General features: G+C 63.6%; 109 protein-coding genes, 2 tRNA genes and 1 riboswitch (2 of these 112 running past the window's edge). Of the genes, 45 read left to right on the forward strand and 66 right to left on the reverse strand.

What is annotated here, in order from left to right; genetic code table 11:
- Together PSV26_RS16615 and gloB are read right to left on the reverse strand one after the other, a co-directional pair.
- Nucleotides 1-231, reverse strand: partial view of a transglycosylase SLT domain-containing protein gene (locus PSV26_RS16615; protein WP_300572233.1) — the start only. It extends 1350 nt beyond the left edge of the window; 231 of the gene's 1581 nt are visible here — the first part of the coding sequence; it begins with the start codon at nt 229-231; the stop codon falls past the left edge of the window.
- Complete coding sequence (gene gloB, locus PSV26_RS16620; protein ID WP_300572235.1) at nt 228-1079, reverse strand: hydroxyacylglutathione hydrolase; 852 nt, start codon at nt 1077-1079, stop codon at nt 228-230. The genes PSV26_RS16615 and gloB overlap by 4 nt, the downstream gene beginning before the upstream one ends.
- A gap of 21 nt (nt 1080-1100) precedes the next feature.
- Here gloB and PSV26_RS16625 point away from each other — a divergent pair, with 21 nt between their 5' ends.
- The 4 genes from PSV26_RS16625 (at nt 1101) to PSV26_RS16640 (ending at nt 7143) form a co-directional block, all read left to right on the forward strand.
- Nucleotides 1101-1928, forward strand: a complete 828-nt coding sequence (locus PSV26_RS16625) for a methyltransferase domain-containing protein (RefSeq protein WP_300520200.1) — start codon at nt 1101-1103, stop codon at nt 1926-1928.
- 45 nt (nt 1929-1973) lie between these two features.
- Nucleotides 1974-2447, forward strand: coding sequence for a ribonuclease HI (gene rnhA / locus PSV26_RS16630; RefSeq protein ID WP_300520203.1), 474 nt, complete (start codon nt 1974-1976; stop codon nt 2445-2447).
- Between the two features lie 161 nt (nt 2448-2608).
- A complete protein-coding gene (locus tag PSV26_RS16635; protein WP_300520206.1) occupies nt 2609-3955 on the forward strand; it encodes an efflux RND transporter periplasmic adaptor subunit in 1347 nt (448 codons plus the stop codon).
- Nucleotides 3956-3987: 32 nt separating this feature from the next.
- Complete coding sequence (locus PSV26_RS16640) at nt 3988-7143, forward strand: efflux RND transporter permease subunit (protein WP_300572237.1); 3156 nt, start codon at nt 3988-3990, stop codon at nt 7141-7143.
- 192 nt (nt 7144-7335) lie between these two features.
- Here PSV26_RS16640 and glp read toward each other — a convergent pair whose 3' ends face one another.
- The 8 genes from glp to PSV26_RS16680 form a co-directional block, all read right to left on the reverse strand.
- Nucleotides 7336-8670, reverse strand: a complete 1335-nt coding sequence (gene glp, locus PSV26_RS16645; protein WP_300572239.1) for a gephyrin-like molybdotransferase Glp — start codon at nt 8668-8670, stop codon at nt 7336-7338.
- Nucleotides 8667-9299 (reverse strand): molybdenum cofactor guanylyltransferase MobA, encoded by a 633-nt coding sequence (mobA, locus tag PSV26_RS16650; RefSeq protein ID WP_300520215.1) that lies wholly within the window; start codon nt 9297-9299, stop codon nt 8667-8669. Before mobA ends, glp begins: the two co-directional genes overlap by 4 nt.
- Nucleotides 9300-9446: 147 nt before the next feature.
- On the reverse strand, nt 9447-10574 hold the full coding sequence (gene moaA / locus PSV26_RS16655; RefSeq protein WP_300572241.1) for a GTP 3',8-cyclase MoaA: 1128 nt from the start codon (nt 10572-10574) through the stop codon (nt 9447-9449).
- Between the two features lie 100 nt (nt 10575-10674).
- The gene (locus PSV26_RS16660) at nt 10675-11094 is read right to left on the reverse strand and encodes a BLUF domain-containing protein (protein WP_300520221.1); all 420 of its coding nucleotides are present in this window, start codon (nt 11092-11094) and stop codon (nt 10675-10677) included.
- 72 nt (nt 11095-11166) lie between these two features.
- Nucleotides 11167-11940 (reverse strand): SDR family oxidoreductase, encoded by a 774-nt coding sequence (locus tag PSV26_RS16665; RefSeq protein WP_300572243.1) that lies wholly within the window; start codon nt 11938-11940, stop codon nt 11167-11169.
- A 92-nt stretch (nt 11941-12032) separates the two neighbouring features.
- Nucleotides 12033-13466: an aldehyde dehydrogenase family protein gene (locus tag PSV26_RS16670; RefSeq protein ID WP_300520225.1), complete on the reverse strand. Its 1434-nt coding sequence runs from the start codon at nt 13464-13466 to the stop codon at nt 12033-12035.
- A 68-nt stretch (nt 13467-13534) separates the two neighbouring features.
- Nucleotides 13535-14818 carry a serine hydrolase gene (locus PSV26_RS16675; RefSeq protein WP_300520228.1) on the reverse strand — a complete coding sequence of 428 codons (1284 nt, stop codon included), beginning with the start codon at nt 14816-14818 and terminating at the stop codon, nt 13535-13537.
- A gap of 173 nt (nt 14819-14991) precedes the next feature.
- Nucleotides 14992-15816: a metal-dependent hydrolase gene (locus tag PSV26_RS16680; RefSeq protein ID WP_300572245.1), complete on the reverse strand. Its 825-nt coding sequence runs from the start codon at nt 15814-15816 to the stop codon at nt 14992-14994.
- 119 nt (nt 15817-15935) lie between these two features.
- On the opposite strand from PSV26_RS16680, the gene PSV26_RS16685 reads away from it, so the two are divergent.
- Nucleotides 15936-16550: a TetR/AcrR family transcriptional regulator gene (locus tag PSV26_RS16685; protein ID WP_300572246.1), complete on the forward strand. Its 615-nt coding sequence runs from the start codon at nt 15936-15938 to the stop codon at nt 16548-16550.
- A 67-nt stretch (nt 16551-16617) separates the two neighbouring features.
- Here PSV26_RS16685 and PSV26_RS16690 read toward each other — a convergent pair whose 3' ends face one another.
- The gene (locus tag PSV26_RS16690) at nt 16618-18837 is read right to left on the reverse strand and encodes a sodium-translocating pyrophosphatase (RefSeq protein ID WP_300572248.1); all 2220 of its coding nucleotides are present in this window, start codon (nt 18835-18837) and stop codon (nt 16618-16620) included.
- 232 nt (nt 18838-19069) lie between these two features.
- Between PSV26_RS16690 and ppa the strand changes: the two genes are divergently transcribed.
- Nucleotides 19070-19615: an inorganic diphosphatase gene (gene ppa / locus PSV26_RS16695; RefSeq protein ID WP_300520239.1), complete on the forward strand. Its 546-nt coding sequence runs from the start codon at nt 19070-19072 to the stop codon at nt 19613-19615.
- Nucleotides 19616-19725: 110 nt separating this feature from the next.
- Here ppa and PSV26_RS16700 read toward each other — a convergent pair whose 3' ends face one another.
- Both PSV26_RS16700 and PSV26_RS16705 read right to left on the reverse strand, forming a co-directional pair.
- Nucleotides 19726-20562 carry an alpha/beta hydrolase gene (locus PSV26_RS16700; protein ID WP_300572250.1) on the reverse strand — a complete coding sequence of 279 codons (837 nt, stop codon included), beginning with the start codon at nt 20560-20562 and terminating at the stop codon, nt 19726-19728.
- The gene (locus tag PSV26_RS16705) at nt 20477-22177 is read right to left on the reverse strand and encodes a wax ester/triacylglycerol synthase family O-acyltransferase (protein ID WP_300572252.1); all 1701 of its coding nucleotides are present in this window, start codon (nt 22175-22177) and stop codon (nt 20477-20479) included. Before PSV26_RS16705 ends, PSV26_RS16700 begins: the two co-directional genes overlap by 86 nt.
- Before the next feature lie 151 nt (nt 22178-22328).
- Between PSV26_RS16705 and PSV26_RS16710 the strand changes: the two genes are divergently transcribed.
- Nucleotides 22329-23012, forward strand: coding sequence for a hypothetical protein (locus PSV26_RS16710; protein WP_300572254.1), 684 nt, complete (start codon nt 22329-22331; stop codon nt 23010-23012).
- Nucleotides 23013-23143: 131 nt separating this feature from the next.
- The gene (locus tag PSV26_RS16715) at nt 23144-25087 is read left to right on the forward strand and encodes an MASE3 domain-containing protein (RefSeq protein WP_300572698.1); all 1944 of its coding nucleotides are present in this window, start codon (nt 23144-23146) and stop codon (nt 25085-25087) included.
- A gap of 48 nt (nt 25088-25135) precedes the next feature.
- On the opposite strand, the gene PSV26_RS16720 is transcribed toward PSV26_RS16715, so the two are convergent.
- The 3 genes from PSV26_RS16720 to PSV26_RS16730 all read right to left on the reverse strand — a co-directional run bounded on the left by PSV26_RS16720 (nt 25136) and on the right by PSV26_RS16730 (nt 27449).
- Nucleotides 25136-25516, reverse strand: coding sequence for a hypothetical protein (locus PSV26_RS16720; protein ID WP_300520249.1), 381 nt, complete (start codon nt 25514-25516; stop codon nt 25136-25138).
- A 267-nt stretch (nt 25517-25783) separates the two neighbouring features.
- A complete protein-coding gene (locus PSV26_RS16725) occupies nt 25784-26470 on the reverse strand; it encodes a Crp/Fnr family transcriptional regulator (RefSeq protein WP_300572256.1) in 687 nt (228 codons plus the stop codon).
- Between the two features lie 43 nt (nt 26471-26513).
- A complete protein-coding gene (locus PSV26_RS16730; RefSeq protein WP_300572257.1) occupies nt 26514-27449 on the reverse strand; it encodes a crotonase/enoyl-CoA hydratase family protein in 936 nt (311 codons plus the stop codon).
- Nucleotides 27450-27779: 330 nt separating this feature from the next.
- On the opposite strand from PSV26_RS16730, the gene PSV26_RS16735 reads away from it, so the two are divergent.
- Nucleotides 27780-28181 (forward strand): hypothetical protein, encoded by a 402-nt coding sequence (locus PSV26_RS16735; protein ID WP_300572259.1) that lies wholly within the window; start codon nt 27780-27782, stop codon nt 28179-28181.
- A 15-nt stretch (nt 28182-28196) separates the two neighbouring features.
- On the opposite strand, the gene PSV26_RS16740 is transcribed toward PSV26_RS16735, so the two are convergent.
- From PSV26_RS16740 to PSV26_RS16750, 3 genes are all read right to left on the reverse strand, one after another.
- Nucleotides 28197-28526, reverse strand: coding sequence for a hypothetical protein (locus tag PSV26_RS16740; protein WP_300572261.1), 330 nt, complete (start codon nt 28524-28526; stop codon nt 28197-28199).
- Nucleotides 28523-29326 carry a hypothetical protein gene (locus tag PSV26_RS16745; RefSeq protein WP_300572263.1) on the reverse strand — a complete coding sequence of 268 codons (804 nt, stop codon included), beginning with the start codon at nt 29324-29326 and terminating at the stop codon, nt 28523-28525. The genes PSV26_RS16740 and PSV26_RS16745 overlap by 4 nt, the downstream gene beginning before the upstream one ends.
- A 150-nt stretch (nt 29327-29476) precedes the next feature.
- Nucleotides 29477-31024, reverse strand: coding sequence for a GNAT family N-acetyltransferase (locus PSV26_RS16750; RefSeq protein ID WP_300572265.1), 1548 nt, complete (start codon nt 31022-31024; stop codon nt 29477-29479).
- Here PSV26_RS16750 and PSV26_RS16755 point away from each other — a divergent pair.
- Both PSV26_RS16755 and PSV26_RS16760 read left to right on the forward strand, forming a co-directional pair.
- Nucleotides 31023-32711 (forward strand): NAD+ synthase, encoded by a 1689-nt coding sequence (locus PSV26_RS16755; protein ID WP_300572267.1) that lies wholly within the window; start codon nt 31023-31025, stop codon nt 32709-32711. The two genes, PSV26_RS16750 and PSV26_RS16755, sit on opposite strands and share 2 nt — an antisense overlap.
- A gap of 155 nt (nt 32712-32866) precedes the next feature.
- Nucleotides 32867-33205: a P-II family nitrogen regulator gene (locus PSV26_RS16760; protein WP_096665314.1), complete on the forward strand. Its 339-nt coding sequence runs from the start codon at nt 32867-32869 to the stop codon at nt 33203-33205.
- A gap of 131 nt (nt 33206-33336) precedes the next feature.
- Here the strand turns inward: PSV26_RS16760 and PSV26_RS16765 are convergent, their stop codons facing one another.
- The 6 genes from PSV26_RS16765 to PSV26_RS16790 all read right to left on the reverse strand — a co-directional run bounded on the left by PSV26_RS16765 (nt 33337) and on the right by PSV26_RS16790 (nt 36832).
- Nucleotides 33337-33924, reverse strand: coding sequence for a TIGR00730 family Rossman fold protein (locus PSV26_RS16765; protein WP_300572269.1), 588 nt, complete (start codon nt 33922-33924; stop codon nt 33337-33339).
- A complete protein-coding gene (locus PSV26_RS16770) occupies nt 33921-34361 on the reverse strand; it encodes a diacylglycerol kinase (protein WP_300520274.1) in 441 nt (146 codons plus the stop codon). The genes PSV26_RS16765 and PSV26_RS16770 overlap by 4 nt, the downstream gene beginning before the upstream one ends.
- A 68-nt stretch (nt 34362-34429) precedes the next feature.
- Nucleotides 34430-34951 (reverse strand): RDD family protein, encoded by a 522-nt coding sequence (locus PSV26_RS16775; protein WP_300572271.1) that lies wholly within the window; start codon nt 34949-34951, stop codon nt 34430-34432.
- Nucleotides 34952-35054: 103 nt separating this feature from the next.
- The gene (locus tag PSV26_RS16780; protein WP_300520279.1) at nt 35055-35801 is read right to left on the reverse strand and encodes a DUF3106 domain-containing protein; all 747 of its coding nucleotides are present in this window, start codon (nt 35799-35801) and stop codon (nt 35055-35057) included.
- Between the two features lie 39 nt (nt 35802-35840).
- The gene (locus tag PSV26_RS16785) at nt 35841-36269 is read right to left on the reverse strand and encodes a DUF3619 family protein (protein WP_300520282.1); all 429 of its coding nucleotides are present in this window, start codon (nt 36267-36269) and stop codon (nt 35841-35843) included.
- The gene (locus PSV26_RS16790; protein ID WP_300520285.1) at nt 36266-36832 is read right to left on the reverse strand and encodes an RNA polymerase sigma factor; all 567 of its coding nucleotides are present in this window, start codon (nt 36830-36832) and stop codon (nt 36266-36268) included. The genes PSV26_RS16785 and PSV26_RS16790 overlap by 4 nt, the downstream gene beginning before the upstream one ends.
- Before the next feature lie 298 nt (nt 36833-37130).
- Between PSV26_RS16790 and PSV26_RS16795 the strand changes: the two genes are divergently transcribed.
- From PSV26_RS16795 to pbpG, 6 genes are all read left to right on the forward strand, one after another.
- Entirely contained in the window at nt 37131-38912 is a 1782-nt protein-coding gene (locus tag PSV26_RS16795; RefSeq protein ID WP_300520287.1) for an acetolactate synthase 3 catalytic subunit, read from the forward strand.
- 101 nt (nt 38913-39013) lie between these two features.
- Entirely contained in the window at nt 39014-39505 is a 492-nt protein-coding gene (ilvN, locus tag PSV26_RS16800; RefSeq protein ID WP_096665291.1) for an acetolactate synthase small subunit, read from the forward strand.
- Nucleotides 39506-39645: 140 nt separating this feature from the next.
- On the forward strand, nt 39646-40662 hold the full coding sequence (gene ilvC, locus PSV26_RS16805) for a ketol-acid reductoisomerase (protein ID WP_300520291.1): 1017 nt from the start codon (nt 39646-39648) through the stop codon (nt 40660-40662).
- A gap of 175 nt (nt 40663-40837) precedes the next feature.
- Nucleotides 40838-41650 (forward strand): CDP-diacylglycerol--serine O-phosphatidyltransferase, encoded by an 813-nt coding sequence (gene pssA / locus PSV26_RS16810; RefSeq protein ID WP_300572273.1) that lies wholly within the window; start codon nt 40838-40840, stop codon nt 41648-41650.
- 217 nt (nt 41651-41867) lie between these two features.
- Nucleotides 41868-43406 carry a 2-isopropylmalate synthase gene (locus PSV26_RS16815; protein ID WP_300520295.1) on the forward strand — a complete coding sequence of 513 codons (1539 nt, stop codon included), beginning with the start codon at nt 41868-41870 and terminating at the stop codon, nt 43404-43406.
- A gap of 193 nt (nt 43407-43599) precedes the next feature.
- Complete coding sequence (gene pbpG / locus PSV26_RS16820; protein WP_300520298.1) at nt 43600-44661, forward strand: D-alanyl-D-alanine endopeptidase; 1062 nt, start codon at nt 43600-43602, stop codon at nt 44659-44661.
- Between the two features lie 106 nt (nt 44662-44767).
- Here pbpG and PSV26_RS16825 read toward each other — a convergent pair whose 3' ends face one another.
- From PSV26_RS16825 to PSV26_RS16840, 4 genes are all read right to left on the reverse strand, one after another.
- Entirely contained in the window at nt 44768-45559 is a 792-nt protein-coding gene (locus PSV26_RS16825) for an IclR family transcriptional regulator (protein ID WP_300560760.1), read from the reverse strand.
- Nucleotides 45560-45648: 89 nt separating this feature from the next.
- Nucleotides 45649-46410, reverse strand: a complete 762-nt coding sequence (locus tag PSV26_RS16830) for an arginyltransferase (RefSeq protein WP_300572275.1) — start codon at nt 46408-46410, stop codon at nt 45649-45651.
- Complete coding sequence (gene aat / locus PSV26_RS16835) at nt 46407-47180, reverse strand: leucyl/phenylalanyl-tRNA--protein transferase (RefSeq protein ID WP_300572277.1); 774 nt, start codon at nt 47178-47180, stop codon at nt 46407-46409. Before aat ends, PSV26_RS16830 begins: the two co-directional genes overlap by 4 nt.
- A 256-nt stretch (nt 47181-47436) precedes the next feature.
- Nucleotides 47437-48144, reverse strand: a complete 708-nt coding sequence (locus PSV26_RS16840; protein WP_300572279.1) for a hypothetical protein — start codon at nt 48142-48144, stop codon at nt 47437-47439.
- 24 nt (nt 48145-48168) lie between these two features.
- On the opposite strand from PSV26_RS16840, the gene PSV26_RS16845 reads away from it, so the two are divergent.
- A complete protein-coding gene (locus tag PSV26_RS16845; protein ID WP_300572281.1) occupies nt 48169-48873 on the forward strand; it encodes a hypothetical protein in 705 nt (234 codons plus the stop codon).
- Between the two features lie 191 nt (nt 48874-49064).
- Here PSV26_RS16845 and PSV26_RS16850 read toward each other — a convergent pair whose 3' ends face one another.
- Both PSV26_RS16850 and PSV26_RS16855 read right to left on the reverse strand, forming a co-directional pair.
- Nucleotides 49065-49292 (reverse strand): hypothetical protein, encoded by a 228-nt coding sequence (locus tag PSV26_RS16850; RefSeq protein WP_300572283.1) that lies wholly within the window; start codon nt 49290-49292, stop codon nt 49065-49067.
- Nucleotides 49293-49436: 144 nt separating this feature from the next.
- Nucleotides 49437-49512: transfer RNA gene (locus PSV26_RS16855), tRNA-Asn, on the reverse strand.
- Between the two features lie 166 nt (nt 49513-49678).
- Between PSV26_RS16855 and thiD the strand changes: the two genes are divergently transcribed.
- Entirely contained in the window at nt 49679-50542 is an 864-nt protein-coding gene (gene thiD / locus PSV26_RS16860) for a bifunctional hydroxymethylpyrimidine kinase/phosphomethylpyrimidine kinase (RefSeq protein WP_300572285.1), read from the forward strand.
- Here thiD and PSV26_RS16865 read toward each other — a convergent pair.
- From PSV26_RS16865 to PSV26_RS16920, 12 genes are all read right to left on the reverse strand, one after another.
- On the reverse strand, nt 50526-51833 hold the full coding sequence (locus PSV26_RS16865; protein WP_300572287.1) for a cytosine permease: 1308 nt from the start codon (nt 51831-51833) through the stop codon (nt 50526-50528). The genes thiD and PSV26_RS16865 overlap by 17 nt on opposite strands.
- A gap of 66 nt (nt 51834-51899) precedes the next feature.
- A riboswitch (TPP riboswitch) is annotated at nt 51900-51998 on the reverse strand.
- A 57-nt stretch (nt 51999-52055) separates the two neighbouring features.
- Entirely contained in the window at nt 52056-53405 is a 1350-nt protein-coding gene (locus PSV26_RS16870) for an MATE family efflux transporter (protein WP_300572289.1), read from the reverse strand.
- Complete coding sequence (locus tag PSV26_RS16875; protein ID WP_300572291.1) at nt 53402-54058, reverse strand: DUF2239 family protein; 657 nt, start codon at nt 54056-54058, stop codon at nt 53402-53404. Before PSV26_RS16875 ends, PSV26_RS16870 begins: the two co-directional genes overlap by 4 nt.
- Nucleotides 54059-54066: 8 nt before the next feature.
- Nucleotides 54067-54564, reverse strand: coding sequence for an ATP-binding protein (locus PSV26_RS16880; protein ID WP_300572293.1), 498 nt, complete (start codon nt 54562-54564; stop codon nt 54067-54069).
- A gap of 203 nt (nt 54565-54767) precedes the next feature.
- Complete coding sequence (locus tag PSV26_RS16885; protein ID WP_300572295.1) at nt 54768-55868, reverse strand: NAD(P)/FAD-dependent oxidoreductase; 1101 nt, start codon at nt 55866-55868, stop codon at nt 54768-54770.
- Between the two features lie 66 nt (nt 55869-55934).
- On the reverse strand, nt 55935-56264 hold the full coding sequence (fdxA, locus tag PSV26_RS16890) for a ferredoxin FdxA (protein ID WP_096695755.1): 330 nt from the start codon (nt 56262-56264) through the stop codon (nt 55935-55937).
- A gap of 90 nt (nt 56265-56354) precedes the next feature.
- Nucleotides 56355-57686: a GTP-binding protein gene (locus tag PSV26_RS16895; RefSeq protein WP_300572297.1), complete on the reverse strand. Its 1332-nt coding sequence runs from the start codon at nt 57684-57686 to the stop codon at nt 56355-56357.
- A 116-nt stretch (nt 57687-57802) separates the two neighbouring features.
- Nucleotides 57803-58759 carry a sulfate adenylyltransferase subunit CysD gene (cysD, locus tag PSV26_RS16900; protein WP_300520330.1) on the reverse strand — a complete coding sequence of 319 codons (957 nt, stop codon included), beginning with the start codon at nt 58757-58759 and terminating at the stop codon, nt 57803-57805.
- Between the two features lie 3 nt (nt 58760-58762).
- Nucleotides 58763-59383 carry a phosphoadenosine phosphosulfate reductase family protein gene (locus PSV26_RS16905; protein ID WP_300572299.1) on the reverse strand — a complete coding sequence of 207 codons (621 nt, stop codon included), beginning with the start codon at nt 59381-59383 and terminating at the stop codon, nt 58763-58765.
- Between the two features lie 5 nt (nt 59384-59388).
- Complete coding sequence (locus PSV26_RS16910; protein ID WP_300520336.1) at nt 59389-59793, reverse strand: DUF934 domain-containing protein; 405 nt, start codon at nt 59791-59793, stop codon at nt 59389-59391.
- Between the two features lie 10 nt (nt 59794-59803).
- Nucleotides 59804-61615 (reverse strand): nitrite/sulfite reductase, encoded by a 1812-nt coding sequence (locus tag PSV26_RS16915; RefSeq protein WP_300572300.1) that lies wholly within the window; start codon nt 61613-61615, stop codon nt 59804-59806.
- Nucleotides 61616-61659: 44 nt separating this feature from the next.
- Nucleotides 61660-62451 carry a sulfite exporter TauE/SafE family protein gene (locus tag PSV26_RS16920; protein WP_300572302.1) on the reverse strand — a complete coding sequence of 264 codons (792 nt, stop codon included), beginning with the start codon at nt 62449-62451 and terminating at the stop codon, nt 61660-61662.
- Nucleotides 62452-62651: 200 nt separating this feature from the next.
- On the opposite strand from PSV26_RS16920, the gene PSV26_RS16925 reads away from it, so the two are divergent.
- Nucleotides 62652-63479 carry a response regulator gene (locus PSV26_RS16925; RefSeq protein WP_300572304.1) on the forward strand — a complete coding sequence of 276 codons (828 nt, stop codon included), beginning with the start codon at nt 62652-62654 and terminating at the stop codon, nt 63477-63479.
- A gap of 42 nt (nt 63480-63521) precedes the next feature.
- Here the strand turns inward: PSV26_RS16925 and mnmC are convergent, their stop codons facing one another.
- Both mnmC and PSV26_RS16935 read right to left on the reverse strand, forming a co-directional pair.
- Nucleotides 63522-65408: an FAD-dependent 5-carboxymethylaminomethyl-2-thiouridine(34) oxidoreductase MnmC gene (gene mnmC, locus PSV26_RS16930; RefSeq protein ID WP_300572701.1), complete on the reverse strand. Its 1887-nt coding sequence runs from the start codon at nt 65406-65408 to the stop codon at nt 63522-63524.
- Between the two features lie 128 nt (nt 65409-65536).
- Nucleotides 65537-65809, reverse strand: coding sequence for an oxidative damage protection protein (locus PSV26_RS16935; protein WP_300520344.1), 273 nt, complete (start codon nt 65807-65809; stop codon nt 65537-65539).
- Between the two features lie 143 nt (nt 65810-65952).
- On the opposite strand from PSV26_RS16935, the gene PSV26_RS16940 reads away from it, so the two are divergent.
- From PSV26_RS16940 to alkB, 8 genes are all read left to right on the forward strand, one after another.
- A complete protein-coding gene (locus PSV26_RS16940) occupies nt 65953-66993 on the forward strand; it encodes a sulfate ABC transporter substrate-binding protein (RefSeq protein WP_300572306.1) in 1041 nt (346 codons plus the stop codon).
- 101 nt (nt 66994-67094) lie between these two features.
- Complete coding sequence (locus PSV26_RS16945) at nt 67095-67709, forward strand: class I SAM-dependent methyltransferase (RefSeq protein WP_300520346.1); 615 nt, start codon at nt 67095-67097, stop codon at nt 67707-67709.
- Between the two features lie 184 nt (nt 67710-67893).
- Nucleotides 67894-68247: a hypothetical protein gene (locus tag PSV26_RS16950; protein WP_300520347.1), complete on the forward strand. Its 354-nt coding sequence runs from the start codon at nt 67894-67896 to the stop codon at nt 68245-68247.
- A complete protein-coding gene (locus tag PSV26_RS16955) occupies nt 68234-68467 on the forward strand; it encodes a hypothetical protein (RefSeq protein ID WP_096665230.1) in 234 nt (77 codons plus the stop codon). The genes PSV26_RS16950 and PSV26_RS16955 overlap by 14 nt, the downstream gene beginning before the upstream one ends.
- 23 nt (nt 68468-68490) lie before the next feature.
- Nucleotides 68491-68928 carry a thioredoxin TrxC gene (gene trxC, locus PSV26_RS16960; protein WP_300520348.1) on the forward strand — a complete coding sequence of 146 codons (438 nt, stop codon included), beginning with the start codon at nt 68491-68493 and terminating at the stop codon, nt 68926-68928.
- A gap of 207 nt (nt 68929-69135) precedes the next feature.
- On the forward strand, nt 69136-69594 hold the full coding sequence (locus tag PSV26_RS16965; protein WP_300572308.1) for a hypothetical protein: 459 nt from the start codon (nt 69136-69138) through the stop codon (nt 69592-69594).
- Between the two features lie 327 nt (nt 69595-69921).
- Complete coding sequence (locus PSV26_RS16970) at nt 69922-70635, forward strand: 2OG-Fe(II) oxygenase (RefSeq protein ID WP_300572310.1); 714 nt, start codon at nt 69922-69924, stop codon at nt 70633-70635.
- A gap of 25 nt (nt 70636-70660) precedes the next feature.
- Nucleotides 70661-71311 (forward strand): DNA oxidative demethylase AlkB, encoded by a 651-nt coding sequence (alkB, locus tag PSV26_RS16975; RefSeq protein WP_300572311.1) that lies wholly within the window; start codon nt 70661-70663, stop codon nt 71309-71311.
- A 19-nt stretch (nt 71312-71330) separates the two neighbouring features.
- Here alkB and PSV26_RS16980 read toward each other — a convergent pair whose 3' ends face one another.
- Both PSV26_RS16980 and PSV26_RS16985 read right to left on the reverse strand, forming a co-directional pair.
- A complete protein-coding gene (locus tag PSV26_RS16980) occupies nt 71331-71924 on the reverse strand; it encodes a hypothetical protein (RefSeq protein ID WP_300520352.1) in 594 nt (197 codons plus the stop codon).
- A gap of 186 nt (nt 71925-72110) precedes the next feature.
- Nucleotides 72111-72758: an NAD(P)H-dependent oxidoreductase gene (locus tag PSV26_RS16985; RefSeq protein WP_300520354.1), complete on the reverse strand. Its 648-nt coding sequence runs from the start codon at nt 72756-72758 to the stop codon at nt 72111-72113.
- A 190-nt stretch (nt 72759-72948) separates the two neighbouring features.
- On the opposite strand from PSV26_RS16985, the gene PSV26_RS16990 reads away from it, so the two are divergent.
- The 6 genes from PSV26_RS16990 to PSV26_RS17015 all read left to right on the forward strand — a co-directional run bounded on the left by PSV26_RS16990 (nt 72949) and on the right by PSV26_RS17015 (nt 78803).
- The gene (locus PSV26_RS16990) at nt 72949-73854 is read left to right on the forward strand and encodes a LysR substrate-binding domain-containing protein (RefSeq protein ID WP_300520356.1); all 906 of its coding nucleotides are present in this window, start codon (nt 72949-72951) and stop codon (nt 73852-73854) included.
- A gap of 309 nt (nt 73855-74163) precedes the next feature.
- A complete protein-coding gene (locus tag PSV26_RS16995; RefSeq protein WP_300572313.1) occupies nt 74164-74769 on the forward strand; it encodes an alpha/beta hydrolase in 606 nt (201 codons plus the stop codon).
- Nucleotides 74766-75764, forward strand: a complete 999-nt coding sequence (locus tag PSV26_RS17000; RefSeq protein WP_300572315.1) for a sulfate ABC transporter substrate-binding protein — start codon at nt 74766-74768, stop codon at nt 75762-75764. The genes PSV26_RS16995 and PSV26_RS17000 overlap by 4 nt, the downstream gene beginning before the upstream one ends.
- A gap of 124 nt (nt 75765-75888) precedes the next feature.
- Nucleotides 75889-76725 carry a sulfate ABC transporter permease subunit CysT gene (gene cysT / locus PSV26_RS17005; RefSeq protein WP_300572317.1) on the forward strand — a complete coding sequence of 279 codons (837 nt, stop codon included), beginning with the start codon at nt 75889-75891 and terminating at the stop codon, nt 76723-76725.
- Nucleotides 76722-77642, forward strand: coding sequence for a sulfate ABC transporter permease subunit CysW (gene cysW, locus PSV26_RS17010; RefSeq protein ID WP_300572319.1), 921 nt, complete (start codon nt 76722-76724; stop codon nt 77640-77642). The genes cysT and cysW overlap by 4 nt, the downstream gene beginning before the upstream one ends.
- Before the next feature lie 75 nt (nt 77643-77717).
- A complete protein-coding gene (locus tag PSV26_RS17015; protein ID WP_300572321.1) occupies nt 77718-78803 on the forward strand; it encodes a sulfate ABC transporter ATP-binding protein in 1086 nt (361 codons plus the stop codon).
- A 242-nt stretch (nt 78804-79045) separates the two neighbouring features.
- On the opposite strand, the gene PSV26_RS17020 is transcribed toward PSV26_RS17015, so the two are convergent.
- On the reverse strand, nt 79046-79558 hold the full coding sequence (locus tag PSV26_RS17020) for a hypothetical protein (protein WP_300572323.1): 513 nt from the start codon (nt 79556-79558) through the stop codon (nt 79046-79048).
- A 395-nt stretch (nt 79559-79953) separates the two neighbouring features.
- Between PSV26_RS17020 and PSV26_RS17025 the strand changes: the two genes are divergently transcribed.
- Nucleotides 79954-80475, forward strand: coding sequence for a disulfide bond formation protein B (locus PSV26_RS17025; RefSeq protein WP_300572325.1), 522 nt, complete (start codon nt 79954-79956; stop codon nt 80473-80475).
- Between the two features lie 9 nt (nt 80476-80484).
- Here the strand turns inward: PSV26_RS17025 and PSV26_RS17030 are convergent, their stop codons facing one another.
- Nucleotides 80485-80901 (reverse strand): hypothetical protein, encoded by a 417-nt coding sequence (locus PSV26_RS17030; protein WP_300572327.1) that lies wholly within the window; start codon nt 80899-80901, stop codon nt 80485-80487.
- A 103-nt stretch (nt 80902-81004) separates the two neighbouring features.
- Here PSV26_RS17030 and imuA point away from each other — a divergent pair, with 103 nt between their 5' ends.
- The 3 genes from imuA to PSV26_RS17045 are packed head-to-tail and all read left to right on the forward strand — an operon-like array spanning nt 81005 to nt 86444.
- On the forward strand, nt 81005-81838 hold the full coding sequence (gene imuA, locus PSV26_RS17035) for a translesion DNA synthesis-associated protein ImuA (RefSeq protein ID WP_300572329.1): 834 nt from the start codon (nt 81005-81007) through the stop codon (nt 81836-81838).
- Entirely contained in the window at nt 81798-83234 is a 1437-nt protein-coding gene (locus PSV26_RS17040; protein WP_300572331.1) for a DNA polymerase Y family protein, read from the forward strand. Before imuA ends, PSV26_RS17040 begins: the two co-directional genes overlap by 41 nt.
- Before the next feature lie 9 nt (nt 83235-83243).
- Complete coding sequence (locus PSV26_RS17045) at nt 83244-86444, forward strand: error-prone DNA polymerase (protein ID WP_300572333.1); 3201 nt, start codon at nt 83244-83246, stop codon at nt 86442-86444.
- Nucleotides 86445-86461: 17 nt separating this feature from the next.
- On the opposite strand, the gene PSV26_RS17050 is transcribed toward PSV26_RS17045, so the two are convergent.
- The 5 genes from PSV26_RS17050 to PSV26_RS17070 all read right to left on the reverse strand — a co-directional run bounded on the left by PSV26_RS17050 (nt 86462) and on the right by PSV26_RS17070 (nt 90237).
- Nucleotides 86462-87817, reverse strand: coding sequence for an erythromycin esterase family protein (locus tag PSV26_RS17050; RefSeq protein WP_300572335.1), 1356 nt, complete (start codon nt 87815-87817; stop codon nt 86462-86464).
- 20 nt (nt 87818-87837) lie between these two features.
- On the reverse strand, nt 87838-88506 hold the full coding sequence (locus PSV26_RS17055) for a phosphoribosyltransferase (RefSeq protein WP_300572337.1): 669 nt from the start codon (nt 88504-88506) through the stop codon (nt 87838-87840).
- The gene (locus PSV26_RS17060; protein WP_300572338.1) at nt 88481-89197 is read right to left on the reverse strand and encodes an alpha/beta family hydrolase; all 717 of its coding nucleotides are present in this window, start codon (nt 89195-89197) and stop codon (nt 88481-88483) included. Before PSV26_RS17060 ends, PSV26_RS17055 begins: the two co-directional genes overlap by 26 nt.
- A 159-nt stretch (nt 89198-89356) precedes the next feature.
- Nucleotides 89357-89992, reverse strand: a complete 636-nt coding sequence (locus PSV26_RS17065; RefSeq protein ID WP_300572340.1) for a LysE family translocator — start codon at nt 89990-89992, stop codon at nt 89357-89359.
- The gene (locus PSV26_RS17070; protein ID WP_300520416.1) at nt 89989-90237 is read right to left on the reverse strand and encodes a DUF1272 domain-containing protein; all 249 of its coding nucleotides are present in this window, start codon (nt 90235-90237) and stop codon (nt 89989-89991) included. Before PSV26_RS17070 ends, PSV26_RS17065 begins: the two co-directional genes overlap by 4 nt.
- A gap of 145 nt (nt 90238-90382) precedes the next feature.
- Between PSV26_RS17070 and PSV26_RS17075 the strand changes: the two genes are divergently transcribed.
- Nucleotides 90383-91048 (forward strand): DsbA family oxidoreductase, encoded by a 666-nt coding sequence (locus PSV26_RS17075; RefSeq protein WP_300572342.1) that lies wholly within the window; start codon nt 90383-90385, stop codon nt 91046-91048.
- A gap of 6 nt (nt 91049-91054) precedes the next feature.
- Here the strand turns inward: PSV26_RS17075 and PSV26_RS17080 are convergent, their stop codons facing one another.
- The 3 genes from PSV26_RS17080 to argA all read right to left on the reverse strand — a co-directional run bounded on the left by PSV26_RS17080 (nt 91055) and on the right by argA (nt 93720).
- Entirely contained in the window at nt 91055-91492 is a 438-nt protein-coding gene (locus PSV26_RS17080; protein ID WP_300572344.1) for an OsmC family protein, read from the reverse strand.
- Between the two features lie 219 nt (nt 91493-91711).
- Complete coding sequence (locus PSV26_RS17085) at nt 91712-92332, reverse strand: hypothetical protein (protein ID WP_300572345.1); 621 nt, start codon at nt 92330-92332, stop codon at nt 91712-91714.
- Nucleotides 92333-92373: 41 nt separating this feature from the next.
- A complete protein-coding gene (gene argA, locus PSV26_RS17090; protein WP_300572347.1) occupies nt 92374-93720 on the reverse strand; it encodes an amino-acid N-acetyltransferase in 1347 nt (448 codons plus the stop codon).
- A gap of 186 nt (nt 93721-93906) precedes the next feature.
- Between argA and PSV26_RS17095 the strand changes: the two genes are divergently transcribed.
- Both PSV26_RS17095 and hrpA read left to right on the forward strand, forming a co-directional pair.
- On the forward strand, nt 93907-95235 hold the full coding sequence (locus PSV26_RS17095; RefSeq protein WP_300572348.1) for a GGDEF domain-containing protein: 1329 nt from the start codon (nt 93907-93909) through the stop codon (nt 95233-95235).
- A gap of 73 nt (nt 95236-95308) precedes the next feature.
- Nucleotides 95309-99304 (forward strand): ATP-dependent RNA helicase HrpA, encoded by a 3996-nt coding sequence (gene hrpA / locus PSV26_RS17100; RefSeq protein WP_300572350.1) that lies wholly within the window; start codon nt 95309-95311, stop codon nt 99302-99304.
- Nucleotides 99305-99560: 256 nt separating this feature from the next.
- On the opposite strand, the gene PSV26_RS17105 is transcribed toward hrpA, so the two are convergent.
- From PSV26_RS17105 to lptF, 6 genes are all read right to left on the reverse strand, one after another.
- Complete coding sequence (locus tag PSV26_RS17105; RefSeq protein ID WP_300520431.1) at nt 99561-99719, reverse strand: DUF3309 family protein; 159 nt, start codon at nt 99717-99719, stop codon at nt 99561-99563.
- 690 nt (nt 99720-100409) lie between these two features.
- On the reverse strand, nt 100410-101594 hold the full coding sequence (locus PSV26_RS17110) for a pyridoxal phosphate-dependent aminotransferase (protein WP_300520434.1): 1185 nt from the start codon (nt 101592-101594) through the stop codon (nt 100410-100412).
- 23 nt (nt 101595-101617) lie between these two features.
- Nucleotides 101618-102562, reverse strand: a complete 945-nt coding sequence (locus tag PSV26_RS17115) for a CysB family HTH-type transcriptional regulator (protein ID WP_300572352.1) — start codon at nt 102560-102562, stop codon at nt 101618-101620.
- 95 nt (nt 102563-102657) lie between these two features.
- Entirely contained in the window at nt 102658-103020 is a 363-nt protein-coding gene (locus PSV26_RS17120; protein ID WP_300572354.1) for a CbiX/SirB N-terminal domain-containing protein, read from the reverse strand.
- Nucleotides 103020-104174, reverse strand: coding sequence for an LPS export ABC transporter permease LptG (lptG, locus tag PSV26_RS17125; RefSeq protein WP_300572356.1), 1155 nt, complete (start codon nt 104172-104174; stop codon nt 103020-103022). Before lptG ends, PSV26_RS17120 begins: the two co-directional genes overlap by 1 nt.
- Nucleotides 104171-105298, reverse strand: coding sequence for an LPS export ABC transporter permease LptF (lptF, locus tag PSV26_RS17130; RefSeq protein ID WP_300520445.1), 1128 nt, complete (start codon nt 105296-105298; stop codon nt 104171-104173). The genes lptG and lptF overlap by 4 nt, the downstream gene beginning before the upstream one ends.
- 61 nt (nt 105299-105359) lie before the next feature.
- On the opposite strand from lptF, the gene PSV26_RS17135 reads away from it, so the two are divergent.
- The 4 genes from PSV26_RS17135 (at nt 105360) to PSV26_RS17150 (ending at nt 109150) form a co-directional block, all read left to right on the forward strand.
- On the forward strand, nt 105360-106862 hold the full coding sequence (locus tag PSV26_RS17135) for a leucyl aminopeptidase (RefSeq protein ID WP_300572358.1): 1503 nt from the start codon (nt 105360-105362) through the stop codon (nt 106860-106862).
- Entirely contained in the window at nt 106859-107293 is a 435-nt protein-coding gene (locus tag PSV26_RS17140) for a DNA polymerase III subunit chi (RefSeq protein WP_300520450.1), read from the forward strand. The genes PSV26_RS17135 and PSV26_RS17140 overlap by 4 nt, the downstream gene beginning before the upstream one ends.
- Complete coding sequence (locus PSV26_RS17145; protein WP_300520452.1) at nt 107290-107607, forward strand: hypothetical protein; 318 nt, start codon at nt 107290-107292, stop codon at nt 107605-107607. Before PSV26_RS17140 ends, PSV26_RS17145 begins: the two co-directional genes overlap by 4 nt.
- 349 nt (nt 107608-107956) lie before the next feature.
- The gene (locus tag PSV26_RS17150) at nt 107957-109150 is read left to right on the forward strand and encodes a branched-chain amino acid ABC transporter substrate-binding protein (RefSeq protein WP_300520455.1); all 1194 of its coding nucleotides are present in this window, start codon (nt 107957-107959) and stop codon (nt 109148-109150) included.
- A gap of 247 nt (nt 109151-109397) precedes the next feature.
- On the opposite strand, the gene PSV26_RS17155 is transcribed toward PSV26_RS17150, so the two are convergent.
- From PSV26_RS17155 to PSV26_RS17165, 3 genes are all read right to left on the reverse strand, one after another.
- A tRNA-Ser gene (locus PSV26_RS17155) sits at nt 109398-109487 on the reverse strand.
- Between the two features lie 47 nt (nt 109488-109534).
- Nucleotides 109535-109909, reverse strand: coding sequence for a DUF2237 domain-containing protein (locus PSV26_RS17160; RefSeq protein ID WP_300572360.1), 375 nt, complete (start codon nt 109907-109909; stop codon nt 109535-109537).
- A gap of 103 nt (nt 109910-110012) precedes the next feature.
- A protein-coding gene (locus PSV26_RS17165) for a stomatin-like protein (protein WP_300520460.1) crosses the window boundary here: on the reverse strand, nt 110013-110697 show its 3' portion. The gene runs 227 nt beyond the window's last position; the window shows 685 of its 912 coding nt (coding positions 228-912); its start codon lies beyond the right edge, outside the window; it ends in the stop codon at nt 110013-110015.

The following is a 110697-nucleotide window of genomic DNA, read 5'->3' on the forward strand; positions in this document are numbered from 1 at the left end:
GGGGCCGCTGGGGTAGATCGACTGGGACGCCGACGGCGAGGTGCCCAGGACCGGATCGCCGGGCATGCCCAGCTTGCTGTTGCTGCTGGCACAGCCGGCGAGCACGAGCGCGGCCAGGGAAAGGGCGAGGATCCTGAGCGGGGAAAGCAGCCGAGCAAGACGGTCAGAAAAAACCGGGGAAGCCGGGAAAGCGGCGGAGTGGGTGAAAAACGCTGGCTGCGACTCGGTCATTTGAATTGGTTCTTCCACTGCCTGATGGCGGCAAATACGGTGTTGTCGTCATGTGCCGCCGGATCAAAGTGCCGGGCGGCAGCGATGACCGTGGCCTGTCGGGTACGCAAAAAGGGGTTGATCAGCAACTCCTGGGCAATCGAGGTCGGCAAGGTCGGCTCCCCCTTGTCTCTCAAGGCAGCACAGCGTGCATGGTAACCAATCAGCTCGCGGTTGTCAGGTTCTACCGCGAGCGCAAAACGCAGGTTGCTCATCGTGTATTCATGCGTGCAGCAGACGCGGGTGTCGCCCGGGAGGGCGGCGAGACGGTCCAGTGAAGCCAGCATTTGCGCCGGCGTACCTTCGAAAAGGCGGCCGCAACCACCGGAAAAAAGTGTGTCGCCACAAAACAGAAGGGGCCGACCGTCCAGGGGGGTACCATCCGGTGCCGGGCCGCCCCAAGCCGGATGAGCCCCCTCCGGGGGCAGCGCATCACGCGAAGCGGAAAGCGTGGGGGCCCTGTAAAACGCGATATGGCCGGCGGTGTGGCCCGGCACGTCGATGACCAGGAAATCAAGGTCCAGTGCCCGCACCGTGTCGCCGTCCTGGAGGGGGGTGAAAGGCCGGGGGATGCGCTCACGGGCCGGGCCGAACACCTTCGCGCCGGTGGCGTCGCGCAGCGCATCGACGCCGCCGGTGTGATCGGGGTGGTGGTGCGTGACTAAAATCGACTCTAATTGCAGTTGCCTGTCCTGCAGCATGCGAAGCACGGGCTGCGCGTCGCCCGGATCAACCACCACGGCGCGCCGGCCGTCGTGCAGCAGCCAGAGGTAATTGTCGTCAAAAGCAGGGATGGGAATCAGGTACATGCAGCAGTCTCAGCAGTCTCGATGGGCTCTCAAATTATAGGTTTCACAAACTGGTTCAAAACCCCGCCCGGCGAGTATTTGCTGGCGTGGGAGCGTGAGCGATTCGACGAGGCCGTGGCAGACATGTTTGGCTACCATGCGCTGCAACTGGGTCTGCCCGAACTCGACGCGCTGCGCAGCAACCGCATGCCGCACAAATGGCTGGCCCTGCAGGGCGCCGGGTCAGATCTCCTGGCCGGGCTACCGGCAAGCGGCAACGGCAGTGCGACCCCCATACCTGCGGCAAGTTCGCCGCGGGTGGCCCTGCTGACCCATTCGGCCGCCTTGCCTTTTCCCGAGAACAGCCTGGACCTGGTGCTGCTGCCGCACACGCTGGAGCTCAGCAGTGACCCCCATGCCACCTTGCGCGAAGTCGAACGGGTGCTCGTGCCTGAGGGCCGCGTGGTGATCAGCGGCCTGAATCCGGCCAGCCTCTGGGGCCTGCGCCAGCGGCGCGCGCACTTCTACCGCCGCCTCGGTTACGGCGAACTCTTTTTACCCGAAGCCGGTGAGTTCATCGGCTACTGGCGTCTGCGCGACTGGCTGCGCCTGCTCAGCTTTGAAGTTGAGTCCAGCCGGTTCGGCTGCTACCGGCCGGCCGTGAGCAGGCTTGCATCGCTGGAGCGGTTTGCCTGGATGGACAAGGCCGGCGAACGCTGGTGGCCGATTTTCGGCGCGATGTACTTCCTGGTCGCCGTCAAGCGCGTGCGCGGCATGCGCCTGCTTGAACCCAACTGGAAAACGCAAAAGGCCACCGCCCAGGCCCCTGCGGTCATTGCCAACCAGGTGCGCCGCCCGGAGTCCTTTTGAACACTTCTCTTTTTCCAGAACCACAACCAAGGACTTGCGCAACGCATGACTGATTTTTCGCCAGCCACAGCACAACATGTGGTGATCTACACCGACGGCGCCTGCAAGGGCAACCCTGGCCCCGGAGGCTGGGGCGCGATGCTGACCAGCGGCGACACCGTCAAGGAGCTGTTTGGCGGCGAGATGGGCACGACCAACAACCGCATGGAGATGACCGCGGTCATCGAAGCGCTGGCCGCGCTCAAGCGGCCCTGCCGCGTCACGCTGTACCTGGACAGTGAATATGTGCGCAAGGGCATCACCGAGTGGATCAGCGGCTGGAAGGCACGCGGCTGGCGCACCGCCGCCAAACAGCCCGTGAAGAACATCGACCTCTGGCAAAAGCTCGACAACCTGATCAGCAGCAGTGGCCACACCATCGAGTGGCGCTGGGTCAAGGGGCATGCCGGCGACCCCGGCAACGAGCGCGCAGATGCCCTGGCCAACAAAGGTGTGGTTCTGGCCTTGTCCAGGGGCTGACCCTCCCCGTTGCGGCGGTGGGCGGTGGACGGCGCCAATGTAAAGCCGACGTAAATCTGACCCCGATATTGCTCGGGATTTCCTTCAGGGGACGCCGGCGGGACAACCTGCTGTTACATTGATCGATCGTCCAAGTTTTGATCTTTATCAACCGTCCCCCCATGGCATCAAAAGCAATTTATTCTGTCGTCGCTGTGCTCGGCATTGCCGGCCTGTCGGGCGCCGCATGGTGGTACCAGAACAAGGCCAACAGCCCGGTCAAGGCCGCGCCGGCGGGGCAGTCGCAGGCGTCAGCCGGTGCTCGGCCGACGGTGGAGGCCGCCAGGGTGACGGTCGTGAAACTGGTGGACGACGCCCAGGCGGTCGGCAGTCTGCGTTCACGCCGCAGCGTGGTGTTGCGCCCGGAGGTCAGTGGCCGCATCACCCAGCTTAATTTCACCGACGGCCAGCGCGTGCGCAAGGGGCAGGTGCTGGTGCAGTTTGACGACCAGCTGCCCTTGGCGCAGGTGCAGCAAAGCCAGGCCGAGCTGTCGATCGCCCAGGCCAACCAGAAGCGCAACCAGGAACTGGTCGCGCAGAACTTTGTCAGTCAGCGCTCCCTCGATGAAAGTGCCGCCAACCTGCAGGTGGCGCAGGCCAGGCTGTCTCTGTCGAAGGCCACTGCCGCGAGGCTGAAAATCGTCGCGCCCTTCGACGGCATTGCCGGTATCCGCCAGGTCAATCCCGGGGACTACCTCAAGGACGGGGCCGACATTGTCAATATTGAAGACATCGACGCCGTGTTTGTCGACTTCCGCCTGCCCGAGCGCTTCCAGAACAAGCTCCAGCGCGGTCAGACCGCCCTGGTGGACATGGACGCGCTGCCGGGACGGAAATACACGGCGGTGGTGCAGGCGATCGATCCGCTGATCGACGCCAATGGCCGCTCGGTGGCGGTGCGGGCCTGTATCGACAACCGGCAACTGCAGCTGCGTCCCGGCATGTTTGCCCGCGTCAACGCGGTCTTTGGCGAGCGGAACAACGCCAGGGTCATTCCGGAAGAGGCGCTGGTACCCCAAGGGGAAAAACAATATGTCATCAAGCTGCTGCCCGGGGCGGAGGCGCAGACCTGGATTGCCCGGCGGGTGGCGGTGCAGGTGGGTATCCGGCGGCCCGGCCAGGCGGAGATCACGGGCGGGCTGGAGCCTGGCGACATGGTGGTTACCACCGGCCAGCAGCGCATTCAGCGCGACGGCATGACCGTGCGTGTGGTGGATCTGGGTCCGTCCACTGCCGGCCGGGCGGCCGACGGTGCGCCCGCCGCCGCGCCCGTGGTGGCGGCCGCGCCCGAAGTCCCGCGCGCGCCGGCGGGGAAATCCATGGGTGGGGCCAACCCCTGTCTGGTGGGCATGCGTGAGGCGGGGCCCGCGCCTGCAGTGTCCGGAGCGGTACGTGGCAGCGCTCCGGCGCCGGTTCCCACCGAAGCCATGCCCGAAGCCCGGGCCCGGGCGACACGCAAGCCGGCCTGAGTCCGAAGCCATCTCCTGACTGGACTCCCCTGATGCAACTGGCAGAAGTCTCGATACGTCGCCCGGTGTTTGCCACCGTGCTGTCCCTGCTGATCGTGCTGATCGGCGCGGTCAGTTTCCAGCGCCTGACGGTACGCGAGTACCCCAAGATCGACGAGCCGGTGGTGACGGTCAGCGTGCGTTACCCCGGTGCCTCGGCCGAGGTGATCGAATCACAGGTGACCAAGCCGCTGGAGGACTCGATTGCCGGCATCGACGCGGTGGATGTGCTGACTTCGATCAGCCGCGCCGACCAGAGCCAGATTTCCGTGCGTTTCCGGCTCGAGAAAGACGCCGACGCCGCGGCCGCCGAGGTGCGCGACCGCACCTCGCGGGTACGCAACAAGCTGCCGCAGGCCATTGAAGAGCCGGTGATTGCCAAGGTCGAGGCCGATGCGTTTCCCGTGATCTGGCTGGCCTTCACCAGCGACAGCCTGACCCGGCTGCAGATCAACGACCTCGTCAATCGCATCGTCAAGCCGCGCCTGCAAACTGTCACCGGTGTGGCCGATGTGCGCATCTTCGGTGAACGCAAATACGCGATGCGTGTCTGGCTCGATCCCCGGAAAATGGCGGCCTACCGCCTGACCACGCAGGACATCGAGGACGCCATCCGCCGCAGCAACCTGGAGGTTCCCGCCGGCCGCATTGAATCGCAGCAACGCGAGTTCAGCGTGACGTCCGAGACCGGCCTGGTGCGTCCCGAACAGTTCGGCGAGGTGGTGATCCGCAGCGTCAACGGTTTCCCGGTCAAGGTGCGCGATGTGGCGCGTGTCGAGGAAGGCGCCGCGGACGAGCGCAGCGGCGTGCGGCTCAATGGCCGAGCGGCCATCGGGGCCGGCGTGATCCGCCAGGCCACCGCCAACCCGCTGGACCTGTCGCAAGGCGTGCGCAACATGATTCCGCAGCTCAAGGCCGATCTGCCGCCGGAAGTCAATATCGACATCGCCAATGACAACTCGGTGTTCATCGACCGTTCGGTCAAGAACGTCTACCAGACCATCGCCGAAGCAGTGGCGCTGGTGGCCCTCGTGATCTTTGTGTTCCTGCGCACCTTCCGCGCGTCCATCATTCCCATCGTCACCATCCCGGTCAGCCTGGTCGGCACCTTTGCGCTGATGGCGCTGGCGGGCTTCACCATCAACACGCTGACGCTGCTGGCGCTGGTGCTGGCCATCGGGCTGGTGGTCGATGATGCCATCGTGATGCTGGAAAACATCTTCCGTCACATCGAAGAGGGACTGGATCCGTTTTCGGCAGCCATCAAGGGCGCGCGGGAAATCGGTTTTGCCGTCGTCACCATGACGGCGACGCTGGTGGCGGTTTACGCGCCCCTGGCCTTCACACCCGGGCGCACCGGCCGGCTGTTTGTGGAGTTTGCGCTGGCGCTGGCCGGCGCGGTGGTCGTGTCGGGTTTTGTGGCGCTGACCCTGACGCCCATGCTGTGCGCCAAGCTTCTCAAACACAACCCGAAACCCAATGTTTTTGACCGCGGCATGGAGCGCTTTCTCAACGCGGTCTCCGACCGTTACGCCAGCGTGCTGCGCTGGGTGCTCATCCGGCGTTACCAGCCGGTGGCTGGCCAGGGCGGCGGCCTCAGGGCCTGGGTGCTGCAGGCGCGCTGGATCGTGGTGGGTGTCATGCTGGCCAGCGCGCTGGCCATTTTGCTGATCTTCCCGACCATGAAGCAGGAGTTGTCGCCGCTGGAAGACCGGGGCACCATCCTGGCCACCGTCAATGCGCCCGATGGCGCCACGCTGGACTACACCAACCGTTATGCCGAGGCGCTGGAGAAAATGGGCCAGCCCTACAAGGAGTTCGACCGGATCTTTGCGAGTATCGGCAACCCCACCGTGTCGCAGGCCAGTGTCATCTACCGCACGGTGGACTGGGACGACCGCAAGCGCAGCACGCTGGAGATGGCGCGTGAACTGCAGCCCAAGTTCGCCAGCCTGCCGGGCGTCACGGCGTTTCCGATCACGCCGCCATCGCTGGGCCAGGGCTTTCGCGAGCGGCCGCTCAATTTTGTGATCCAGACCTCGGACAGCTACGAAAACCTCAACATCGTGGTCGAGCAGTTGCTCGCCGAGATTGCCAAAAACCCGGGCATCCAGTCGCCGGTGTCGGACCTGCGCCTGAACAAGCCCGAGCTGCGCATCGACGTCAACCGTGCCAAGGCCGCCGATCTCGGCGTCAGCGTGGAAGTGGTGGCCAAGGCGATTGAAACCATGCTGGGCGGGCGCAACGTGACGCGTTACAAGCGCGACGCCGAGCAGTACGACGTGATCGTGCAGACCGAAGCGGGCGGGCGCAGCACGCCGGAAGACATCGAAGGCATTTATGTGCGCGGCCGCAGCGACGCGATGATTCCGCTGTCCAGCCTGGTGACCGTGCGCGAGGCGGTCTCGCCGCGCGAACTCAATCACTTCGGCCAGCGGCGGGCTGCCTCCATCACGGCCAACCTGGCACCCGACTACTCGCTGGGCCAGGCGCTGACCTTCATGAACGAAATCTCGGCCAAGGTGCTCAAGCCCGGCTACAGCACCGACCTGAACGGCACCTCGCGCGAGTTCAAGAATTCCCAGGGCGCCCTGGCCATCGTGTTCGTGCTGGCGCTGGTCTTCATTTTTCTGGTGCTGGCCGCGCAGTTCGAGAGTTTCATCGACCCGCTGGTGATCATGCTGTCGGTGCCGCTGTCGATGATCGGTGCGCTGGTTGCGCTCAAGCTGTCAGGCGGCTCGCTCAATGTCTATTCGCAGATCGGGCTGATCACCCTGGTCGGGCTGATCACCAAACACGGCATCCTGATCGTCGAGTTCACGAATCAGCTGCGTGGCCAGGGCATGGACATGCTGGAGGCGCTGGTCAAGGCCTCCGCGCAGCGCCTGCGCCCGATCCTGATGACCACCGGCGCCATGGTGCTGGGCGCCTTGCCGCTGGCGCTGGCCACCGGGGCAGGCGCGGAAAGCCGCATCCAGATCGGCTGGGTCATCGTGGGCGGCATGTCGCTGGGCACGCTGCTGACGGTGTTCGTGGTGCCGACCATGTACGCGCTGTTTGCCCGCAGCACGATTCCGGGCGCCAACAAGGCGGTGGCGAAGGATGAGCCGGAGGTCCACCATGGATCTCCGGAATACATCGCCAAGTAAAACGGCCCCCCACTTTTCACGGCGTGTCATGCGCTGCCCACCGAGGGGGCCGCTGCGCTTGCGGTCCGGCGAAGCCGGTTTCGCGGCCCCGGCTGGCCGGGCGGACCTTTCGTGCTGCTTCTGATCGCTCTGTGGTGTCGAAAGACGGGATATTGGCGGACGCGAGCTACGCGCGGTGATCGACCGTGAGGGTCACATCCAGCCGTCGAACATCATCACATCCACCTCGTCGCCTGTGGCGATGTTGCCCTGGCTGTGGTGCAGCACGATCAGGCCATTGGCCTGTGCCATGGAGCTGAGCACGCCCGAGCCCTGGTTGCCGGTGGTCCTGACCTGCAGCGAACCGCCGGCGGCGGTGGATACCCAGCCGCGCTGGTACTCGGTGCGGCCCGGCTTCTTGCGCATGGGTTCCAGGCAGCGCGCCTTGAGCAGCGGTGGCGCCGGGTCGATGCATCCCATCATCTGCAGCAGGGCCGGCCGCACAAAAGCCAGAAAAGTCACCATCACCGCGACCGGGTTGCCCGGCAGGCCGAACAGGATGGCACCGTCTCGGTTGCTATCATTCTGGAAGCTGCTTGCGCCCGCATCCATTGGGCTGGAGGCCGATCTGGCTTGAGATATCCGGCCCACCGCCATCGGCCGCCCGGGACGCATGGCGATTTTCCAGAAGGCCACGTCGCCGAGCTTTTTCATCATGGCCTTGGTGTAGTCGGCCTCGCCGACGCTGACACCGCCGGACGTGATGATGGCATCGGCCTGCGCCGCGGCGGCTGTGAAAGCTGCTTCCAGCAGGGCCGGCTCGTCCTGCACCACGCCCATGTCGATCACCTCGCAGCCCAGCTGCCTGAGCATGCCGAACACCGTGTAGCGGTTGCTGTCGTAGACCGCACCTTCGCGCGGCGCCTCGCCCAGCGACAGGATTTCATCGCCCGTTGAAAAGTAGGCCACCCGCAGCGGCCGCAGGGTGCTGACGGTTTTCATGCCCAAAGAGGCCACCAGCCCAAGCCGGGCGGGCGTGAGCAGCTCGCCTTTTGATAGCGCTGGCCGGCCCTGCATGAGGTCCTCGCCGCGCAGCCGGCGGTTGTCGCCCGGCTGCAGCAGTCGGGCGGGCAGGGTGATGGCCTCGCCCCGAACGCTGACAAATTCCTGCGGCACCACGGTGTCCAACCCGGCCGGCATGATGGCGCCGGTCATGATCTTCACGCACTCGCTGGCACCGACCGTGCCCTGCCAGGCCTTGCCCGCCAGCGCCGTGCCCACGATTTTCAGGGTCAGGTCTGTGCCCGCTGCGAGGGCGGCGCCGTGAAAGGCGTACCCGTCCATGGCCGAGTTGTCGTGGGGCGGCACGTCGAACGGCGACACCACATCGGCCGCCAGCACGCGGCCCAGCGCCTCGAACAGCGGCAGTTCCGCGACGTCCTGCACCGGCTCCACCAGCTGCGACAGAAAGCGAAGTACATCGGCGGCGGGCAGGGCCTGCGGATCGTAGCCCTGCAGTTCAGCGGCGATCTGGGCGATGGTCTTCATGGACGCAGGGCTTCGAGCTGGTGAAGTTCCGCCAAGGTGTTGGCGTTGAAGAAAGCACGCGGGTCGTCGCCCGGCTGGTTGAAGGGCACAAGCACGGTTTTGTGCTGCGCGGTCCACGCATCGATCTTGCGGCCGCCGCTGGTGGTGAACAGCATCAGGCTTTCCAGCAGGCGGGTGCGCAGCAGGCAGAAAACCGGCTGCGCGCGCAACTGGCCGTCTTCCTCGGGGGCGGCCACCACGGCGATGTCTGCATCGTCCCGCACCATCGCCTCCGCAAGGCGGGCGACCAGTTCCTGGCTGAACAGCGGGGTGTCGCAGGGCACGGTCACCAGGTAAGGTGTCTCGCAGCGCTCCATCCCGGTCAGGAAACCTGCGAGAGGGCCGGAAAATTCACCAAGGCCAGCTGCATCGGGCCAGACCGGCACACCAAACGACTCATAGGCCGCGAGGTTGCGGTTGGCATTGACCATCACCTCGCCGACCTGCGGTGACAGCCGCAGCAGGGTGTGCAGCGCCAGTGGCACGCCGTTGAAGCTCTGCAGCCCCTTGTCCACCCCACCCATGCGCGAGCCGCGTCCGCCGGCAAGGATGATGCCGGTGATTTCGGCGCCGTCTATCGTGTCAATCATGTGCTTCCAATCTTTGTACGGAATACCGGGCAGGCGCGGACACTCTTTACCAGCAGGGGCCGCGGAACCGGCTTTGCCGGGCCGCAGGCGCAGCGCCCCCTCGGGGGGCAGCGAAGTACACAAAGTGACGAGCCTGGGGGCTCATGTCTAGCCACCGATGTAACTCATCTCGACGCGTTTGCCGCCATCGCCCGGCATGGAACTGTCAGGCGGCAGCGCCGCACGCAGCTCCGAATAACGGTCGTTGCGGCCCTGCCAGATGTGGGCGACGGCGCCGGAAATCTGCTCGTCGGAATAGTGGCTGTCGCGCAGCAGGGCGCGCAGGTCGTGGCCCTGGCTGGCGAACAGGCACAAAAACAGCTTGCCCTCGGTGGACAGGCGTGCCCGATTGCAGTCGCCGCAAAAAGCCTTGGTGACGCTGCTGATCACGCCAATTTCGCCAGCGCCATCGGCGTAACGCCAGCGTTCGGCCGTTTCCCCGACGTAGTTGGGGTCGATGGCTTCGAGTGGAAATTCCTGCTGCAGGCGCTGGATGACTTCGGCCGAGGGCATCACTTCGTCCATGCGCCAGCCGTTGGTCGCGCCCACGTCCATGTATTCGATAAAACGCAGCACCACCCCGGAGTTGCGGAAATGCCGGGCCATGGGCAGGATCTCGGCATCGTTGGTGCCGCGCTTGACCACCATGTTCACCTTGATGGGCGCCAGGCCCACCTGGTGCGCGACTTCGATGCCCTTGAGCACGTCGGCGACCGGAAAGTCCACGTCGTTCATGCGCCGGAACACCGCGTCGTCCAGTCCGTCCAGGCTCACGGTGACGCGCTGCAGGCCGGCGTCTTTCAGGGCCTGGGCCTTTTTGACCAGCAGGGAGCCGTTGGTCGTCAGTGTGATGTCCAGCGGCTTGCCCTGCGGCGTTTCGAGCCGGGCCAGCATGCCGATCAGCACTTCCAGGTGCTTGCGCAGCAGCGGCTCGCCGCCGGTCAGCCGGATTTTTTCGACACCGTGCGCGACAAAAATTCTGGTGAGCCGCGTGATCTCTTCAAAACTCAGCAGCGAGGTCTGCGGCAAAAACGCATAGTCCTTGTTGAAGACCTCGCTGGGCATGCAGTAGCTGCAGCGGAAGTTGCAGCGGTCGGTCACGCTGATGCGCAGGTCATGCAGCGGCCGGGCCAGCGCGTCGGCCAGCAGGCCGGTGGGCGCCTGCAGCTGCGCAGGGATGTGCGGCACGCGCGCGGCGTAACGGATGTCTGCGATGGGGATGATTTTGTCGGTCATGCTGAAAAGGCCCAAGCAGGGAATTTACGCCATTGGCGCGGCCAGGCGAACACCGACCGGCATCCTTGCGGGATCATGCGGGGCAGGCCCATCATGGCGCTTAGCCGAGCCAGCGCACGTTGTCCACAATTTCGTTGAAAAAGGCACGCAACGACGGCACGCTCATGGCGTAGGGATCAAAGTCACGGCTTCCCGAATACTTCTGGAAAATCTGGCGGTTTTCTTCCAGGGATGACAGCAGCCCCATGGACCAGCTTCCAAATCGGCGCTGGGTGATCTCGGAAAAATCCAGGATGGCGGGGTCGCGATGGCGTTCGTCACGCAGCAGGCGGTGATACAGCGCGTTCACCTCGGCTTTATCGCCCTCCAACTGCTGAAGGAAGATGCCATTGTTCAGGCACAACGCGCCAGTCACGCCAGCCAGCGCATTGTTTCGCTTGGATGCGGCGAGAATGTCCTTGACATCGTTTGCACCGAGAACACTTGCGGTACGGCTGGCATAGGTGAGTTGTACGAGCATTGATTCCTCCAAATTGATTCAGTTTGTCACAAATGGAAATCCCCCACGGGGCGCTCTCCGTCCGGTCAGGAATCAAACGCAACGCCCGCCATCGACCTCGATACACACACCGCTGATGAACGCCGCTTCGTCGCTGGCCAGGTAGAGCGCGGCGTTGGCGACGTCGAGCGCGGTTGAAAAACGTCCGAGCGGAATGCTGGCCAGGAACTTTGCGCGGCGCGCTTCTCCTTCAGGGCCTGTGACCGTGCCACCGGCAAACTGGGTGGACAGCGCGGTGTCGGGGTTGAACACCGGGTTGATGCAGTTGACGCGGATGTTGTCCGGGCCAAGTTCGGCCGCCAGCGACTTCGACGTGGTGATGACCGCGCCCTTGGAGCCGTTGTACCAGGTCAGGCCCGGACGCGGGCGCACGCCGGCGGTGGACGCGATGTTGATGAAACTGCCGCCGCCCTGCGCGCGGAACACCGGCGTGGCGTGAATGGTCGAGAGGTAGATGCTTTTGACGTTGATCGCGTAGCAGCGGTCGAACTCTTCCTCGGTGGTTTCCAGTGCGGGCTGGTTCAAATGCGTCCAGCCGGCGTTGTTGACCATCACGTCGAGTTTGCCGTAACGCTGTACGGCCGCAGCCACCAGCGCCTTGACTTCGGTGGTTTGGGTCACGTCCGCCTTGAAGAAGGAAGCGGTTCCGCCGGCATTCACGATGTCGGCCACGACTTTTTCGCCGAGGCTGCTGTTGATGTCGTTGACGATGACTTTCGCGCCTTCAGCGGCCAGCCGTTTGGCAATGCCTTCGCCGATGCCGCCGCCGGCGCCTGTGACGATGACGGATTTGTTCTGGAGTCGCATGGTGTTTCCTTAATTGCTATGAATGTTGTAGCTGCTGGCGCCCGATGATAAAGGGCTGCAGCCTGTTTTATATTGAAGAAGGACGGACGGGTTCAGCCATGCCGGATCGCCACGGTCTTCAGCGTGGTGAAGCCGTACAAGGCCTCAAAACCTTTTTCCCGTCCGTAACCCGAGGACTTGACGCCACCGAAGGGCAACTCCACCCCGCCGCCGGCGCCGTAGTTGTTGATGAAGACCTGGCCGCTCTGCACACGTTTGGCCATGCGGAACTGGCGCCCGCCGTCGCGGGTCCAGATGCCGGCCACCAGGCCGAACTGGGTGGCGTTGGCGAGTTCGACCGCGTGGTCTTCATCGCGGAAACTCATGGCGCACAGCACCGGGCCGAACACTTCTTCCTGCGCCAGGCGGTGCTTCACCGGCACGTCACGCAGCAGCGTCGGGGCCTGGTAGAAGCCGGTGTCGGGCGCTTCATCGACGATCTGGCCCTGCGCCACCATGGGAATGCCGGCTACCTGGGCGTCGCTCAAGAAGTCCCAGACGCGCTGCTGCTGGGTCTGGCGGATCAGCGGTCCGACGTCCAGATCCAGGGTGGCGGGGCCCACGCGCAGCTTCTCGAAGGCCTGACCCAGGCGCTCCAGCAGCGGTTCATAAATCTGCTGGTCAATCAGCAGGCGCGAGCCGGCCGAGCAGGTCTGCCCGGCGTTCTGCACGATGGCGTTGACCAGCGCCGGAATGGCTTGCTCCAGGTCCGCGTCGGAAAAAACGATTTGCGGGCTTTTGCCACCGAGTTCGAGCGTGACCGGGCAATGCCGCTCGGCCGCCACCTGCTGGATCAAGGTGCCCACCGTCGGGCTGCCGGTGAAGCTGATGTGATGGATGCCCCTGTGGCGGGCCAGGGCATCGCCGACTTCATGGCCGTAACCGGTGACGATGTTGATGGCGCCGGCCGGAAACCCCACCTCGGCGGCCAGTTGCGCCACGCGGATCAGCGACAGGCAGGCGTCTTCGGCCGGCTTGACCACGCAGACGTTGCCGGCAGCCAGGGCGCCGCCAACGCTGCGGCCGAAAATCTGCATCGGGTAGTTCCACGGGATGATGTGGCCGGTCACGCCGTGCGGCTCGCGCCAGGTCATCACGCTGTAGCCGTCGAGGTAGGGCAGGGTCTCGCCGTGCAGCTTGTCGCAGGCGCCGGCGTAGAACTCGAAATAACGCACCAGCGCGGCGGCGTCGGCTTTGGCCTGCTTGGTGGGCTTGCCGCAATCGCGCTGCTCGATGGCTGCGAGTTCATCGGCATGTTCGGCGATCTTGCGTGACAGGGCCATCAGCAGCCGGCCACGTTCGGCGGCGGTGACCTTGTGCCAGACGGTGTTGAGGCAGTCATGGGCGGCTTGCACCGCCTGGTCGATGTCCTGCGCATTGCTGCGCTGGATCTCGTCGAAGGGCTGACCGTCGGACGGATCGATCACAGGAAGGGTTTTGCCCGAAGAGGAGCGGACCGATGCGTTGGCGATGTAATTGAGTTGCATCACCCTATTCTCGCGCAAGGGACTGGTCGCTGCCAGCACGCCCTTTTCGCTGTCCCTCTCCCTGTCCCTTATTTCAGTACCGCAGCGTAGACCATGTTGCGGATCAGGCTTCGGTAATGGGTGCGGTGTTTGGGTGACTGCATCATGAAGACGACGAACATCTCCGATTTTGGATCAACCCACATGTAGGTTCCACCTGCGCCACCCCAGTAGTACTCGCCGGCCTCGCCGGGGTAGGGCGCTTCGCCGGTCGAGCGGCGCACGGCAAAACCAAGGCCAAAGCCGTAGCCTGCACCCGGCAGATACAGCGGGCCCGGCACCACGCCCGCGCCGGCATTGGCATGGTCAGATGTCATCAGGCGCAAGGTGCTGGGCCCCAGGTAGCGTTTGCCGTCGAGTGTGCCGCCGTTGAGCAGCATCTGCAGAAACTGGGCGTAGTCGGTGGCCGTAGACACCATGCCGCCACCGCCAGACTCGAGTTTTCTGACAACGCGCGGATCGCTGATGTCGGCACCGACGCCGAAGTTGCGGTCGTTGGCCAGCGGTTCTGCCAGGCGTTTTTGCCGGGCGACATCCGTGACGTAAAAACTGGTGTCGGCCATGCCCAGGGGGTCGAGCAGACGCTCTTTCTCAAAAGCATACAGCGACTTGCCGGAGACCACTTCCACCACGCGTCCGAGAATGTCGGTGGAATAGCTGTAGTCCCAGGTGGTGCCAGGTTGGTAGGCGAGCGGCAGCTTGGCAACACGCTGGGAGAACTCGTGGTTGTCGGGGTCGCCCGCATTGATGTTGGCGTCGTTGTAGGCCTTCTTGACCAGCCCAGGCCCGAAGAAGCCATAGGTGATGCCGGAGGTATGGCGCATCAGGTCCTGCACGGTGATGGCGCGGCGTGCGGGCACGATGTCCAGGCTGGGCGCGCCGCCGGCGTCAGGTTTTTCCACACCCACCGTCATCTTCGCGAACTCGGGCAGGTACATGGAAATCGGGTCTTCCAGCTTGAGCCTGCCGTCTTCGACCAGCATCATCGCCGCCACCGTCGTGATGGGTTTGCTCATGGAGTAGATGCGGAAAATCGCATCCCTGGTCATGGGGGCCGGGGTGGCGGCGTCCAGCTTGCCGACGCTTTCAAAGTAGGCTACCTTGCCGCGTCGCGCCACCAGCAGCACAGCGCCCGGTATCTTGTTGGCCGCCACATCGGCCTTGAGTGTTTCGGTGATCATGTCCAGCCGCTGGGAGGACAGGTCGACGCGTTCCGGTGTGGTGCGTGGCAACTCGCGGGCACTGGCCAGCAGTGGCAGGACCAAAGCCATGCAAAGGGCCAGGCCGCGCAGGCTTGGACGAATAGGTGTCATGTTGTCTCCTTGTTATGAGCGGCCAGTTTAGCCCGCTGGAGACCTTATGCAACGCACGTCTTGATGCGCCGGATTGATTGCTCAATCAGCCATTTTCCATTGTGGGATATGAAAGGATTGCTATATAAAGTATAGCAATTTCATGCGAGGCTGTCGCGCCCGCGCCAGCTGGCTCAGGCCGCGCTTCCCACGGCGGTGTAGGTGCGGCTGTTGTCCGACAGCCAGCGGGCCGACAAGTCGCTCGCCTGCTGGCTGGGATGAAAGTCCGTGCGCAGATACTCGCGCCAGGGCTTGTAGGTCTGGCGGAGCAGACCGCGCTGGCCGAACAGGTAGCTGGCGGCGCTTTTCCAGGTGCTCCACTTCCACAAGGTGCCATCGTGGTACAGGTTGTTGACGGTCTGGCGCAGGGTGTCGGTCAAAAACACAAAGGTGATGCGGCGGAACCACTTGATGCGCCATTCGTGGCTCCCGCCCAGTGCGGTGTACACGTCGAAGGCCGTGTTTTTATGTTCCGACTCTTCGGCGCAGTGCCACAGCCACATGGTTTTCAGGCGCGGCTCGCTGCTGTCGAGCAGGTCGTGGTTGCTCAGCATCCATTCGGCAAGGATCGCGGTGAAATGTTCATTGGCTGCGGTGATGGCCAGCGCATGGAGTGGGTTGGTGCCCGCCAGCAGCCGCATGTTTTTTTCCGCGCGCGGCGCCCAGTCGTTGACCAGGCCCTGTGTTTCGAGATGCTTGTTGAAGAGGCCGTGAACGCGGCGGTGCGTGGCCTCCTGCCCGACAAAACCCTGGACCTCGGCCTTGTACTGGTCCTGCAAATCAGCAGGCAATGCTTTCAGGCCGATGCGCACCGAGTCGATGAAAAACTGCTCACCGACCGGAAAACTCATGGACAGCGCATTGAAAAAAGCCGTGCGGAACGCATCCCCGGCGCACCAGTGCCGCGGCAGAGGTGTTTCCAGGTCTATCAGCAGGCGGCGCACAATCAGTTCGCTCATGTTTTCTCCCTGGGAAATAATTTGGTACCTGTGGGTACCAGTGAGAATGACTATAGGGTGGTGCTGTGGTACTGTCAAGTACCGAGATGGTTCTAACTTTGCGTGGAGGGTGCCGATTCATGTATTCCGAGGACACTTCCGCTGCCGGCATGGAAGCGGCCAGGGCCTACCGTTCGCGCCTGCTCGAAGGCATGGCGCACAGCGTGGCGACCAAGGGTTATGCCGACACCACCGTGGCCGACATCGTGCGCGAAGCCGGGGTCTCAAAGCGGACGTTTTACGAATGTTTTGCCACCAAGAAGGACTGCCTGATCGCGCTTTACGTGGCAGCCAGTCACGGCGGGCTCAAGGTGCTCAAGGGTGCCATCGACCCCGGCCGCGACTGGAAGACCCAGGTCGAGCATGCGATGGGCGCCTACCTCGATTGTCTGGCCAGCAACCCGGCGCTGCTGCGCACGCTGTTCATCGAGATCCTCAGCCTGGGCCCCGAGGGGCTGCAGGTGCGGCGCCGGATGAACCAGGAAATGGCCGAGTTTGTGGCTCAGGTGGTCAACGCCGGCCATCCGCACACGCCGCAGGACGAAGCGCTGACCGCAACGATGGCCATGGCCGTCATCGGTGGTATCAACGAGCTGGTGCTGCAGGCCATCGAAAGCAACCGCACGGCCGATTTGCGAACGCTGACCGGACCTTGTAGCGCACTGGTACGCGCCGTTCTGGCCGCTGCACGCTGAACGGCAGCCAAAAAAAAGCCCGCCGAAGCGGGCCGAAGCAAAGCGTGGCTTTTTCTTCTTGGTTCGTCTATTTCGCCGGTGTCGGCGTGGCTGCGGCACCCGGTGCCTGCACAGGCGCCGGTGCGGGCATGCCGGGCGCAGTCGGGGTGACGGGCGGGGTGGCCGGTGCACTCATGCCGGCCGGGGCGGCTACCGGGGTGACCGGCGCTGCATTGGCATTGCCGCCGTGGAACTTCATCATCAGCGGCACGATCAGCAGTGCCACGATGTTGATGATCTTGATCAGCGGGTTGACCGCCGGGCCGGCGGTGTCCTTGTAGGGGTCGCCCACGGTGTCTCCGGTCACGGCGGCCTTGTGCGTCTCGGAGCCTTTGCCGCCGTGGTTGCCGTCTTCAATGTATTTCTTGGCGTTGTCCCAGGCACCGCCGCCGGTACACATGGAGATCGCCACGAACAGGCCGGTCACGATGGTGCCCATCAGCAGGCCGCCCAGCGCAGCGGGGCCGAGCAACAGGCCGACCAGGATCGGCACCACCACCGGCAGCAGCGAGGGGATCATCATTTCCTTGATGGCGGCTTTGGTCAGCATGTCGACGCAGGTGTCGTATTCCGGCTTGGCCGTGCCCTCCATGATGCCCCTGATGTCGCGGAACTGGCGGCGTACCTCCACCACCACCGCGCCGGCGGCGCGGCCCACGGCTTCCATCGCCATGGCACCGAAGAGGTAGGGAATCAGCCCGCCGATAAACAGGCCGATGATCACCATCGGGTCGCTCAGGTCAAAACTGATGGCCTTGCCATAAGCTTCGAGCTTGTGCGTGTAGTCGGCAAACAGCACCAGCGCGGCCAGGCCGGCCGAGCCGATGGCGTAACCCTTGGTCACGGCCTTGGTGGTGTTGCCCACCGCGTCCAGCGGGTCGGTCACGGCTCGCACTTCGGGGGGCATGTCCGCCATCTCGGCAATGCCGCCGGCGTTGTCGGTGATGGGGCCGTAGGCGTCGAGTGCCACCACGATGCCGGCCATGCTCAGCATGGAGGTCGCTGCAATCGCGATGCCGTACAGGCCGGCCAGCGTGTAGGAGACCCAGATCGCGATGCAGACACAGATCACCGGCCAGGCGGTCGAACGCATGGACACACCGAGACCGGCAATGATGTTGGTGCCGTGGCCGGTGGTGGAGGCTTGCGCAATATGGCGCACCGGGGCGTACTGGGTGCCGGTGTAGTACTCGGTGATCCAGACCAGCGCACCGGTCAGCACCAGACCCACGGCACAGGCGCCGAACAGGGCCATCTGCGTGCCTGCCGCCTTGATGGCGTTGTCCGGCATCAGCCAGGTGGTCACGAAGTAGAAGGCGATCAGCGACAGGCCGCCCGCGACAGCCAGGCCCTTGTACAGCGCCGGCATCACGTTGGTCATGCCGGGCGAGGCCTTGACAAAGAAGCAGCCGATGATGGACGCGATGATGGACACCGCCCCGAGCGCCAGCGGATAAACCACCGCGCTGGTGCCGGCGTTGGTGACCAGCAGGGCGCCCAGCACCATGGTGGCGATCAGTGTCACCGCGTAGGTCTCGAACAGGTCGGCGGCCATGCCGGCGCAGTCGCCCACGTTGTCGCCGACGTTGTCGGCGATCACGGCCGGGTTGCGTGGGTCGTCTTCCGGAATACCGGCCTCGACCTTGCCCACCAGGTCGGCGCCGACGTCAGCGCCCTTGGTGAAAATGCCGCCGCCCAGGCGGGCGAAGATGGAAATCAGCGAGGAACCGAAGGCAAAACCGATCAGCGGATTGAGCAGGCTGGCCAGGTTGGCATTGGGCGTGTAGTTGCCGTTGCCCACCAGGAACCAGTAGAAGGCCGTCACACCGAGCAGGCCCAGGCCGACCACCAGCATGCCGGTGATCGCGCCGCCGCGGAAGGCGACATCCAGGGCGGGGCCAATGCCGCGGGTGGCTGCCTGCGCGGTGCGCACATTGGCGCGCACCGAGACGTTCATGCCGATGAAGCCGCAAGCCCCCGAGAGCACCGCGCCGACGACAAAACCGATGGCGCTGGGCACGTCAAGAAAGAGGCCGATCAGGATCGCCAGCACGACGCCGACGATGGCAATGGTCTTGTATTGGCGCGCCAGATAGGCGGCGGCGCCGGTTTGAATCGCCGCTGCAATTTCCTGCATGCGCGCGTTGCCTGCGTCCTGGGAAAGAATCCAGCTGCGGGCCCAGAAGCCGTAAGCCACGGCGGCCAGTCCGCAGACGAGCGCAAGAATAAGCGCTGAGTTGCCTGTCATAGAGAGATCTCCTACGTTGTTTTTCGCTTGGAGGGGGCGCCACGCTAGCGGTGCCCCCGCTGCGTTGCTTCCTCGTTGCTCGTGTCCTACGTAGAGACAAGACGATTGGCCAACCTTTGAAATTTAACGCCAAATCGTGACAAGTTCGCGAAGCGTCAGGTCCGAATCGGTAAAATGAGGGTAAATACTGATCAAGCCATCTACCTTTTTACTACTTCAACACAAAGAGACCATGTCCCTCGATAAAGTCACCCCCGGAAAAAACGCCCCTGACGCTTTCAATGTGATCATCGAAATTCCGATGAACGCCGACCCGGTCAAGTACGAGGTGGACAAGGAGTCCGGTGCCATTTTCGTGGACCGCTTCATGAGCACGTCCATGCATTACCCGACCAACTACGGTTATGTGCCCAAGACGCTGAGCGGCGACGGCGATCCGGTCGATGTACTGGTGATCACGCCGGTGCCGCTGATTCCCGGTGTGGTGGTGACCTGCCGCGCCATCGGCATCCTGAAGATGACCGACGAGGCCGGTGAAGACGGCAAGGTGCTGGCCGTACCGGTGGACAAGAAGTGCTCGCTCTACACCCAGTGGCAAAAGCCCGAAGACATGAATCCGCTGCGCCTGAAAACCATTGCGCACTTTTTTGAGCACTACAAGGACCTCGAAGACGGCAAGTGGGTCAAGGTTGAGGGCTGGGAAGGCCCGGAAGCGGCGCACAAGGAAATCACCGACGGGATTGCCAATTACCAGAAAGAGCACCCCGAAGCCGCCTGATTCTCAAGTGTTTTAGCCCTTCGGCCCTTGCCAGTCAAGCGCCGGCAGCTATCAAAAAAAGAGCGCCTGCAGTTCACGCTGCAGGCGCTTTTTCCTTGGCTTGGCGGTGTTCAGGCGGCGCGGGCCGGGTCCGGGTAAATCAGCCCGTGCCAGAACGTGCCCTTGCGCTCAAACGCCTGCCAGCGGCCTTCGGCTTGTGCCAGCCGGTCGGCCACGGCCCACCAGGCGCTCGGGTTCAGGCCCAGGCCGACATGGCTGGCCACCACTTCGACGTTTTCTGTCTGCGGGTTGTGCGCCGACGGTTTCTGGATGCTGCCCTGCCAGGCCACGATGCCGTCGCTGCGTGAATAGATGCTGGTGGTCGGCACCGGCGGCGCGGCGGGCAGGTCGTAGTTCTCGCTCTCGCGCGCCACCTTGCGACCGCTGGCCAGCTCGTAGATGCGCCAGGCGTTGGTGGAGCGGTGCGAGCCGGCAAACGGCGTGCCCAGGGTGATCACGCCACGCACCATGTGCGGCAGTTCCTTGGCCAGTTCGCGTGCGTACACGCCCCCCAGGCTCCAGCCGATCAGGCTGACCTTGCGGCCGCTGCCTTCGAACGCGCGCCGCACCTGCGTGCGCGCCGCCTCCAGCACGCCGGCACGCGGGCCGAAGTTGAAGCCCTGCTCCCAGCCGCTGGTCTGGTAGCCCAGCGAATCGAGGTAACGGCGCAGCGGCATGGTCGAGCCGTCGCTGGCCGACAGGCCGGGGAAAACCACCACGCTGTGGGTGTCGCCACGGGGCGCCCTGGCCAGCAGCGGCCACGCGGGCAGCAACGCGCCAAACTCCCAGAAGGCGCGAAACTCCAGCGCCAGCAGCCAGGCGCTAGGTGCCGGCCCGTCGTGCGGGCTTTGCCGCGCTTTGTCGGCTGGGCTTTTTCGCGCTGGAGACCGGGGTGGGGTGCTTGCCATGGGGGTGTGCATTGGTTTTGGCGTTGTTGTTTCTGACTGCTGCAGTATTGGGGCGACGGGCCCGCTTCACAGAGGGAGACTTCCCTGAAGTCGTCTCCTGTGCGACAGACGCCCGGGGCGCCCGGGGACTCACCGCCGCAGCCCCCGGGGGTGGGGACGGGGCCAGCAGCAGTCGGGCCTGATTGAACGCGTCTTCAATCGCGCGTGCCAGGTCCTGCGCGTGCGGCAGCGCCTGTTTTCCCGCAATGATGCCGAAGTCCACATGCCCGGCATAGGTCTGGATGGTGATGTTGAGCGCCAGGCCGTGCATCACGATCGACAGCGGATGAAAGGTCAGGAATCTGGCGCCGGCCAGGTACAGCGGCACCGGCGGACCGGGCACATTGGAAATGGCGAGGTTGGCCACCATCGGCAGGCGCGTGGCCATGCCGCTTTTGCCGTAGGCGTTGAGCGCCAGTCTGGCCGCGCCACCCACCAGCCAGGGCGCCAGCAGGGAAGGGTAGTCGGTGGGCAGCAGGCCCTTGAGACTTTGCAGGGACGTCTTGACCTTGCCGGTGGACGCCATGATGGCGTTCATGCGCTTGAGCGGATGCGTGATGTGGGTACCCAGTTCCACCAGGCTCATGCTGACCTGGTTGCCGAGCTTGCTGGCGACGCTGGCACCGGTTTCGCGCAGCGACACGGGCATGGCGGCGACCAGCGACTTTTTCGGCAGGCTGTGGTGCTGCCTGAGGTAGTCGCGCAATGCGGTTGAGCAGATCCACAGCAGCATGTCGTTGAGCGAGCCGCCCACGGCTTTGCCCATGGCCTTGCATTCGGCCAGCGGCAGGGTGGCGGTGACAAACACGCGCTCGGCGGTGATGCCGGTGTTGAACGGCGTGGCGGGTGCCAGCTTCAAGGGCATGGCGGGACGCGCGCCCGATGCCGTGCTGGCGACGCTGTGCCGGGCCAGCGTGCTGCCCAGGGTACTGGCCGCCGAGGGCAGGCTCCTGGCCAGTTTGGCGAGCTGGCCGAGCGAGCTGGAAAACACCGAGCCGATCATCTTGCCGAGCTTGAGGTCGGACTCCAGCTTGCGGCGACGCGCAGGATCGGGCGGTGCGACCTCGCGCGGCTCGGGGCCGACGTCCAGCATGGCGTTGGCCAGCATCACACCGCCTTGTCCGTCCAGCGCGGCGTGGTGGATTTTCGAGAAGAAACCGGCCACCCGCCTGCCGTCCGGCAACTGGATGCGGTCGAATACGTAGAACTCCCAGAGCGGAAAGCGGCGGTCTATCGGCTCGCCATGCAATGTTGCGCACAGCTCGTGCACGGCGGCCAGCGTCATCGGTGCCGTGCCTTTGCCGGCCGGGTCGGCGCGCCGGATGTGAAAACCGAGGTCCACGGTGTCGGCCTCCACCCACAGCGGATGGCCCAGGTCCAGCGGCATGAAAACCAGTTTGCGGCTGAACACCGGCGCCAGGTGCATGCGTTTGCCGATGTGACTTTTGACGGCCTTGTGAAAGCTGCCCCGGAAACCCGCCGGCAGCTCGCACAGGTTCAGCGAGCCCACATGCATGGGCATCTCGGGTGTTTCAAGGTAGAGAAAGGTCGCGTCCAGGCCGGTCAGGGTTGTCATGGGTCGTGTCTGTGGCAGTTCTTGCTGGACAGACCTTAACCTGACGGGGCGCACTTCGACACTAGGGTTTGCAGTGGCACTTCGCCGGACCGGCCCGATGCGGCAGATAATGGAATCCCATTGGCCCCAGCCCGCAGGAACGCCTCACACCATGCCCACCCAGACCCGACTTTCCGGTGCCGCCCTGCTTGTCGTGGTCCTGGTGGCGCTGATGGCCTGGGCCGGCTGGCACTTTTATCCCGCAACCACCACCCGCATCGAAACCAGCGTGATGGCGCCCGAGGTTCCAGTGGTCATCCGCACCGAGGGCGGTTTGCTGGAGGTGGCCACGGTGATTGCCCAGGAGCGGTTTACGCGGTCGGACACCCGGGAGTTCTGGGGCCTTCACCTTGGCACGACGGTGTCGCACATCCAGGCCCCCGTGCACTACCGCTACCACATCGCCCTGGCCAAAGAGTGGCATGTGGTGATCCGCGGCAAGACCTGCATTGTCCAGGCGCCCGCCATCAAGCCCAGCCTGCCTGTGGCCTTTGATACCTCGGTCATGCAGATGTACACCCACAACGGCTGGGCGCGCCTGAACAAGCAGGACAATCTGGCGGCGCTGGCGCAGTCGATCACGCCCGAGCTGGAAAAACGCGCGCTGTCGGCCGGCTACCAGCAACTGGTGACCGAGCCGGCGCGCCAGACGGTCCGCGAGTTCGTCATGCAGTGGCTGATCAAGGAGCAGAAGTGGTCGCGCGAGCCGGGCTACACCGTGGAAGTGTTGTTCCCCGGGGAAGTCTTGCAGACCCGGCCGCCGGCCGGTTCGTCCACCCGGGGCAGCCAGCTTTGATCTGTCCTGCTTGAGTCAAATCAATCAGACTGGGCGTTTCAATGTTCATGCAGGCAGTCCATCGCCCTGCGGTGCCTTAAACTGAAGTTACCGATTGTAAAAAGGCACAGTCCCATGGAGGCTGGTTCGTGATGGTTCCCCACGCTTCATACCGGCGGCCATTGACGCTGGTTTCCGGCGTGTGGCTGGTCAACGCTGCCTTGATTCTTGCCTTTGTGCTGGTGCCCTCGCTGCATTTTGAATTGCCTGCCGCGGTCCACACGAATTTGCACACCCTGTTCGAGACGGTGTCCATCATCGTGTCGATGCTGGTGTTCTCTGCCGGCTGGTTCACCTTCTCGCGGGAGGGCCGCAGCAATGTGGCGCTGCTGTGCAGCATCTTCTTCGGCGTGGCCATTCTTGATTTTGTCCACCTGCTGTCCTACGAGGGCATGCCGGCTTTCATCATCCCGGCCACAGACGGCAAGTCCATCTCGTTTTTCCTGGCAGCACGCCTGCTGGTGGCGGGCGCCTTGCTGGCGATTGCGTTCCAGCCCTGGAATCGCCGCATCGGCAACCAGGAGCGCCACTGGCTGCTGGGCGGGAGCCTGGTTTTTGCGTTGGGGGTCTCGGTTTACGGGCTGCTCGAACCGGACGTCAGGACCTGGTTTTTTGTTCCGGGTTCGGGGCTGACGGGCACCAAGATTGCGGTGGAGTACCTGGTCATCGTTCTCAATCTCGCGGCGGCGGCGGGCTTCTACCTGCGCATGCGCGAGCCGCAGCCCTATCCGCTGGTGCCGCTTTTTGCCGCCGCCTGCCTGATGGCCCTGTCGGAGCTGTGTTTCACCCTGTATGCGACTTTCGAGGACCAGTACATGGTTCTTGGTCACGTGATCAAGGTGGAGGCCTACCTCTTTGTTTTCCGGGCCATCTTCATCGAGTTCCTGGAAGGGCCGTACCGGCAACTGGAAGGTGCGCGCGCTGATCTGGTGGAGAGTGGGGAAAAGTACAGGCTGCTGTTTGAAAACGCCCCGGATGCCTACCTGATGGCCAATGCCGATGGCTCCTTTCACACGGCCAACCCGGCGGCTTCCGCCCTGTTCGGCATCCCGCGCCAGGACCTGTGGCGCATCGGGCGCAGCGATGTGACCAGCGACCCCCGGCTGGCAGGTTTTCTGGAGGAACGCAGCAGGACCGGCTCTGCCCGGGGGGAGTTGACCCTGCGGCGCGGCGACGGGAGCACTTTTCTGGCTGAGGTATCTTCATCGACTTACACGGACAGCCGGGGCCGGCCCATGAGCAGCACCTTTGTTCACGACATCACGGCGAAAAGGCAAGGGGAAGAAGAAATCCTCAGCCTCAACGCGACGCTGGAGCAGCGTGTGCACGATCGCACCGCGGAGCTGCAGTCAGCTTACGAGGATCTGGAGCGGCTCTCCCAAGTGATGGCGCATGACCTGCGTTCCCCACTGCTGGCCATCGAGGGTTTTGCCGGCCTGCTCATGCGCGATGCGAGCCAGTTGCTCGATGAGCGACAGAAAGGCCACCTGGACAGAATCCATGCGGCTGCGATACGCATGGCCGAAATGATAGACGCGCTGCTTCAATTTGCAGATGTGTCCCGTTCGACGCTGAAGATGCAGACGCTGGATATCGCCGCGATGGCCGACAAGGCGCTCTGGTCCTGCCAGAAACGTGATCCGCAGCGCGTGGTCAAGGCCGTGGTACAGCGGCCGGTGATGCTCGAAGGCGACGCGCGCATGATCACCTTGGTCATGGAGACCCTGATCGGGACCGCGTGGAAGAACACGGCACGCAATAAAAACGCCGAAATCGGGGTGGGCGCTGAGTCAGGGCCCGCAGGCGAGATGGTCTGTTTTGTCAGCTACAACGGCACCGAAACCAACCCGGCAGCCGTCGATCAGGCGCTCGAAGCTTTCCCGTCACTCCGGACCGCCAGGGAGTCGGCGCACAGCGACATCGTTCTTGACAACATGCGATTGGTGATTGCCCGGCACGGTGGACGGGTGTGGCGCGAGTCCACGTCAGGGCGGGGCACCATCTATCGCTTCACGCTGGATCAGGTGGCGCATTGAGGCGGCGCACCCTGCACCGCCTGCCTGGGCAAGTGCCGTCTGCCTCAGTCAGTCCTCGAACAGGTACTCCACCTCGCCCAGCCAGCGTTTTTCAATGACCGTCAGGCTGGCCCGCTTGCCGGCCTGCACCATGCGACCGACGGAACTGCGAAAGGCCGCGCCAGGCGTTTCCTCCAGCCATCGGTCGGCCGTGTCGTCCGGAAATTCCAGGCCGAGCTTTTCGCCGACCTCCATGCCGCTGTCGCAGCCGTGCCTGAATGCCAGCAGCAGTGACATGGCCAGGCGATGGTGCCCGGCTGCGCAGTGAAACACGCCAATCGTCCGGTCATACACAAAAGGCAGACTGAGGTCGGCAAGGGCAAGAGGCTGGGGTTCCTGGGCGCCGGCCGCCACCAGCATCTGCCATTGTTGCGGTGTGAAATTGATCATGGTTCCTTTCCATGGCCGCGATCTTGCGGCTTTCGCGAGGACAGATCCCGCATAAATGTCGATGCCTCAGTGTAGGGGGGATTGTCCGGCTTTGTCCCCGTCTGAGAGCCTTTTGACAGGCCAGCCAGTGTGCTTTATTACCAAGGGCTTCAGCGGGGGGTGTGCTTGCGCCAGACTCACCGGCGCTTGTGTTGAGCACGGTACCCGCACCGCGCATGAAAGTCGCCGTCCACCGATTCAGCTCAATCTAGAGGGGGTGCGCCTTTGTCAGACGGCGTTGCCGTAAGCGGTCAGTTCCGCAAGCCTCACCACCTGGATGCTTTTAAACTCCACGCGAATATGTCCGAGTTGCACCAACATCTGCAGGCAGGCGTTGGTTCGCTGTCTGGACAGGCCGCAGATAAGTGCCAGGTCGTGCTGGGTGATGTCCAGTGCAACGCCTGCATGGCCCTGCATGTGACTGCACAGGGTGGCCACGCATTTCGCAACGCGCTGTTCTGGTCCGAGCAGGCGATCTGCTTCCAGCGTGGCGATGAAGGAGCTCATTCTTGCGTTCATGAGATCCTGCAAGTAGTGGTTGAAGGGCAGGCTGACGTCGCGCAAGTGGAGGAAGGTATCCATCGGAACCAGTGCAATGCGGGAAGGGCGCAAGGCGATGGCATCGTAGCGGCGGCGCTCCCGCTTGAGCAGCGAGCCCTCTCCGCACCACTGCATTTCATCGACACAGCCGAGCGTGGTTTCACGGCCGTCGGAGCCCATCACGGACATCTGCACCAGGCCCCTGATCACGCCCATCCAGTGAATCGAATGATCGCCGGCACGCACGATGAAGCCGCCTGCCGGCACCAGCTTTTCCGAGGAGGAGCGTTGTACGAGTTGCTGCTGCTTTTCTTCCAGGGTGATGTACCACGGGGTTTGCTCCAGCACCCGGCTCAGAGGGGGATCATCATGCATGTGGCTCGGTCTTAAGGGGGCGGGGGGGCTGGAGGGCGCTGGCCTAAACCTTCGCCCGCGCCTGCGCCAGTCTGGCTTCCAGTTCGCGCACTAGGGCGCGGGCCTCGTCGCCTTCAGGTATCGGCCGGCCACTGTCGCGCCATTCGACCGCGTTTTTGAAGCCTTCCATCTGGGCCTGGCGCCGGAACCACATGCCTTCGGGGTTGTGCCGGGTGATGCCGTCAAACACCGTGGCAAACATCTGGCTTTGCTCCAGGCCCATCGACAGCCACACCTGGTTGACCACCAGTTTGTGCATGGCAAGGTGCGATTTGGGCACGCCGGCGATACGGCGCGCCAGCGCCTGGGTGGCGCCGTCAAGCTCGGCGGCGGGCACGGACAGGTTGGCCAGCCCCCATTCGGCCGCCTTGGCGCCGTCGATGGTGTCGCCGGTGAACATCAGCTGTTTGGCCCGGATGGCGCCGATGCGGTAGGTCCACATGGCGGTGGTGGGGCAACCCCAGACGCGGGTGGGCATGTAGCCGATGCGGGCGTCGTCGGCCATCACCAGCAGGTCGCAGCACAGCGCGATATCGCTGCCGCCGGCCACCGCGTACCCGTGGACCTTGGCAATCGTCGGCTTGGAGCAGCGCCAGAGGGACATGAACTCGTCGGTGTTGCGCTTCATCAGCGCATAGTCCACCATCGGGTCCCAGGGGGTCTTCTCCTGTCGGCACGGGTGGTCGTCCACGATGTTGCCCGGGTCCTGCCCTTCTGCGTATTCGTTCAGGTCGTAACCGGCGCAGAAGGCGCGGCCTTCGCCCTCCACGATGATGACGTGCACTTCGTCGTCGGCCTCAGCCCAGCGCACCGCCTGTTGAATGTCGGAGGGCATGGTGCTGCTGATGGCGTTGAGTTTGTCCGGGCGGTTCAGCCGCAGGCGGGCAATGCGGGGTTCCTGGTCGTCCTTGTGGATGGTCACACTGTCAAAAGCGGGCATGAGGGTCTCCTGAAGGTTGGGGCAGTGGCTGGCCCGCCTGCGCTGCGGCGGCCTGCTTTCACTATAGTCAGCGCGCGCAGCGCCGGTTGTCATTGCAATGACACCTCAGGCACGGGGTTTTCCCTTGCCGGCCTGGGCTGTCACGGCGAAGTGACGCCAGCTTGCCCGCGATACCGGGATCACAAGCCTGCATTCCGGTTTGCCGGTGGGCCTTCTTCGCGGGCTCGCCCTTCGGGCGTTGCCGCCATGTTAGGGTGAGGCCCTGATATTTAAATGCTGCAGCTTGCAGGTGCGGGCCGTCAGTGTGACCGATTCCCGAAAGGTGGCTGTATGGCGATAGGCTGGTTGACGGTTTTGCAGAGCGTGCCCTGGGCCGAGGTGGTGAGCAATGCACCCAAGGTCGCTGCCGGCGCGAAAAAGCTGTGGAACGCGGTGGGCAGGAAACCTTCCGCCAGCGCGCAGGTTTCCGACGCCACCGAGGCGGCGCTGTCGCCCGAGGTCCGGGCCATCACCGCCCTGACCGCGCATATCAGTGAGCTGGAAACGGCAACCAAAGAACTGCAGGAACAGATGCTCGCATCGTCGGAGCTGATCAAGGCGCTGGCCGAGCAGAACACGCAGCTGATTCTGCGCATCGAGACACAGCGCCGCCGCATGGCGTGGCTGGCTGCCGCGGTGGGGCTGGCCGGTCTGGCGGCGCTGGCCAGTCTGGGGCTGTTGCTGGTGCGCTGACGGGCCGCGGCGGGCTCAGAGCGGAATGATTTCGAAGCGGGCCTCACCCATGTCGCGGCCCAAGGGGCGAAATGCCGCGAGGATGGCGTCGGATTCGGCGTTTTCCCACAGCGCAATGACCTGCTCCTCGGCTTCGGACGCCTTCCCGTCCAGCGGCAAATCCTCGTTGATGGACTGCACCAGCATGTAGGTCTGCAGGGAAGGCAGCACCTGGTCGGGGCCGCCCAGGGAAAATTCAAGCGACATGCGAAAACGCAGTTCCGCCGCCCCGCGTTCGTCGGGGCTGAGGCTGGGGCAATCGACGAGCTTGACCTCGTAATGGCCGGGGCCGGAGGGCTTGTTCATGAGGGTTCTTTCTCTTGTTGGCTGCTGTCGGCATCGTCCAGCAAGCCCTGTTCGTCATCGCGCAGACCGGCGACGGGGGTCGCCTTGGCCAGCGCGACCCACACGCCGAAAGGCAGTTGCTGGCGGGCACGCCGCGGCGCGGCGCGGGCCACCACCAGCCGCTGGCCTTCGAGCTGCATCACGCCGCATTCCGGCGGGATTTCGTCGGCGGCGGCAATCGGCCGTCCCCTGGTGTCGCAACCCAGCACATACCAGCACTCGCCGCCCAAATCGAGATAGGCGCCGCGTTTTTCGGGCCGACGCAGGTCCCCCAGCAAATCGGAGCGTCGTACCTTGATCTCGTGGACGACGGGCTCGACGTAGGCTTCCACCGAGGTGTTGCGGATCGAAAACACGTCCGGCCGCACCAAACACCAGCGTGCAGCGCCGCCTTCGGCCAGTGGTGGCAACTGCGCGCGCAGGCTCAAGGCCCGCCAGGTGATGCGGCCGGCGCGCGCCATCTCGCAGGCCACGCGTTCGACCAGCGCCTCATGCGCCGACAGGGCCGCACGGTTGCGCACCAGCGTATCGGCCAGGCAGGCGACGCCGGTATCGGTCACGCGCAGGGTTTCGTGGCCTGACGGGCCGGCAACGCGCTGCAGCAGGCCGGCGGCCAGCAACTCGATTTCCAGCGGGTCCTGGCAGGGCCAGCCGGCGGAGCGGTAGATCTCGCGCAGGCGCCGCGCATGGGCGCGGCCCAGCACGGTGGGCGGGTGGGCAAGTGTCGCGGGGCGGGGTGCGGCGGGGAAGGCGTCGAGCATGAAAAAGGGTCGTCGAAAGGGGCGTGAAACAGGAGGGGCCCGGGGCGGGACAACAAGGCGGAAGAAGGAGCTTAAATCAACTGCGCCTATACGCCAAATTGGCCTCCGGCCCAATGGGAGAAAGAGCAAACAGCTATCAATACTGTAGCGTCACGGGGAGGCATGGCCACCGGGCCCGGCCTGCCGGAACGGGTTGCGCCGCTCCAGTTCTTCCATGTAACCGGCCATGCCTTCGCCCTCGCGTTCCAGGAAACGCTCCACCGCGTCGGCAAAGGCCGGGTGCGCCAGCCAGTGGGCGCTGGTGGTCTTGACCGGCAGCAGGGCGCGCGCCATCTTGTGTTCGCCCTGGGCACCACCCTCGAAGCGCTGGTAACCGTGGGTGATGCACCATTGCAGCGGCTGGTAATAACAGGCCTCGAAGTGCAGGCAGTCGACGCGCTCCAGCGCACCCCAGTAGCGGCCGTAGGCAACCTTGACCGGATTTGTATCGTCAAATTGGCCTGTAGCCCGCGGCGAACGCAGCGAAGGGCCGCCCCGAGCAAGTTCAGCCCCCTCGGAGGGCAGCGAGGACACGCCAGTGCCGAGCGTGGGGGCCATTCCACCTGCGCTGACAGCTATCAAACTTGTAGCGATCGGCGTGCCATCGCGCTCCGCCACAAACAGCAGCCAGTTCTCCGGCATGGTGGCCTGCATGCGCTGGAAGAAGTCGCGGCTCAGGTAGGGCGCATTGCCGTGTTCGTAGTAGGTGCGCTCGTAGCAGCGGTAAAAGAAGTTCCAGTCAGCAGCGCTGATGTTTTTGCCGAGTGACCAGCGAAAGCGCACGCCGGCCTCCTGCACCTTGCGCCGCTCCTGGCGGATTTTCTTGCGTTTTTCCTGGCTCAGCGACATCAGGAAGTCGTCGAAGTCGCGGAACGGTCGGCCCTCTCCTTCTTCACCAGCCGGGGCCGCGGAACCGGCTTTGCCGGGCCGCAGGCGCAGCGCCCCCTCGGGGGGCAGCGAGGACACGTCAGTGCCGAGCGTGGGGGCGTTATTGTTACCAGCCAGGGCCGCGGAACCGGCTTTGCCGGGCCGCAGGCGCAGCGCCCCCTCGGGGGGCAGCGCAGTACGCGAAGCGACAAGCGTGGGGGCTGTATTGGTCCAGTGGAATTGCACGTTGTGCCGCAGCATCAGCCCGGCTTCCTCGCAGGCGGCTACGTCCTCGTCCGTGACAAACAGCAGGTGCAGTGAGGACAGTTCTTCTTCCCCGCACCAGGCCACCAGCGCCTTGACCAGCCGCGTTCGGGTAGCGGCATCGCGCGCCAGCAGTCGCGGGCCGGGCACCGGCGTGAAGGGCGGGGCCACCAGGGCCTTGGGGTAGTAGGGCAGGCCGTGCTGGTGGTAGGCATTGGCCCAGGCGTGGTCGAACACGTACTCGCCGTAGGAATGGTCTTTCAGGTACAGCGCGCAGGCGCCGACCAGCTGCGCACCCAGCGACAGCGTGACAAAACGCGCGGTCCAGCCGGTTTGCGGGGTGGCACTGCCGCTTTCCAGCATGGCCGCGAGGTACTCATGGCGCATGAAGGGATTCAGGCTGGCGTCACCCGGCTGCGCCACGAGCAGGGCGTTCCAGTCGGCGGCCGGCACCTGCAGCGGCGAATCCAGCACGCGGATGACATAATCGTTTTCAGTCACAGTACCAACCGTTTTTTCTTTTTTCATGACTCTCAACATCTGCGTTGCCCAATTGAACTACTGCGTTGGCGACATGCCGGGCAACGCAAAAAAAATCATTGATGCGGCACGCGCTGCCTATGCCGACGGTGTGCGCCTCATGCTGACACCTGAGATGGCGATCTGCGGCTACGCCGCCGAAGACCTGTTTCTGCGCCGCTCTTTCATCGCAACCTGTGATGATGCCGTGAATCTGGTGGCCCGGGAGCTGGCCGGGTTAAAGGGCCTGACGGTGGTGGTGGGCACGCCCACCCACGGGGACAGTGGCCGCGGCCTGCGCACCCGCAGCGTCGAGGTGCAGCAGCGCCACAACGCGGCCCGGGTGCTGCGTGAGGGCGCCGTGATTGCCACCTACGCCAAGCGCGAGCTGCCCAACTACCAGGTGTTTGATGAGCGCCGCTATTTCACGCCGGGCCAGGGCGTCTGCGTGTTCGAGGCCGGCGAGGGCGCCGACGCGGTCCGCATCGGCCTGCTGATCTGCGAGGACGCCTGGTTCGAGGAACCCGCGCGGCTGGCCAAGGAGGCGGGCGCCGAATTGCTGGCCGTCATCAACGCTTCGCCTTTCCATGTGGGCAAGGGCGGCGAACGCGAACGCATGATGCGCGAGCGCGTGCTGGCTACCGGCCTGCCCATGGTGTACGCGCACCTGGTGGGCGGGCAGGACGAAATTGTTTTTGAAGGCCACTCCTTTGCCCTGCAGGCCGACGGCGCGCTGGCCGGCCGGGCCGACAGTTTCAAGGAAAATCTGTTTGTAGCCCAGGCACAGCGTGCGCAGTCAGCTATTGAATTGATAGCAAATGTGGTGCCCGAACGCAGCGCCGAAGCGGATCTGTGGGACGCGCTGGTACTGGGGGTGCGCGATTACCTCGGGAAAAACGGCTTCCCTGGCGCCATCCTGGGCCTGTCGGGCGGCATCGACTCGGCGCTGGTGCTGGCGATTGCGGTCGATGCACTGGGCGCCGACAAGGTGCGCACGGTGATGATGCCGTCGCCTTATACCGCCGACATCTCATTGATAGACGCACGCGAGATGGCGGCTCGTTTGAAGGTGCGTTACGACGAGATTTCCATCGTTCCCGAGTTCGAGGCCTTCAAGGCCTCATTGGCGGGTGAATTCAAGGGCCTGCCGGAAGACACCACCGAGGAGAACATCCAGGCGCGCATCCGCGGCGTGTTCCTGATGGCGCTGTCCAACAAGTTCGGCGCCATTGTGCTGACGACCGGCAACAAGAGCGAAATGGCGACCGGCTACTGCACCTTGTACGGCGACATGGCGGGCGGCTTTGCCGTCATCAAGGACCTCTTGAAAACCACGGTGTTCCGGCTGGCGCAGTGGCGCAACGAGAACGACCCCTACGGCACCGGCAGCAACCCGATCCCGGAGCGCATCATCACGCGCCCCCCCAGCGCCGAACTGCGCGCCGACCAGACCGACCAGGACAGCTTGCCGCCCTACGAGGTGCTCGACGCTATCCTGCAGCGCTACATGGAAAACGACGAGAGCATAGAGTCCATCGTGGCCGAAGGTTTTGACCGCGCCGTCGTCGAACGCGTGACCCGGCTGATCAAGATCAATGAGTACAAGCGCCGCCAGGCACCGATAGGCATCCGGGTTACCCACCGGAGCTTCGGCAAGGATTGGCGCTATCCTGTCACCAACAAATTTCATGCCTAGATATATGGCCCCCACGCTTGTTGCTTCGCGTACTGCGCTGCCCCCCGAGGGGGCCGCTGCGCCTGCGGGCCGGCGGAGCCGGACCCGCGGCCCCGGCTGATGAAGAGATGCCCGTCTATCAGGCTTCGACAATTTAAAACCAACGGAGATATTCAGTGAAACAAATTACCGCCGTTCTCAAACCCTTCAAGCTCGAAGAAGTCCGTGAAGCCCTGGCCGAATGCGGCGTCACCGGTCTGACTGTCACTGAAGTCAAGGGTTTCGGCCGCCAGAAAGGCCACACCGAGCTGTACCGTGGCGCCGAGTACGTGGTCGACTTCCTGCCCAAGGTCAAGGTCGAGGTGGTGGTGAAAACCGAGGATGTGGACCGCTGCGTGGACGCCATCGTGCGCGCTGCCCGCACCGGCAAGATCGGGGACGGCAAGATTTTCATCACCAGCGTCGAGCGTGTGGTGCGCATCCGTACCGGGGAAGAGGACGAAGCCGCGGTCTAGATATGCCCCCACGGTCGCTCACTTCGTGTAGCTTCCTGCCCCCCGAGGGGGCCGCTGCGCCTGCGGGCCGGCGGAGCCGGACCCGCGGCCCCTGCTTGTAAAGACGTAGAGGTAGCCCCCCAGAGGCTGGTCTAGATCTGGTCCAGGCGCAGCCCTTCGGTCGCCATGCCTGCGACCTGCACCAGTTGCTCCAGCAGGGCCGCCGGTTCGACGGCGACATGAATCAGGTCCATCTGCCAGTCGTTCATGAAGCCGCTGCTGACCGAGGTGGCCAGAAAAGCCAGCAGGTGGTCGTAATAACCGTTCAGGTTGAGCAGGCCGACCGGCTTGGCGTGGTAGCCCAGCTGGCGCCAGGTCCAGACTTCAAAAAACTCTTCCAGCGTGCCTATGCCGCCGGGCAGCGACAGGAAGGCGTCGGCGTATTCGGCCATGATGCGTTTGCGCTCGTGCATGGTGTCCACGACGTGCAGTTCGGTGCAGCCGGTGTGGGCCCATTCCTTCTCCACCAGCGCCTTCGGGATCACACCGATCACGCGGCCGCCCGCGGCCAGGGTGGCGTCGGCGACAACACCCATCAGCCCATTGCGCCCGCCGCCATACACCAGCTGGCCACCATGCTCGCCAATCCATTGGCCGACCTGGCGTGCGGTTTCTGAAAATCCGGGGTCTGCGCCCGGGCGCGAGCCGCAATAAACGCAGACGGAAAAAGCGGGTGTCATGCGAGAAACCTCTGGAACAGCGCCATCACCCAGATGCCCGCGCACAGCAGCAGGCTCAGCAGCACGGCGGCACTGCCCATGTCTTTGGCGCGTTTGGACAGGTCGTGCCACTCCGGGCCGATACGGTCGATCGCGGTTTCTATGCCGGTGTTGAGCAGCTCGATGATCATCACCAGGATGACCGAGCCGGCCAGCAAGGCAGTTTCAACCCAGCTGCGGCCCAGCCAGACGGCGGCCGGCAGCAGCACCAGCGAAGCGATGGCTTCCTGGCGAAAGGCTGTTTCCTGCCATCCGGCCCGCAGGCCCGCCACCGAATAGCCGAAGGCGTGCCAGACGCGGTTCAGGCCTTTGCGGTCTTTCTGGGGATTGGCGGGCTGGGGGGACGCCGGGGAGTCCTGAAGCGGGAGGGGAGATGCGGTGGCAGCGGGTTCAGGCATGGGCCGATTGTCGCGCAGCTCTGTGACGGTGGGATGCGGCTCTGGCATGGCAAAGGCAACGCGAGGCGTCAGGCAGCCTGGGCTGGCGCGCCGGCGGGAAGGCTGGAGACCAGACGGGTGCCGGCCAGCGCATCGTGCCAGAACTGCCGGTCCGGGTGAAAGCGCGACAGGATCGCCCAGATGGCGATCCATCCGCCGGCCAGCACGAGCGCCTGCCGCACGTCCAGCCCGAGCAGCCAGCTCACGGCCAGCGGTGGCAAAAACCAGAGCCAGCTCAGGGTGTAGCGCACAAAGGCCCGTTTCTGGCTCACGGCCTGCCCTTGCAGGTCGGTCAGGCGGATGTTCCAGGTCTTCATGGCCAGGGTCTGGCCTTTGGCCCAGAACCAGACAAAGTAAATGCCGAACACGACAAACAGAAAGGCCTGCTGGGCATTGCGGTTCTCCATGGCGTTGCGCGTCTGGCTCAGGGTGCTGAACAGGTAATCGGCAATAAACACCACGCCGAACATCAGCATGCCCTCATACAACCAGCAGGCCATGCGCCGGCGCAGGGAAGGGGTGGGGAGGCGGTTGGCGGATGAGTCTGTCAATTTGATCGCGTTCAGGTCAGGTCGGTGAAATACGGCCGGGCCGGCGCGGCCAAAGCCGCCGGTTGATTGTGCCGGGCCATCGCAGCGGCCGTGCCCTGGCCGTCTACGGTTTGGCCGGTGACATGCCGCCGGGCGCGGCGGCCGGCACGGTGGCCGACAGGAGGTCCGGTTGCCCGGCAACGGGTGGCGTCGCCGTGATTTTAGTCGCTGGTTTGCCCTTTGGCTTGTCGGCGCGCGAAGGCACCGTCGCCAGTTTCTGGGCCGCCACTGGTTTGGCCGCCGGCGCCGCGCCCGCCGGCTTGGGAGGCGCCTTGGCGGCCAGCTTGCGCTTTTCTTCTTCGCTGAGCGCCTGGTAAGCCTGCCACTTGGCCTGTTTTTCTTCAGCCGTGAGTTCTTTGGACAGCTCTTTGGTTTTTGCGAAATTCAGCCGCGCCTGGGCGCGCTGCTGCGGGCTGAGCGCCACCCATTCCTTCATGCGCCCCTGCATCTTGACCTGTTCTTCAGTGGAAAGCGCCGGATAACTCTTGGTCATTTGCAGCCATTTGCGCTTGTGGGTCTGGCTCAGCTTGTTCCAGGTGGGCGCCAGCGGCTGGAGGATCTCGCGTTCCACCGCACTCAGCTCGGTCCAGAGCGGGCTCGAAAAAGTGGCCTGGGCAACCACGGTTTTGGCGGGTAGCGCTGGCGCTGCGACGGGCGCGGGCGTCTGGGCGTTGGCGCCCGTCGCCAAGGCACCGAGGACCAGGCAGGTCAGCCCGGCCCATGCCGGCAACATCCGGGACTGCCGGGCATGAATCAGGGTGTCACCTGCGGCTTGCAGGCGCGCAGGATGGCGGGACAGGCTCAGAGGCATCGATGTAAACGTCTTTCTGTGCAAGGGCCCCCGCGGCCCCTAGCGGCTGACCTTGAGAAACTGCACAAATCCGGGGTCGGAAAAGGCGTCGGGCGGCAGGTCGTCGGTCAGCAAGGCGGAGTCCACCTCGGCCAGTTCCTGGACGAAGTTGTCGGTTTGCAGGGAGTTGATCGCGAGCAGTCCGACAACCAGGGCGATCAGGGGCAGGACTGATCCGATCCGGTACCACAGGCCGAATCTCTCGCCAGAACCCCAGCTCAGCACCGAACCAGTGCCGCTGGCGGCGGTCACGGCGGCGGTCTGCACCCTGGCCACCTTGCGGGCGGCCACGGCCTGCGCACGGGCGGCGCGCAGCCGCTCGGAAATGTCGTACGGCAGGTCCGCAGCGCCTGCGGAGAGGTAGGACGCGGTTTTCAGGCCATAACGGTCCTGCAGGATGTCGGTGCGTTTTTGCAGTGAGTGGTTCATAGTTTTATTCCCTTGGCGGCCAAAGCCTTGCTGAGTGCGTGGACGGCCCTCGAGCAATGCGTTTTCACACTGCCCTCGGAGCAACCCATGGCGGCAGCTGTTTCAGCAACATCCATTTCCTCCCAGTAACGCATCAGAAAGGCTTCTCGTTGACGACCTGGCAGTTCCTTGATCTCTACCTCGATTTGCTGCAAGATTTGCGCCCGTTCGGTCGCATCCTGGGCGCTTTCCGTACCCTCAGAGTTGGTTGAAGCCTCTAAAGTTTCAAGCAGGTCGAAATCGCCGTCATCCCCCGCGGACTCAAAGTCGCTCATGTTCGAAAACAGGGCGTTGCGCGTCTTGCGGCGCCGGAACCAGTCCAGCGTGGTGTTGGACAGGATGCGCTGGAACAGCATGGGCAGCTCGGCCGCAGGCTTGTCGCCGTAGTGCTGGGCCAGCTTCATCATGCTGTCCTGAACGATGTCGAGCGCCGCCTCGTCGTCGCGGACATGGTAGACGCTGCGCTTGAAGGCGCGCTTTTCAACGTTTTTCAGGAAATCGGAGAGTTCTTGTTCAGTTGCCAAGGGAATGCGTCCCGATTTGTCCCAGCGCCGTCGTTGTTGTGTTTTCGGGCGAGTTGAAGCGTCCGAAGCTGCAAAATTATCGCATCAAGCAAGGGCCGGCCGGAATTTTTTCCATTCTCTGCCGGGCGCGCACCGCCGGATGCGATAATACGAGTTGCAATTCAAACAGCAAACGGGTCATGACCCGGCGGGATATGTTTCCGCCCATGGTTTTGGCCTCAAGTCTCGACGCTACTCCACAAGAGTGGGCGAAGAGGCACCCAAGGTATTTCGTTAGAGAAATTCACAAAGGTTCATCATGGAAATCACAAAAGCCGAACTCGCTTCGGCATCAGCGGCAGCTTCTGCCTCTTCAACTCCGCAAGAACTCCGCGGCGCGGAAATCCTCATCAAGGCCCTGCAGGCTGAAGGTGTCAAGCATGTCTGGGGTTATCCCGGCGGCGCCGTCCTGCACATCTACGACGCTTTCTACAAGCAGGACACGATCCAGCACGTGCTGGTTCGCCACGAGCAGGCGGCTGTCCATGCGGCTGACGGGTATGCCCGCGCCACCGGCGAAGTGGGTGTGGCGCTGGTCACTTCGGGCCCCGGCGTGACCAATGCCGTCACCGGCATCGCCACGGCGTACATGGACAGCATCCCGATGGTGATCATCACCGGCCAGGTGCCCACGCACGCCATCGGCCTGGATGCCTTTCAGGAGTGCGACACCGTCGGCATCACGCGCCCCATCGTCAAGCACAACTTCCTGGTCAAGGACGTGCGGCAGATGGCCGACACGCTGAAAAAGGCCTTCCACATTGCGCGCAGCGGCCGGCCCGGTCCGGTGGTGGTGGATATCCCCAAGGACGTCTCGTTCAACAAGACGCCTTACAGCGGTTACCCGCAAACCGTCGAAATGCGTTCCTACAACCCGGTGCGCAAGGGCCACGGCGGCCAGATTCGCAAGGCGCTGCAGTTGCTGATGACGGCCAAGCGCCCCTACATCTACACCGGTGGCGGCGTGTTGCTGAGCAATGCCTCGCAGGAGCTGCGCACACTGGTGGACATGCTCGGTTACCCCTGCACCAACACCCTGATGGGCCTGGGCGCCTACCCGGCCAGCGACAAAAAATTTCTCGGCATGCTGGGCATGCATGGCACCATCGAAGCCAACAACGCGATGCAGCATTGCGACGTGCTGCTGGCCGTCGGCGCGCGTTTTGACGATCGCGTGATCGGCAACCCGAAACATTTCGCGCAGAACGAACGCAAGATCATCCACATCGACATCGACCCGTCGAGCATTTCCAAACGCGTCAGGGTGGACATCCCCATCGTGGGCGACGTCAAGGACGTGCTGACCGAGTTGATCGCGATGATCAAGGAGTCCGGCCTCAAACCCGACGGCAATGCGCTGGGCGGCTGGTGGGAAACCATCGAGGGCTGGCGCAAGCGCGACTGCATGAAATACAGCCTGGGCAAGGGCGATGTGATCAAGCCGCAGTACGTGGTTGAGACTTTGTGGAACATGACCAAGGACGCCGACACCTACATCACGTCCGACGTGGGCCAGCACCAGATGTGGGCGGCGCAGTACTACAAGTTCGACGAGCCGCGCCGCTGGATCAATTCCGGCGGCCTGGGTACCATGGGCGTGGGCATTCCCTACGCCATGGGTATCAAGCTGGCCAGGCCGGACAGCGAGGTGTATTGCATCACCGGTGAAGGCTCGGTGCAGATGTGCATCCAGGAGCTGTCCACCTGCCTGCAGTACAACACGCCGATCAAGATCGTCTCGCTGAACAACCGCTACCTGGGCATGGTGCGCCAGTGGCAGGAAGTGGAGTACGCGGGCCGCTACAGCAGCAGCTACATGGACGCTTTGCCCAATTTCGTCAAGCTGGCTGAGGCCTATGGCCACGTCGGCATGCTGATCGAAAAACCGCAAGACGTCGAACCGGCACTGCGCGAGGCGCGCAAGCTCAAGGACCGCACCGTGTTCATGGACTTCCGCACCGACCCCACCGAGAACGTGTTCCCGATGGTGCAGGCCGGCAAGGGCATCACCGAAATGCTGCTCGGGTCCGAAGACCTGTAAGCCGCGCACCCATTTTTTAACCGTCACCTGACGAATCTATTGTCTGCCGAGCCCGCGCATTACCGTGCGCGGGGGAGGGCAGCGAAAAGAGGAATCTTTCTATGAAACACATCATTGCAGTTTTGCTGGAAAACGAGCCGGGCGCTCTTTCCCGTGTGGTCGGCCTGTTTTCGGCGCGCGGCTACAACATCGAAAGCCTGACGGTGGCACCGACCGAAGACGCCAGCCTGTCGCGCATGACCATCCAGACCACGGGCTCCGACGACGTGATCGAGCAGATCACCAAACACCTGAACCGACTCATCGAGGTCGTCAAGGTGGTGGACCTGACGGAAGGCTCCTACACCGAGCGCGAACTGATGATGGTCAAGGTCCGCGCCGTCGGCAAGGAGCGCGAGGAAATGAAGCGCATGGCTGATATATTCCGCGGGCGGATCATCGATGTGACCGAGAAAAGTTACACGATCGAGCTGACCGGCGACCAGTCCAAGAACGACGCCTTCCTGGAAGCGATTGACCGCAGCGCAATTCTGGAAACCGTGCGTACCGGCTCGAGTGGTATAGGGCGCGGTGAGAGAATTCTGAGAGTCTGATTTTCAGTGGTCCGTGCGCGCGTTTCGACAGGCTCAACGCGAACGGATTTTGACAGAGGCGATATGCGTTGATCGTTCGCCCTGAGCCTGTCGATGGGCATTTTCGCCAGAACCTGCAGACAATTTCTTCGGAGAGAAAAATGAAAGTTTATTACGACAAAGACTGCGACCTGAGCCTGATCAAGGGCAAAACCGTCGCCATCATTGGTTACGGCAGCCAGGGCCACGCCCACGCGCAGAACCTGAACGACAGCGGCGTCAAGGTCGTGGTCGGCCTGCGCAAGGGCGGTGCATCCTGGCCCAAGGTCGAAAAAGCCGGCCTCAAGGTCGCTGAAGTGGCTGATGCCGTCAAGGCGGCCGATGTCGTGATGATCCTTTTGCCTGACGAGCAAATCGGCGCTGTCTACAAGAACGACGTGGCTCCCAACATCAAGCAGGGCGCCTCGCTGGTGTTTGCCCACGGCTTCAACGTGCATTACGGTGCCGTGATCCCGCGCGCCGACCTCGATGTCTGGATGGTCGCGCCCAAGGCTCCCGGCCACACCGTGCGCAACACCTACACCCAGGGTGGCGGCGTGCCCCACCTGGTCGCCGTGCATCAGGACAAGAGCGGCAAGGCCCGTGACCTGGCCCTGAGCTACGCCATGGCCAACGGCGGCGGCAAGGCCGGCATCATCGAAACCAATTTCCGCGAAGAAACCGAGACCGACCTGTTCGGCGAGCAGGCCGTGTTGTGCGGCGGCACCGTCGAGCTGATCAAGGCTGGTTTCGAGACGCTGGTGGAAGCCGGCTACGCGCCGGAAATGGCCTACTTCGAGTGCCTGCACGAGCTCAAGCTGATCGTCGACCTGATTTATGAAGGCGGCATCGCCAACATGAATTACTCGATCTCCAACAACGCCGAATACGGTGAATACGTGACCGGCCCGAACATCGTGACCTCGGCCACGAAAGAAGCCATGCGCAAGTGCCTGAAGGACATCCAGACCGGCGAATACGCCAAGAGCTTCCTGCTGGAAAACCAGGCCGGTGCGCCAACCCTGTTGAGCCGCCGACGCCTCAATTCCGAGCACCAGATCGAAATCGTGGGCGAAAAACTGCGCGCCATGATGCCTTGGATCGCGAAAAACAAGCTGGTTGACCAGACCCGCAACTGACGGAGCTACCGGGCATCTTCAGGCCCGGCCAGGTTCAGCTTCAAGCCGCGCAGGCCACCTGCGCGGCTTTTTTTATTGTTGCGCCCGACCGTTTGGTATCCTCTGGGCATGACTGAATCACTCTCTGCACCGTACCCCGGGCGCACCTCTTTTTCCGAAACGTGGAGCACCTTCCATGCATGACGGCCACGACCCTGAAATCGAGGCCGAGGAAGCTGTTCCGCGCAAACGGCGCAAGGGCATTTACATCCTGCCCAATCTTTTCACGCTCGCCGGGCTGTTCGGCGGGTTTTACGCCATCGTGATGGCCATGAACGGCCGCTTCGACCAAGCGGCGATCGGGGTATTTGCCGCCATGGTGCTCGACAGCCTGGACGGTCGCGTGGCACGCATGACCAACACCCAGAGTGCTTTTGGTGAGCAGATGGATTCACTGGCGGACATGGTCTCGTTCGGTGCGGCGCCGGCACTGATTGCCTATGTGTGGGCGCTGACGAGCCTTGGCCGCTGGGGCTGGATCGCCGCTTTTGTCTACTGCGCCTGCGCAGCACTGCGGCTGGCCCGGTTCAATGTCAACACGGCGGTCGTCGACAAACGTTTCTTTCAGGGCCTGCCCTCACCGGCGGCGGCGGCGCTGGTCGCTGGCTTCATCTGGTTGATGACCGAGGCCGGCGTGCGCGGCGAGGAAGTTCGCTGGCTCATGTTTGCACTGACCCTGTACTCGGGTCTGACCATGGTGACCAACGTGCCGTTTTACAGTTTCAAGGACGTCAGCCTCAAGCGCAGCGTTCCGTTTGCCGTCATCGTTCTGATTGCCCTGGGCATTGCCGTCATCAACATCGACCCGCCCACCGTCATGTTTGGCCTGTTTGTCATTTACGGCCTGTCCGGCTACGTGCTGTATGGCTGGCGCAAGGCCAAGGGTCAGCAGACCAGCGTGATCTCGACCTCGACCGACGAGCCGGATGAACGCGGCCTGCACAAATAGGCGCCGTCCGATTTCCTCCGGCCAGACCCCGGCCATAATTTGTGGTACATTGAATTCCATGAAACGAATTTCGCTTGCACTATCGCTACTGGACCGACACGGGCTCAGGCGATAGCGCACGCGCGCGATTCCAAACGGCCCGTATGCAAACGCAGCGGGCCGTTTTGTTTTGGGCTGCGTTTTTTGATTACCAGACCGACCTCTCAGGAGAACAAGCATGGCAGATAAATTGATCATTTTCGACACCACATTGCGTGATGGTGAGCAGTCGCCCGGTGCGTCGATGACGCGTGATGAGAAGCTGCGCATTGCCCGCCAGCTCGAACGCCTGCGGGTCGATGTGATCGAGGCCGGCTTTGCCGCCAGCTCCAATGGCGACTTCGAGGCGGTGCAGGCGATTGCCAATGCCATCAAGGACTCCACCATCTGTTCGCTCTCGCGCGCCAACGACCGGGACATTTCCCGCGCGGCAGAGGCGCTCAAGGGCGCCAACAGCGCCCGCATCCACACCTTCATTGCGACCAGTGCCCTGCACATGGAAAAGAAGCTGCGCATGAGCCCGGAGCAGGTGCTGGAGCAGGCCAAACTTTCGGTACGTTTTGCACGCAACCTGGTGGCCGATGTCGAGTTCAGCCCGGAAGACGGCTACCGCAGCGATGTCGACTTCCTGTGCCGCGTCATTGAGGCCGTGATTGCCGAAGGTGCGACCACGATCAACGTGCCCGACACGGTCGGCTACGCCGTCCCCGAGCTGTACGGCAACTTCATCAAGACGCTGCGCGAGCGCGTCCCCAACAGTGACAAGGCCGTCTGGTCGGTGCATTGCCACAATGACCTCGGCATGGCGGTGGCCAATTCTCTGGCGGGTGTGAAGATTGGCGGTGCCCGCCAGGTCGAGTGCACGATCAACGGCCTGGGCGAGCGCGCCGGCAACTGCTCGCTCGAAGAAATTGTCATGGCCGTGCGCACGCGCAAGGACTATTTCAACCTGGAGATGAACATCGATCCGGTGCATATCGTGGCGGCCAGCCGCATGGTCAGCCAGACCACCGGGTTTGTGGTGCAGCCCAACAAGGCTGTGGTCGGGGCCAACGCCTTTGCCCACGCCTCCGGCATCCATCAGGACGGCATGCTGAAGGCGCGCGAGACCTACGAGATCATGCGTGCCGAAGACGTGGGCTGGAGCTCCAACAAGATGGTGCTGGGCAAACTCAGCGGGCGCAATGCCTTCAAGCAGCGCCTGCAGGACCTGGGCATCCAGATGGACAGTGAGGCCGACACCAACGCTGCGTTTGCCCGGTTCAAGGAACTGGCCGACGGCAAGAGCGAGATTTTCGACGAGGACATCCTGGCGCTGGTCAGCGACGAAAGCGTGACCCACGAGAAGGAGCAATACGGCTTTGTTTCGCTGTCCCAACACAGCGAAACCGGCGAGCGGCCACAGGCGACGGTGGTTTTCACCGTTGACGGCAGGGAAGTCCGCGGCGAGTCGGATGGCAATGGCCCGGTGGATGCCTCCCTCAAAGCCATTGAAACCCATGTCAAAAGCGGTGCAGAGATGGTGCTTTACTCCGTGAACGCGATCAGCGGATCGACGGAGAGCCAGGGGGAAGTCACGGTGCGTCTGCAAAACAGCGGGCGTGTGGTCAATGGTGTCGGCGCTGATCCCGACATCGTGGTCGCGTCTGCCAAGGCCTATCTGAGTGCCTTGAGCAAATTACAAAGTAAAGCTGACCGGGTTGCAGCCCAGGGTTGATTCGAAAAGTTTTAAAAAACCTTTTATATTCAACAGTTTAGTAAAAATTTGTGGTTTTTTTCACGCCTGAAAACCACTTGGAGCCTGTCTTCACTGTTGCGTTTAGGAAAGTCACGCAAGCTTTTGATATTGCGTGACTTTTTCTATTTGTATACACTGCGGTTTCGTATTAATCGCATCTGGAGACGAATCAATGTCCATCACGCTGAATTCGATTTTCAAACAGACCTTACAGGTCGTTGGAATTCTTACCTTTTCGGCCGCCTTGATTTCGCCTGCTGCGGACGCCGCCACCGCGAAGCGCCAGATCGTTAAAAAGTCACACGCCGCAAAGACGGTGTCGAAAACGGTGATTTCCAGCCGGAAAAGCGCCCGCTTCGTTTCCAAATCCCCGCGGAGGTCCGTGGTGATCGTGGCCTCGCCGCCCCGGTTGTCATACGGCCAGCTCGCGGGCCTGCACAGTGCACAGGACCCTCTTGACCTGAAATCCAGCGTGGCCCTGGTGATCGATCAGGATACCCGGGAAGTGCTGTTCAGCAAAAACGACCATGCAGTGCTTCCCATCGCTTCGCTGACCAAGTTGATGACGGGCGTGATCATCAGCGGCGCGCATCTGCCGATGGACGAAACCGTCACCATCACCCAGGACGACGTCGACACCGAAAAGGGCAGCAGCTCCCGCCTGCGCGTGGGCGCCAGCCTGACACGCGGCGAACTGCTGCATCTGGCGCTGATGTCCAGCGAGAACCGTGCCGCGCACGCGCTTGGCCGCACTTACCCGGGCGGCTTGTCCACCTTCGTGGGCCTGATGAACGCGAAAGCCAGAATGCTGGGCATGAAGGACACCCGTTATGTGGAACCGACCGGGTTGTCCAGCCAGAACCAGTCCAGCGCCCAGGACCTGGCGACGCTGGTCAACGCTGCCCATGCCGACCCGGTTCTGCGCGAGTTGTCCACCTCGACCGGCTACCAGGTTGCCGTCGGGCGCCAGACTCTGCAGTACAACAACACCAACCGCCTCGTGAAAAATCCCGAGTGGGAAATTGGCCTGCAAAAAACCGGCTACATCTCAGAAGCCGGCCAATGCCTCGTCATGCAAACCAAAATCGCAGGGCGCAAGCTGATCATGGTTTTTCTTGATTCGGCCGGCAAATTGAGCCGCCTTGGCGACGCAGAGCGCGTCCGTCGCTGGGTCGAATCGCAACCTGTCGGTGCACCCAAAATCAGCGCCACTGCCCAGCCTAATAACGGCTGAGTTGCGTTTTTTCCGCTGGCCGGACAACCGGTCGGTCCGCTAGGAATGCTACTAAAAGTGTAGCTGCCAGCGCACAGCGGACAAGGGCCAGGGCCAGGGCCCGTTTTTACTTGAAGTTGTTGGGTTTGTAGCCCAGCGCCGCCGAGATCTCGCTGGCGGTGGACTGCAGTTTGGGCAGCCAGTTTTCATCCAGCCGGTCGGCCGGTGCAGAAATCGACAGTCCCGCCACCAGCTTGCTCTGGTCGTCGTAAATGCCGGCAGCCATGCAGCGCACCCCCAGCTCCAGTTCCTCGTTGTCGCGGGCAATGCCGTACTGGCGTGCCTTGGAGAGCTCGCGCTCCAGAACCGCCAGCTGGGTGATGCTGTTTTTGGTCTGACCGGGCAAGCCGGTGCGGGTGGCATACGTGCGCAGCCGCTGGGGGTCGTCAAACGCCAGAAACAATTTGCCGACCGACGTCAGGTGCAGCGGCGCGCGCCCGCCGATGGCGCGCACCACCTGCATGCCCGAGCGTTCGCTGTAGGCGCGTTCGACGTAAATGATTTCATCGCCCTGGCGCATGCTCAGGTTGACCGGTTGCTGGATCAGCCGATGCAGTTCGCGCATGGGCGTGAGCGCTGCGTCGCGCACGCTCAGGCGTGCCTTCACCAGGTTGCCCAGTTCCAGCAGGCGCATGCCAAGCCGATAACTACCGGCCACAGGCCGGTCTACAAACCGGCCTGTGGCCAGGTCGTTCAGGATGCGGTGCGCTGTCGACGGGTGCAGGCCGGATTTCTCGCTGATTTCCTTGAGCGAGACGGCTTCCTCGCGGCCCGCCAGAATCTCCAGCAGGGTGAACATGCGTTCAATGACCTGAACAGTGGGTTTGGCAGGTGAGGCGAGGGAATCTTGCTTTTTCATGGGGGCGACCTTCACCAGATTTTAGCTGGTGAAATCACCACCCCGTTGCCGGCCGCCGCGTTGCCTTGACCTGCCTCATGGGCGGGTACTCAGATTGCGCTGGCTGGCGCTTGGGTTGCGGAGTTCACCCATTGCCCGTCGACCAGGATCTGGTTCGGCAGAAAACGGGCCTTGTAACTCATCTTCGGGCTTTCGGCGATCCAGTAGCCAAGGTACACGTGGGGCAAGCCCAGTTGCCGGGCCTGCTCGATCTGCCAGAGCACGCTGTAGGTGCCATAACTGGTGTGCACGTCGGGCTCGTAAAACGTATACACCGCCGACACACCGTCTTCCAGCACGTCGAGGATGGACACCATTTTCAGCGCCCCGGCTTCGCCATTGGGCAGGGTGTCGCGAAACTCCACCAGGCGCGAGTTGACGCGGCTTTGCAGCAGAAACTGCGTGTACTGGTCGATGCTGTCATGGTCCATGCCGCCGCCGGCGTGGCGGCCGTTCTGGTAGCGCAGGTAGAGCTGGTAGTGCTCGGGCATGAAGCACAGCTTGAGCACACGAACCTGCAGCGCCTGGTGCTGCTTGCGGGCGCGGCGCTGGCTGCGGTCCGGCTGGAAAGTCGCCACCGGCACGCGCAGGGGCACGCAGGCCTGGCAGCCGTCGCAATAAGGACGGTAGGTGAACATGCCGCTGCGGCGAAAGCCTTTGGTCACCAGCTCCGAGTAGGCGGCGTTGTGAATCAGGTGGCTGGGGGTGGCGACCTGCGAGCGGGCCTGCCTGCCCGGCAGGTAGCTGCAGGGGTAGGGCGCTGTTGCGTAAAACTGCAGCGTCTGGAGGGGCAGGTCTTTGAGGTGCGTCACGTCGTCCGGTCGTTCTGTGGGCTCGCCGTCAATAGCTGCTGCCAGTATAGGACGTCGAACTCCCAGCGGGGTGACGCATGGGCCGCGAGGGTGGCCACCTGCCGGGCAAATTCCGCGCGGGGAATTTCTGCAGCGCCTAGCGAGGCCAGGTGCCGCGTGTTCTGCTGACAGTCAATCATGGGCAGGCCTCTGGCCCGGCAGAAAGCCACCAGCGCCGCCAGGGCCATCTTGGACGCATCGGTCTGGTGGGCAAACATCGACTCGCCAAACACCATGGCACCCAGGTTGACGCAATACAGCCCGCCGACGAGCCGGCCGTGGACCCAGGTTTCCACGCTGTGGGCGTAGCCGGCCCGGTGCAGGGCGGTGTAGGCCTTGACCATGTCCGGCACGATCCAGGTGCCCGGCTGGCCGTCGCGTGGCGTACTGGCGCAGGCGTGGATCACTTCCGGAAAAGCCGTGTCAAAACGGATCTCATGACCGGCTGCACCGATAAAACGCAGCAGGGTTTTGCGCAACGAGCGGTGCAGTCTGAAATTGTCGGTGCGCAACACCATGCGCGGGTCGGGGCTCCACCACAGGATGGGCTGGCCGACCCCGAACCACGGGAAGATGCCCAGCGCATAGGCCTGCCGCAAGGTCGTCACATCGAGCGAGCGCCCCGCAGCCAGCAGGCCAGGTGCCGGATCACCCTCGGCCCACGCCGTTTCCACCGGAGGAAAAAGTTCGTCCGCATCCAGCCAGGGCAGGGGGTGGGGTGACTTGCGCATGGCAGGGGTGTGAGGCAAGGGTGTGGGCTGGCGTGCTGGTTGCCTGCGCCGGCGGCGCATGGACAGCACCTGCAAATGGTAACCCCGCCAACGAAAAAAGCCTGGACGTTGTGCACGTCCAGGCTTCAAATTTGGCTCCCCGTCTGGGGCACACGGGGAACCAAAACGATTGTTCTGGGTAGATGGAAACCCTTGCCACGCGTGGCTTGATGCTGTAGCTCAGTGTCTACGGAAGGCTGTCTATTGGAAAGACGGGTTACACGCCATTGAGATACCCAACCATCCAATCGCCAAAGTCGAGTGTGACGCTGGGTAATGAGACTTGGGCAAGAACGGCTCGGAAGTCTTCCGCCCGCCCCCACCATTCGTTGATAGGAAACGCTGTCCCTGCAAAGCTAAGGTGATACCCAACTGGCACTGATTGACCAATATTTGCGGGTGAAAGAACAGCAATAGCTAATAACCCGAAAATCACGCGGTCCGACAGGTGAACTTTTCCTGCTTCTATCTCCATGTTAGTGATTTGGGCGGGACCTGCTGCATCGGCAATCAGGTCAAACCCATCGGGAAGCTCGGCACCGTGACCATGCGTACACCGATGAATCCCGTATATGACGTCTGCAATATCCGGCAGGCCACCAGCAGCCTTGGGATACGGTACTTTTACCGGCCATCGCGTTTTCACAAGGTCAATCCCCGGTGCTCCCATCGGTCCGAATAGCGAATAATTATCGCGCACAAACCCCGTGAATCGAGCGTTGCTACCTAAATCGGGGCGTAACTTTCTAGCAGTTCCATCCACTGCATTGCAAGCATGCAGCATGGCGAATTCAGCTTCACCTTTTTCCCAGTCCTCTATCGCTTTGCGGACTGAATCTCCGACTTTCGCCATTTCAAGCCCCCTTGACGTAAATAATAACTGCGGAGCCCAACTCATCAAGGTTACGCTGGTGCGAATTGTCACCAACTCCCCCAAAGGCTCTCGCAAATGAATGATCCCAGCCAAAATGCTATACACCAAAAAATCAGTATGACGTCGATCGGACTGGACGGGACGATGCCCGCGGTGCCGGATGGGGATGTGCCGATTTATAAGCTGGAAGGGCCTATAGCTAGGCGCATGATCGACCTTCAATTGCACCGATTTGACCTGGAATTCGTTGCCGCTTGTCTCAAGCTGCTACTTCCATATCACACACCTGTCATTGAGCGCGAGGCTATTTGGAATGCCGCGATGGTCCGATTCTTCAAATGTTTTGCGAGTCCAGCCGTAGGGGGGCGAACTCAACTTTCTGCAACAAGAGTATTTCGGTCCGAGCCTTCCGCCGCGATGGTGTCTTTCCGCCGGCTCGAAACGCTGCGCAACAAGACACTCGTGCATGATGAAAACTCCTGGACTCAAGGTAAGCTTGGTGTTGGGATCAAGATTGATCCAGCCACCGGCAAGAAGTTTATGAATCTCCCGTTGTTCTACATGAGTCTTGTAGCAACTACGCTGGACGACGAACACGTAAGTAATCTCACCCTCCTCACCCAGTGCGCAATTAAATGGATAGACGAAGAGTACAAAAGGCTGGAAATTGAGCTGGTTGAGCGATTAAAACAGGAGAGCGCAGCAACGCTCATGGCCGCTGGGCGGCTGACATACACCTCTCCTTCACACGAAACTGCTGGACAGAGCAAGTTGGCCTAGCTGAAGTTGCGCGGCTCACTCTCAGCGCCAAGGATCAGTCATGTCTGAACAGCGACGCAGCGTAGAACAGGTCGCCATCGATATGGGTTCTCGAACATCGTCACGCAGCGTTTCGACATCGATGAATTACCGATCTGGTCTGCGGTGCCGAATAGTTGAACACCATCGCGCCTGCACGAAGAGCTAACTTGTCACGTTTTATCGGCTTTATCGTCCGTTGACCCGCTCTTCTCTGCCACGCAAGCCAGCAATTCAGTCCCGAAAAGGGCGGCCAACGTCATAGCAAACTGTGGGCTTTTGAACGCGGGATGAGCAGGGACTACATGAATCAGCTTGCTAATGCCGCGTTTGTTCAGCGCTTTGTTGTAAATGGTTGTGGTGGCGATGGTCGTGCCATCTTTGCGCTTGTAAGAACCCATGATTGCTTCTCCGAGAAGAGTAGACGTCTCAGCAATCAGCATATACAAAATTCGCCGAATTGCGAATCTAGATTCTTTTCAAAGAAAAAGCCGTAAGTTGTTGAAACTTACGGCTTTTTGCGTGCATGTTGAATGCATTTATCGTGGCTCCTCAACCTGGGCTCGAACCAGGGACCTACGGATTAACAGTCCGGCGCTCTACCAACTGAGCTATTGAGGAATACAGCCTAAGATTATAGCCTGACTTTTTTGGACTTCTGGCTCAGGATTGAACTCGGGGCCGAGAATTCAGGCGCTGATCCCCGGCGCGCATGACGCCAAGCGGCTTCCCCGATAATCCGGCATCGCCTTTGCAGGGCCTGACCCACCGGGAAACACTTTTCTCCATGAGCTACACCACTTTTGAATTCGAGTACCCGCGCGTGTTGTCCATCGCGGGGTCGGACAGCGGCGGCGGGGCGGGCATCCAGGCGGACCTGAAGACTTTTGCCGCGCTCGGCTGTTACGGCATGACGGCGATCACGGCGCTGACGGCGCAGAACACCCGGGGCGTGCGGGCCATTCACGGTGTGCCTCCGGCCATGCTGTGCGACCAGATCGATGCGGTGGTCGAGGACATCGGTGTGGACGCCGTGAAGATCGGCATGTTGCATTCACCCGAGATTGTGTTGGCCGTGGCCGAGGCGATTGAGCGCCATGCGCTTGAAAAAATTGTGCTGGACCCGGTGATGGTGGCCACCAGCGGCGCGGTGCTGATTGACAACCCGGCCATCGAAGTTCTGGTGCGGGAGCTGTTTCCGCGCGCGGTGCTGGTCACGCCCAACCTGGACGAAGCTGCCCTGCTGGTCGGGCGGCCGCTGAACAATGCAGATGACATGGAGTCGGCCGCCCACGAACTCTTGGGCAAGGGCGCACGCGCGGTGTTGCTCAAGGGCGGGCATCTGCCGGGCGACACGGTGATGGATCTGCTGCTGACGGCAGCGGGCGAAAGGCACTGGATGCATGCGCCGCGCATTCACAGTGCCAATACGCATGGTACGGGTTGCACGCTTTCTTCCGCCATTGCGGCCGGACTGGCCTTGGGGCAGCCCTTGCTGGAAGCCGTGGAGATGGCCCGGGCTTACGTACGTGCGGCACTGCTGGCCGGCGCCAGGGTGAAAACCGGCGCCGGCAGCGGGCCGCTGAACCACGGGCATGCGCCCCTGGCCATGCGGCTCAAGCCCTTGAACCCGCTCAAGCCGCGGGGCTGAGTGCGCGTTCTCCGGTGGCCGGTCCGGAACGGGCGCGGGTCACACGCGCGAGCACAAAGGTCAAAGCCAGTGTGGGCAGCGCCGCGCCCCACTCGGGCGCGAGTTTGGCGCACAGGTGGTAGGTGGCCACGCCCAGCACCCAGATCACGACCGCGCCGACATTGACTTTTTTGGCTCCCACCAGCGCGGCCACATTCGGCGTACCGGCCAGGCGCGCCAGGATCACGCCGTAGAGCGGCACAAACACCGAACTGAGCATCAGCAGGAAAGGCTCGAGACTGTGCATGGGCAGCACCAGCGCCAGGCCGGTGCACAGGACGGCGAGGGCCATGCCCCAGCGGGGCAGGCTCCAGCCGGGTTTCAGGCTGTGGCCCGCGACCGAGCCGGAATACAGGTCGCCATAGGCGTTGTCCACTTCGTCGATCAGGATCAGGCCCAGGGCGATCAGCCCGCCTTGCGCCAACAGCAGCGCGGCAACCAGATCGGTACTCGGTGTGGTCAGTGCAATCAGCACGCCCAGGCCGTAACACCAGGTGTTGGCAATCGCGTAACCCAGCCAGGTGCCGCGCAGCGCGCTTTTGCCGTCGCGGCCATGGCGGGCGAAATCGGCCACCAGCGGCAGCCAGGACACCGGCATGGCAATGACCAGGTCCAGGGCCGACAGCGTGCTCATGCCGCCTGCGCCGGGACGGTTCCAGATTTCCTGCCAGCCTTGCGCGTGGGCGCGCCCGAGGAACTGCCAGGTCAGCCACAGCAGCGAGGCAATCACCAGCGGCAAGCCATAACGGCCAATGAATTTGCGCACCAGCTTGACCATGGAGCCCGACAGCAGCGCAATCAGCACGCCGCCCCAGAGCAGGGTAGCCAGCACCGGCCAGAAGGAGGCGACAAATGAACCCGACTGCCGGGCGATGGCGACCGTGCCGTCCCGCATGACCACCAGTTCGAAGGTGGTCCAGCCGATCAGCTGCACGATGTTGAGCAGCACCGGCAGGCGCGCAAAGCTGCTGCCGTAGGTGGCGTGCATCAGGCCGGCACTCGACAGGCCGCTGTCGCAGCCGATCTTGGCGGTCCAGGCCAGCAGGCCGGCGCCGAGGATGGATCCGACCACAATCACCGCCATGGCCGCCTGGGTGCCGAGGGCGGGCACCAGGTAGGCGCCGATCTGCATGACCAGCAGGCCGACGCCCAGGCTGAGCCAGAGCGCGGCGTGTTCGCGCCAGCCGAACAGGCGGTCTCCCTGGGCCAGGGGCGTGAGTGCGGTATTGGGGGTAGCGGGTAGGGTGGCCATCAACTTTTCCTTGTGTCAATGGCAGGTCGGCTTGCGAGGGCGCGCGCAGGGTCGAAAACCCCGTGCCGCGCCCTGGACATGCTTCCCTGCGCGAGGATTACCTCAGTCAGGTTCAAAGGGACTTTCTCAGTCGCCACTTGCGTGGCAACACCCCCAGCGAATGCGCTCCTCCTGGAGCGCCTGCTGGATTCTACGGCAGGCGCTGCATGGCGTGCGGCAGGGTCACAGCCGTCGCACCGGTTTGTGTCGCCAGACCAGCCGGTAGTAGGCGGTCTGCATCACCAGCATGGCGGTGAACGCCACCGGGTAGGCCACCCAGATACCGTTCAGGCCGATGTGGCGGCTCAGCAGCCACGCCACGGGCACTTCAATGGCCAGGATGGCGGTGATCGAAATCGCGGTGGGCACCAGCACGGAGCCGCTGGCGCGCATCACACCCGAGATGGCCGCCGACATGCCGAAGATGACCGTGCTCCACAGCATGATGTGCAGCAGGGTCTGGGCCGTTTCGATGACCGGCGCGCTGGTGATGAACAGGCCGATGATGCTGCGCGAGAACAGGTAGGCCAGCAGCACCAGGCCGCCGGTCACCACCAGGTTGAGCATGATGGCCGTGCGCGCGATGGTGCCCAGGCGTGCGGCATGGCCCGCGCCTATCGCATGCGCGCCGAGGATGGAGGCCGTGATTGCAATGGAGATCGCCGGAAACTGCACGTAGGCCACGATCTGGTTTACCGCGCCGTAGGCGGCGGTGGCCTCGGAGCCGAAGCGGTTGACCAGGAACAGCACGGCCACTTCGGCAAGCGAGACGATGACCATCTGCAGGCCGGTGGGCAGGCCGATGTGCAGGACCTTCCCGAGGATGGCGCGGTCGATCTTCATGTGCTGCAGAAACCGGGCGTCGGGTGCCAGCGCGTGGCCCTTGCGCCGCAGGTACCAGGCCAGCCAGGCCAGCGCCACCGTGAAGGACAGCACCGCACCCCAGGCGCCGCTGGCGACTCCCATTTGCGGCAGGCCGCCCCAGCCGCGGATCAGCGCCGGTGTCACGACCAGGCCCACCGCGGTGGACAGCAGCAGTGCCAGCAGCGGCGTCAGCGTGTCGCCCACGCCGCGCATCATGGAGGTGACCAGCAGGAACACGAACAGGCCGGGCATGGCAATCAGCATCACGCGGGCATAGGCGGTGGCGCCCGGCAGGATATCGGCGGGTGTTCCGAGCAAGGTGAGCAGCAGGCCGGTGAAGGTTCCGCCGAACACCGCGACGGCCAGCCCGGCCAGCAGGCCGACGCTCAGCGCGGTGCCGGCAATGGCCTTGACCCGGTCCGGCTCCTGGGCGCCCCAGGCCTGGCCGATCAACACCGAGGCCCCGGCACCGAGCCCGATGACAAAGGAAATGAAGAAGAACATGACAGGAAAGAAGGCCGACACCGACGCCATCGCGCTGACGCCGAGCATCTGGCCGAGGTAGACGTTGTTGATGGTGCCCGACAGCCCCTGCAGGATGTTGCTGGCCATCATGGGGCCCAGGAAGACGAGAAAAGCCTTCCACATCAGCGGTGGTCGGGAGCTCATGCCGCGTCCTTTCCATCAGCCGCAGTGAACGCATGCCGGGCCAGGCCTTGTGCATGGCTGCGCAGGTCGGCCGGCCAGTCCTGGGTCTGCTCGTCGAAGCGAGCGCTGTCGCCTGCGAACAGCGCGCGGCTGGCCTCTTCAAACCCCGGGAGACTGCTGGCGATGGCCGACATGAAACGGTAGGCCACCTCCTGCGCGCGGCGCATGCGGTCCTTGCCCTCGTGGGTGCGGCGGGCTTCCTCGACCAGCTTGCGCAGCGCCACCGACGCGCCGCCGGGCTGGCTGCCCAGCCATTCCCAGTGCCGCGGCAGCAGGGTCACCTCGCGCGCAATCACGCCCAGCCTGGGCCGGCCCGGGCCGCGCGGTGCGTACTCCGGCTCCGGCGTGGCCGGGGCATCGCCGCCCTCCGCCAGTCCGGACGTTTGCAGGCGGTCCAGTACATCCGCTTCGCTGCCGCGCAGGTCCAGCTCGATCAGCTCGCTCGTCAGGTCGTCAAACACCAGAATGGTTTTCTGCCGGCCCTGGTCGGCGACGGCCTTGACCTTCAGGGCGACCTCGCGCAAGGGGCCGGTGGCGATGCGGCGGCTTTCCTCGAAGGCCGTGTAACACCGCTGCGGGGAGGTGCTGGCCGTGGGGCCGGACGATGGGGTCATGGTTTCTTTCAGTGTGAATGGAACACGGTGGCGCTGGCCAGCTCCTGCTCCGTGGGCGGCTCGAACTCGCGTTCCATGAAATCGAACATGGGCGCGCTGACCTCAAAAGAAAAGGTGTCGCCCTTGTCGATGTTCCTCTGGAGCACGCGCTGGCGCCTGACATCAAGCGGCGCATTGACAAAGTGAAGCTGTGCCGGATATTGGGCAGCACTGGCCATCGACAGGAATTCAGTCCGGTTGTTGACCTTCATGAATCCGAGATCCAGCACCACATGTCCGCCTGTGCCGGCAATGGCTGCCGCGGTGGCCCAGATGCGCTTCTCGCACCTTTGAACGCGTTCCATGATCCATGCAAAGTTCATGGGAGTCGGCAGGTCGGGGCCATACAGCTGGCCCATCCAGTCGTCGATCGACAGCCGAACGCCCTCGATACGGTCTGCGAGCTGACGCGCATAACTTGATTTGCCGGCGCCTTGCGGCCCGAAGACTAGGTAAACGGTTCCCATAGTGTTCTCTCTTGCTGGACCAGTTGGAGGAGTTGTCTGGCCTGCCGTGGTCGTCGGCCTGCCTTTTTTCGATGCAATAAATATTACCCGGATATAAATAGCGTGTCAATATTACCCGGATGAAATTGCGTCTAAAAAACGACAGGCAAAGAAAAGGCCCGCACATGGCGGGCCTGACAGGGGGAGGGGTTGTCGCCCGGTGGTCAGTCGAAGACGGGCGTTTCCACACCGAGCACCTTGTGCAGCTTCGGGCTGGTGGTGGTGTACTGAAGGTGGATTTTCTTGTCCGGAAAAATGAAGGGGGCCGCGCCAAAAGCGGCAAGCGCGCATTCATGAAAGCCGCTGAGGATCAGCTTTTTCTTGCCGGGGTAGGTGTTGATGTCGCCAACCGCAAAGATGCCGGGCACATTGGTCGAGAACTTCTCGGTATCGACCTTGAGCTGCTTGCGCTCGATGTCCAGGCCCCATTCGGCGATCGGTCCAAGCTTGGGCGACAGGCCGAAGAAAACCAGCATCACGTCGAGCGGCACCACGCGGGTCACGCCGTCGGCACCGGTGACCTTGGCGCCGGTGAGTTTGCCGTCCTTTTCCTCGTAACCTGTGACCTGACCAACGATGAACTGCATCTCGTAGCTGTCGCACAGCTCCCGCATCTTTGCGACGCTGGCCGGGGCGGCCTTGAAACCGTCGCGGCGATGGATCAGGATCACGCTTTCGGCCTTGTTCGGGCCTTCCTTGGCGAAATTGAGCGCCCAGTCGAGCGCGGAATCGCCGCCGCCCACGATCACCAGGTTTTTGCCGGCAAAGTCGGCCGGTGACTTGACGCGGTAAAACAGCTGCGTGTTGTCAAACTTGTCGAGGCCGTCAACCTTCAGCAGACGTGGCTGGAAAGCCCCCACGCCGGCCGCAATAAAGATGGTTTTGGTCAGGAACTGGGTGCCTTTGGAGGTCTGCACAAAAAAGCGGCCATCCTCCTGTTTTTCAACAGTGCTGACTTCCTGACCGAAGTGGAACGTCGCGCCAAAAGGCTCGATCTGCTTGAGAAGCGAGTCGGTCAGTTCCTTGCCGGTGCACATGGGCACGGCGGGAATGTCGTAAATCGGCTTGTCCGGGTACAGCTCGATGCACTGGCCACCGGGGTAGGCCAGCGAGTCGATGACATGGGCCTTGATCTCCAGCAGGCCGAGTTCAAACACCTGGAACAGACCGACCGGGCCCGCGCCGACGATGACCGCATCGGTTTCTATCGGGCCATCGTGCGCGGCAGCCGTGTTGATCACTTCCTGGTTCAGTTGAGGTTCCATGAGGCTTTTTCGGAGTTTCAGTTTGAAGAGGATGGGCGGGCGCTCAAAGTGCGGCGGAATGCGTTTTCAGCGAATGAGCTGGTCCAGCTTGCTGGTGACGTCCTTCCACTCTTCGGCATCGGGCAGGGCTTCCTTGCGCTTGGTGATGCTTTTCCAGCCGGGCGCGTTGCTCAGTTCGACATTGATCTTGATGAAATTGACCTGGTCGGCCGGCACGTCTTCTTCGGCATAAATGGCATTGACCGGGCACTCCGGAATGCAGACCGCGCAATCGATGCATTCGTCCGGATCGATCACCAGCATGTTGGGGCCTTCGCGGAAACAGTCCACGGGACAGACGTCCACACAGTCGGTGTATTTGCAGCGGATGCAGGATTCGGTAACGATGTGAGTCATGTTGTTCTTGCGGGATCGGTGGAAACCCTCAATTTTAAGAGGATTCCGTGAGCAGGGTTAAGTCGGGTGCTTGATAGCGTCTGATCCTGATCAAAGGATCAGCACGGCGCCCGAGGTCTTGTTCGATGCCGTGTCCACCAGCACCAGCGAGCCCAGGACCCGTGAGCGGGCATAAGGCAGGGTGGCCAGCGGCGCCTGCAGGCTCAGTTCGATGTGGCCGATGGCATTGGGCGGCAACTCGCTGGCGTCTTCCTCGGCCAGGGTATTGACGTCGAGCTTGTGCACGATACGTTTGACCTTGGCCTTGACCCAGCGGTGGCCGTGCAGTGCCCAGTAGACGCGACCAGCAACCAGCGGCTCGTCGTCCATCCAGGCGACAGTGACCGACAGTTCGCGCGTCGGCTCAAAGGTATCGGCCGCCAGCAACCAGTCGCCGCGTGACACATCAACTTCCCGGTCCAGCACGATACCGGCGCTGTGGCCGGCCAGCACGGCCAGGGGCTCACGGGTGTGGTCGAGCACCTGGGCCACCACGGCGGTCTGCCCGCTGGGCAGCACGGTGACGGTCTGGCCCGGCTGCACACCGCCGGTGGCCACGCGGCCCCAGAAGACGCGGCGGCCTTGTGAAGTGTCTGCGGACGAGGAGAATTTTTCCACCCACTGCACCGGGAAGGCAAACGCCTCGGTGCTTTCCGCGGGCGTGGCTGGCAGGTGCTCCAGCAACTGCAGCAGCGACAGGCCTTCATAGCCGCACCAGCCGGGGCTGGCGTCCACCACGTTGTGGCCCTTGAGCGCGGAAATCGGCACGATGGCCCGGACCGGGATTTGCGCGGCGCGCGCAAAAGTCGTCAGTGCCGCGCTGATGTTGTTGAAGGCCAGCGTGGGGTCTTCCACCGCGTCGAGCTTGTTGACCGTGAACACAATCGACGGCACACGCAGCAGGTTGACCAGCAGCGAATGGCGACGGGTTTGCGGCAACAGTTCCATCGAAGGGTCTTTCCAGTCCAGCTTGGTCGCATCGACCAGCACCACGGCGGCGTCGGCGCTAGACGCCGCCGTGACCATGTTGCGTGTGTACTGCTCGTGGCCGGGCGCGTCGCCGATGATGAACTTGCGATTTTCGGTGGCGAAGTAGCGGTAGGCCACGTCGATGGTGATGCCCTGCTCGCGTTCGGCCGACAGGCCGTCGGTCAGCAAGGCCAGGTCGGTCTCGCCGCCGCGCTGCACACCGGCAAGGTGGTCCTGCAGCACGGCCTTGCTGTCCACCAGCAGGCGGCCGATCAGCGTGCTTTTGCCGTCATCGACCGAGCCGCAGGTGATGAACTTCAGCGCGGATTTCAGGTCATTTTGGCCTGTAGCGACCGCCAGTTGTGCGCCGCCAGCTATCAAATTGGTAGTGGTTGTGGTTGTGCTTGTGCTCATGTCAGTCTCAAAAATGTAGGCAAAGGCCTTGATCAGTGGGGGCCGCGGGTCCGGCTCCGCCGGCCCGCAGGCGCCGCCCCTTGGGGGGAAGCAGGCAAAGCCTGCCCGGGGGAGAACTAAAAATACCCGTCTTTCTTGCGCTTTTCCATGGACGCATCGGACGTCTTGTCGTCCATGCGGGTGGCGCCGCGCTCGCTCACATCGGCAGCCAGGGTCTCGATCACGATCTCGGCGGCCGTGGCGGCCGGGCTGTCCACCGGGCAGGTGCAGGTGATGTCGCCCACGGTGCGGAAACGCACGGTTTTCTCGACCACCTGCTCCCCATCACGCGCGGGTGTGAGGTCGGTCACCGGCACCAGCAGGCCCTTGCGTTCGACCACCTTGCGCTGGTGCGCGTAATAGAGCGAGGGCAGGGCGATGGCTTCGCGCTCGATGTATTGCCAGACGTCGAGTTCGGTCCAGTTCGAGATCGGAAACACGCGGAAGTGTTCGCCGGGCTGCAGCCGGGTGTTGAACAGGGTCCACAGCTCGGGCCGCTGGGCCTTGGGCTGCCACTGGCCGAAGCTGTCGCGGTGCGAGAAGATGCGCTCCTTGGCCCTGGCCTTTTCCTCGTCGCGGCGCGCGCCACCGATCAGCGCGTCGAAACGGAACTCGTCAATGGCCTCGAGCAAGGTCACCGACTGGTGCACATTGCGCGACTCGCCGGGATGGGCCAGGCGCACGGTGCCGCGTTTCATCGAGTCTTCAACATGGCGCACGATCAGCTCGGCCCCCAGCTCTTTCGCGCGCAGGTCGCGGAAGTCGGTGACCTCGTGGAAGTTGTGGCCGGTGTCGATCATCAGGAGCGGGTAGGGAATGCGGCCCACGCCGAAGGCCTTCTCGGCGCACTTGAGCATGACCAGCGAATCCTTCCCGCCCGAAAACAGCAGGGCCGGGCGCTCGAAGGCGGCGGCCACCTCGCGCAGGATGAAGATGGTTTCTTCCTCGAGCGCGTCGAGGTGGGCGTTGGACAGCCGCGCGATGGATGTCGTCGGGTCGGCTGGTAGAAGGTTGGAAGGTGTGCGGGCGTTCATAAGTCAGTGTGCGAGGTGCAAGCCGCATTCGCGGTTGTCCTCGCCCTTGGTGGGATCCACGTAGTCGAAGTTGTTGGGCAGGCCGTTGATTTCACAGTACTGGTAAAGCTCTTTGGACGACCAGTGCAGGAGCGGCGCGACCTTGATCAGCCCGTCGGGGTTGACGCTGACCGGGTCCATCTGGGCGCGCACGGCGGTGTCGGTGGCGCGCAATGCGGTGAACCAGACCTGGGGCGCCGTTTCGCGCAGTGCGCGGGCAAAGGGCTCGAGTTTCACTTCTTCAGTGAAGGCCGCATGGCGCGGATCGTCCAGCGCCGGGGTCGGGCCTTCCACGGCCTCGCGGTGCGCACGCGATCGGCGCGGCAGATAGATGTGCAGGTCCAGCTTGAGCAACTTCGTCACTTCGTTGGCGAAGCGGTAGGTGGCGTCGGTGTTGTAGCCGTTGTCCATCCAGACCACGGGTACCTTCGGGTTGGCGCGCGTCACCATGTGCAGTATCACCGCCTCGAAGGGGCGGAAATTGGTGGTGACGATGGCTGGCCGGTCCAGTCCCACGGCCCAGTTCACCAGGCCCTGCGCGTTGTGGCCGAGTTCTGCGTTGATTTTTTCGAGGTCGAGGGTCATGGTGTTCAGGCCGTAGCCCCTTCCTCTGCTTCCTTGAAATGGGGTTGTACGTCCACGGCATCGCCCTGGTATTTGCCAACGCCGTAACCAGGATAGGCCGCCAGCACGCGTTCGGCAGTCGCCATGTCCTGGTCGGCGCGGAGTACGGCAACGTCAAAGCCGCTGCGCTCCATCTGCGCGAGCTGGTCGGCCAGCACGTCGCCGGTGGCACGTATCTCACCCTCGAAGCCACGCCGGCGGCGCAGCAGAAAGGCCTGGCTGAAGGCGCGGCCATCGGTAAATTTCGGGAAGTGCAGGTCGATGCGTGTCACGCCTTCGAGCGAAGCCTGCAGTGGGTCGGCGTCGTTGGCGAGCACCAGGACGGCGCTGTTTTCAATGACGGTGTGGTCGGTAAAGGGCAAAAGTTTCATTCGGTTCTCCTCAGGCGGCCACAGCAGTGGCGGCAAAACGCGAACCTTTGGCGGCTTCCTTGAAAGGGTCCATGCCGACGCGGCGCAACGTTGAAATAAAGGTCTCACCGGCTTCTCGCTGGCTGCGGTAGGTGTCGAGCACGGCTTCGATCACTTCGGGAACTTCGGCGGCGGAAAACGAAGGTCCGACGACCTTGCCCGGCACCGGCGCGCCGCTCAGCGTGGAGCCGTCGGAGCCGCCCAGGGTGACCTGGTACCACTCCTTGCCGTCCTTGTCGACGCCCAGGATGCCGATGTGGCCGCTGTGATGGTGGCCACAGGAGTTGATGCAGCCGCTGATGTGCAGGTCGATCTCCCCGAGGTCATGCAGCTCGTCCATGTCCTGGTAACGCTCGGTGATGGCCTCGGCGATCGGGATGGAGCGTGCATTGGCCAGCGAGCAGAAGTCGCCGCCGGGGCAGGCGATCATGTCGGTCAGCAGTCGGATGTTGGGGCGGGCAAAACCCGACTTGCGCGCGGCGCGCCACAGCTCGGGCAGCTCGTCGCAGCGCACCCAGGGCAGCAGCAGGTTCTGGTCGTGGGTGACACGGACCTCGCCGGCGCTGAAACGGTCGGCCAGGTCGGCGGCCGTGTCGAGCTGGTCGGCGGTCGCGTCGCCGGGCGCCTGGCCCAGGCGTTTGAACGACAGCGTGACGCAACGCAGGTCGGGGTTCTGGTGCGGGGCCACGTTCTGCTTGAGCCAGCGGCCGAACTCGATGTCGTCCTCGGCGGCGGCGCGCAGGATGTTGGCGATCTTCGCATCGGCGCTTTTGCGGTCGCAGTTGAGCGTGGGCGGCACAAACGAAGCGGTGACGCGGTCCAGCTCGGCCTGCGTGATGGTGTGCGGGCCACCGTCGTGTTCCATGATCTGCAGGTACTCGGCCTCGACGTCGTCGATGTACTTCTGGCCCTCGGCCTTGACCAGGATCTTGATGCGCGCCTTGTACATGTTGTCGCGCCGGCCATAACGGTTGTACACCCGCACGATGGCCTCGATGTAATTCATGACCTGGTGCCACGGCAGGAACTCGCGGATCACCGTGCCGATGATGGGCGTGCGGCCCATGCCGCCACCGACCAGCACCTTGAAGCCCAGCTCGCCTTCGGCATTGCGGATCAGGTGCAGGCCGACGTCGTGCCAGGCGGTGGCGGCGCGGTCTTCCCTCGCGCCGCTGATGGCGATCTTGAACTTGCGCGGCAAAAAGGCGAACTCGGGGTGCAGGGTGCTCCACTGGCGCAGGATCTCACCAAAAGGCCGCGGGTCGGCGATTTCGTCGACCGCGATGCCGGCACGTTCGTCGCTGGTGATGTTACGTATGCAGTTGCCGCTGGTCTGGATGCCGTGCATGTTGACGCTGGCCAGCAGGTCCATCACGTCGGCTGACTTGTCGAGCGGAATCCAGTTGTACTGGATGTTCTGCCGCGTCGTGAAGTGGGCGTAGCCAGCCGTCAGTTTGGACGCCACCGACAGGCCGCTCTTGAGGTTGACCGGGCCGAGCTTGTCCTGCTTGGCCTGCGCGTCATTGAACAGCGCGGCGTTGGGCTGGTCGTACTCGCGCGCAATCCTGGCCAGCACGCGTACCTGCGCGCTGGACAGTTCGCCATAAGGCACCGCGACGCGCAGCATGGGTGCGTAACGCTGTACATACCAGCCGTTTTGCAGACGCAGGGGCCGGAAGTCGTCTTCGGCCAGCTCGCCGGCCTGCCAGCGGCTCAGCTGGTCGCGGTACTGGGCGGCGCGGGCTTTCACAAACTGGCGGTCAAATTCGGTGTATTGGTACATGGCGGTCAGGATCAGGTGATTCAGAAGGTCAGAAGGTCAGAGGGTCAGATGGCAATGAGTTTGGCGCCGGCATAAGCCAGCAGCACGGAAAGCAGGGAGCGTATCCAGCGGTCCGGCGTGCTGTTGACCAGGCGCGAACCGAGCCAGATGCCGGGCAGCGAGCCGGCCAGCAGTTTGGCCAGCAGCAGCCAGTCAACTGAGCCGATGGACGCGTGGCCGAAACCGGCCACCAGCGTCAACGGCACCGCATGGGCGATGTCGGCGGCCACAATGCGCGGCAAGGGCAGGGCGGGGTAAAGCAGCATCAGCACAATCACCCCGATGGCGCCGGCGCCGACCGAAGTCAGCGTCACCAGCGCCCCGATCACTGCGCCGAACAGCATCGGCAGGGCCCAGTGGCGGGCCTGCGTGGCTGCGGCCAGGGCGGCCGGTTCAATCTGGCGCGGCGCGGCCTTGCCATAGATGGCTTTGTAGAAGGTGGCGCACGCCGTCAGCAGCAACGCCACCCCCAGCGTGGTGGTCATGACGGCCTGGGCCGCCGGATTGGCTGGTCCGACAAGATGCAGCACATACAGCGTGGCCAGCGAGGCCGGAATGCTGCCGGCGGCGGTCTGGCCGACAATTTTCCAGTCCACCAGCCGGGACCGGGCCAGGCCGACCGTGCCGCCCAGCTTGGTAAAAGCGGCAAACAGCAGGTCGGTACCGATGGCCAGGTGCGGCTTGACGCCGAAAAAGAAGATCAGCAGGGGCGTCATCAGCGAGCCGCCACCGACCCCGGTCAGTCCCACCACGAGACCGACGGCAAAACCCGCGAACACAAAAGCAAAATCATGCATAAGCCGGGGACTTTAGGGCGACGGCTTATGAAAACAAACTACAGATTTGTTGTTCGCTTATGCGAATAAGCTTATTTCCCAGTGTTCATGCGGCTTTCCGGGCCTGATCACTGAATTCCGTGTCATCGGGACAACGCCCTCGGCAACAACTGGAGACAAGCCCCGTATCATCCACGGCAATAACAACAAGGGGCGAGGCATTGAAGCGGATATTCGTCAAGTATTTCGGGTTCAGTGGCACCGAGCGCCAGGCGCTGGACCTGGTGTTTCGCCTGTCGGAGTCACGCGAGGTGGTTTATTCAGCCTGGACTGCACAAACCGCTGAGGCGATTGAAGCGCCCGATGTCCTGATCATCGACGGCGACAGCTGGGAGGCCGTGCTGGCACTGGCCAACCCCGCCCACGACGGCATCAAACTCATCTGGATCGGAGAAGAGGCGCCGGCCCAGGCCTGGCGGGTGTTTGCGGCACCCGTCAGATGGTCGGCCGTTTTGGAGGTCATGGACGAGGCCTTTGGGCTCCTGCCGCAGCCTTTGCCTTCTTCCACAGAACCCCCGGCCTCGCAGCCGATCGATCTGAACCTCGCGCATGATGAGGACCTCGATGTGGTGCTTGACGACGGTGACGCCACCGAACCCCTGCCGCTGGAGCCGGGCCTCCTGCCGGCGGTGGGGCGGCGGGTGCTGGTGGTGGCCCCCGGGCGCGATGACCGTCTGTATCTGCGTGCCAAGCTGGCCGCCGCCGGCCTGCACGAGGTCGATGAAGCGGCCACCGGCACCGAGGCCCTGATTCTGCTGAACACCCATGCCTACCTGCTGGTGACGGTGGATCTGGGGCTGACCGACATGGACCCCTGGGAACTGATCAAGGCGGTGGACAACACCCGGCCGGCGATTGCCCACATGTTTGTGACCGGCACGGCGCCGGCTTGGCAGCAGGGGCTGCGGGCCCGTTTTTCCGGTGCGCAGGTCTACCTGCGAAAACCCCTGCACCCCGGGCAACTCAAGAAATTGCTACTAAATATATAGCTGTCTGCGTAGGTGGGATAAGGGCTGGAACTAGAAACGTCTTCAAATCACGGGGTCCACGGGCGCCACCCGTTGTTTGAGCAGGCTGGCGCGCTGCGGCGCCAGTGCCTGCAGCATGCGCTTGTCCACCGGCAAGGGCTCGCCATGCAGGCGGGCGGCGAGCAGTTCGCCGCCGAGCACGGCAAACGTCAACCCGCGTGACCCCATGGCCGTGTTCACCCAGAGCCCCGATTGCCGCACGGGATGGAGCGGGCCCACCAGCGGCAACCGGTCCGGTGAGGCGCATCGCACGCCGGCCCAGGCCCGGGGGGTACCGTCCTGAAAATCCGCTGCCAGTTGGCGTGCCGTGTGCGGCAGCAGGGTCTGCAGGCGTTCCAGGTTGGCCTGCTGATCGGCCGGGTCGGGCCGGCTGTCATGGCGGTCGCGCTGAAAACCGGCGCCGGCCATCCACGCCACGCCGTCATCGACAGGCACGGCAGGGAGCAAGCTGCCATGCCCGTTGACCGGGAAGGGGGGAAACGCGCTGTTGTCGCCAGTGCGCCGCAGGCCCCAGGACACCTGACCGCGAATCGCCTGCAGCGGCAGGCCGCCGTCCACCAGCAGCCCGTTGCCATGGGCCGCGGCCAGCACCACAAGATCGGCCTGCGCAATGATCTGCTCCCGGCCGTCGAACACCTGCCATGGGCCCGCGGCGTTGCGTTCCAGCCGCACGGCCTGCATGCCGCCACGCCAGGTGATGCCGGGCTGCGCAAGCAGCGCCTGCACCAGCCGGGCCGGCTTGATCCAGCCGGCCTGGTGGTGCCAGGTGGCCGCTGACGCCGTGTCCAGCCCGGCCTGTTCGAGTTGTGCTGCATTGGCTGGCTCGCTCCAGTCGCGGCCGGCGTCGGGCCAGCCGGCAGGCAGGCCACTGCTGTCGTCCAGCCGCCGCTCCAGCACGCCGCTGGCCTGCCAGTCGCGGCCTTCCGGCAACAGCGCACGCAGTTGTTGCAGCGTGGCGCGCACGCCGCAGCGCGACAGGCGCGACAGCAGGCTGTCGTCGGGCGAGACATGCGGCACCAGCACACCGGCCGGCAGGCCCGAGGCGCCACCGGCCGGCGTCTCATGCGCATCCAGCACCGTTACCAGCCAGCCGCGCCGTGCCAGGCTGGCGGCACTGGCCGCGCCGGCCAGGCCGGCGCCGATGACGACGCAGGTAGAGGGCTGAACCGGTGTGAAATGGCTGGCCCGGCGCGGCTCCCATCCGGGGTTGAATTCACCCTGGAGGTTGTCGCGTTTGGGCGGCAGCCCGGGCGTTTTCCTTATCGCAAAGCCGACTTGCACCAGGCCGTCGAGCACGCTGCGCGCGACCGTCCAGCTGGCGATGCGGGTGCCGCGGCGGCAGCAGCGCGCCACCGCCTTGAAGGTGGGCAGGTCCCACATGCCCGGGTTTTTGGCGGGACTGAAGCCGTCCAGGTAAACCGTGTCGGCTTCAAACGCCTGCTCGCGCAGCACCGCTTGGGTGTCGCCGATACACAGGGTGAGCAGCACCTGGCCGCTTTCGAACACCAGCCGGTGGGTACCGGGCAGCAGGCCCCAGCACTGGGCCTGCAGTTGTTCGGCCAAAGGCAGCAGTTCAGGATGCACCGCGGCGGCACGCCGCGTGTCTGCGGCGCCGGCCGGGTGCGCCTCAGTGGCCACGAAATGCAGCAGCCGAGGGCGCGCGGGGTCGGCCTTCCAGGCCTGCCAGGTCACCAGGAAGTTCAGCCCGAGGCCAAAGCCTGTTTCCAGGATGCACCACTGCTGCTGGCCCGCCCAGGCGGCAGGCAGGCCGCAGCCGTGCAAAAACACCTCGCGCGACTGCGCCAGCCCGCCGAGTTCGCTGCGGTAGCGGTCGCCAAAACGCGGGCTGTAGGGCGTGCCATCGGCCAGCCACTCGATCACTTCAGCCATGACGGATACAGCCCCCACGGTTGCTCACTGCGTGTAGCGCCCTGCCCCCCGAGGGGGCCGCTGCGCCTGCGGACCGGCGAAGCCGGATCCGCGGCCCCTGCTGGTCTGGATCCGGAGTCTGCACGCCCCTATGCAGACGGGGGAACGTAGCCTTGAACTTTGTCTGCGCCACTGCCGAAAAAGTGGTTTTCCATCTGCCGGGCCAGGTACTGGCGCGCGCGCGCATCGGCGAGGTTCAGGCGGTTTTCATTGACCAGCATGGTCTGCTGCTTCATCCAGTCTGCCCAGGCTTCCTTGCTGACCTCTTCCCACAGGCGCTTGCCGAGGGGGCCGGGGTAGGGAGGGAAATCCAGACCTTCGGCTTCCCGGCCCAGTTTGATGCATTTGACGGTACGTGCCATGAGGATTTCTTTCGTGGAATCTGGTTATAGATGATTCGGGCATTAAGAACTGAATTTTTATTCGTTCCTGTTTTGGCCTGCCGCTTCCAGAATCCGGTTTCTTATTCAATCGCATGCAAATGCACCGGACCAGAAAGCTGACCATGACCACTCGCCGCCATTTTATGAATGTTTCCACCCGCCTGGCAGTAGCCGTTGCGCTGGCAGGGTCGGCTGGAGTCGCTTTCGCGCAAACGCCGGCCGCCAAACCGCCCGTGACCCTGCTCAATGTGTCCTACGATCCGACCCGCGAGTTCTACGTCGAGTACAACGCCGCTTTTGCCAGACACTGGAAAGCCAGGGCCAACCAGGACGTGACCATCAAGCAGTCGCATGGCGGCTCGGGCAAGCAGGCGCGCTCCATCATCGACGGGCTGGATGCCGACGTGGCCACCCTGGCGCTGGCCGGTGACACCGACGCGCTGGTCAAAAACGGTGCATGGCTTGCCCCTGACTGGCAGAAAAAGCTGCCGCACAACGCCTCGCCCTACACCTCGACCATCGTGCTGGTCGTGCGCCAGGGCAACCCCAAGGGCATCAAAGACTGGGACGACCTGATCAAACCCGGCATCAGCGTGATCACCCCCAACCCCAAAACCTCGGGCGGTGCACGCTGGAATTACCTGGCGGCCTGGGAGTTTGCCAAACGCCAATACGGCAGCGATGCCAAGGCCAGGGAGTTTGTCGCCAAGCTCTACCGCAACGTGTCTGTGCTGGACACCGGCGCGCGCGGCTCCACCATCACTTTTGCCCAGCGCGCCCAGGGCGATGTGTTGATCGCGTGGGAGAACGAGGCCTACCTGCTTGAAAAAGAATTCGGCGCCAGGTTCGACGTGGTCGCACCATCGATCAGCATCCTGGCCGAACCGGCGGTGGCCGTGGTGGACAAAAACGTTGACAGGAAAGGCACACGTACCGTGGCCGGGGAGTACCTGAAGTATTTGTATTCCGAAGAGGGCCAGGACATCGCCGGCAAGAACTTCTACCGCCCGGCGGTCTCGCAAAAAGCCATCGCCAAATACGCCAGCCAGTTTCCCAAACTGAACCTGTTCACCATCGACCAGGCTTTCGGCGGCTGGGCCAAGGCGGACAAGGAGCACTTTTCGGACGGTGCTTCCTTCGACCAGATCTACGTCCGCAAGTAAAAAAACACCGGTCCGGGGCACCGCAAGTTTGAGGCAGGTCAGTCCAGCTTGCGCTGACTTCACTATCATCAACGGATCAAAGGCTTACCCGGAGACGTTTCATGGAACCCAAATCCCATTGGGAGCAGGTCTACACCGCCAATGCTGCCGAAGCCGTGAGCTGGTACCAGCCGCACGCGACCTTGTCGCTCGAGCTGATCCTGCGTGTCGCCCACGACAAGTCGGCGCGTATTGTCGATGTGGGGGGCGGGGCTTCCCGCCTGGTGGACGACCTGCTGGACCACGGCATGACGGATGTGAGCGTGCTGGATATTTCCGGTGCGGCGCTTGAGGTGGCTCGCCGCCGGCTCGGTGAGCGGGCAGGGCGGGTGCGCTGGATCGAGGGCGACATCACGACTGTGCCGCTGGAGAAAGCCGGCATCGATGTCTGGCACGACCGGGCCGTTTTCCATTTCCTCACCGATCCGGCCGATCGCGCCGCTTATGTTGCCCAGGTGCGCCGTGCCGTGCGCCCGGGCGGGCATGTCATCGTGGCGGCCTTTGCCCCTGACGGGCCCCTGCAATGCAGCGGCCTGCCTGTGGTCCGGTATGCGCCCGATGCGCTGCATGCCGAGTTTGGCGGCGCTTTTGAACTGCTGGAACACTTGCAGGAAGACCATCGCACGCCTTCCGGTGCCCTGCAGCATTTCGTGTATTGCCATTGCGTCCTGCATTGACGGGGTCCCAGAAGACGGCCTGGCACGCGGCTCGCCGCAGGCATCCGGACGGGGGCAGGTTTTTGAAGCCAAAAAGGCCTTCAGCCCTTGTTGGACGGGCGCTGGCAGCTATCAAAAACAAAGTGACCTGGGAGGCGGGGCATTCTGGCTTGTTTTTCGGCCAAAAGCCCCCAGTTTCAGAGGCATGAACACGACCCAAACCCCTTCTTTCAGTGCCAACCTGACCGTGACCCACGTGCTGGCTGAACTGCTCGAGCGGCTGGAGCACAGCGCCGTGCCGGTCGGTCCGGAGCAATACCGCTCGGTGGTGACGCATCTGGTTCAGGCCTTGGGCGGCGTAGAGCCCGGTCGCGAATTGGGTGCTTTGCTGGACACGCACCCGGCCGCGGCCGAATTGTACGAAAATGTCTATTACCAGCATGCGGGCCTGTGCCGCTCGCCGCTGGATCCGGCGCTGGCTGCTGAACGGCAGGCCAGGCAAGCCATAGAGCGCGCAATGCGCCAACCCAACCAAGGAAACACCCATGGCCAGAGCTGATGCCAAAACCACCGTCCTTGCCGACGGACTGCGTTACAAATCCAAGGTATCGGGCTCCCCGTTTGTCGCGTCTGCTTCTTTCGGTGCTGCCACGATGTCGTGCTTCATGTGCGGCAAACACCGTCCCCGCTCGCAGATGGGCACACGCAAGGTGCTGGGCAAGTCCCACGCCGTGTGTGCACCGTCGTGCAAGGCGCTGGACGAAGCCAACAACAGCTGATTCAGAATGCAGACGGGATACAGATGACGGATTCCCTGCACATCGTGTGCCCGCACTGCCACACGACCAACCGCGTCAAGAGTGCGGACCTGGCCAAGGCGCCGGACTGCGGCAGTTGCCACCAGGCGCTGTTCACCCGGCATCCGGTCAACCTCGACGAAGCGGCGTTTGACCGCCACATCACGCGCAACCAGATTCCGGTGCTTGTCGATTTCTGGGCGCCCTGGTGCGGCCCCTGCCTGCAGATGGCGCCGGCCTATGAACAGGCCGCCGCGCAACTGGAGCCTGCGGTTCGCGTGGTCAAGGTGGACACCGAGGCCTCCCGGAACCTGGGCGCACGCTTCAACATCCGCAGCATTCCCACGCTGGCGCTGTTCGTGAACGGCCGCGAGGTCGCGCGCCAGCCCGGCGCCATGGGCGCGGCCGACATCGTGCGCTGGACACGGTCGCACATCGGCTGAAGCCCGTGCTGCCGGCGCGGACCGCGTCTCCCGGTTCCGCGTCTGGCCCTCAACTTGTCAGGCAGCCTGCCGTTAAGCATGCATGGCTCTGCTGCTTGTCCTTCAAAAAATCACGCTTGCTGTCCCGGCACATTGCCGCCGGTACGGATGCAGGCGGGAGTACGGGTTGACAGGCCTGCCGCTGGTTGATTTTTCTGGAGAACCCTCATGATCCGCACCCACACCCTTGGCCTCAAAGAGGCTTGTCTCACCGCTGTTTCCGCGCTCGACGAGCTGGTGTTCGAGCTCGTCTGCGGGAGCCCGCAGAAGTTGTCTCCCGTGTTCCTCGACTGGGTGGCCGACGAAGCCACGCCTTTTGTCGAGCGGCAGGTTGCCAGGTCCTTCGCTACACCGCAGTTTGCGGCCAGCCTGCGGATCGGCGATCAGCGTGTGGCCATGGCGCGCTGGGTGCGGCTGTGGGTCGGGCCGCGCATCGTGGCCGGTTTTGACGAACTGGCTGTCTGCCTGCCGGAGTTTGCCTGTAGCCGGCCCGCAGGCCACCCGCCTGTGCAGGTGGCTGCTGCGCGCTCCGGCGCCAGCACGCTCGGCCCTCGTTTCCTTGCCCTGCTGGGGCTGGACGGCGCCGGCAGCACCGGCATGCAGGGTTCCCCGCAACGCTATCAATAGAGTAGCTGCTAGGAGTCTGCGCGGCAGAAGGATCGTCGGCTGCAAAGCGACCGCAGCGGTCCATTTTTCACCGGCTTATTGCCCCATAGCGACGGCTATGGGGCTGAAAATCCGGCAAAAACTGTCCTCGCTGGGGCCGCTTTTCGCTTCGACGCCTTCTGCCGCGCAGACTCCTAGCGCCAGGCCTCATTGGGCTGGGGGCCGATTTCGTGCATGAAACAGGGCGCCTCCGCGCCCCACGCTGAATCGACGGGATGTCCGTTTCCGGCGAGCATGGCCGCGGCCACCGGCCTACGCTTGGGTTTTTCCCCAGGACACCCACCCGCCATGAACACCTTGTTGACGGACCGGCCGGCCGTAACCGGCTGGCCGACACTGACCGAAGAACTGCAGACGCGCGGCAGCGCCGTGTTGCCGCAGCTCTTGAGCCCTGCCCAGTGCGCGGCAACCGCCGCGCTTTACCGGCAGAACCCACTGTTTCGCAGCCGCGTCGTGATGGCGCGGCACGGTTTTGGCCAGGGCGAATACCAGTATTTCAACTACCCGCTGCCGGCCCTGGTTCAGCAACTGCGCAGCACCCTGTATCCCCGGCTGGTGGACGTGGCCAACCGCTGGAACGAAGCCATGGGCATCGCCGTGCGTTATCCGCCCGAACATGCCTTGTTCCTCGCGCGCTGCCACGCGGCCGGCCAGACGCGACCGACGCCCTTGCTGCTGCAGTACGCGGAGGGCGACTACAACTGCCTGCACCAGGACCTGTACGGTGAGCATGTGTTTCCCCTGCAGGTGGCGGTGTTGCTGTCGCGGCCGGGGGATGACTTCACTGGCGGCGAGTTTGTGCTGACCGAGCAGCGCCCGCGCATGCAGTCCCGCCCCGAGGTGATTCCCCTGGCGCAGGGCGACGCCGTGGTGTTTGCCGTGCACCACCGCCCGGTGCAGGGCAGCAGGGGTACTTACAGGGTCCACATGCGCCACGGCGTCAGCACGCTACGCTCAGGCCAACGCCACACGCTGGGTGTGATTTTTCATGACGCGCAGTAAGGCCTGAATTTGCGCAGGAGAAAGCTTGAGCACCGATCTTTTTGACGACTTGCCCCCGGTGGTGTCGCGCGAAACGCTGGCGCCCGGTGCCGTGTTGCTGCGCGGTTTCGCGCGCGAGGAGGGTGCTGCCCTGCTGCAAGCCATCGCCGAGGTCACCCGCCAGTCGCCGTTTCGCCATCTGGTCACGCCGGGGGGCTACACCATGTCGGTGGCCATGAGCAATTGCGGCGCGCTGGGCTGGGTGTCGGACCGCAGCGGCTACCGCTACGACGCGCTGGACCCGCTGTCGGGCCAGCCCTGGCCCGCCATGCCCGCGATCCTGCGCGGCCTGGCCGTGCGTGCGGCGGCGCAGGCCGGGTTTGCCGACTTCGAGCCCGACGCCTGCCTGGTCAACCGTTACGAGCCGGGTGCGCGGCTTTCTCTGCACCAGGACCGGGATGAGCAGGATTTATCGGCGCCCATTGTTTCAGTCTCTCTTGGACTTCCTGCCGTGTTCCTGTTCGGGTCCACCAGCCGCAGCGACAAGCCGCAGCGTCATCGCCTGGCCCATGGGGACGTGGTGGTCTGGGGTGGGCCGTCGCGCCTGGCCTTCCATGGCGTGGCCCCGCTGGCCGATGGCGAACACGCGCTGCTGGGGCGCCAGCGCATCAACCTGACGTTTCGCTGTGCGGGATGAAAGCGGATTCGAATTTTGCCTACTTCCCCATCTCTTTTTCCAGCGCCAGGCGGAACGCCTCGAGCTTGGCGTGGTAGTCGGCGGCTTCGCCGTAGGCCAGAAACCGTTCGTAGCGGGCGTGGGAACTGAACAGCTGGCGCGCATGTTTGATGGGGCAGAAATACTGCTCGGTGCGCGCCACGATTTCGGCCGCGTAGGCGATCAGCCCGTTGGCATAGGAGCAGTAGGTGCAGTGAAAACGCTCGAACGCGTTGAGGTAGGCCAGGTGCTGGCGATCCAGCGCGATGTAGTCGGCACGCCTTACCTTGGCAATCCTGTAGATGGGAAAGCAGCTGGCCTGGTAGAACGTGACGCAGAGGTCAAGCACCGCCAGCGGAACAATCAGGCTGTAGATGATGGGTCCGGTCAGGAAGTTCTGCGGGCGGTCCGTCACGATCCAGCGCCACAGGCTGCGTTTGAGTTTGCGGTGGGTTTCGCGGATGGAGCCCTCGAATTCCACCCGTTTGCCCTTGAACTGGTACAGCAGCTGCGTCTCCTGTTCCCGCAGCGCGGCGCGCAGCTCGTCTTCCAGCGTGGTGATCTGACCTAGCAGCTCTTTGATTTTGGGATTCACGGTTTCTTCCAGTACGGGGGTCGGTGCACAAGCGGTGATCGCGAACCATTATTGATGGTTTCCGATGGCTGACGCCACACCGTTCGCCCTGCGCCTGACTTTCTGCCGCCCGCAAAGAAAAAAGCCCGCAGCGCGGGCTTTTTTCATGGGGACCACGCAGGCCTGACCGGCCTGCGCGCGCCGGGCTCAGGCGGCGAGGGCGGCCTGTGCTTCGTTGGCGGCTTTGGCTTGCGTCGCAATGTCGGCAGTGGCGGCAGCCAGGGCGGCGGCTTTGGCCGCGTCACCCATGGCCAGGCCTTCGGCGCGCACAAAACGCACGTCGGTGATGCCGAAGAAACCGAACACGGTCTTCAGGTAGCTTTCCTGGTGCTCCATGGCATTGCCGGCGTCGCTGGTCGAATAGACGCCGCCGCGGGCAGACGCCACGATCACGGTTTTGCCGCCGGCCAGGCCGACCGGGCCCTTGTCGGTGTAGGTGAAGGTGCGGCCGACCTGGGCGATGCGGTCAATCCAGGCCTTGAGCTGGCTGGGGATGGAGAAGTTGTACAGCGGTGCGCCGACCACAATCACGTCGGCGGCGAGGAACTGGGACACCAGCCCCTCGGAGACCGCGTTTTCGCGCTTTTGCGCGTCGCTCAGGTCGCTGCTGGCGGGCATGCGAAAACCCAGGGATTCGGCCGACAGGTGGCTGGGGGTGTCCACGGCCAGGTCGAGGTAGCTGACGTCGGTGGTCGGGTGGCCGGCGCGCCAGGAGGCGACGATCTGGGCCGTCAGCTGGCGCGACACGGAGTTGCCGCCGAGGATGCTGGAGTCGATGTGGAGAAGCTTGGTCATGAGGGGTTCCTTGAAGGGGTGAATCGGAGATGGATCGGGGATGAATCGCTTGGTGGCCGTATTCACCATGAATCGCAGCCATGGATAGATTGTGTGGGTGGATCTATTCATTGATAAGATGGCAAAAATGCGATAAATCGTCCCATGAATAGGACAATAAACACGCCAAATACCAAGCTGGGAGCCATCCATGCAGGACCTGAACGACATGTTGTATTTCGCCGAAGTGGCCGAGCGCGGCGGTTTTGCGGCGGCGGGCCGGGCGCTGGGCCTGCCCAAGTCGCGGCTCTCGCGCCGGGTGGCCGAACTGGAGACGCGGCTTGGCGTGCGGCTGCTGCAGCGCACCACGCGCAAGCTATCGCTGACCGAGGCGGGCGAGCTCTACCTGCGCCACTGCGTGGCCATGCGCGACGAGGCCCTGGCCGCTGGCGAGGCCGTGGCGCAGATGCAGAGTGAGCCGCGCGGGACGTTGCGCATCAGTTGCCCGGTGACCCTGGCGCAAGGCACGCTGGGCTACCTGATTCCGCAGTACCTGGCCCAGCACCCGCATGTCAAGCTGGACATGCGCGTGACCAACCGGGTGGTGGACCTGGTGGAAGAGGGCATGGACGTGGCGCTGCGGGTGCGCCCCACGCTGGATGACAGCGGCAGCCTGGTCGTCAAGCAGCTGGGCGCCTCCTGCAGCTACCTGCTGGCCAGTCCCGCGCTGCTCAGGCGTCAGGGGGCGCCAGCCACACCTGCTGAGCTGAAAAACCTCGACACGGTGGCCATGTCTGCCACCGACGGGCGCAGCGCCTGGGAACTGGTCGGCCCGCAGGGGCAGGAGTTTGTGTTGCAGCATCAGCCGCGGTATGTGGCCGATGACCTGCAGACGCTCAAGCTGGCGGTGCTGGCCGGCACCGGCATGAGCTTTTTGCCCGAGATGCTTTGCACGGCCGAACTGCAGGCCAGGCTGCTGGTGCCGGTGCTGCCCGGTTGGGCCTTGCGGCCGGGCATGCTGCATGCCGTGTTTCCGTCGCGCCGGGGCCAGGTGCCGGCGGTGCGCAGTTTTCTGGATTTTCTTGGCCAACACCTGAAGTCCGATGTGCTGGCGTAGGAAGGCGCTCCTGTTTTCAGAGCAGCTCGCGCAGGTAGAACAAGGGTCGAAGGCCGATCTGATGCCTTGATACGGGCGAACAGCAAAAAGAGGCTGCCCGTAGACGACTCCTCTCTGCGATTCAGACATAAAAGTGCCCCACTGCACTGGTTATATCGTTATGCAATATAAATTTAAAACGATATATTCTTTTGAGTTTTAAAGATGACTCCTCACAATGCATTTTTTGATTACGAATGCACAGGAGTCCTCATGGCAACATCCCGACCCGCCCACACTTCGTTTGTCCACTGACGATTGGTCAAGCAGGTGCGTTTCATCATCGTTCCCGGCTGGCGCGACTCCGGCCCCGGCCACTGGCAAAGCCTGTGGGCCGGACGCCTGGACGACGCCGTGCGCGTGCAGCAGGACGACTGGATCACGCCCAGCCGCCAGGCCTGGGTGGCTTCGATCGCCCGCACCATCCTGCTGCAAACCGAACCGGTCGTCATCGTGGCGCACAGCCTGGGCTGCATTGCCACCACGCACCTGCCGGCCGATGCGGCCGCGCGCATCCATGGCGCCTTGCTGGTGGCCCCGGCCGACCCGGAGCGCCGCTCCATCCTGAGCGACTTCGCACCCGTGCCCGCCCGCAAGCTGCCTTACCGCAGCGTGCTGGTGGCCAGCAGCAACGACCCGTATTGCCCGGTGCGCCTGGCGGGCGCCTATGCGCGGGCGTGGGGCAGCGAGTTTGTGCGCATCCAGAACGGCGGCCACATCAACATCGAATCGGGCCACGGCGAATGGCCGCTGGGCGTGGCCCTGCTGCAGTCGCTGGCCGGTGATGTGGAGGTCGCTTCCCGCCTTCATTCGCCTTCACCTTCTTCCTCTTCTTTTCCCCCTTCTTTTCCTTCCGCTCTTCTGGAAACTGTATGACCACCCCACTCACACTCAAAATCGCGCTTGCTTCCCTCGTGCTGGCCACCGGCACCCTGGCTTCGGCCCAGACCCTGCTCAACGGCTCGTACGACGTGGCGCGCGAGTTCTACAAGGACTACAACGCGGCCTTCATCGCCCACTACAAAAAGACCGCCGGCAAGGACATCAAGATTGACCAGTCGCATGCCGGCTCCAGCGCGGTAGCGCGCTCCGTGGCCGACGGCCTGGACGCCGACGTGGTGACCATGAACACCACCACCGATATCGAGTTCCTGGCCGACAAGGGCCTGGTGGCGAAGGACTGGACGAAACGCTTCCCCAACGACGCGTCGCCCACCACCTCGACCATGGTGTTCCTGGTGCGCAACGGTAACCCCAAAGGCATCAAGGACTGGGCCGACCTCGTCAAACCCGGCGTTCAGGTGATCGTCGTCAATCCCAAGACAGGCGGCAACGGCCGCATGGCCTACCTGGCGGCCTGGGGCTCGGTGCGCAAACAAGGCGGCAGCGATGCGCAGGCGGCCGAGTTTGTCGGCAAACTCTACAAAAACGTGCCCATCCTCGCCAAAGGCGGCCGCGACGCCACCTCCATCTTTCTGCAGCGCAACACCGGTGATGTGCTGATCACCTTTGAATCCGAAGTCTTGTCGGTGAACCGCGAGTTCGGTGAAGGCAAGGTCGATGCGGTGTATCCCTCGTCCAGCATCGTCGCCGAGAACCCGGTCGCCGTGGTGGAGCGCACGGTCGCCAAAAAGGGCACGGGCGAACTGGCCAGGGCTTACCTGAACTATCTGTATTCGGACGAAGGCCAGGAGATCGCCGCCAAACATGCGATTCGCCCGCGTTCGCCGGCCGTGCTCAAAAAATATTCGAACGTGTTCAAACCGATCCAGCAGTTCACGGTCAAGGACTACTTCGGCTCACTCGGTGAAGCGCAGAAGGTCCACTTCAACGACGGCGGCCAGTTCGACAAGCTCTACACCGTCAAGTAACGGGCCCCCACGTTTTTCGCTTCGCGAGCCTCCGGCGATTCGCTGCCCCTTTGATCCGAGGGAGGGGCCATTTTTCCTGGGGGCGGCCCGTCGGAAAAATGCCCTGTCTTAGTTGAACAAAAAAATGTCAAAAAAATCTGCGAAGAAGGTGCTGCCGGGCTTCGGTCTCACGCTGGGCTACACGCTGTTCTACCTCAGCATCATCGTGCTGATCCCCTTGTCGGCGCTGCTGTTCAAGACCTTCTCGCTGACCTGGGAGCAGTTCGTGACGGCGGTGACCTCCCCGCGGGTGATGGCGTCTTACCGCCTGACCTTTGGCGCCTCGCTGTTTGCTGCGCTGGTGAACCTGGTGTTTGGTTTGCTGCTGGCCTGGGTGCTGGTGCGCTACAAGTTTCCGGGCAAAAAAATCGTCGATGCGCTGGTGGATTTGCCCTTTGCGCTGCCGACCGCCGTGGCTGGCATCTCGTTGACCGCCATCCTGGCCGGCAACGGCTGGATCGGCCAGTACCTCGAACCGCTGGGCATCAAGCTGGCCTTCACGCCGGCCGGTGTGGTGATTGCGCTGATCTTCATCGGCCTGCCGTTTGTGGTGCGCACGGTGCAGCCGGTGCTGGAAGACGCCGAAAAAGAACTTGAAGAGGCCGCGACCTCGCTGGGCGCTACGCGTCTGCAGATTTTCACGCGGGTGATTCTTCCGCACATCACGCCGGCGCTGCTGACCGGTTTTGCGATGGCGTTTGCGCGCGCCATCGGTGAATACGGCTCGGTGATTTTTATCGCCGGCAACATGCCCATGATTTCCGAGATCACGCCGCTGATCATCATCGGCAAGCTCGAGCAGTACGACTACGCCGGCGCCACGGCGGTGGCCGTGGTGATGCTGGTGATTTCCTTTGTGCTGTTGCTGGTCATCAACGGCCTGCAGGCCTGGCAGCGGCGTTTTGCGGGAGCGCCTGCATGAATGCAAACCCTCAAAACAATGCCAAGGCTAGAGCGGGGACAACAGAAGCGCCTTGGGTGCGCTACACCCTGATCACTGTCGCGCTGCTGTTTGTCCTGCTGTTCCTGGTGCTGCCGCTGGCGGCGGTGTTCACCGAAGCACTGCGCAAGGGTTTTGGCGCCTACCTTGCCGCGCTGAAAGAGCCCGACGCCTGGTCGGCGATCGAGCTCACGCTGATTGCCGCGGCGATTGCCGTGCCGCTGAACCTGGTGTTCGGTGTTTCGGCCGCCTGGGTGATTGCCAAGTACGAGTTCCGCGGCAAGTCCTTCCTGACGACGCTGGTGGACCTGCCGTTTTCGGTGTCGCCGGTGGTGGCTGGCCTGATGTACGTGCTGGTCTTCGGTGCCCAGGGCTGGTTCGGGCCCTGGCTCGCAGCCAACGACATCAAGATCATTTTTGCGGTGCCCGGCATTGTGCTGGCCACGGTGTTTGTGACCTTTCCCTTCATTGCACGCGAGCTGATCCCGTTGATGCAGGCCCAGGGCAGCGACGAGGAGCAGGCCGCCATCGTGTTGGGCGCTACCGGCTGGCAGACCTTCTGGCATGTGACCCTGCCCAACATCAAGTGGGGCCTGCTCTACGGCGTGATTCTCACCAACGCGCGCGCCATGGGCGAGTTCGGTGCGGTGTCGGTGGTGTCCGGCCACATCCGCGGGCAGACCAACACCTTGCCGCTGCATGTGGAGATTTTGTACAACGAGTACCAGTCGGTGGCCGCCTTTGCCGTGGCTTCGCTGCTGGCGCTGCTGGCCCTGGTGACGCTGCTGATCAAGTCGGTGGCTGAGTGGCGCGCCGAACAGGAGCTCAAAGCCGCTGCCGACCTGCCGCCCGAGCGGCCGCGACTTGTTCCCTCTCCCTCGGGCAGAGGGCCAGGGTGAGGGCAGCTTCCGACCTCCGCCAGCGCCAGCCCTCACCCCAACCCTCTCCCAATGGGAGAGGGAGAAAGAAAAATCATGAGTATTGAAATCCGCAACATCAGCAAACACTTCGGTAACTTCCAGGCGCTCGGCGACGTGAGCCTGGACATTGCCTCGGGCGAACTGGTGGCCTTGCTCGGCCCCTCGGGCTGCGGCAAGACCACCTTGCTGCGCATCATTGCCGGCCTCGAAACCGCCGACCAGGGCAGTATTTTGTTCAGCGGGGAAGACACGACCGACGTGCATGTGCGCGAGCGCCAGGTCGGTTTTGTGTTCCAGCATTACGCCTTGTTCCGCCACATGACTGTGTTTGAAAACGTCGCCTTCGGCCTGCGTGTCAAGCCGCGTGGCCTGCGTCCCAGCGACGCCGAGATCAAAAGAAAGGTGCATGAATTGCTGGGCCTGGTGCAGCTTGACTGGCTGGCTGACCGCTTCCCTTCGCAGCTTTCTGGCGGGCAGCGCCAGCGGATTGCGTTGGCACGCGCCCTGGCGGTTGAACCCAAGGTGCTGCTGCTCGACGAACCTTTCGGCGCACTCGACGCCAAGGTGAGGAAAGAGCTGCGCCGCTGGTTGCGCCGCCTGCACGATGACCTGCACGTCACCAGCATTTTTGTCACGCACGACCAGGAAGAGGCGCTCGAAGTCGCCGACCGCGTGGTGCTGATGAACCAGGGCAAGGTCGAGCAGATCGGCTCGCCGCAGCAGGTCTGGGACCACCCGGCCAGCCCCTTTGTTTATGGCTTTCTCGGCGACGTCAACCTGTTTCACGGCCGCGCGCACGAAGGCAAGATCCAGCTCGAAGGCATGCGCCTGGATTCGCCGGAGCACAGCGGCGCGCAAAACGCCAAAGCTTTTGCCTATGTGCGGCCGCATGACTTCGAGGTGCAGCGTTATTCACCGGGTGCCGAAGGTATTGCCGCGCAACTGAGCCGCGCGATTGTGATCGGGCCGATTGCCAGGCTGGAACTGACACCGTCCGAAAACAGCGGCCAGGCCGACCCGCTGATCGAAGTGCAGATTCCCTCGCAGCAATACCGCGACATGGAGCTGCGCGAGGGAGAACTGCTGGTGGTGACACCGCGCCACGCGCGGGTGTTTGTGGATGCGGGGGAGGGGATTTGAGGTTTCCCCCGACTGCTTATGTTTCGTGAGCTAGCCTATAGGTCGCTTGCGTATTGATTTCACTTTTTTCCGTTTCTCCAAGGAAGCGGTGGCTTTCGCTCCTTCCTCCCGGTACGTGATTTGATTTGAGAGCGGAAGAAAGTCTTGAATAACTTTGGACTTCATGGGCTCGTTGGTGTATCTAATTTTTGTGCTCATCTCTGGCGCTCTTCACATCACTTGCTAAGTAAGAACTTAACTCGTTAGCGGGCTTCGAGCTTGTACTTCTCACCATACATTGACTCATAGTTGAGGTTGAATGCAACGTCACCGGCCATTTGAAAAACAAGTTCTAAATTTGAGAAACGCAGGTCAGGAAATTCAAGTTCCGCTATCAAAATTTCTCCTTGGCTTGGTATGGCTCCATCCTTACCTGGCAAACCAAATTGATTCAGTTGATATTGAATTTTTGTGCCTAAAACATGAGCGATAAAGGCTTGAACCTCATCGGTTTGTCCATCCGGTCGCAGGAACCGCTGGTTGTCTTTAGTGAAGTATCTTTCGCGAATTACCGCTGGTCCAAGGCCGAGATTGCGAACGGTAAACGCAATGCTTGGACAAACCGAGGAATTTTTTCGCGCGATATGCCAAACCAGCAATGGGCGAACGCTGAGACGGTTGTGTTGATAAGCAAGCCAAGCTTGCCATGCCGTTGCAAAGAGAGCGCAGATGGCAATGACCGCAGAGGATAAGGCGATGATGTCGGATGAGGTCATAGCACGGAATTGAGAGTAGAGGACGTTAAATCCAAGGGGAGGCTCTATTTGGGCTTCTTTTTCGCAGGCTTGCCGGTCTTTGGATCTAGGTTGAAATAAACACCTGCCTTGAAACCTTCACTAAAACGTTCACTGCTGAGGATCTCACCATTTGCAGAACTGCACAACGGGCATTGTGTTCCCGCAGATTCAAACAATGGACTGACTTTTTTACAGGAAAAACAATGGAAGAACATAAAGCGACCTCCGTTTTAAATTTTCAACGTTGCTAATGCTTGCATCTTCCGCTTGATATTGTTTGTTTTATATCAGGTTCGCTATGTAGGGAACTTATCTGCGCCTGAACGCCCGAACCATCGGACAATCCGTACATTGATCGAAAAAAAAGGACCGTGATGTTGTCGAGCTATTTCGAAACCGCGCCGCGCCGTGTGCTGGCCCTGGTGTCTGCAGCCTGTGTCGCCATGCTGGCGTTTGGCCTGTACCTGCAGCATGTCGTTGGGCTGGAGCCTTGCCCCATGTGTATCGTGCAGCGTTATGCGCTGGTGCTGGTGGCGGTGGTGACGGGGGTTACGGCTTTTGCGCGCGGCAAAGGGCTGCTCATGACGGGTTCGGCGGTGACGCTGCTGGTGGCCGGTTTCGGTGCTTTTGTCGCTGCCCGCCAGAGCTGGTTGCAGTGGTACCCGCCCGAAGTCGCTTCCTGCGGGCGCGACTTCTACGGAATGATCGAGACCTTTCCGCTGCAGCGCGTGATCCCGATGATCTTCAAGGGCAGCGGCGACTGCACCAAGATCGACTGGACTTTTCTGGGCCTGTCGATTGCCAACTGGTCCTTCCTGTGTTTTGCCGGCATTGCGCTGCTGATGCTGGTTCTGCTGATGGTGCAGGGGCGCAGGCCAGCAACTGCACGTCGCTGACCCCGAGCTTCAGGACGGCAGTGGCGCGACCCGCGCCGGCACCAGCACAATTTCAAGGCTGCCGCCCGGGTTGTGGCTTTTCAGCCGCAATTCGTCCTGGGTCAGGCTCAGGATGTCGGTCTTGTACTCCTGCGCTTCCTCGATCATCGTGAGCTTGCCGTTGGTGTAAGTCCAGGCACCGAAGGCGGCCTTGCTGTTGGGCGAGGTGACCACCAGCGTGCCGTCCGACAAAAACGCGTACAGCGTGCCGGGCGCAACCCCGGTGGACAGGCTGACTTCCCACACCTTGTTGATGAAACCCGGCTTCACGTTGGCGGGGGAAGGCCTGGGTGTGTTGGCCAGGTCGATGGGTTCAGGCTCTTTCGAGCAGCCCACGACCAGCAACAGCACAGCCAGGCAGCAGGCCCGCCGCAGTGAATTTTTCATCGTAGGTGACTCCAAAAGAAAGTCCAAAAGAAACGATTCTCCCTTGAGGCCGGAAAAGGTGTAATACTGTACATATAAACAGTATTTTAGGTCTTTTCCTTCCATGGTTTCACTTTCTTCCGCCACGCCCACGCCGCCTTTGTCTCCGGGCCAGGCGCTGAACGCCATGCACGCCGACGTCTGGCGTGCCGCCGAGCTGGGCAGCCACAGCCTGCCGGCCCTGGACACCGGGTATGCGGCGCTCAACCAGGTGTTGCCCGGCGGCGGCTGGCCGCAGGGCGCGCTGGTGGAAATGCTGCAGCCGCAGGCCGGCCAGCATGAGTGGGGCCTGCTGGCGCCTGCGCTGGCCGCCGTGCAGGCCGCGGTGCCGGCCAAGCTGGTGGTGCTGGTGGGCGCGCCCTGGTTGCCATTCGGCCCGGCGCTGGGCGCGCGCCAGCTCAACATGCAGCGTGTACTTTGTGTGCACAGCCAGGGGCCGGCGTTGCTGTGGGCCACACGCGAAGCCCTACAGTGTGCCGACGTGGCCGCCGTGCTGGCCTGGCTGCCCGATGCACGCAGCGCCCATTTGCGCCGCCTGCAGATGGCCGCGCATGCGCACAGCCAGCTGCTGTTTGTGTTCCGGCCGCTGCGCGCGCAGCTCGAGTCTTCACCCGCACCGTTACGCCTCCTGCTCGAAGGTGCGGCGGCCGAAGAGGGCAACCTGCGGGTGCATGTGCTCAAGCGGCGCGGCCCGCCACTGGCCGCGCCGCTGCTGCTGGCCACGCGGCCGGCGCGCCTGTCGGCCCTGCTGGCGGCCAGCCGCGAACGTGCACGCCGCCGCCGGGAAGAGGCCGGCAGATCCGTGCCCAGGCTGCAGCCGGCCCCGGCCGCTGTTGCCGTCGCATCAGGAGAGGTTCATGCCGTGCTGGATCGCATTGCAAACAGCCATCACCACTGAGTCCGGGCCGGCGCTGATGGACGAGGCCGCGCTGCAGCGCACCGTGGCCAGCCTGGCGCTGGGTTTCACGCCGCGCGTGGCGATGGTGGACGAGGCCGTGCTGCTGGACGTGACCGGCAGCCTGCGCCTGTTTGGCGGGCTGGCGCGGCTGATGCAGCTGCTGGCGCAGCGGATCGCATTGTTTTTTGAGTCAAATCGGGCTCTGGCCCTTATCTGGCGTGCGCAAGGCGCTACATCCTTGATAGCGCTTGGGCGGCTGCGCCATGCCGCCGGCAAGCCAGGACCGGGCCGCACACGGGTGGCCGACCTGCCCATGCACACCTTGACTGCGGCGCGTCCACACCTGGGCGTGCTCGAGCGCATCGGCTGCCGCAGCTGGGACGACCTGCTGCGCCTGCCGCGCGACGGCGTGGCCCGGCGTTTTGGCGCGGAACTGCTGGAGGCGCTGGACCGGGCCCGCGGAAGCCTGCCCGACAACCACGACTGGCTGGTGCTGCCCGAACACTTCGAGGAAAAGATCGAGCTCAACGCCCTGGTCACCCACGGCCCGGCGCTGATGGCCGGCGCCGAACGCCTGCTGGCCGGCCTGCACGCCTGGCTGCTGGGGCGGCAAAGCGGCATCTGCGCGCTGCGACTCACCTGGCACCTGGACAAGCGCCGCGACGTGGTGCCCAGCGGCGAGATGGACGTCCGCACCGCCCAGCCCGCGCAGGACCTGCGCCACGTGACGCGCCTGATCGCCGAACACCTGGCGCAGCAACAGCTGCCGGCACCAGTGCATTCATTGAGCCTGCGCTCGCTGGTCACCGAGCCACTGGTGGACGCGGCCGCCGCCACCACCAGCCTGCTGATGGAGGCGCGCCGGCAGGGCGACAGCGCGGTGGAACTGATAGAACGCCTGAGCGCCCGCCTGGGGCCGGCGCAGGTGCAGGCCTGGCAGCCCTGCGCCGACCACCGGCCCGAGCAGATGCAGCGCTGGGTCAGCGCCCAGGGTGCTATTCAATTAATAGCTGGTGGCGCACGCCAGACAAGGGCTAGAGGCCAAAAAGGCTTGAAGAAGATGGAGGCGGGAGCGGAGGAGGGGGCGGCCAGAACCGACGCCCTCTACCCGACCTGGCTGCTGCCCGAACCAATCCGGCTGGCGGCGGTGGGCGACAGCCCGGTGTACCAGGGGCCGCTATTGCGGCTGGCCGGCCCGCAGCGGCTGGAGGCCAGCGGCTGGCTGATGAACGGCGAAGCGGCCGGCGTGCGCAGCAAGCCCGCGGCGATCCGCGACTACTTCATCTACCGCAGCCAGCAGGCCGGCCTGCTGTGGATATTCAGCGAGCGTTTGCCGGTGCCACAGCCGGCAGACACGCAGCGGCGCGCCTGGTACCTGCACGGGTTTTTTGCCTGAGGAACCGGTGTGTTCAGCGGACCGCTTCCCGACTATGCCGAGCTGCATGTACTGAGCAACTTCAGCTTCCAGCGCGGCGCCTCGCACGCCGAAGAGCTGGTCGAGCGGGCCGCCGGCCTGGGTTACCGCGCGCTGGCCATCACCGACGAGTGTTCGGTGGCCGGTGTGGTGCGTGCCCATGTGGCGGCCAAAAAACACGGGCTCCAGCTGCTGCCCGGGGCCGAGTTTTTTGTGCAGGCGGCGCACCCCTTCCGGCTGGTGGTGTTGCCGCACAACGCGGCCGGCTGGGGCAACCTGTGCGAGTTCATCACCGCGGCCAAACAGGCGGGTGACCTGCTGGACAAGGGCAGCTACCGGGTGGCGCTGGGGGGCAGCGATTTTTTGCAACTGGCCGATTGCGAGGTGCTGCTGCTTGCCTTGCCGGACGCTATCGATATAGAAGCGCTCTGCGCCCATGCGACGTGGGCTACAGGCCTGTTTGGCTTGCATGCCTGGCTGGCCGTCGAGCTGCTGCAAGGCCTGGACGACGCGCTGCGCCTGCAGCAGTTGCAGCAAGTGGCGCAGCGCACCGGCATCCGCCTGGTGGCGGCCGGCAACGTGCGCATGCATGTGCGCTCGCGCAAGCCGCTGCATGACGTGATGACGGCCATCCGTCTGGGCAAAACCGTGCATGAATGCGGCTTTGCCCTGCAGGCCAATGCCGAAGCGCATTTGCGCCCGCGCATGCGCCTGGCCGACCTCTACCCGCCCGAGCTGCTGCGCGCCACGCTGGAGGTGGCCGCGCGCTGCAGCTTCAGCCTGGACGAGATCCGCGACCTGTACCGCTACCCGCTGGGCGACATGGTGCCGCAAGCGGAAACGCCGGCCCAGTGCCTGCGCCGTCTGACAGCCGAGGGGGCGCAGGAGCGTTACCCCGGCGGCGTGCCGGACAAGATCCAGACGCAGATCAACCATGAGCTGGCCCTGATCGAGGAACTCGGCTACGAGATGTACTTCATCACCGTGCATGACATCGTGCGTTTTGCGCGGCAGCAGGGCATTCTGTGCCAGGGGCGCGGCTCGGCCGCCAACTCGGCCGTCTGTTACTGCCTGGCCGTGACGGCCGTCAACCCGGCCGAAAGCCAGTTGCTGTTCGAGCGTTTCATCAGCCGCGAACGGCGTGAGCCGCCCGACATCGACGTGGACTTCGAACACCAGCGGCGCGAGGAAGTCATCCAGTACATCTACGCCAAATACGGCCACGACCGCGCGGCGATTGCGGCCACCGTGATCAGCTACCGGCCGCGCAGCGCCATCCGCGACGTGGGCAAGGCGCTGGGTGTGGCGCCCGAACTGGTCGAGCAGCTGGCCAAAGAGCATTTCTGGTTTGACGGCAGCCAGGCACTGGAGAAAAAACTCGCCGAAGCCGGCCTGCAGCAGGACCCCGGGCCGGTGCTGCAGTGGCTGGACCTGTCGGTGCAGCTGATCGGTTTTCCGCGCCACCTGAGCCAGCATGTGGGCGGTTTTGTGCTGACGCAGGGCAAACTCACGCGCCTGGTGCCCATCCAGCCGGCGTCCATGGACGACCGCCGCATCATTCAGTGGGACAAGGACGACCTCGACGCCATGGGCCTGCTGAAAGTCGACGTGCTGGCGCTCGGCATGCTGTCGGCCATACGCCGCTGCCTGCAGCTGGTGGACCAACTGCGCGGCGGCTGGTTGCAGATGCACCAGATTCCGGGTGACGACCTCCCCACCTACGACATGATCTGTGCGGCCGACACGGTGGGCGTGTTCCAGATCGAAAGCCGCGCGCAGATGTCCATGCTGCCGCGCCTGCAGCCGCGCATCTACTACGACCTGGTGGTGGAAGTGGCCATCGTGCGGCCCGGGCCGATTCAGGGCGGCATGGTGCACCCCTACCTGCGCAACCGCGAGATGGTCCGCAAGGGCGGTGACATTGCCTACCCCTACCCGGAACTCAAGGACGCGCTGGGTCGCACGCTGGGCGTGCCGATTTTCCAGGAGCAGGTCATGCAGATCGCCATGATCGCGGCCAAATTCACCGCCGACGAGGCCGACGATTTGCGCCGCTCCATGGCGGCCTGGAAACGCAAGGGCGGCGTCGAGCGTTTTCACGACCGCCTGGTCAACGCCATGACGGCGCGCGGCTATGACGCCACTTTTTCGGAAAACATCTTCAGCCAGATCCGCGGTTTTGGCGAATACGGCTTTCCGGAAAGCCATGCCGCCAGTTTTGCCAAACTGGTGTATGTGAGCTGCTGGCTCAAGTGCCACGAGCCTGCGTGTTTTCTGGCGGCCCTGCTCAACTCGCAGCCGATGGGGTTTTATGCGCCCTCGCAACTGGTGCAGGACGCACGCCGCCACGGGGTGGAGGTGCGCGCGGTGGACGTGACCTGCAGCCAGTGGGATTGCACGCTGGAGACGGCAGACGACGTGGCCCGCTTGCCGCAGTATCCAGGCATTCATGAGGCGCAGCCCGCCGTCCGCCTGGGCCTGCGCCTGGTGGCGGGCCTGCCGGGAGCGGCGGCGCTGCGCATCACGCAAGCCCGCGCGCAAGCACCTTTCACCTCGACCGAAGACCTGGTCTCGCGCGCGCAGCTCGGCACGCGTGAGATCAACGCGCTGGCTGCCGCCGATGCCTTGCTGCCCCTGGCCGGCCACCGGCGCCAGCAGGTCTGGGAAGCCGCCGCGATCAAATCCGCGCCGGGCCTGCTCAAGGCGGTGCCGGTGCACGAGACCCCGCTGCAGCTGGCGGACACGCCCGAAGGCGAAAACATCCTGTTCGACTACCAGTCCACCGGCCTCACGCTGCGCCGCCATCCATTGGCCCTGCTGCGGCCGCGGCTGGCCGGTCGCGGCCTGCTCAGTGCCGGTGAGCTCAATGCGCTGCCCAACGGCAAGGAGGTGGCGGCCTGCGGCATTGTCACGGTGCGCCAGCAGCCGCAAACCGCCAAGGGCACCATCTTCGTGACGCTGGAAGACGAAACCGGCCCGGTCAACGTGATTGTCTGGAAATCATTGCGCGACACCCAGCGCCACGAGGTGCTGCATGCGCGCCTGCTGGCGGTGTACGGCGTCTGGCAGCGCAGCGAGGAAAGCGACACCCGCGAAGGCTACGGCGCCGTGCGCAACCTGGTGGCGCACCGGCTCGAAGACCTGACACCGCTGCTCGGGCGGCTGGGCACCTCCAGCCGCGATTTTCATTAAAGGCGCAGACCGCTGGCTTACATGCCCGAGGGGAAAGTCTCGGGCGCCTCGCCGGTATGCCACACCGCGCCCCGGTCCAGCGGCTCCAGCGCATGGGTTTCGTCGACGTGGATCAGCGCGTCGAACTGCTGGCTCAGGTGGGTGTGGAAGTAGTGGCTCTGGCGCTCGGTGTCGGGCCGGTAGATCACGCCGATGGCGCGCTGCAGCCGCTGCGGCTGCGCAAGTTCGCCCAGCGCGTCGTTGTCGCGCAGGTCCAGCCAGAACCGGGGGGTCCCGGTCTGGTGCAGCAACGCCTCCCAACTGCCGGGCAGGCCGGCGCGCACCCGCTTGTGCTGCGGCGGTTCGTCCCAGTTCGACGCGGCTGTCACCGAACCGTGGTGGGTGCTGAAGCCCACCAGCACCGCGTCGCCGTCATGGCGGTCGCGCACGAGTTGGCCCACGTTCCATTCACCGCGGTCGCCCATTTCGGTGGCGGCTGCGTCGCCGAGGTGCGAGTTGTGCGCCCAGACGGCCATGCGTGGCGGCACGCCGCCGGCGCCCAGGTGGCGGTCCAGCGCCTGCAGCGTTTCTTCCATGTGGCTGTCGCGCAGATTCCACGACGAGACACGCCCACGGAACATGGTGCGGTAATACTCTTCGGCGTTGCGCACCAGACGCGCGTTCTGCTGGACGTAAAACATCTCGTCGCGTTCCAGCCCGGGCGTGGGCGGCAACTGGCCGAAGCGGCGGGTCATGGCGCGTAATTGCTGCACCACCTCGTCTTCACAACTGCGCGCCAGGCCGAAACTGGCGGCGTAACCGTAAGCCTGGCTGTCTTCGCCCGCGTGATCGAAACAGGCGTACCTGTCGCGTGCCCGCTGCGCCGCCGGCGGGTCGGTGCGGTCCAGGTAGGCCAGCACTTCCTGGATGGAGGTGAACAGGCTGTACAGGTCCATGCCGTAAAAGCCGACCCGGCTGGCGGCGCTGCGCCCGGCGTTGTACTCGCGCAGCCACTCCACAAAATCGCGTACCACGGCGTTGCGCCACATCCAGGCAGGAAAACGTTCAAACCCCGCCAGCGCGTCGCTGGCGTTGCGGTCGTCTGACTGGCCGCGCACATACCGGTTGACGCGCCAGGCGTCGGGCCAGTCGGCCTCCACCGCGATGGCGGTGAAGCCTTTTTCGATGATGAGCCGCTTTGTGATGTTGACGCGCTCCTGATAGAACTCGCGCGTGCCGTGGGAGGCTTCGCCGAGCAGCACAAACCGCGCCGGGCCAATCAGCTGCAGCAAACCGTCGTGGTCGTGCGTGCTGCCAGTCAGGGGGTGCAGGTGTTGCCGCAGGCCCTCGAGCAGGGCCGTGTCGGTGCGTGTGGGGGAATGCTGCGCGGTCATGACAGGGTCCTGGTGGGGTGTCAGGGGGAAGGGGAAGGCGCGTGCACGCGGGCGTCTTCAAGCAAGGTGCGCACCTCGTCGTCGCTGGTCTGGGGAAACTGCCGGTACCACAGGCCAACGGCGCGAAACGGTTCGGGCATGGCGACGCAGACCACGTCATCGGCCACACCCTGCAGCGCCTGGCAGCTGTCTGCGGCGCCTACCGGCACGGCCATCACCAGATGCGCCGGTTGCTGCTGGCGGATGGCCAGCAGCGCGGCGTGCATGGTTGCGCCAGTGGCCAGCCCGTCGTCAACCACGATCACCGTGCGGCCGTGCAGATCGGGCGCCGGGTTCTGGCCGCGGTAGAGCTGCTCGCGCCGCTGCAGCTCGGGCACCTCACGCGCCACCGCGGCGGCCACCTCTTCGGGCGTGACGTGCATGCCCGGCATCGGGTTCATCACGCGCACGCCGCCGCTGGCAATCGCCCCCATGGCGTATTCCTCGTGGCCGGGAAACCCGAGCTTGCGCACCACAAACACGTCGAGCGGCGCGTTCAGGGCGCGCGCCACTTCGTAGGCCACGGGCACGCCGCCGCGCGGCAGGGCCAGCACCAGCAGCTGGGGGCGGCCGCGGTAGTGCGCCAGTGCGCCGGCCAGCACGCGGCCCGCCTCGCGGCGGTCTTCATAGGGAAGGCGTGTGTCTTTCATGATGGACCGCCATGGTTTTGACGGGAGCCAGCCAGGCGCTGAACCAGTCGGCTGCCAGTTCGGCCACCTGCTCCAGGGTGCCGCGTTCCTCGAACAGATGGGTGGCGCCCGGCACCACGGCCAGCCGTTTTTCGCAGTGCAGATGGGTGTAGGCCTGCTCGTTGAGTGCGATCACCTCGTCGTCGTTGCCGCCCACGATCAGCAGCGTGGGCGCGGTGACCGCCGCCAGCGCCACCGGGCCGGCCAGGTCGGGGCGGCCGCCGCGCGACACCACGGCCGCAATGCGTTTGCCGAGCCGCGCCGCGGCAATCAGCGCCGCCGCGCTGCCGGTGCTGGCGCCGAAGTAACCGATGGGGGCGTGCTGCAGGTCCGGCTGGGCGGCCACCCACTCGGTAACCTCCTGCATGCGCGCGGTCAGCAAGGCGATGTCGAAACGGTGCTCGCGGGTGTGGGTGTCGACCTGTTCTTCCTGCACGGTGAGCAGGTCGAACAGCAGGGTGGCAATGCCCGCATGCTGGAGTTTTTGCGCCACCTGGCGGTTGCGGGCGCTGTGCCGGCCGCTGCCGCTGCCGTGGGCAAACACCACCAGGCCCGGGGCGCCGGCCGGCAGGACGAGGTCGCCGTACAACCAGGTGTTTCCGCAGGGAATACGGACTTCGCGGCTCGCCGGGGCAGAGGTGGGACGGTTCATGGACATCTCCGTTTGAGAAGACCACCATAGTCCTGCGTGGCCTGGCCGGCCATCAGACGAGTCCTATTTGTCGGTCAGACGGCCTCGCCGTGCCAGGTCCTTGATCTGGAGCAAAAACAGGCACCAGCCCAATCAGGACGGGCGCCAGCAGCTATGAAATCAGGAGTTGCTGGCGCGGCGGTAGAAAGCCAGTGAGCCGGCCAGGCTCAGCAGGGCGCCGCCGCACAGGCGGTCCAGCCAGCGTGTGGCACCGGCCTTGAGCAGCCGCAACGCCCGCGCGCCGATGACGGCATAGGCCAGCATCACGGTGAAGTCCAGTCCCCCGAACACCAGTGCGATCGTGATGTACTGCGGCGCCTGGGTCGCGGCCGGGTCGATGAACTGCGGCAGCAGGGCGGAGCAAAACAGATAACCCTTGGGGTTGGTGGCGGCCACCAGAAAGGATTTCATGAAGATGGCCCGGCCATGGCGTGGTTCGGCATCGGCCTCGCCGGCTGGCAATTCAAAACCGCCTTTCGAGCGCAGCATGCGCACGCCCAGCCAGGCCAGGTAGAGGGCCCCCACCCATTTGAGCACCGAGAACCAGAACTCCGAAGCCGCCAACAGTGCGCCCAGACCCAGCGCCACCGCACCGACCAGCACGAAGTCCGAGGCCACGGCCCCCAACATGCCGGGCACGGAGCGGCGAACGCCGTAACGCGAGCCGTTGATCAGCGCCAGCAGCACCGTGGGACCGGGCGTGGCGATCACCGCCAGCGCGACGGCTGCAAACAGCAGCAGGCTGCTGCTGGTCATGCCGCGGCTCCGCAACCGGCCGGTTTGAAGACACGCTCGGTCGATGCCGGGTAGCGGGCCAGTTTGTCAGCCGGCCGGCGCGGCCGGGTGACCAGTTCGCCGCCGCAGTTGGGGCAGATGCCGTGGAGCTTGCTGGTGGCGCAATCGCTGCAGAAGGTGCATTCGAAGGTGCAGATGCGGGCCTCAGGGGACTCGTTGGGCAGGTCCTGGTTGCAGCATTCGCAGTTGGGGCGGAGTTGGAGCATGGTGAGTCCTGTTCAAAAGCGGGAGAAAAAGGCTGTAGCTGCGCATTTTCAGGCATGTTGGCGAGCCGGCCCGACGGCCTGCGGGGTTGCTCGATAGCCACTACCATGGGTGTTGATTTTTTACCCCTCTGTCAAGGACGCCCGCATGACCACCCCGACCCTCACAAAAATGAAAATCGACTTCGTCTCCGACGTGTCCTGCCCCTGGTGCGTGATTGGCCTCAAGTCGCTGGAAGACGCCTTGGGCCGGGTGGCCGGCGAGGTGCAGGCCGAGATACATTTCCAGCCTTTCGAGCTGAACCCGAAGATGCCGGCCGAAGGCCAGGACATTGCTGAACACCTGGCCGAAAAATACGGTTCTACCCCCGAGCAGTCACAGCGCAACCGCGAGATGATCCGCGCGCGCGGGCAGGACGTGGGTTTCACCTTCAGCATGGACAAACGCAGCCGCATCTACAACACCTTCGACGCCCACCGCCTGCTGCATTGGGCCGAGGAAGAAGGGGAAGGGCGCCAGATGGCGCTCAAGGAAGCCCTGTTCAAGGCCTATTTCACCGACGGCGAAAGCCCAGGCTCGCACGAGGTGCTGGCGCGCGTGGCCGGCGAGGTCGGGCTGGACACGGTGCGGGCCAAAGCCATTCTGGCCTCCGGCGAGTATGCCGACGCCGTGCGCGAACGCGAGCAGTTCTACCTGCAGCAGGGCATCCACGCGGTGCCGGCCGTCATCATCAACGACAAACACCTGATCTCGGGCGGCCAGCCGGCCGAAGTCTTCGAGCAGGCCTTGCGGCAGATCGCTGCGGCCGGCTGACCGGGGTCAGGCCTTCAGCGTGGCCGTCAGCGTGATGGAACCCACGCTGGCCAGCGCCTTGGACAGCGGGCAGCCGCGCTTGGCGGCCTCGGCGATCTGCTGGAATTGGTCCGGGGCCATGCCCGGCACCTTCGCTTCGAGCGTCAGCGCAATGCGGTCGATCACAAAACCATCGCCTTCCGGCACCAACCGGACTTTGGCCTGGGTGTCGACCTGCTCGGTGGCAAATCCCGCCTTGTCGCAGGCAAACGAAAAAGCCATGGTGAAGCACGCCGCATGCGCCGCGCCCAGCAGCTCTTCGGGGTTGGTGCCTGTGCGGTCGTCTTCAAAACGGCTGCCAAAGCCGTAGGGATAGGCTTTGAGCGCAGCGGTTTCGGTGCTGATCTGGCCCTGGCCTTTTTTGCCCTGGCCTTCCCAGTGAACGCTGGCGGTTTTTTCGGTCATGGTGTGTCCTTTGGATGATGTGGTGGATCGCGGGCCACTGTGCGTGGCCACCTGATCACTGTGCCGAGCCGGCCGGGGGCCGGGCGTGAGACATCATCGCCAGCGGGCGCTGGCCTTCTCCTACGCGGGGGCAACTGTGCGGCGTCGCGCGTTGCTATGCGCTTGGCATGGAACAAACGAAATCAGAACCCGCAGGCCACGCCTCAACCTATACAGTCCTCATTCAATGGAGGCTTGCTTTTTTAGGCGACTCACAACCATAGAAGCAGTATGCGCTCTCACCGAGTTCAATACAGCTACATTCACCCATGAAAAGCCGATTACGGCCTCATCAATTTCTTTATCTGTCACCTCAAGCTGCGCCACCCCCTTGGGATGCATCAGTCGGTCTCTAACCTTCATGGTATTCACCAATGCTTCAAAGGCCGGACCAGAACAAGCCGGGGATGGGCGCCCGAAGACATCAGCGTAAACCTGAAATGTCATTCGTATCAGCGCCATGGTTCCGACGCGCATCGACGTCGTCTGAACAAGTCCCGAAGGTGAAATAGCAACCTGCTCCTCTGCAAGAGCAAGACGTTGAGCAGAGGAGAGTGCTGGGATGATTGAGTCGGTCTCAAGAAGCCTACGCCTCAAAAAATAGCAGCTAGCTTCAGCAAGAGCAAATATGGCACGAACAACTGATCTTCGCTGCGCAGACGTAAGCGAATAGGTCGAACCAAAGGCGTACTGAGAAACATTAAGCAACTCAGCCTCGGTCGCATGAGGATACAAGACACTATCTACATCTAGTCGAAGAATTTCGTAGACTTTGAGAAATTCCTCTGCCATCTTAGTCATAGGAGTATGGTATCCAGACGGTGCGAAAGCGCCGTGCTTGCCTACAGATTCTTCACCAGCACCTGACTCTTGCGGTTGACGTTGTACTTGCGCTTGCGCGCTTCCGGCAGCCACTCGGGATCGACCTGCACAAAACCGCGTTTGATGAACCAGTGCATGGTGCGGGTGGTCAGTACAAAAATGCTGTCCAGGCCCATCAGCTTCGCGCGCTGCTCGATGCGCTTGAGGATGCGTTCGCCGTCGCCCTGGCTCTGGCTTTGCGGCGATACCGTGAGCGCCGCCATTTCGGCGGTTTTGGCTTCCGGGTAGGGGTAGAGCGCGGCGCAGCCGAAGATGACGCCGTCGTGTTCGATCACGGTGTACAGGTCGGCGTCGCGTTCGATCTCGGTGCGGTCGCGCTTGACCAGCGTGCCGTCTTTTTCAAACGGTGCTATCAGCTGCAGGATGCCGCCCACGTCGTCGGCGGTGGCCTCGCGCAGGCTTTCGAGCTTTTCGTCGATGACCATGGTGCCTATGCCGTCGTGCACGTAAATCTCCAGCAGCAGCGCGCCGTCCACCGCGAACGGCAGGATGTGGCTGCGCTCGACGCCGGCCTTGCAGGCCTTGGCACAGTGCTGCAGGTAAAACGCGGTGTCGGTGGGCTGGGTGGCGTTGGGCAGCTGGGCGAGCAGTTTTTCGGCGGTGGCCAGCGGCAGCTCGGTGTCGATCGGGTTGTCTTCGCTTTCTGGCTCGCCGGGGTGGATGCGGATGCCCGGGATTTCTGTCACGAAGATCAGCTTGTCGGCCTGCAGCTCGATGGCCACGCTGGTGGCCACTTCCTCCATGGTCAGGTTGAAGGCTTCGCCGGTCGGTGAAAAACCGAAGGGCGAGAGCAACACCATGGCGCCGAACTCCAGCGTGCGCAGGATGCCCTTGGTGTCCACCTTCCGCACCAGGCCCGAGTGCTTGAAGTCCACGCCGTCGACTATGCCAACCGGCCGGGCGGTGATGAAGTTGCCGGAGATCACGCGCACCGTGGAGCCGGCCATCGGTGTGTTGGGCAGGCCCTGGCTGAAGGCAGCCTCGATTTCATAACGCAACTGGCCGGCGGCTTCCTGGGCGCAGTCGAGCGCGACCGAATCGGTGATGCGCATGCCGTGCGAGTATTTGGCCTCGTGGCCCTTGGCCGCGAGTTGTTCGTTGACCTGCGGCCGGAAACCGTGCACCAGCACGATTTTCACGCCCATGCTCTGGATCAGCGCCAGGTCCTGGGCCAGGTGCTGCAGCTTGCCGGCGGCAATGGCTTCGCCGGCAATGCCAACCACAAAGGTCTTGCCACGGTGCAGGTGGATGTAGGGTGCCACCGAACGGAACCAGGGCACAAAGGTGAAGTTGAAGACGGCGGACATGGGCGCGCTTTCGGGGTCGGGAAAGGTGGAAAAACAGCTTGCTGGAACGGAAAAACCGGACAAAAGCCCCGGTGCTCCGGACATTGGCAGTGAGTGTAAGGGACGCGGCGGCGCGGCGGGAGGCCTCGCCGGGCGGCGGTTTTAGCCCATTGGCGGGGGCGGTTTGGCCGGATAATGCGGCCATTCATGGACAAACTCGCGTTTGGCTTCTGGGGCGTTTATTTCGGCACGGCGACCCTGATGCTGGCGGGTTCGGCGCTGGGGTTCTCCCGTTCGCTGCACCGCATCTCGCTCAACGCCGGCCTCTCGGCCACCGCTTCGAGTTTTTTTGTGATCGCCTTTCTGGGCGGCCTGCCGATTGAGGAGGAAAACACGCTGGCGCGGGTTCTGGCGCACATTGCGATGCTGGTCTCGGGCTTTCTGGCTTACCTGCTGTTTTCCATTCTGGGCCTGCTGCGCGGCAGGAAGGGGCGGCTGCAGACCCGGCTGGCGCTGACGGTACTGGTGCTGGGCGTGATGGCGGCGGGTTGGCTGCTGCCGCCGGTTCCCTCCCTTGCGCTGGGTCTCGGTTTTGCCTGGACGCTGGGTGTGGTGGCGCTGGCCGTGTCGCTGCGCAGCGCCTACCGCGGGGACCGGCTGGCCTGGACGGCCGTCCTCGGGGTGTTTTTCATGCTGCTGGCCATGCTGGGCCTGGGCTGGATCGCGCTGGTGCGCGGCCAGGAACCCTGGCCGGTGCATGCGGTCAGCGCGCTCGCTGGAACCGCCTACCTTGTGACCATGGCCGCGGCACTCTGGACGCGTTACTCCTACCTGATCGAGCTGCACCAGGTCATGGCCTTGGGGCCCAGTTATGACCCGGTGACCCGCATGCGGTCACACACCGAAACCGGGCAGATGGTCGGGGACATTTTCCGGCGTGGCAGGGAAGAGCCGACCGGGTCGGACGCTGCGGGCACGCCCGATGCAGACGAGGCGGGCGAGGCGGGCGAGGTCGGAGCAGCAGCAGACCCTGCGCCACCGGCGCCCCGCCGGTCGGGCACGGTCGTGGGCGTGATGGTGGTGAGCATAGGCAACCTCTATACGCTGGAGCGCCTGCACGGCATGGCGGCGGTCAACCACGCGCTGTTTGTCTGTGCCGGGCGTTTGCGCCGCGCGGTGCCGGCCTATATCGAAATGGGCCGTTTTTCGGCTGACGGCTTTGTGCTGCTTCTGCGTGACTGCAAGGACAGCGGCCAGCTGATCCGGCTGGCGCACGAGGTGGAAGCGCGCCTGTCCAAATCGGTGGTGCTCAACACCAGCCTCGACGCGGCGCGCCGCGAAAGCGAGCAGACGCGCTGGCGGGCCGAAATCGGCGTCGGCGTGTTGCTGGTGTCCGACCCGGCGGCCCGGGCTTCGAGTGTGCTGGCCGCCTGCAAGGCCATGTCGCGCACCGCCATGTCCTATGCCAGCCGGGTTGCCTGGCTGGACCAGACCAGTGGCGAAGCGGTCGAGCTGCCTGTGCTGGAAGCCGCCTGAGGCAGTGGCCGGGCCCTGTTGCCGGGCGGGTGCCCGTCAGCACCGATAATCAGTGGTTTTGAGTCCCATCCCCTTGTCCTCGCCCCCCTTGTCCGTGCCCTTGCAGATCGATTTTCCCGAGTCCTTGCCCGTTTCGGGCAAACGCGAGGAAATCACTGCCGCCATCGCGGCCCACCAGGTGGTCATCGTCTGCGGTGAAACCGGCTCGGGCAAAACCACGCAGTTGCCCAAGATTGCGCTGGCCATGGGTCGCGGCAAGCTCAACTACCCGGCCGGCCAGGGCAAGCTGATCGGCCACACGCAGCCGCGTCGCATTGCGGCTTCCAGCGTCGCCAAGCGCATCGCCGAAGAACTCAAGACCCCGCTGGGCGACGTGGTCGGCTACAAGGTGCGCTTTCAGGACCGCCTCAGCCGCGATGCCTCGGTCAAACTGATGACCGACGGCATCCTGCTGGCCGAAACGCAGACCGATCCGCTGCTGAAAGCCTACGACACCATCATCATCGACGAGGCCCATGAGCGCAGCCTGAACATCGACTTTCTGCTCGGCTACCTGCGCCAGCTGCTTCCGCGCCGGCCCGACCTGAAAGTGGTCATCACCTCGGCGACGATTGATGCGCAGCGGTTTGCGGATTACTTTGCCTCAAGCAAAGGGCCTGCGCCGGTGATTTTGGTCTCCGGACGGATGTTCCCGGTCGAGCAGCGTTACCGGCCGTATGAAGAGTCGCGCGACTACGACCTCAACGACGCGATTGCCGACGGCGTGGACGAACTCTGGCGCAACCCGCACAGTGCCGGCGACATTCTGATCTTCCTGCCGGGTGAACGCGAGATCCGCGAGGCCGCCGACCATTTGCGCAAACACCTGGCCCACCAGCCGCTGTTTCGCAATGCCGAGGTGCTGCCGCTGTTTGCGCGGCTGTCGCAGGCCGAGCAGGACCGCATTTTTGACGGCCACACCGGCCGGCGCATCGTGCTGGCCACCAACGTGGCCGAAACCTCGCTGACGGTGCCGGGCATCCGTTACGTGATCGACGCCGGCACGGCGCGTGTCAAGCGTTACAGCTTTCGCAACAAGGTCGAGCAGCTCATGGTCGAGCCGGTGTCGCAGGCGGCGGCGAATCAGCGCGCCGGGCGCTGCGGCCGCGTGGCCGACGGCATCTGCATACGCCTCTATGACGAGCAGGACTTTCTGGGCCGGCCGCGTTTTACCGATCCCGAAATTTTGCGCAGCTCGCTGGCGGCGGTGATTTTGCGCATGAAGGCGCTGCACCTGGGCACGATCGAAAGTTTTGCCTTCATCGAGCCGCCCCAGGGCCGGGCCATTGCCGACGGCTACCAGCTCCTGGCCGAACTCGGCGCGGTGGACGACGACAACGAACTCACGCCGGTGGGCCGCAACCTGGCCCGCTTGCCGCTGGACCCGCGCGTGGGCCGCATGATCCTGGAAGCCAAAGAGCGGCAGGCGCTGGACGAGGTGCTGGTGATTGCCAGCGCGCTCAGCGTGCAGGACGTGCGCGACCGGCCCATGGACAAGCAGGCCCAGGCCGACCAGGCGCATGCCAAGTTCGACGACGAGAAAAGCGAATTTTCAGGCTACCTCAAGCTGTGGAAATGGCTGGGTGACGCGCGCGGCGGCAGGCCCTCACCCCAGCCCTCTCCCGGCGGGAGAGGGAGTCGCGAGGTTTTGCTCCCTCGCCCTTTGGGAGAGGGTGGGGGTGAGGGGACTGCATCCCACAAATTGTCCAACCGCCAGTACGAAAACCTCTTGAGAGAGAACTACATCAACATCCGCCGGGTGCGCGAGTGGCGCGACATCCACTCGCAGCTGCATGCGGTGGTGGGCGAACAGAAATGGGTGCTCAACGACAAGCCGGCCAGTTACGAGCAGCTGCATTTGTCCATGCTCTGCGGCCTGCTCGGCAACCTCGGCATCAAGAACGAGGAAGACGACTGGTACCTGGGCGCGCGCGGCATCAAGTTCTACCGGCATCCGGGCGCCAAGCTCAGCAAGAAGCCGGGGCGCTGGATCGTGGCGGCCGAGCTGGTGGAGACCACGCGCCTGTTCGGCCGCGGCATCGCCAACATCGAGCCGCAATGGGTCGAGCAGGTGGCCGGCCACCTTTTAAAGAAACAGCTGCTGGACCCGCATTGGGAGAAAAAGGCCGCGCAGGTCACCGCGCTGGAGCGCGCCACGCTCTATGGCCTGGTGATCTACAACGGCCGGCGCGTCAATTTCGGGCGTGTCGATCCGGTGACGGCGCGCGAGATTTTCATCCGCGAAGCGCTGGTGGCCGGCAACTGGGACACCAAGCTGCCGTTTCTGCAGGCCAATCTGAAGCTGATCGAGCAGGTGCAGGACCTGGAGCACAAGGCGCGGCGCCAGGACGTGCTGGTGGACGAAGAACTGATTTACGCCTTTTATGACCAGCAGTTGCCGGCCGACATCTGCACCGGCGCCGGCTGCGAGCACTGGTACAAGGACGAGGTCAAAAAACAGCCCCAACTGCTGCTGCTAAGCCGCGAAGAGCTGATGCGCCACGAGGCGGCCGGCATCACCACGCAGGCTTTTCCCAAGACGCTGCGTCTGGGCGGCGTCGATTGCATCGCGACCTACCTGCACGAGCCGGGCGACGCCAGGGACGGCGTGACCGTCGATGTGCCGCTGTTTGCGCTGAACCAGGTCAACGAGGAACGCTGCGAGTGGCTGGTGCCCGGCATGCTCAAGGACAAGGTCCAGGCCCTGATCAAGACCTTGCACCAGCGGCCGCGTTCGCGCCTGGTGCCGCTGCCCGATACCGCGGCGCGCATGGCGACCGACCTGCTGCAGCCGGAAAAATTCGGCGCGGGTTCGCTGACGGACGCGGTGCTCAAGCTGGTGCGCGACACGACCTCGCTGGACATCAAGCGCGGCGACATGAAAATCGACATGCTGGCGCCGCACCTGTTCATGAACTTCCGTGTGGTCGACGAACACGGCCGCCAACTGGGTACCGGCCGCAATCTTGGTGCGCTCAAGGGTGAGCTCGGTTCGCAGGCACGCGGCGCCTTCCAGGCGCTGGCCGGGCTGAAGGCACGCCCGGCGCCGCAGGAACGCCAGGATGCAGAGTCAAATCGGCCTCAAGCCCAACAGGGGCGGGCGCAAGCAGCTCCTGAAAGCATAGCAAGTGAGAAGGTGCAGCCAGTCCGCACGCCGGAGCGTTACACCAGCTGGAGTTTTGGCGAGCTGCCCGAACTGATGGAAATCAGCAAAGGCAAGCAGACCTTGATCGGTTTTCCGGCGCTGATCGATCTTGGCGATGCGGTGACCATCGAGGTGTTCGACGAGCCCGACGTGGCCGCGGCGAAACACCGGGCCGGACTGCGGCGCCTGTTTTCGCTGCAGATCAAGGATGCGCTGAAGTACCTGGAAAAGAATTTGCCCGACCTGCAGAAAATGGCCACCAGCTACATGCTGGTGGGCCGTGCGGCCGACAACTCGGGCGGCGGCACGCTGGAGGAACTGCGCGAGCAGATCATCGAAGTGGCGCTGGACCGTGCCTTTTTGCTGGAGCCGCTGCCGACCAACGAAGCCGACTTCAAAAAGCGCATCGACGACGGGCGCGGACGCCTGACGCTGATTGCCAGCGAAGTCGCGCGGCTGGCGGCCGGCATCCTGGTCGAGTTTGCCGCGGCGCAGCGCAAGATCAAGGACACCAAAAATGCCGCGGAGGCCAGCGCGGATGCGGCGCAGCAGCTGCAGCGTCTGGTGCCCAAACGTTTCCTGACGGCGACGCCGTACACGCAGCTGCAGCACTTTCCGCGTTACCTCAAGGCCATCACGCTGCGGCTGGAGAAATGGCGCGCCGACCCGGCCCGCGATGCGGCCCGGCTCGCCGAGCTGCGGCCGCAGGAGCAGCGCTACTGGCGCCTGGTGGCCGAGCGCAAGGGTGCCACCGATGCGCGGCTGCAGGAACTGCGCTGGCTGCTTGAAGAGCTGCGCGTCAGCTTTTTTGCGCAGGAGCTGCGCACGCCGCAGCCGGTCAGCATCAAGCGGATTGAAAAAGCCTGGCTTCAACTGGTGGGTTGAGGCGAGGCTTTTCAGCGCAGGCTGACAACTGCCCGCAGGGCTTGTCATGCCGTAGCTAAAAAGCCTGGCTTCAACTGGTGGGTTGAGGCGAGGCTTTTCAGCGCAGGCTGACAACTGCCCGCAGGGCTTGTCATGCCGTAGCTACAAAGCCTGGACGCAGATCAACAGCTGAAGCGTTTTCGCCGGCCGCCGCGCGTCACACAAAAAAAGGACTCCAGCCTTGCGGCGGAGCCCTTTTCAGCGGGATCGGGAAGATCTAGATGCGGCCCATCAGCAGCAGAACGATCAGGATGATGACGATCAGGCCCAGACCACCGCTGGGACCGTAACCCCAGCTTTTGCTATGACCCCAAGTAGGCAGTGCGCCCACCAGAATCAGGATGAGGACGATGAGCAGAATCATTGAAATCGACATGGAGAACTCCTTGTTATGTATGCACTGATTCTTGCCTGTTGTTCTCCTGGATCAAGCAGGAAGGGGCGCTGACTCACCGTCAGGGAGTTCCTACAGTTGGGGGTCACGCGCTGCTTTGCTGTGCCGTGATCTGATGCGGGCTTGATTCTGTCTGTAGTTCACCGACAAGCCGGGTCTCGCCCCGGCGGGCGACTCCCTTTTCTTTGCGTCGCCAAAGAAAAGGAAGCAAAAGAAAGGCGACCCGACTGTCTGGGTCCTTCCGCTTCGCTCCAGGCAACCTGCGCTGCTCGCCTGCGGCGGGGGTCGGCAGAACTCGCTGCGCTCGGACAACTGCCGCCCTGATCCCGCCTCCGTCTGCGCTGCTCGGCCCAGCCAAACGGGTGGGGGGAGCGAAGACAGAAATCGGGGAGACATGACGCGCATAGCGCGTCATGTCGGAGCCAAGCGGCTGTGATGTTTGCACGCGGCGGCAAGCACACGCGGCCAAATGAAGTCCTCCTCCATCGCCCAGCGGGGCGAGGGCAGGGGTTAGGGGTGGGAGTGGGGAGTTCGACCTACTGTCCAGAGCGGACCGCAGGCGCAGCGTGATGCCGCCAATGCGTCCAACCCTCTCGCAAGCCGAATCCATTGATGAAATCGGCCTCCAGCCCTTACGGTTCGTGCGCAACCAGCTATCAATGTGATAGCAGCTTACAGACTGGCCAACCGCTCCAGCGCACTGTTGAGCGTCTCGTCCTTCTTCGCAAAACAGAAGCGCACGACGCGCTGGTCGAAGCCGTTGCCGTAGAACGCCGACAAGGGAATCGCGGCGACGCCGATCTCGGTGGTCAGCCATTTGCAGAAATCGGCTTCACCGAGATCGCTGACCTGTGAGATGTCCACGCACTGGAAATAAGTGCCTTCGCTGGGCAGCAGCTTGAAACGGGTTTTTGCCAGACCGGCGCGGAACAGGTCGCGCTTGCGCTGGTAAAACGCGGGCAGGTCGAGGTAGGCACGCGCATCCTGCATGTAAGTTGCCAGGCCGTATTGCATGGGCGTGTTGACGGTGAACACATTGAACTGGTGCACCTTGCGGAACTCGGCTGTCAGTGACGCGGGCGCCGCCACATAACCGACCTTCCAGCCGGTCACATGGTAGGTTTTGCCGAAGCTGCTGACGATGAAGGCGCGCGCCGCCAGGCCGGGGAAACGTGCGGCGCTTTCATGCACGCGGCCCTGCGCGGCGTCGAAGACCATGTGTTCATAGACCTCGTCGCTGATCAGCAGCACGTCGGTGGGCGCCAGGATCTCCTGCAGGCGCAGCATGTCCTCGCGGGTCCAGACGGTGGCGCTGGGGTTGTGCGGGGAGTTGATGATGATCGCGCGCGTTTTGGGCGTGATGGCGGCGGAGATCTTGTCGAAGTCGGGGCGGAAGGTGCCGGGCGTCAGGGGCACGCGCACGGGAATGCCGCCGGCCAGCTCGATGTTGGGCACGTAGCTGTCGTAACAGGGTTCGAGCACGATGACTTCATCACCGGGGTGCACCACGGCCAGCACCGCGGTGATGATGGCCTGCGTGGCGCCGGCCGTCACGGTGATCTCGGTGGCCGGGTTGTAGCTGCGGCCGTGCAGCTGCTGCAGCTTGGCGGCAATCGCCTCGCGCAGCACCGGCACGCCGGGCATGGGCGGGTACTGGTTCAGGCCACGGGTCATGGCATCGTTGACGGCAGCGACCAGTGTCGGGTCGCAGTCGAAGTCCGGAAAACCCTGGCCGAGGTTGACCGCGTTTTTTTCGAGGGCCAGCGCCGACATCACGGTGAAGATGGTGGTGCCGACGGCGGGCAGTTTGGTCTGTAGCTCGGGGGTGCGTTCGCTGGCAGAAGGCATGGTCGTCATGGAGGTGGTGGGATGCTGGAGGTTTAGAGTTCGAAATCGCCGTGGCGGCTGCTCATGGCCCGGGTGATCTGGGCGCGGTCGAGCTTGTCATTGAGCAGTTCGGCAAACTTGTAGACAAAGTTGCGCAGGTAGGCGCTGCGCTTGAAGGCGACACGCGCCACGTTCACGCCAAACAGGTGGCCGACCGGCAGCGCGACCAGGTCGGCATTGGTGCCGTCGTCCTTGAGCGCCATCTCGGCCACAATGCCGACGCCCAGGCCCAGGCGCACATAGGTCTTGATCACGTCGGAGTCGATCGCTTCAAGCGCGATGCGCGGATGCAGGTGTTTGGCGGCAAAGGCCAGGTCGATCTTGGTGCGGCCGGTGAAGGACGGGTGGTAGGTGATCAGCGGCTGCTCGGCCAGGTCTTCCAGCGTGATGTGGTCCTGTTTGGCCAGCGGGTGATCCAGCGGCAACACCAGCATGTGCTGCCATTCATAGCAGGGCAGCGTGACGAGCTCTTCATACTGCGCCAGCGACTCGGTGGCAATCCCGATCTCGGCCACCTCGTCGATCAGCATGCGCGCCACCTGATCGGGCGAGCCCTGGTGCAGGCTGACATTGACCTTGGGAAAGGCTTCGCGCAGCCTGGCCACCGGCTGCGGCAGCACATAACGGGCCTGGGTGTGGGTGGTCGCGATGGACAGGGTGCCGCTGTCCTGGGCTGAAAACTGCTCGCCGATACGCCGCAGGTTGCCGACCTCGCGCATGATGATGTCTATGCTTTTGAGAACGTGTTCGCCCGGCTCGGTCACACGCTTGAGGCGTTTGCCATGGCGCGCAAAAATTTCCACGCCCAGTTCTTCCTCCAGCTCGATGATGGCCTTGGACACCCCCGGCTGTGAGGTATGCAGGATGCGAGCGGTTTCGGTGAGGTTCAGGTTGCGCCGGACGGCTTCCTGGACAAAGCGAAATTGATGAAGATTCATATCCGATTCTTGCTGATTATTCGCTTTATTATGCCCTTTGGGGCCTAAGAAGAGCGGGCAGCAGCAGAAAGCAGCGAGCCTTCATACCCGCCGCTTCAGGACAGGGCGATATCGGCCATCAAGGCCGTCAGCCGGGGGTGCTCACCGGCCGTTGGCATCAGGGCCACCGGTACGTCCGGGTGCTGGGCGCGCACTTCTGCCAGCAGCAGTGGCAGGTCTTCCCGGGCGTGTTTCCCGACACCGAGAAACAGCGGAAAAACCCTGATCTGGCGTGCGCCGGCAGCTATCAAATCGGTAGCAGCCTGGGTCAGCTCCGGCGTGCACAACTCCAGGTAGGCGCAGCTGACCAGGGCGTCGGGATCACGCGCCCGGATCGCCTCGGCCACCGCCTCGATGGGCAGGCGCCAGAGGGGGTCGCGCGAGCCGTGCGCAAACAAAACAATGCCTTGCCTGGCCATCAGCGTCTCAATACCAGCCAGCCGAACGCGCCCAGCGAAATGGCGGTGTAGAGCAGGCCGGGCGCAGCGGCCGCCAGCCAGGGCTGCCAGTTCTGCAGGTTGCCGATGTAGCCAAACACGTTGTTGAGCAGAAAAAAGCTGATGCCGATCATCACGCCGCCGAACACATAACCGGCGATGCCGCCGCTGCGAAAGTGCAGGTAGGCAAAGGGCAGGGCCAGCACCACCATCACCAGGCAGCTCAGCGGGTAAAACACCTTTTTCCAGAATTCGATCTCGTAACGCTGGGCGGTCTGGCCATTGGCGTTGAGGTGACGGATGTAGGCGAACAGGTCGATGGTGCTCATGCGTTCCGGCTTGAGCACGGCGACCGAGACCATCTCCGCGCTGATGCCGGTGGGCCAGCGGAACTGGGCGATCTTGTTGATGCTGATTTTGGCCGTTTCACGCCCGACGCCGCTGCTGGACGCCTGCCCTGGCTGCACGGTGAATTCGGTCCGGGTGCCGTTTTCGAGCTGCCAGGAGTCGTCGGTGGCAAACCGGGCGATGGCCGACTGTGTGATGGACACCAGCAGGCCCTTGTTGTCAAACTCGAAAACCCGCACCGCCTGCATTTCGTTGTCGGCCGACAGGGCGCCGACGTTGACCACATAGTTGTTGTAGGCCTGTTTCTCCTTGAGCCACGCGCCGGTCTGGCCGATGGTGATGCGGCCCTGGTAACGTGCCTTGAGCAACTGGGCGGCACGGTCGGCAGCCGGGGCCACATAGTCGCCGATGGCGAAACAGAGCACGACGAAAATCGCCCCCAGGGTCAGCAGCAGGCGCAGCGCGCGCCAGGGTTCCAGGCCGCTGGTGCGCAAGATGGTGTATTCCGAGCTCTGCGCCAGCCGGGCCATCACGAAAATGGTGCCGATCAGCACCGAGATGGGCACCAGCTCGTAGAGGTGGCTGGGAATCAGCAGCGCCACATACAACAGCGCATGCCGGATCTGGTAGGTGTTCTCGTCGGAACTGACAACGCCCGCCACATTTTTGCCCAGGTACTGCAGTTCGTCGACCAGATCGAAAAAGAAAAACAGCGCCAGAAACCCAACCGCCACAAAGGCAATGGAGGCCAGCACCTCGCCATAAATCAGTCGGCGTATGGTTTTCATGCAGCCACCTTGCCCGCCTGCCGGCCGGCCTGCCGTTTGCGCTGTCGGCTCATGGCGCCCTTGAAGGTCCAGTTCAGGTGGCGCTTGGACAGCCAGCCCAGCGCCAGCAACAAGGCGCCGCCGTGCAGGGCCAGCACAAAGCCGGCGAAATTGGCCGCGCCCACGCTGATCCAGCTCTGGCCCAGATTCAGCAGGTTGTGATAAACAACAAAGGTGAACAGCACAAAGATCAGGTTCCCGCTGCGCCCTGCGCGCGGGTTGACACTGGCCAGCGCCAGCGCAATCACCACAAAATTGATCGCGGCCAGCGCCATGCCCAGACGCCAGGCCAGCTCGCCCTGGTTGGTCCGCGTGGGAGATTTCAACAGCTCGCGGGTGGACTTGGATTTTTCGGGAATGTTGGCCCCGTTGATCAGCGGACTGTCGCCGGCCTTGCTGCCGTATTCGGCGAACTCGGTGATCTTCAGGGCCGACTTGCCGATCTCGCTTTCAAGCCGCTGGCCGTTGTCGAGCAGCAGCATCTGGTCCTTGCCCACCGTCTCGATGCGGCCGGAACCGGCGGTGGTCACCGAATTCTTGCCCTTTTCGGTGGAGGCAATGAAGACGTTGTTGCTGACTTTTTCCCCACTGGTATCGCGGTCGATGAAAAAGACCCGGTTGCCGCTGGACGACTCCTGGAACTGGCCGGGCGAGACCCGTTCCAGGTCCCCGCGCTGCTCGTACCGGTCCCGCACCTCCTGGGTCTGCAGATTGGACCACGGCCAGACAAACACCGACATCAGCGTGATCACCAGCAGTACCGGCCAGGCGAAGCGAAAGAGTGGAACAAGAAAAAAGCCAAGCCCCCGGCCGCTGACAAACCAGACGACCATTTCGCTGTCGCGGTACATCCGTGAGAGGGTGCTGACCATGGCCACAAACAGCGACAGCGTCAGGATAATCGGCATGCGGCCCAGGGCCGAGTAACCCATGACCAGCATCACGTCCTGCGGGTTGACACTGCCGCGAGAAGCCTGCCCGAGTGTCCGGATCAGGATGATCGTGATCACAATGGTCATCAAAACCACAAGGGTGGCCCCAAAACTGCGTGCCAGCTCTTTGCGGATCGAGGATTGGAATAACATTGACTGAAACTTGCCCTTAACAACAACCGACAACTGCGCTTGCGGCGCCTGACCCTCGATTATGGACTTTGAACTCAAAACCCTGACCCCCGCCCGCATTTGCGCCGAAAAATGTGATGCCCTGATTGTCCTGGTGGCCGGCGAGACGGGTGCCGGAACCGACCCAGTGTCGAAAATGGTGACGCTGGCCCTGAAGGCGGGGGACTTTGAAAGCAAGGCCGGCAAGCTGCTGGGCGCCTACCGGCCCGAAGGCGTGACCGCCACGCGGGTGCTGCTGGCGGGGGCTGGCGACGGCAGCGCCAAAAGCGTACGGACTGCCGTGCATGCCGCAATGGTCGCCTTGAAAAACACCAATGCGCGGCGTGTTCTGCTGAGCCTCTGCGCACTGCCGCAGGTCGGTCAGGAGGCCGTGCGTGCCGCCGTGCTGGCCTGCGCCGATGCCGCCTACCTATACAGCACCACCAAATCAAAGCCGATCGAGCAAAAACTCAGGCAGGTGCTGGTGGCCGTCCCTTCGCTGGCGGCCAGCCGCGGCGGATTCGACAAGGGCGTCGGGCTGGCCAGGGGCCTCGCACTCGCCAAGGAGTGGGCCAACCGGCCGGCCAACCACGCCACGCCGACCATGCTCGCCCAGGCCGCCAGGGACCTCGGGAAGCTGCCCGGGATCAAGGTGGAGGTGCTGGGCCCGAAAGAGGTCGCCAAGCTCGGCATGGGTTCTTTCATGGCCGTCGCCCAGGGCTCGGAAGAACCGCTGCGTTTCATCGTGCTGCGTTATGACGGCGGCGCCAAAGCGGAAGCGCCGGTGGTGCTGATCGGCAAGGGCATCACCTTCGACACCGGCGGCATCTCCATCAAGCCGGCCGCCGAGATGGACGAGATGAAATACGACATGGGTGGTGCCGCCAGCGTGCTGGGCACCTTCCGCGCGCTGGCCGAGCTGCAGCCCGCGCTCAATGTGGTGGGCCTGATTCCGGCCTGTGAAAACATGCCTGACGGCCGCGCCGTCAAACCCGGCGATGTGGTGACCAGCATGAGCGGGCAGACCATCGAGATCCTCAACACCGACGCCGAAGGCCGCCTGGTCCTGTGTGATGCGCTGACCTATGCGGAACGCCTGAAGCCGCGCGCCGTGGTGGACATTGCCACCCTGACCGGCGCCTGCGTGATTGCACTGGGCGGCGTGCGCAGCGGGATGTTCTCCAGTGACGACGCGCTGGCGCAGGCTCTGGCCGCGGCCGGCGACAGCTCGCTCGATTTGTGCTGGCGCATGCCGCTCGACGACGAGTACGCCGACGGTCTGAAAACGCATTTCGCGGACGTGGCGAACGTTGCCGGACGCGCCGGCGGCGCCATCACCGCGGCCAAATTTCTGCAGCGTTTTGCCGGCAAGTTTCCCTGGGCGCATCTGGACATCGCGGGCACGGCATGGAAAAGCGGTGCCGCCAAAGGTGCGACCGGCCGGCCCGTGCCCCTGCTGGTCGACTTTTTGCTGAGCCAGGTTCTTCCAGCCAGGGCGCCAGCCAGAACCCGGACCCCGAAGGCCGGAGCCAAGTCAAACGCATGACGGAAGTTGCTTTCCACTTCAACGTGCCGGACAAGTTGAGCTACAGCTGCCGGCTGCTGCGCAAGGCCTGGAGCAGCGGGGCGCGTGTCGTGGTGACGGCCGAGGCGGACATGCTGGATCGGCTCGACCAGTTGTTGTGGACCTTTTCCCCCCTGGAGTTTGTGCCGCATTGTCACCTCACGGGCATCCCCTCCACGGTGTCTGCCACGCCGGTGGTACTGGCCGGCTCGCTCGAGGCCTGCCCTCACCATGAAGTGCTGGTCAACCTCGGGCACCAGGTGCCGGCCGGGTTTGAGCGTTTCGAGCGTTTCATCGAACTGGTCACGCTGGCCGATGAGGACCGTGTGGCCGCCCGCAGTCGCTGGAAGCATTACGCTGACCGCGGTTATGCCATGAAACGGTACGACCTGGCGGGCGCGGGGGCCTCATGAACCGCCCACCACCGCGGTTTGTACCCACGCTGACAGAAGTGGTGGTGCAACCCCAGGCCACCGCACCTGCGGGGCGGCCCGTCCCCGGGGGGATGGATATGCAGCAGTTTCAGGAGCAGATGGTGCATCGCGTGATGCAGCGTGTCGATTTGACGCTGGACCGGCTGCTGCGCGAGACCGTCGGCCGGCTGGTGCTGGAGCACACCCAGGCACTGGCACCCAGCCTGCGGGACGAGATCGAGATCGTCGTGCGGCAGTCGGTTAACCAGGCCTTTGAACAGGAACTGGCCAGCCAGCTGCTGGACAAGCCCTGAATACCGGCCGCGCCCTTGGCGCCGCGGGTTCATGCGGGTGGCCTTTTCCGGTGATAAAACCACCTGTGGCGGTCGCGCCTGGATGGCTTGTTCCCTTGCGCGGTCTGTACTTTTGCCAACCGCTGGCCATGGCGGATAGCCCTGTGCAGTAGCGGACCAGCAGGGCGCTTGCCGAGCTTTATTAGATTCGCTAATAGTCGATCAATTTCATTTCTTCCCCTGCCTCCACGGCGCAACACTAGGGCTGCTTGCTATGGTGCGGGCGCGGAAATTGCGTTATGTTCGTGGCTGTTGAGTAAAAAAATCAGTTCTCAACCATTAACGGTAATCTCTTAATTGGAGTGTATTTATGCAAATGAAATGGACTGCGGTCGCTTTGGCCGCCATGTTGGTTGTTGCTTGCGGCAAAAAAGAAGAAGCCAAGCCAGCTGCCACCGCACCTGCTGCCCCGGTCGCTGCAGCGCCTGCTGCCTCCGGTGATACGCTCGTCGTCAAGATTGGTCACGTCGCCCCGACTTCCGGCGCGCAGGCCCATTACGGCAAGGACAATGAGAATGGCGTCCGCATGGCCATTGAGGACCTGAACAAACAGGGCGTCATGATCGGCGGCAAGAAAGCCACTTTCGAGATCGTCGCTGAAGATGATGCTGCTGATCCGAAACAGGGCACGGCTGCCGCACAAAAACTGTGCGACTCCAAAGTCGCCGGTGTGGTCGGTCACCTCAACTCGGGCACGACCATTCCTGCTTCCAAGGTCTACCACGACTGCGGCATCCCTCACGTCACGGGTGCTGCCACCAACCCTGACCTGACCAAGCCAGGCTACAACACCACCTACCGCATCATTGCCAACGATCTGGCTCTGGGCGCCGGCCTGGCGTTTTACGCCGCAGACACGCTCAAGCTGAAGAAAGTGGCCGTCATCGACGACCGTTCCGCTTACGGCCAGGGCGTTGCCGACATCTTCAAGAAGACCGCCAAGGAAAAAGGCATGACCGTGGTGGACGAGCAGTTCACCACCGATAAGGCCACCGACTTCATGGCCATTCTGACCGCCATCAAGGCCAAAGGCCCTGACGCCGTGTTTTACGGTGGCATGGATCCCCAGGCCGGCCCCATGCTGCGCCAGATGGAGCAGCTTGGCATGAGCAATGTCAAATATTTCGGCGGCGACGGCATCTGCACCTCCGAGATCGCCAAACTCGCTGCTGGCGCCAAGACGCTGAGCAACGTGGTTTGTGCCGAAGGCGGCGCATCGCTGGCCAAGATGCCCGGTGGCGTCGAGTGGAAGAAACGCTACGACGAGAAGTACCCGAGCCAGTTCCAGGTCTACAGCCCGTACACCTACGACGCGACCTTCGTTCTGGTCGACGCCATGAAGCGTGCCAACTCGAGCGATCCGAAGGTCTACATCCCCGAGCTGATCAAAACCAGCTTCAAGGGCGTGACCACCACGATCGAGTTCCTGCCTAACGGCGAACTGAAAAACCCGTCCATCACCTTGTACACCTACAAGGACGGCAAGAAAACGGCTCTGGAATAAGTTTTCCGGCCCTCAGCAAAAAAGCCACCGCAAGGTGGCTTTTTTTTTGCTTAAGACGATGCGCGGGAATTGGCCCGCCATGCGGGCCCGGCGTTCGTACCCAGAATCCAGAAGGGTGTTGCTGCGCCGACGCGGTCCGCCCCACTCAACGGGGGTAAAAAAAGGGGTCAGACACAAAAAAGCCCAGACAAGCTGGGCTTTCAGGAGCTTTCACTGCCGTGTGGAAAACTCACGGCAACTATACTTTTGGCGGAAAGGGCGGGATTCGAACCCGCGGTGGGTATAACCCCACGCACGCTTTCCAGGCGTGTGACTTAAACCGCTCATCCACCTTTCCGCGAAGCCTCACATTGTAGCAGTGCGCGGTGCCGAAGATTGCGCAGATCAGTGAAGCGCGCTGTGAAATCGGTGTTTTTCCAGTTGCGCGCGTGTCACGAACTCCAGCGCCCTGAGATGGGTGGACTCCAGAACCACCGGCGGCGCAAAGCCGGCTTCGAGTGCCTCGCGCCAGCGGTTGGCGCACAGGCACCACCGGTCGCCCGGCTTGAGCCCGGCAAAGCGGTACTCAGGCCGCGGTGTCACCAGGTCGTTGCCCTTGGCTGCCGAAAACGCCAGAAAGTCGCTGCTCACCTTGACGCAGACGAGGTGAGAGCCCAGGTCAGACTCATCGGTGTTGCAGCAGCCGTCCCGGAAATAACCGGTCAGCGGGTCGTAGGAGCAGGGAACCAGTTCCGTGCCGAGGACGTTCTTGGTGGTCATACGGGTGTTAGGTGAGACGACGTGCGCAGCGCAGGGCCGCCCCAAGCAAGCACAGCCCCCTCGGGGGGCAGCGTAGTACACGTAGTGACAAGCATGGGGGTCATCAAGCCCGGGTGGACCCCACCATGGTCATGGCCGAGGTGATCAGGGCCGAGACTTCGGTCATGTTGCTGGGAACAATCAAGGTGGTCTTGGCGTCGGCGGCGACACGCGAGTAGGCTTCGACGGCCTTTTCGGCCACCTTGAGCTGCACGGCCAGTTCACCGCCAGGCTGGCGGATAGAGGCGGCAATACGCTCGATGGCCTGCGCGGTAGCGTCGGCCACGGCCGTGATCGCGGCCGCTTCACCCTGCGCGTTGTTGATGGCGGCGAGTTTTTCACCTTCGGAGCGTGCGATGAACGCCTCACGCTCACCGGTGGCGATGTTGATCTGTTCCTGGCGGCGACCTTCCGAGGCGGCGATCAGCGCGCGTTTCTCGCGCTCAGCAGTGATCTGCGACTGCATGGCGTGCAGGATCTCCTTGGGGGGGGTGAGGTCCTTGATTTCGTAACGCAGCACCTTGACGCCCCAGTTCAGTGCGGCCTCGTCGATGGCGGCCACGACCTGGGCGTTGATGATGTCGCGTTCCTCGAAGGTCTTGTCGAGCTCGAGCTTGCCGATGACGCTGCGAAGCGAGGTCTGGGCCAGCTGGGTGACGGCGACGATGTAGTTCGATGAGCCGTAGCTGGCGCGCATCGGGTCGGTGACCTGGAAATACAGGATGCCGTCGACCTGCAGCTGGGTGTTG

This window comes from Polaromonas sp., from assembly GCF_029945685.1.
GTDB lineage: Bacteria > Pseudomonadota > Gammaproteobacteria > Burkholderiales > Burkholderiaceae_C > Polaromonas.

What these genes read in the sequence shown, in the direction of transcription:
- gloB (WP_300572235.1), bottom strand. Translation starts at nt 1,079, where the DNA reads ATGTACCTGATTCCCATCCCTGCTTTTGACGACAATTACCTCTGGCTG.
- PSV26_RS16625 (WP_300520200.1), top strand. Translation starts at nt 1,101, where the DNA reads ATGGGCTCTCAAATTATAGGTTTCACAAACTGGTTCAAAACCCCGCCC.
- rnhA (WP_300520203.1), top strand. Translation starts at nt 1,974, where the DNA reads ATGACTGATTTTTCGCCAGCCACAGCACAACATGTGGTGATCTACACC.
- PSV26_RS16635 (WP_300520206.1), top strand. Translation starts at nt 2,609, where the DNA reads ATGGCATCAAAAGCAATTTATTCTGTCGTCGCTGTGCTCGGCATTGCC.
- PSV26_RS16640 (WP_300572237.1), top strand. Translation starts at nt 3,988, where the DNA reads ATGCAACTGGCAGAAGTCTCGATACGTCGCCCGGTGTTTGCCACCGTG.
- glp (WP_300572239.1), bottom strand. Translation starts at nt 8,670, where the DNA reads ATGAAGACCATCGCCCAGATCGCCGCTGAACTGCAGGGCTACGATCCG.
- mobA (WP_300520215.1), bottom strand. Translation starts at nt 9,299, where the DNA reads ATGATTGACACGATAGACGGCGCCGAAATCACCGGCATCATCCTTGCC.
- moaA (WP_300572241.1), bottom strand. Translation starts at nt 10,574, where the DNA reads ATGACCGACAAAATCATCCCCATCGCAGACATCCGTTACGCCGCGCGC.
- PSV26_RS16660 (WP_300520221.1), bottom strand. Translation starts at nt 11,094, where the DNA reads ATGCTCGTACAACTCACCTATGCCAGCCGTACCGCAAGTGTTCTCGGT.
- PSV26_RS16665 (WP_300572243.1), bottom strand. Translation starts at nt 11,940, where the DNA reads ATGCGACTCCAGAACAAATCCGTCATCGTCACAGGCGCCGGCGGCGGC.
- PSV26_RS16670 (WP_300520225.1), bottom strand. Translation starts at nt 13,466, where the DNA reads ATGCAACTCAATTACATCGCCAACGCATCGGTCCGCTCCTCTTCGGGC.
- PSV26_RS16675 (WP_300520228.1), bottom strand. Translation starts at nt 14,818, where the DNA reads ATGACACCTATTCGTCCAAGCCTGCGCGGCCTGGCCCTTTGCATGGCT.
- PSV26_RS16680 (WP_300572245.1), bottom strand. Translation starts at nt 15,816, where the DNA reads ATGAGCGAACTGATTGTGCGCCGCCTGCTGATAGACCTGGAAACACCT.
- PSV26_RS16685 (WP_300572246.1), top strand. Translation starts at nt 15,936, where the DNA reads ATGTATTCCGAGGACACTTCCGCTGCCGGCATGGAAGCGGCCAGGGCC.
- PSV26_RS16690 (WP_300572248.1), bottom strand. Translation starts at nt 18,837, where the DNA reads ATGACAGGCAACTCAGCGCTTATTCTTGCGCTCGTCTGCGGACTGGCC.
- ppa (WP_300520239.1), top strand. Translation starts at nt 19,070, where the DNA reads ATGTCCCTCGATAAAGTCACCCCCGGAAAAAACGCCCCTGACGCTTTC.
- PSV26_RS16700 (WP_300572250.1), bottom strand. Translation starts at nt 20,562, where the DNA reads ATGGCAAGCACCCCACCCCGGTCTCCAGCGCGAAAAAGCCCAGCCGAC.
- PSV26_RS16705 (WP_300572252.1), bottom strand. Translation starts at nt 22,177, where the DNA reads ATGACAACCCTGACCGGCCTGGACGCGACCTTTCTCTACCTTGAAACA.
- PSV26_RS16710 (WP_300572254.1), top strand. Translation starts at nt 22,329, where the DNA reads ATGCCCACCCAGACCCGACTTTCCGGTGCCGCCCTGCTTGTCGTGGTC.
- PSV26_RS16715 (WP_300572698.1), top strand. Translation starts at nt 23,144, where the DNA reads ATGGTTCCCCACGCTTCATACCGGCGGCCATTGACGCTGGTTTCCGGC.
- PSV26_RS16720 (WP_300520249.1), bottom strand. Translation starts at nt 25,516, where the DNA reads ATGATCAATTTCACACCGCAACAATGGCAGATGCTGGTGGCGGCCGGC.
- PSV26_RS16725 (WP_300572256.1), bottom strand. Translation starts at nt 26,470, where the DNA reads ATGCATGATGATCCCCCTCTGAGCCGGGTGCTGGAGCAAACCCCGTGG.
- PSV26_RS16730 (WP_300572257.1), bottom strand. Translation starts at nt 27,449, where the DNA reads ATGCCCGCTTTTGACAGTGTGACCATCCACAAGGACGACCAGGAACCC.
- PSV26_RS16735 (WP_300572259.1), top strand. Translation starts at nt 27,780, where the DNA reads ATGGCGATAGGCTGGTTGACGGTTTTGCAGAGCGTGCCCTGGGCCGAG.
- PSV26_RS16740 (WP_300572261.1), bottom strand. Translation starts at nt 28,526, where the DNA reads ATGAACAAGCCCTCCGGCCCCGGCCATTACGAGGTCAAGCTCGTCGAT.
- PSV26_RS16745 (WP_300572263.1), bottom strand. Translation starts at nt 29,326, where the DNA reads ATGCTCGACGCCTTCCCCGCCGCACCCCGCCCCGCGACACTTGCCCAC.
- PSV26_RS16755 (WP_300572267.1), top strand. Translation starts at nt 31,023, where the DNA reads ATGACTCTCAACATCTGCGTTGCCCAATTGAACTACTGCGTTGGCGAC.
- PSV26_RS16750 (WP_300572265.1), bottom strand. Translation starts at nt 31,024, where the DNA reads ATGAAAAAAGAAAAAACGGTTGGTACTGTGACTGAAAACGATTATGTC.
- PSV26_RS16765 (WP_300572269.1), bottom strand. Translation starts at nt 33,924, where the DNA reads ATGACACCCGCTTTTTCCGTCTGCGTTTATTGCGGCTCGCGCCCGGGC.
- PSV26_RS16770 (WP_300520274.1), bottom strand. Translation starts at nt 34,361, where the DNA reads ATGCCTGAACCCGCTGCCACCGCATCTCCCCTCCCGCTTCAGGACTCC.
- PSV26_RS16780 (WP_300520279.1), bottom strand. Translation starts at nt 35,801, where the DNA reads ATGCCTCTGAGCCTGTCCCGCCATCCTGCGCGCCTGCAAGCCGCAGGT.
- PSV26_RS16785 (WP_300520282.1), bottom strand. Translation starts at nt 36,269, where the DNA reads ATGAACCACTCACTGCAAAAACGCACCGACATCCTGCAGGACCGTTAT.
- PSV26_RS16795 (WP_300520287.1), top strand. Translation starts at nt 37,131, where the DNA reads ATGGAAATCACAAAAGCCGAACTCGCTTCGGCATCAGCGGCAGCTTCT.
- ilvN (WP_096665291.1), top strand. Translation starts at nt 39,014, where the DNA reads ATGAAACACATCATTGCAGTTTTGCTGGAAAACGAGCCGGGCGCTCTT.
- ilvC (WP_300520291.1), top strand. Translation starts at nt 39,646, where the DNA reads ATGAAAGTTTATTACGACAAAGACTGCGACCTGAGCCTGATCAAGGGC.
- pssA (WP_300572273.1), top strand. Translation starts at nt 40,838, where the DNA reads ATGCATGACGGCCACGACCCTGAAATCGAGGCCGAGGAAGCTGTTCCG.
- PSV26_RS16815 (WP_300520295.1), top strand. Translation starts at nt 41,868, where the DNA reads ATGGCAGATAAATTGATCATTTTCGACACCACATTGCGTGATGGTGAG.
- pbpG (WP_300520298.1), top strand. Translation starts at nt 43,600, where the DNA reads ATGTCCATCACGCTGAATTCGATTTTCAAACAGACCTTACAGGTCGTT.
- PSV26_RS16825 (WP_300560760.1), bottom strand. Translation starts at nt 45,559, where the DNA reads ATGAAAAAGCAAGATTCCCTCGCCTCACCTGCCAAACCCACTGTTCAG.
- aat (WP_300572277.1), bottom strand. Translation starts at nt 47,180, where the DNA reads ATGCGCAAGTCACCCCACCCCCTGCCCTGGCTGGATGCGGACGAACTT.
- PSV26_RS16845 (WP_300572281.1), top strand. Translation starts at nt 48,169, where the DNA reads ATGAATGATCCCAGCCAAAATGCTATACACCAAAAAATCAGTATGACG.
- PSV26_RS16850 (WP_300572283.1), bottom strand. Translation starts at nt 49,292, where the DNA reads ATGGGTTCTTACAAGCGCAAAGATGGCACGACCATCGCCACCACAACC.
- thiD (WP_300572285.1), top strand. Translation starts at nt 49,679, where the DNA reads ATGAGCTACACCACTTTTGAATTCGAGTACCCGCGCGTGTTGTCCATC.
- PSV26_RS16865 (WP_300572287.1), bottom strand. Translation starts at nt 51,833, where the DNA reads ATGGCCACCCTACCCGCTACCCCCAATACCGCACTCACGCCCCTGGCC.
- PSV26_RS16870 (WP_300572289.1), bottom strand. Translation starts at nt 53,405, where the DNA reads ATGAGCTCCCGACCACCGCTGATGTGGAAGGCTTTTCTCGTCTTCCTG.
- PSV26_RS16875 (WP_300572291.1), bottom strand. Translation starts at nt 54,058, where the DNA reads ATGACCCCATCGTCCGGCCCCACGGCCAGCACCTCCCCGCAGCGGTGT.
- PSV26_RS16880 (WP_300572293.1), bottom strand. Translation starts at nt 54,564, where the DNA reads ATGGGAACCGTTTACCTAGTCTTCGGGCCGCAAGGCGCCGGCAAATCA.
- PSV26_RS16885 (WP_300572295.1), bottom strand. Translation starts at nt 55,868, where the DNA reads ATGGAACCTCAACTGAACCAGGAAGTGATCAACACGGCTGCCGCGCAC.
- fdxA (WP_096695755.1), bottom strand. Translation starts at nt 56,264, where the DNA reads ATGACTCACATCGTTACCGAATCCTGCATCCGCTGCAAATACACCGAC.
- PSV26_RS16895 (WP_300572297.1), bottom strand. Translation starts at nt 57,686, where the DNA reads ATGAGCACAAGCACAACCACAACCACTACCAATTTGATAGCTGGCGGC.
- cysD (WP_300520330.1), bottom strand. Translation starts at nt 58,759, where the DNA reads ATGAACGCCCGCACACCTTCCAACCTTCTACCAGCCGACCCGACGACA.
- PSV26_RS16905 (WP_300572299.1), bottom strand. Translation starts at nt 59,383, where the DNA reads ATGACCCTCGACCTCGAAAAAATCAACGCAGAACTCGGCCACAACGCG.
- PSV26_RS16910 (WP_300520336.1), bottom strand. Translation starts at nt 59,793, where the DNA reads ATGAAACTTTTGCCCTTTACCGACCACACCGTCATTGAAAACAGCGCC.
- PSV26_RS16915 (WP_300572300.1), bottom strand. Translation starts at nt 61,615, where the DNA reads ATGTACCAATACACCGAATTTGACCGCCAGTTTGTGAAAGCCCGCGCC.
- PSV26_RS16920 (WP_300572302.1), bottom strand. Translation starts at nt 62,451, where the DNA reads ATGCATGATTTTGCTTTTGTGTTCGCGGGTTTTGCCGTCGGTCTCGTG.
- mnmC (WP_300572701.1), bottom strand. Translation starts at nt 65,408, where the DNA reads ATGGCTGAAGTGATCGAGTGGCTGGCCGATGGCACGCCCTACAGCCCG.
- PSV26_RS16935 (WP_300520344.1), bottom strand. Translation starts at nt 65,809, where the DNA reads ATGGCACGTACCGTCAAATGCATCAAACTGGGCCGGGAAGCCGAAGGT.
- PSV26_RS16940 (WP_300572306.1), top strand. Translation starts at nt 65,953, where the DNA reads ATGACCACTCGCCGCCATTTTATGAATGTTTCCACCCGCCTGGCAGTA.
- PSV26_RS16945 (WP_300520346.1), top strand. Translation starts at nt 67,095, where the DNA reads ATGGAACCCAAATCCCATTGGGAGCAGGTCTACACCGCCAATGCTGCC.
- PSV26_RS16950 (WP_300520347.1), top strand. Translation starts at nt 67,894, where the DNA reads ATGAACACGACCCAAACCCCTTCTTTCAGTGCCAACCTGACCGTGACC.
- PSV26_RS16955 (WP_096665230.1), top strand. Translation starts at nt 68,234, where the DNA reads ATGGCCAGAGCTGATGCCAAAACCACCGTCCTTGCCGACGGACTGCGT.
- trxC (WP_300520348.1), top strand. Translation starts at nt 68,491, where the DNA reads ATGACGGATTCCCTGCACATCGTGTGCCCGCACTGCCACACGACCAAC.
- PSV26_RS16965 (WP_300572308.1), top strand. Translation starts at nt 69,136, where the DNA reads ATGATCCGCACCCACACCCTTGGCCTCAAAGAGGCTTGTCTCACCGCT.
- PSV26_RS16970 (WP_300572310.1), top strand. Translation starts at nt 69,922, where the DNA reads ATGAACACCTTGTTGACGGACCGGCCGGCCGTAACCGGCTGGCCGACA.
- PSV26_RS16985 (WP_300520354.1), bottom strand. Translation starts at nt 72,758, where the DNA reads ATGACCAAGCTTCTCCACATCGACTCCAGCATCCTCGGCGGCAACTCC.
- PSV26_RS16990 (WP_300520356.1), top strand. Translation starts at nt 72,949, where the DNA reads ATGCAGGACCTGAACGACATGTTGTATTTCGCCGAAGTGGCCGAGCGC.
- PSV26_RS17000 (WP_300572315.1), top strand. Translation starts at nt 74,766, where the DNA reads ATGACCACCCCACTCACACTCAAAATCGCGCTTGCTTCCCTCGTGCTG.
- cysT (WP_300572317.1), top strand. Translation starts at nt 75,889, where the DNA reads ATGTCAAAAAAATCTGCGAAGAAGGTGCTGCCGGGCTTCGGTCTCACG.
- cysW (WP_300572319.1), top strand. Translation starts at nt 76,722, where the DNA reads ATGAATGCAAACCCTCAAAACAATGCCAAGGCTAGAGCGGGGACAACA.
- PSV26_RS17015 (WP_300572321.1), top strand. Translation starts at nt 77,718, where the DNA reads ATGAGTATTGAAATCCGCAACATCAGCAAACACTTCGGTAACTTCCAG.
- PSV26_RS17020 (WP_300572323.1), bottom strand. Translation starts at nt 79,558, where the DNA reads ATGACCTCATCCGACATCATCGCCTTATCCTCTGCGGTCATTGCCATC.
- PSV26_RS17025 (WP_300572325.1), top strand. Translation starts at nt 79,954, where the DNA reads ATGTTGTCGAGCTATTTCGAAACCGCGCCGCGCCGTGTGCTGGCCCTG.
- PSV26_RS17030 (WP_300572327.1), bottom strand. Translation starts at nt 80,901, where the DNA reads ATGAAAAATTCACTGCGGCGGGCCTGCTGCCTGGCTGTGCTGTTGCTG.
- imuA (WP_300572329.1), top strand. Translation starts at nt 81,005, where the DNA reads ATGGTTTCACTTTCTTCCGCCACGCCCACGCCGCCTTTGTCTCCGGGC.
- PSV26_RS17040 (WP_300572331.1), top strand. Translation starts at nt 81,798, where the DNA reads ATGCCGTGCTGGATCGCATTGCAAACAGCCATCACCACTGAGTCCGGG.
- PSV26_RS17050 (WP_300572335.1), bottom strand. Translation starts at nt 87,817, where the DNA reads ATGACCGCGCAGCATTCCCCCACACGCACCGACACGGCCCTGCTCGAG.
- PSV26_RS17055 (WP_300572337.1), bottom strand. Translation starts at nt 88,506, where the DNA reads ATGAAAGACACACGCCTTCCCTATGAAGACCGCCGCGAGGCGGGCCGC.
- PSV26_RS17060 (WP_300572338.1), bottom strand. Translation starts at nt 89,197, where the DNA reads ATGAACCGTCCCACCTCTGCCCCGGCGAGCCGCGAAGTCCGTATTCCC.
- PSV26_RS17065 (WP_300572340.1), bottom strand. Translation starts at nt 89,992, where the DNA reads ATGACCAGCAGCAGCCTGCTGCTGTTTGCAGCCGTCGCGCTGGCGGTG.
- PSV26_RS17070 (WP_300520416.1), bottom strand. Translation starts at nt 90,237, where the DNA reads ATGCTCCAACTCCGCCCCAACTGCGAATGCTGCAACCAGGACCTGCCC.
- PSV26_RS17075 (WP_300572342.1), top strand. Translation starts at nt 90,383, where the DNA reads ATGACCACCCCGACCCTCACAAAAATGAAAATCGACTTCGTCTCCGAC.
- PSV26_RS17080 (WP_300572344.1), bottom strand. Translation starts at nt 91,492, where the DNA reads ATGACCGAAAAAACCGCCAGCGTTCACTGGGAAGGCCAGGGCAAAAAA.
- PSV26_RS17085 (WP_300572345.1), bottom strand. Translation starts at nt 92,332, where the DNA reads ATGACTAAGATGGCAGAGGAATTTCTCAAAGTCTACGAAATTCTTCGA.
- argA (WP_300572347.1), bottom strand. Translation starts at nt 93,720, where the DNA reads ATGTCCGCCGTCTTCAACTTCACCTTTGTGCCCTGGTTCCGTTCGGTG.
- PSV26_RS17095 (WP_300572348.1), top strand. Translation starts at nt 93,907, where the DNA reads ATGGACAAACTCGCGTTTGGCTTCTGGGGCGTTTATTTCGGCACGGCG.
- PSV26_RS17105 (WP_300520431.1), bottom strand. Translation starts at nt 99,719, where the DNA reads ATGTCGATTTCAATGATTCTGCTCATCGTCCTCATCCTGATTCTGGTG.
- PSV26_RS17110 (WP_300520434.1), bottom strand. Translation starts at nt 101,594, where the DNA reads ATGACGACCATGCCTTCTGCCAGCGAACGCACCCCCGAGCTACAGACC.
- PSV26_RS17115 (WP_300572352.1), bottom strand. Translation starts at nt 102,562, where the DNA reads ATGAATCTTCATCAATTTCGCTTTGTCCAGGAAGCCGTCCGGCGCAAC.
- PSV26_RS17120 (WP_300572354.1), bottom strand. Translation starts at nt 103,020, where the DNA reads ATGGCCAGGCAAGGCATTGTTTTGTTTGCGCACGGCTCGCGCGACCCC.
- lptG (WP_300572356.1), bottom strand. Translation starts at nt 104,174, where the DNA reads ATGAAAACCATACGCCGACTGATTTATGGCGAGGTGCTGGCCTCCATT.
- lptF (WP_300520445.1), bottom strand. Translation starts at nt 105,298, where the DNA reads ATGTTATTCCAATCCTCGATCCGCAAAGAGCTGGCACGCAGTTTTGGG.
- PSV26_RS17135 (WP_300572358.1), top strand. Translation starts at nt 105,360, where the DNA reads ATGGACTTTGAACTCAAAACCCTGACCCCCGCCCGCATTTGCGCCGAA.
- PSV26_RS17140 (WP_300520450.1), top strand. Translation starts at nt 106,859, where the DNA reads ATGACGGAAGTTGCTTTCCACTTCAACGTGCCGGACAAGTTGAGCTAC.
- PSV26_RS17145 (WP_300520452.1), top strand. Translation starts at nt 107,290, where the DNA reads ATGAACCGCCCACCACCGCGGTTTGTACCCACGCTGACAGAAGTGGTG.
- PSV26_RS17150 (WP_300520455.1), top strand. Translation starts at nt 107,957, where the DNA reads ATGCAAATGAAATGGACTGCGGTCGCTTTGGCCGCCATGTTGGTTGTT.
- PSV26_RS17160 (WP_300572360.1), bottom strand. Translation starts at nt 109,909, where the DNA reads ATGACCACCAAGAACGTCCTCGGCACGGAACTGGTTCCCTGCTCCTAC.